This is a genomic window from Geodermatophilus sp. SYSU D00663 (genome assembly GCF_054050655.1).
In genome coordinates, this window is the sequence record NZ_JBJGZT010000005.1 from 57672 (window position 1) to 173014 (window position 115343).

At 75.2% G+C, this 115343-nt stretch carries 96 protein-coding genes (2 of these 96 cut by a window edge); 52 read left to right on the forward strand and 44 right to left on the reverse strand.

Going from position 1 to position 115343, the window contains the following annotated elements:
• From ACI79Z_RS05430 to ACI79Z_RS05440, 3 genes are all read left to right on the forward strand, one after another.
• Positions 1 to 1217, forward strand: the final stretch of a protein-coding gene (locus ACI79Z_RS05430; RefSeq protein ID WP_456901965.1) for an eCIS core domain-containing protein. 2401 nt of this gene lie to the left of the window's left edge; the window shows 1217 of its 3618 coding nt (coding positions 2402-3618); the start codon falls outside the window, past its left edge; it ends in the stop codon at positions 1215 to 1217.
• 212 nt (positions 1218 to 1429) lie between these two features.
• Positions 1430 to 2152 carry an FkbM family methyltransferase gene (locus ACI79Z_RS05435; protein ID WP_456901966.1) on the forward strand — a complete coding sequence of 241 codons (723 nt, stop codon included), beginning with the start codon at positions 1430 to 1432 and terminating at the stop codon, positions 2150 to 2152.
• Positions 2153 to 2229: 77 nt separating this feature from the next.
• Complete coding sequence (locus tag ACI79Z_RS05440; protein ID WP_456901967.1) at positions 2230 to 4524, forward strand: glycosyltransferase; 2295 nt, start codon at positions 2230 to 2232, stop codon at positions 4522 to 4524.
• Between the two features lie 97 nt (positions 4525 to 4621).
• Here ACI79Z_RS05440 and ACI79Z_RS05445 read toward each other — a convergent pair whose 3' ends face one another.
• Together ACI79Z_RS05445 and ACI79Z_RS05450 are read right to left on the reverse strand one after the other, a co-directional pair.
• Positions 4622 to 5443: an AfsR/SARP family transcriptional regulator gene (locus tag ACI79Z_RS05445; protein WP_456901968.1), complete on the reverse strand. Its 822-nt coding sequence runs from the start codon at positions 5441 to 5443 to the stop codon at positions 4622 to 4624.
• A 661-nt stretch (positions 5444 to 6104) separates the two neighbouring features.
• Positions 6105 to 6803 (reverse strand): cupin domain-containing protein, encoded by a 699-nt coding sequence (locus tag ACI79Z_RS05450; protein ID WP_456901969.1) that lies wholly within the window; start codon positions 6801 to 6803, stop codon positions 6105 to 6107.
• Positions 6804 to 7997: 1194 nt separating this feature from the next.
• Here ACI79Z_RS05450 and ACI79Z_RS05455 point away from each other — a divergent pair.
• Positions 7998 to 8372, forward strand: coding sequence for a hypothetical protein (locus tag ACI79Z_RS05455; protein ID WP_456901970.1), 375 nt, complete (start codon positions 7998 to 8000; stop codon positions 8370 to 8372).
• Positions 8369 to 9304 (forward strand): hypothetical protein, encoded by a 936-nt coding sequence (locus ACI79Z_RS05460; RefSeq protein WP_456901971.1) that lies wholly within the window; start codon positions 8369 to 8371, stop codon positions 9302 to 9304. The genes ACI79Z_RS05455 and ACI79Z_RS05460 overlap by 4 nt, the downstream gene beginning before the upstream one ends.
• Positions 9305 to 9335: 31 nt before the next feature.
• Here ACI79Z_RS05460 and ACI79Z_RS05465 read toward each other — a convergent pair whose 3' ends face one another.
• On the reverse strand, positions 9336 to 10298 hold the full coding sequence (locus ACI79Z_RS05465) for an endonuclease I family protein (RefSeq protein WP_456901972.1): 963 nt from the start codon (positions 10296 to 10298) through the stop codon (positions 9336 to 9338).
• Positions 10299 to 10472: 174 nt separating this feature from the next.
• On the opposite strand from ACI79Z_RS05465, the gene ACI79Z_RS05470 reads away from it, so the two are divergent.
• From ACI79Z_RS05470 to ACI79Z_RS05505, 8 genes are all read left to right on the forward strand, one after another.
• A complete protein-coding gene (locus ACI79Z_RS05470; protein WP_456901973.1) occupies positions 10473 to 12422 on the forward strand; it encodes a S41 family peptidase in 1950 nt (649 codons plus the stop codon).
• Positions 12423 to 12466: 44 nt separating this feature from the next.
• Positions 12467 to 12802, forward strand: coding sequence for a hypothetical protein (locus ACI79Z_RS05475; RefSeq protein ID WP_456901974.1), 336 nt, complete (start codon positions 12467 to 12469; stop codon positions 12800 to 12802).
• 19 nt (positions 12803 to 12821) lie between these two features.
• Positions 12822 to 16202, forward strand: a complete 3381-nt coding sequence (locus tag ACI79Z_RS05480; protein WP_456901975.1) for a M28 family metallopeptidase — start codon at positions 12822 to 12824, stop codon at positions 16200 to 16202.
• 203 nt (positions 16203 to 16405) lie between these two features.
• Positions 16406 to 17941, forward strand: a complete 1536-nt coding sequence (locus ACI79Z_RS05485) for a S8 family peptidase (RefSeq protein ID WP_456901976.1) — start codon at positions 16406 to 16408, stop codon at positions 17939 to 17941.
• A gap of 29 nt (positions 17942 to 17970) precedes the next feature.
• Positions 17971 to 19350: a hypothetical protein gene (locus ACI79Z_RS05490; RefSeq protein ID WP_456901977.1), complete on the forward strand. Its 1380-nt coding sequence runs from the start codon at positions 17971 to 17973 to the stop codon at positions 19348 to 19350.
• A 91-nt stretch (positions 19351 to 19441) separates the two neighbouring features.
• Positions 19442 to 21370, forward strand: coding sequence for a peroxidase family protein (locus tag ACI79Z_RS05495; protein WP_456901978.1), 1929 nt, complete (start codon positions 19442 to 19444; stop codon positions 21368 to 21370).
• 232 nt (positions 21371 to 21602) lie between these two features.
• Positions 21603 to 21821: a hypothetical protein gene (locus tag ACI79Z_RS05500; protein WP_456901979.1), complete on the forward strand. Its 219-nt coding sequence runs from the start codon at positions 21603 to 21605 to the stop codon at positions 21819 to 21821.
• A gap of 206 nt (positions 21822 to 22027) precedes the next feature.
• On the forward strand, positions 22028 to 22663 hold the full coding sequence (locus ACI79Z_RS05505; RefSeq protein WP_456901980.1) for an AfsR/SARP family transcriptional regulator: 636 nt from the start codon (positions 22028 to 22030) through the stop codon (positions 22661 to 22663).
• 62 nt (positions 22664 to 22725) lie between these two features.
• Here the strand turns inward: ACI79Z_RS05505 and ACI79Z_RS05510 are convergent, their stop codons facing one another.
• The 3 genes from ACI79Z_RS05510 to ACI79Z_RS05520 form a co-directional block, all read right to left on the reverse strand.
• Positions 22726 to 24693 (reverse strand): alpha amylase C-terminal domain-containing protein, encoded by a 1968-nt coding sequence (locus tag ACI79Z_RS05510; protein WP_456901981.1) that lies wholly within the window; start codon positions 24691 to 24693, stop codon positions 22726 to 22728.
• 160 nt (positions 24694 to 24853) lie between these two features.
• A complete protein-coding gene (locus ACI79Z_RS05515) occupies positions 24854 to 26311 on the reverse strand; it encodes a S8 family serine peptidase (RefSeq protein ID WP_456901982.1) in 1458 nt (485 codons plus the stop codon).
• A gap of 20 nt (positions 26312 to 26331) precedes the next feature.
• Entirely contained in the window at positions 26332 to 26607 is a 276-nt protein-coding gene (locus ACI79Z_RS05520; RefSeq protein WP_456901983.1) for a hypothetical protein, read from the reverse strand.
• Between the two features lie 268 nt (positions 26608 to 26875).
• On the opposite strand from ACI79Z_RS05520, the gene ACI79Z_RS05525 reads away from it, so the two are divergent.
• The 3 genes from ACI79Z_RS05525 (at position 26876) to ACI79Z_RS05535 (ending at position 30198) form a co-directional block, all read left to right on the forward strand.
• Positions 26876 to 28006: a hypothetical protein gene (locus tag ACI79Z_RS05525; protein ID WP_456901984.1), complete on the forward strand. Its 1131-nt coding sequence runs from the start codon at positions 26876 to 26878 to the stop codon at positions 28004 to 28006.
• Between the two features lie 133 nt (positions 28007 to 28139).
• Positions 28140 to 29402, forward strand: coding sequence for a DUF4032 domain-containing protein (locus ACI79Z_RS05530; RefSeq protein ID WP_456901985.1), 1263 nt, complete (start codon positions 28140 to 28142; stop codon positions 29400 to 29402).
• Positions 29403 to 29760: 358 nt separating this feature from the next.
• Entirely contained in the window at positions 29761 to 30198 is a 438-nt protein-coding gene (locus ACI79Z_RS05535; RefSeq protein WP_456901986.1) for an ATP-binding protein, read from the forward strand.
• Between the two features lie 169 nt (positions 30199 to 30367).
• Here the strand turns inward: ACI79Z_RS05535 and ACI79Z_RS05540 are convergent, their stop codons facing one another.
• The 7 genes from ACI79Z_RS05540 to ACI79Z_RS05570 all read right to left on the reverse strand — a co-directional run bounded on the left by ACI79Z_RS05540 (position 30368) and on the right by ACI79Z_RS05570 (position 37281).
• Positions 30368 to 31204, reverse strand: a complete 837-nt coding sequence (locus ACI79Z_RS05540) for a substrate-binding periplasmic protein (RefSeq protein ID WP_387985188.1) — start codon at positions 31202 to 31204, stop codon at positions 30368 to 30370.
• Between the two features lie 80 nt (positions 31205 to 31284).
• Positions 31285 to 31941 (reverse strand): amino acid ABC transporter permease, encoded by a 657-nt coding sequence (locus ACI79Z_RS05545; RefSeq protein ID WP_387985185.1) that lies wholly within the window; start codon positions 31939 to 31941, stop codon positions 31285 to 31287.
• Positions 31938 to 32576 carry an amino acid ABC transporter permease gene (locus tag ACI79Z_RS05550; protein WP_387985182.1) on the reverse strand — a complete coding sequence of 213 codons (639 nt, stop codon included), beginning with the start codon at positions 32574 to 32576 and terminating at the stop codon, positions 31938 to 31940. The genes ACI79Z_RS05545 and ACI79Z_RS05550 overlap by 4 nt, the downstream gene beginning before the upstream one ends.
• Positions 32576 to 33340 carry an amino acid ABC transporter ATP-binding protein gene (locus ACI79Z_RS05555; protein ID WP_456901987.1) on the reverse strand — a complete coding sequence of 255 codons (765 nt, stop codon included), beginning with the start codon at positions 33338 to 33340 and terminating at the stop codon, positions 32576 to 32578. Before ACI79Z_RS05555 ends, ACI79Z_RS05550 begins: the two co-directional genes overlap by 1 nt.
• A complete protein-coding gene (locus tag ACI79Z_RS05560) occupies positions 33337 to 34497 on the reverse strand; it encodes an aminotransferase class III-fold pyridoxal phosphate-dependent enzyme (protein ID WP_387985177.1) in 1161 nt (386 codons plus the stop codon). Before ACI79Z_RS05560 ends, ACI79Z_RS05555 begins: the two co-directional genes overlap by 4 nt.
• 31 nt (positions 34498 to 34528) lie before the next feature.
• A complete protein-coding gene (locus ACI79Z_RS05565; RefSeq protein WP_387985175.1) occupies positions 34529 to 36064 on the reverse strand; it encodes an aldehyde dehydrogenase family protein in 1536 nt (511 codons plus the stop codon).
• Positions 36065 to 36102: 38 nt separating this feature from the next.
• Positions 36103 to 37281, reverse strand: a complete 1179-nt coding sequence (locus tag ACI79Z_RS05570) for an NAD(P)/FAD-dependent oxidoreductase (RefSeq protein ID WP_456901988.1) — start codon at positions 37279 to 37281, stop codon at positions 36103 to 36105.
• A gap of 286 nt (positions 37282 to 37567) precedes the next feature.
• On the opposite strand from ACI79Z_RS05570, the gene ACI79Z_RS05575 reads away from it, so the two are divergent.
• From ACI79Z_RS05575 to ACI79Z_RS05585, 3 genes are all read left to right on the forward strand, one after another.
• A complete protein-coding gene (locus ACI79Z_RS05575) occupies positions 37568 to 38428 on the forward strand; it encodes an MBL fold metallo-hydrolase (protein WP_456901989.1) in 861 nt (286 codons plus the stop codon).
• 90 nt (positions 38429 to 38518) lie between these two features.
• Positions 38519 to 39268, forward strand: coding sequence for a FadR/GntR family transcriptional regulator (locus tag ACI79Z_RS05580; RefSeq protein ID WP_387985168.1), 750 nt, complete (start codon positions 38519 to 38521; stop codon positions 39266 to 39268).
• Entirely contained in the window at positions 39268 to 39984 is a 717-nt protein-coding gene (locus ACI79Z_RS05585; protein WP_456901990.1) for a cache domain-containing protein, read from the forward strand. Before ACI79Z_RS05580 ends, ACI79Z_RS05585 begins: the two co-directional genes overlap by 1 nt.
• Before the next feature lie 70 nt (positions 39985 to 40054).
• On the opposite strand, the gene ACI79Z_RS05590 is transcribed toward ACI79Z_RS05585, so the two are convergent.
• The 3 genes from ACI79Z_RS05590 to ACI79Z_RS05600 form a co-directional block, all read right to left on the reverse strand.
• Entirely contained in the window at positions 40055 to 41068 is a 1014-nt protein-coding gene (locus tag ACI79Z_RS05590) for an SGNH/GDSL hydrolase family protein (RefSeq protein ID WP_456901991.1), read from the reverse strand.
• 212 nt (positions 41069 to 41280) lie between these two features.
• Positions 41281 to 41613 carry a branched-chain amino acid transporter permease gene (locus ACI79Z_RS05595; RefSeq protein WP_456901992.1) on the reverse strand — a complete coding sequence of 111 codons (333 nt, stop codon included), beginning with the start codon at positions 41611 to 41613 and terminating at the stop codon, positions 41281 to 41283.
• The gene (locus ACI79Z_RS05600; protein ID WP_456901993.1) at positions 41606 to 42373 is read right to left on the reverse strand and encodes an AzlC family ABC transporter permease; all 768 of its coding nucleotides are present in this window, start codon (positions 42371 to 42373) and stop codon (positions 41606 to 41608) included. Before ACI79Z_RS05600 ends, ACI79Z_RS05595 begins: the two co-directional genes overlap by 8 nt.
• A gap of 68 nt (positions 42374 to 42441) precedes the next feature.
• On the opposite strand from ACI79Z_RS05600, the gene ACI79Z_RS05605 reads away from it, so the two are divergent.
• Both ACI79Z_RS05605 and ACI79Z_RS05610 read left to right on the forward strand, forming a co-directional pair.
• The gene (locus ACI79Z_RS05605) at positions 42442 to 42720 is read left to right on the forward strand and encodes an Lrp/AsnC family transcriptional regulator (RefSeq protein ID WP_387985857.1); all 279 of its coding nucleotides are present in this window, start codon (positions 42442 to 42444) and stop codon (positions 42718 to 42720) included.
• Positions 42721 to 42829: 109 nt separating this feature from the next.
• Positions 42830 to 44023, forward strand: a complete 1194-nt coding sequence (locus tag ACI79Z_RS05610) for an NAD(P)/FAD-dependent oxidoreductase (RefSeq protein WP_456901994.1) — start codon at positions 42830 to 42832, stop codon at positions 44021 to 44023.
• On the opposite strand, the gene ACI79Z_RS05615 is transcribed toward ACI79Z_RS05610, so the two are convergent.
• Both ACI79Z_RS05615 and ACI79Z_RS05620 read right to left on the reverse strand, forming a co-directional pair.
• Complete coding sequence (locus ACI79Z_RS05615) at positions 44002 to 44730, reverse strand: B3/B4 domain-containing protein (protein WP_456901995.1); 729 nt, start codon at positions 44728 to 44730, stop codon at positions 44002 to 44004. The genes ACI79Z_RS05610 and ACI79Z_RS05615 overlap by 22 nt on opposite strands.
• Positions 44727 to 45317, reverse strand: a complete 591-nt coding sequence (locus ACI79Z_RS05620; protein ID WP_456901996.1) for a helix-turn-helix domain-containing protein — start codon at positions 45315 to 45317, stop codon at positions 44727 to 44729. Before ACI79Z_RS05620 ends, ACI79Z_RS05615 begins: the two co-directional genes overlap by 4 nt.
• Positions 45318 to 45382: 65 nt before the next feature.
• Between ACI79Z_RS05620 and ACI79Z_RS05625 the strand changes: the two genes are divergently transcribed.
• The 3 genes from ACI79Z_RS05625 (at position 45383) to ACI79Z_RS05635 (ending at position 48464) form a co-directional block, all read left to right on the forward strand.
• Positions 45383 to 46492, forward strand: coding sequence for a trans-sulfuration enzyme family protein (locus tag ACI79Z_RS05625; protein ID WP_456901997.1), 1110 nt, complete (start codon positions 45383 to 45385; stop codon positions 46490 to 46492).
• Between the two features lie 116 nt (positions 46493 to 46608).
• Positions 46609 to 47958: an NADP-specific glutamate dehydrogenase gene (gene gdhA, locus ACI79Z_RS05630; RefSeq protein WP_387985139.1), complete on the forward strand. Its 1350-nt coding sequence runs from the start codon at positions 46609 to 46611 to the stop codon at positions 47956 to 47958.
• A 110-nt stretch (positions 47959 to 48068) separates the two neighbouring features.
• On the forward strand, positions 48069 to 48464 hold the full coding sequence (locus tag ACI79Z_RS05635; protein ID WP_456901998.1) for a VOC family protein: 396 nt from the start codon (positions 48069 to 48071) through the stop codon (positions 48462 to 48464).
• A 6-nt stretch (positions 48465 to 48470) separates the two neighbouring features.
• Here ACI79Z_RS05635 and ACI79Z_RS05640 read toward each other — a convergent pair whose 3' ends face one another.
• The 3 genes from ACI79Z_RS05640 to ACI79Z_RS05650 all read right to left on the reverse strand — a co-directional run bounded on the left by ACI79Z_RS05640 (position 48471) and on the right by ACI79Z_RS05650 (position 52186).
• Positions 48471 to 49316, reverse strand: coding sequence for a PhzF family phenazine biosynthesis protein (locus tag ACI79Z_RS05640; protein WP_456901999.1), 846 nt, complete (start codon positions 49314 to 49316; stop codon positions 48471 to 48473).
• An 80-nt stretch (positions 49317 to 49396) separates the two neighbouring features.
• Positions 49397 to 51580, reverse strand: coding sequence for an MMPL family transporter (locus ACI79Z_RS05645; protein ID WP_456902000.1), 2184 nt, complete (start codon positions 51578 to 51580; stop codon positions 49397 to 49399).
• Positions 51581 to 51586: 6 nt separating this feature from the next.
• Complete coding sequence (locus ACI79Z_RS05650) at positions 51587 to 52186, reverse strand: TetR/AcrR family transcriptional regulator (RefSeq protein ID WP_387985129.1); 600 nt, start codon at positions 52184 to 52186, stop codon at positions 51587 to 51589.
• 133 nt (positions 52187 to 52319) lie between these two features.
• Here ACI79Z_RS05650 and ACI79Z_RS05655 point away from each other — a divergent pair, with 133 nt between their 5' ends.
• The 3 genes from ACI79Z_RS05655 to amaB all read left to right on the forward strand — a co-directional run bounded on the left by ACI79Z_RS05655 (position 52320) and on the right by amaB (position 56063).
• Positions 52320 to 53156 carry an HpcH/HpaI aldolase/citrate lyase family protein gene (locus ACI79Z_RS05655; RefSeq protein ID WP_387985127.1) on the forward strand — a complete coding sequence of 279 codons (837 nt, stop codon included), beginning with the start codon at positions 52320 to 52322 and terminating at the stop codon, positions 53154 to 53156.
• Between the two features lie 85 nt (positions 53157 to 53241).
• On the forward strand, positions 53242 to 54399 hold the full coding sequence (locus tag ACI79Z_RS05660) for an NAD(P)/FAD-dependent oxidoreductase (protein ID WP_387985125.1): 1158 nt from the start codon (positions 53242 to 53244) through the stop codon (positions 54397 to 54399).
• A gap of 134 nt (positions 54400 to 54533) precedes the next feature.
• Positions 54534 to 56063: an L-piperidine-6-carboxylate dehydrogenase gene (gene amaB, locus ACI79Z_RS05665; RefSeq protein WP_387985123.1), complete on the forward strand. Its 1530-nt coding sequence runs from the start codon at positions 54534 to 54536 to the stop codon at positions 56061 to 56063.
• 33 nt (positions 56064 to 56096) lie between these two features.
• Here amaB and ACI79Z_RS05670 read toward each other — a convergent pair whose 3' ends face one another.
• From ACI79Z_RS05670 to ACI79Z_RS05685, 4 genes are all read right to left on the reverse strand, one after another.
• Positions 56097 to 56789 (reverse strand): hypothetical protein, encoded by a 693-nt coding sequence (locus ACI79Z_RS05670; protein ID WP_387985121.1) that lies wholly within the window; start codon positions 56787 to 56789, stop codon positions 56097 to 56099.
• A 66-nt stretch (positions 56790 to 56855) separates the two neighbouring features.
• Positions 56856 to 57737 carry a polysaccharide deacetylase family protein gene (locus ACI79Z_RS05675; protein ID WP_456902001.1) on the reverse strand — a complete coding sequence of 294 codons (882 nt, stop codon included), beginning with the start codon at positions 57735 to 57737 and terminating at the stop codon, positions 56856 to 56858.
• Positions 57738 to 57805: 68 nt separating this feature from the next.
• A complete protein-coding gene (locus ACI79Z_RS05680; protein WP_387985117.1) occupies positions 57806 to 58792 on the reverse strand; it encodes an asparaginase in 987 nt (328 codons plus the stop codon).
• 101 nt (positions 58793 to 58893) lie between these two features.
• A complete protein-coding gene (locus ACI79Z_RS05685; RefSeq protein ID WP_387985114.1) occupies positions 58894 to 59601 on the reverse strand; it encodes a class I SAM-dependent methyltransferase in 708 nt (235 codons plus the stop codon).
• 162 nt (positions 59602 to 59763) lie between these two features.
• Here ACI79Z_RS05685 and ACI79Z_RS05690 point away from each other — a divergent pair, with 162 nt between their 5' ends.
• Positions 59764 to 61443, forward strand: coding sequence for a CehA/McbA family metallohydrolase (locus ACI79Z_RS05690; protein ID WP_456902002.1), 1680 nt, complete (start codon positions 59764 to 59766; stop codon positions 61441 to 61443).
• Positions 61436 to 62035 (forward strand): hypothetical protein, encoded by a 600-nt coding sequence (locus ACI79Z_RS05695; protein ID WP_456902003.1) that lies wholly within the window; start codon positions 61436 to 61438, stop codon positions 62033 to 62035. The genes ACI79Z_RS05690 and ACI79Z_RS05695 overlap by 8 nt, the downstream gene beginning before the upstream one ends.
• Before the next feature lie 260 nt (positions 62036 to 62295).
• Here ACI79Z_RS05695 and ACI79Z_RS05700 read toward each other — a convergent pair whose 3' ends face one another.
• Complete coding sequence (locus ACI79Z_RS05700) at positions 62296 to 63234, reverse strand: alpha/beta hydrolase (protein WP_387985108.1); 939 nt, start codon at positions 63232 to 63234, stop codon at positions 62296 to 62298.
• A gap of 65 nt (positions 63235 to 63299) precedes the next feature.
• Between ACI79Z_RS05700 and ACI79Z_RS05705 the strand changes: the two genes are divergently transcribed.
• Positions 63300 to 64097 carry an alpha/beta fold hydrolase gene (locus ACI79Z_RS05705; protein WP_387985105.1) on the forward strand — a complete coding sequence of 266 codons (798 nt, stop codon included), beginning with the start codon at positions 63300 to 63302 and terminating at the stop codon, positions 64095 to 64097.
• 15 nt (positions 64098 to 64112) lie between these two features.
• Here ACI79Z_RS05705 and ACI79Z_RS05710 read toward each other — a convergent pair whose 3' ends face one another.
• Positions 64113 to 66116 (reverse strand): alpha-amylase family protein, encoded by a 2004-nt coding sequence (locus ACI79Z_RS05710; protein WP_456902004.1) that lies wholly within the window; start codon positions 66114 to 66116, stop codon positions 64113 to 64115.
• 175 nt (positions 66117 to 66291) lie between these two features.
• Here ACI79Z_RS05710 and ACI79Z_RS05715 point away from each other — a divergent pair, with 175 nt between their 5' ends.
• Positions 66292 to 67134 carry a patatin-like phospholipase family protein gene (locus tag ACI79Z_RS05715; protein ID WP_387985100.1) on the forward strand — a complete coding sequence of 281 codons (843 nt, stop codon included), beginning with the start codon at positions 66292 to 66294 and terminating at the stop codon, positions 67132 to 67134.
• Positions 67135 to 67218: 84 nt separating this feature from the next.
• Here the strand turns inward: ACI79Z_RS05715 and ACI79Z_RS05720 are convergent, their stop codons facing one another.
• A complete protein-coding gene (locus ACI79Z_RS05720; protein WP_456902005.1) occupies positions 67219 to 68502 on the reverse strand; it encodes a PP2C family protein-serine/threonine phosphatase in 1284 nt (427 codons plus the stop codon).
• 166 nt (positions 68503 to 68668) lie between these two features.
• Between ACI79Z_RS05720 and ACI79Z_RS05725 the strand changes: the two genes are divergently transcribed.
• Positions 68669 to 69031 (forward strand): thioredoxin family protein, encoded by a 363-nt coding sequence (locus ACI79Z_RS05725; RefSeq protein ID WP_387985094.1) that lies wholly within the window; start codon positions 68669 to 68671, stop codon positions 69029 to 69031.
• Positions 69032 to 69069: 38 nt separating this feature from the next.
• On the opposite strand, the gene ACI79Z_RS05730 is transcribed toward ACI79Z_RS05725, so the two are convergent.
• The 5 genes from ACI79Z_RS05730 to ACI79Z_RS05750 form a co-directional block, all read right to left on the reverse strand.
• Positions 69070 to 70977 carry a TIM barrel protein gene (locus ACI79Z_RS05730; RefSeq protein WP_456902006.1) on the reverse strand — a complete coding sequence of 636 codons (1908 nt, stop codon included), beginning with the start codon at positions 70975 to 70977 and terminating at the stop codon, positions 69070 to 69072.
• Between the two features lie 125 nt (positions 70978 to 71102).
• Positions 71103 to 71723, reverse strand: coding sequence for a LutC/YkgG family protein (locus ACI79Z_RS05735; protein WP_456902007.1), 621 nt, complete (start codon positions 71721 to 71723; stop codon positions 71103 to 71105).
• The gene (locus tag ACI79Z_RS05740) at positions 71720 to 73228 is read right to left on the reverse strand and encodes a LutB/LldF family L-lactate oxidation iron-sulfur protein (RefSeq protein ID WP_456902008.1); all 1509 of its coding nucleotides are present in this window, start codon (positions 73226 to 73228) and stop codon (positions 71720 to 71722) included. Before ACI79Z_RS05740 ends, ACI79Z_RS05735 begins: the two co-directional genes overlap by 4 nt.
• Positions 73225 to 73998, reverse strand: coding sequence for a (Fe-S)-binding protein (locus ACI79Z_RS05745; RefSeq protein ID WP_387985081.1), 774 nt, complete (start codon positions 73996 to 73998; stop codon positions 73225 to 73227). The genes ACI79Z_RS05740 and ACI79Z_RS05745 overlap by 4 nt, the downstream gene beginning before the upstream one ends.
• Positions 73995 to 75020: a LacI family DNA-binding transcriptional regulator gene (locus ACI79Z_RS05750; protein ID WP_456902009.1), complete on the reverse strand. Its 1026-nt coding sequence runs from the start codon at positions 75018 to 75020 to the stop codon at positions 73995 to 73997. Before ACI79Z_RS05750 ends, ACI79Z_RS05745 begins: the two co-directional genes overlap by 4 nt.
• A 252-nt stretch (positions 75021 to 75272) precedes the next feature.
• Here ACI79Z_RS05750 and ACI79Z_RS05755 point away from each other — a divergent pair, with 252 nt between their 5' ends.
• The 10 genes from ACI79Z_RS05755 (at position 75273) to ACI79Z_RS05800 (ending at position 86797) form a co-directional block, all read left to right on the forward strand.
• Entirely contained in the window at positions 75273 to 76778 is a 1506-nt protein-coding gene (locus ACI79Z_RS05755) for a sugar ABC transporter ATP-binding protein (RefSeq protein ID WP_387985076.1), read from the forward strand.
• A complete protein-coding gene (locus ACI79Z_RS05760) occupies positions 76775 to 77854 on the forward strand; it encodes an ABC transporter permease (RefSeq protein WP_387985073.1) in 1080 nt (359 codons plus the stop codon). Before ACI79Z_RS05755 ends, ACI79Z_RS05760 begins: the two co-directional genes overlap by 4 nt.
• Positions 77844 to 78857: an ABC transporter permease gene (locus ACI79Z_RS05765; protein ID WP_387985070.1), complete on the forward strand. Its 1014-nt coding sequence runs from the start codon at positions 77844 to 77846 to the stop codon at positions 78855 to 78857. The genes ACI79Z_RS05760 and ACI79Z_RS05765 overlap by 11 nt, the downstream gene beginning before the upstream one ends.
• 73 nt (positions 78858 to 78930) lie before the next feature.
• Positions 78931 to 80019, forward strand: coding sequence for a rhamnose ABC transporter substrate-binding protein (gene rhaS / locus ACI79Z_RS05770; protein WP_387985067.1), 1089 nt, complete (start codon positions 78931 to 78933; stop codon positions 80017 to 80019).
• A 68-nt stretch (positions 80020 to 80087) separates the two neighbouring features.
• Positions 80088 to 80462, forward strand: coding sequence for an L-rhamnose mutarotase (locus ACI79Z_RS05775; RefSeq protein WP_387985065.1), 375 nt, complete (start codon positions 80088 to 80090; stop codon positions 80460 to 80462).
• Positions 80459 to 81643, forward strand: a complete 1185-nt coding sequence (gene rhaI / locus ACI79Z_RS05780; protein WP_456902010.1) for an L-rhamnose isomerase — start codon at positions 80459 to 80461, stop codon at positions 81641 to 81643. The genes ACI79Z_RS05775 and rhaI overlap by 4 nt, the downstream gene beginning before the upstream one ends.
• 92 nt (positions 81644 to 81735) lie before the next feature.
• Positions 81736 to 83772, forward strand: a complete 2037-nt coding sequence (locus ACI79Z_RS05785; RefSeq protein ID WP_456902011.1) for a bifunctional aldolase/short-chain dehydrogenase — start codon at positions 81736 to 81738, stop codon at positions 83770 to 83772.
• Entirely contained in the window at positions 83769 to 85235 is a 1467-nt protein-coding gene (locus tag ACI79Z_RS05790; protein ID WP_456902012.1) for a rhamnulokinase, read from the forward strand. The genes ACI79Z_RS05785 and ACI79Z_RS05790 overlap by 4 nt, the downstream gene beginning before the upstream one ends.
• Before the next feature lie 81 nt (positions 85236 to 85316).
• A complete protein-coding gene (locus ACI79Z_RS05795) occupies positions 85317 to 85487 on the forward strand; it encodes a hypothetical protein (protein ID WP_387985054.1) in 171 nt (56 codons plus the stop codon).
• A 134-nt stretch (positions 85488 to 85621) separates the two neighbouring features.
• Positions 85622 to 86797 (forward strand): hypothetical protein, encoded by a 1176-nt coding sequence (locus ACI79Z_RS05800; protein ID WP_456902013.1) that lies wholly within the window; start codon positions 85622 to 85624, stop codon positions 86795 to 86797.
• A 6-nt stretch (positions 86798 to 86803) separates the two neighbouring features.
• Here ACI79Z_RS05800 and ACI79Z_RS05805 read toward each other — a convergent pair whose 3' ends face one another.
• The 7 genes from ACI79Z_RS05805 to ACI79Z_RS05835 all read right to left on the reverse strand — a co-directional run bounded on the left by ACI79Z_RS05805 (position 86804) and on the right by ACI79Z_RS05835 (position 94533).
• Positions 86804 to 88054 (reverse strand): DUF3500 domain-containing protein, encoded by a 1251-nt coding sequence (locus ACI79Z_RS05805; RefSeq protein ID WP_387985048.1) that lies wholly within the window; start codon positions 88052 to 88054, stop codon positions 86804 to 86806.
• Positions 88044 to 88907, reverse strand: coding sequence for a fumarylacetoacetate hydrolase family protein (locus ACI79Z_RS05810; RefSeq protein WP_387985045.1), 864 nt, complete (start codon positions 88905 to 88907; stop codon positions 88044 to 88046). The genes ACI79Z_RS05805 and ACI79Z_RS05810 overlap by 11 nt, the downstream gene beginning before the upstream one ends.
• On the reverse strand, positions 88907 to 90082 hold the full coding sequence (locus ACI79Z_RS05815) for a glycoside hydrolase family 1 protein (protein ID WP_387985042.1): 1176 nt from the start codon (positions 90080 to 90082) through the stop codon (positions 88907 to 88909). Before ACI79Z_RS05815 ends, ACI79Z_RS05810 begins: the two co-directional genes overlap by 1 nt.
• Before the next feature lie 25 nt (positions 90083 to 90107).
• Positions 90108 to 91742, reverse strand: coding sequence for an FAD-dependent monooxygenase (locus ACI79Z_RS05820; RefSeq protein ID WP_456902014.1), 1635 nt, complete (start codon positions 91740 to 91742; stop codon positions 90108 to 90110).
• A gap of 189 nt (positions 91743 to 91931) precedes the next feature.
• Positions 91932 to 92837, reverse strand: a complete 906-nt coding sequence (locus ACI79Z_RS05825) for an alpha/beta hydrolase fold domain-containing protein (RefSeq protein ID WP_456902015.1) — start codon at positions 92835 to 92837, stop codon at positions 91932 to 91934.
• Positions 92838 to 92909: 72 nt separating this feature from the next.
• Positions 92910 to 93467 (reverse strand): quercetin 2,3-dioxygenase, encoded by a 558-nt coding sequence (locus ACI79Z_RS05830; protein ID WP_387985033.1) that lies wholly within the window; start codon positions 93465 to 93467, stop codon positions 92910 to 92912.
• 88 nt (positions 93468 to 93555) lie between these two features.
• A complete protein-coding gene (locus ACI79Z_RS05835; protein ID WP_456902016.1) occupies positions 93556 to 94533 on the reverse strand; it encodes an alpha/beta hydrolase in 978 nt (325 codons plus the stop codon).
• A gap of 192 nt (positions 94534 to 94725) precedes the next feature.
• On the opposite strand from ACI79Z_RS05835, the gene ACI79Z_RS05840 reads away from it, so the two are divergent.
• Positions 94726 to 95901 carry a DUF222 domain-containing protein gene (locus tag ACI79Z_RS05840; RefSeq protein ID WP_456902017.1) on the forward strand — a complete coding sequence of 392 codons (1176 nt, stop codon included), beginning with the start codon at positions 94726 to 94728 and terminating at the stop codon, positions 95899 to 95901.
• Positions 95902 to 95935: 34 nt separating this feature from the next.
• Here the strand turns inward: ACI79Z_RS05840 and ACI79Z_RS05845 are convergent, their stop codons facing one another.
• Positions 95936 to 96754 carry an IclR family transcriptional regulator gene (locus tag ACI79Z_RS05845; protein WP_387985026.1) on the reverse strand — a complete coding sequence of 273 codons (819 nt, stop codon included), beginning with the start codon at positions 96752 to 96754 and terminating at the stop codon, positions 95936 to 95938.
• A gap of 202 nt (positions 96755 to 96956) precedes the next feature.
• Between ACI79Z_RS05845 and ACI79Z_RS05850 the strand changes: the two genes are divergently transcribed.
• The 9 genes from ACI79Z_RS05850 (at position 96957) to ACI79Z_RS05890 (ending at position 112499) form a co-directional block, all read left to right on the forward strand.
• Positions 96957 to 98546, forward strand: coding sequence for an ABC transporter substrate-binding protein (locus ACI79Z_RS05850; protein ID WP_387985024.1), 1590 nt, complete (start codon positions 96957 to 96959; stop codon positions 98544 to 98546).
• 85 nt (positions 98547 to 98631) lie between these two features.
• Positions 98632 to 99573, forward strand: coding sequence for an ABC transporter permease (locus ACI79Z_RS05855; protein ID WP_387985022.1), 942 nt, complete (start codon positions 98632 to 98634; stop codon positions 99571 to 99573).
• Complete coding sequence (locus ACI79Z_RS05860) at positions 99570 to 101579, forward strand: dipeptide/oligopeptide/nickel ABC transporter permease/ATP-binding protein (protein WP_456902018.1); 2010 nt, start codon at positions 99570 to 99572, stop codon at positions 101577 to 101579. Before ACI79Z_RS05855 ends, ACI79Z_RS05860 begins: the two co-directional genes overlap by 4 nt.
• The gene (locus ACI79Z_RS05865; RefSeq protein WP_456902019.1) at positions 101576 to 102592 is read left to right on the forward strand and encodes an ABC transporter ATP-binding protein; all 1017 of its coding nucleotides are present in this window, start codon (positions 101576 to 101578) and stop codon (positions 102590 to 102592) included. The genes ACI79Z_RS05860 and ACI79Z_RS05865 overlap by 4 nt, the downstream gene beginning before the upstream one ends.
• Positions 102589 to 105234: a family 78 glycoside hydrolase catalytic domain gene (locus ACI79Z_RS05870; RefSeq protein ID WP_456902020.1), complete on the forward strand. Its 2646-nt coding sequence runs from the start codon at positions 102589 to 102591 to the stop codon at positions 105232 to 105234. Before ACI79Z_RS05865 ends, ACI79Z_RS05870 begins: the two co-directional genes overlap by 4 nt.
• Positions 105231 to 106172, forward strand: coding sequence for an alpha/beta hydrolase fold domain-containing protein (locus ACI79Z_RS05875; RefSeq protein WP_456902021.1), 942 nt, complete (start codon positions 105231 to 105233; stop codon positions 106170 to 106172). Before ACI79Z_RS05870 ends, ACI79Z_RS05875 begins: the two co-directional genes overlap by 4 nt.
• Positions 106169 to 108796: a family 78 glycoside hydrolase catalytic domain gene (locus ACI79Z_RS05880; protein WP_387985007.1), complete on the forward strand. Its 2628-nt coding sequence runs from the start codon at positions 106169 to 106171 to the stop codon at positions 108794 to 108796. The genes ACI79Z_RS05875 and ACI79Z_RS05880 overlap by 4 nt, the downstream gene beginning before the upstream one ends.
• Positions 108793 to 110265 (forward strand): family 43 glycosylhydrolase, encoded by a 1473-nt coding sequence (locus tag ACI79Z_RS05885; RefSeq protein ID WP_456902022.1) that lies wholly within the window; start codon positions 108793 to 108795, stop codon positions 110263 to 110265. Before ACI79Z_RS05880 ends, ACI79Z_RS05885 begins: the two co-directional genes overlap by 4 nt.
• On the forward strand, positions 110262 to 112499 hold the full coding sequence (locus tag ACI79Z_RS05890; RefSeq protein ID WP_456902023.1) for a glycoside hydrolase family 3 C-terminal domain-containing protein: 2238 nt from the start codon (positions 110262 to 110264) through the stop codon (positions 112497 to 112499). The genes ACI79Z_RS05885 and ACI79Z_RS05890 overlap by 4 nt, the downstream gene beginning before the upstream one ends.
• A gap of 75 nt (positions 112500 to 112574) precedes the next feature.
• On the opposite strand, the gene ACI79Z_RS05895 is transcribed toward ACI79Z_RS05890, so the two are convergent.
• The 3 genes from ACI79Z_RS05895 to ACI79Z_RS05905 form a co-directional block, all read right to left on the reverse strand.
• Entirely contained in the window at positions 112575 to 114254 is a 1680-nt protein-coding gene (locus tag ACI79Z_RS05895) for an MDR family MFS transporter (protein ID WP_456902024.1), read from the reverse strand.
• A gap of 71 nt (positions 114255 to 114325) precedes the next feature.
• A complete protein-coding gene (locus ACI79Z_RS05900) occupies positions 114326 to 114928 on the reverse strand; it encodes an acyl-CoA-like ligand-binding transcription factor (RefSeq protein WP_456902025.1) in 603 nt (200 codons plus the stop codon).
• 63 nt (positions 114929 to 114991) lie between these two features.
• Positions 114992 to 115343: the 3' portion of a hypothetical protein gene (locus ACI79Z_RS05905; protein WP_456902026.1), read on the reverse strand. It continues 218 nt past the right edge of the window; the window shows 352 of its 570 coding nt (coding positions 219-570); its start codon lies off the right edge, out of view; it ends in the stop codon at positions 114992 to 114994.

Genomic DNA, 115343 nt, shown 5'->3' on the forward strand with positions numbered 1-115343 from the left:
TGCTCGACCCCACCGGGATCATGGCGGTCATCAACGGCTTCACGGCGTTCTTCAACGCCGTCCAGTCCGCGATCGAGTACGTCCGCGAGCTGCTGCAGATCGTCGACGAGTACGTCGCCACGCTCGCGTCGGTCGCCGCCGGCGACATCGAGCCGGGCGCCGCGCGGGTGGAGCGCGGACTCGCGTCCATGATCCCCGTGGCGATCGGTTTCCTGGCCAACCAGGTCGGCCTCGCCAACATCGGGGAGCGGATCGTCGAGATCGTCGGCCGCGTGCGCGAGGTGGTCGACCAGGCCCTCGACTGGCTCCTCGACCGCCTCGAGGAGATGGTCCAGCAGGTCCTCGCGCTGATCGGCGGCGGGGACCGCGACTCCGCCGCGCCTGACGGAGCCGGCCTGGGTGCCATCGACGAAACGGTCACGGTTGCCGGCCAGGTGCACCACCTTAAGGACGACGGTCCCCGCGGTGCGCTCGCGCTGCACTCCGGCACGGTGCTCGTGAACACCATCAAGGACGCCGAGCTGCAGGCACTGGTCTCGACGTACAACGCCGCGAAGTCGCGAGACGATCGGGCGGCCGCGGCCAAGGCGGTCGCGGCATGGATCGCGGCCAAGAACCCGATCGGCGGCCCTGGCGGCTCGGCGCCCGGCATCGGGCAGCTGCAGAAGCACGGCGCCAAGGAGACGGGTCTGCTCAACTCAGGGGTACCACTCTGGGTGCTGCAGTCCGAGCACGTCATCCCGTTCGCCGTGATGAGGGGCCTGTGGGACGTCATTGGAACGCACAGCCACGTCGTGGACCGCAAGACGATGAGATCGGAGGATGCGAGCCTGACGACGATCATGATCTACCAGGCAGCCGCCGTTCGGAAGAACAAGCGAGAGGCTGCCCGACGTTCGAGCCTCGCAGCCGACTTCGAGGCGATGGCGGATCGCTACTGGCAGCGCTCTGACGCGGGCGAGCGAGAGGCGGAGCAGGTGATGCGAGCGTGGGTCATCCGAGCGCTGGGCCGGGAGCGGCCGTGGTACGAAGACCTCACCTGGGAGGTCGTCCAGGAGGAGCACGCGGCCCCGGACGGTGCGAGCACCCGTGGCGCGCGCCGCAACGAGGCCACGGCGGTCCCGCCCTTGACCGACATCCAGACCGCCGCCACCCGTGAACTGAACGACGCGATCGCGATCCTCGATACCGCGATCGCGGAGGGCGCGCGGCCCTGAGACCCGGTTTCCAGCGGCTTGCTCGCTATGACGCCGCGATCGGGATGATGGCGGGTTCACGGTCCCGTGACGAGCAGGACCTAGCTTTCCGGGCGGGCTCCGGCCCGCGTTCCACCGGTGAGCGGGTCTCCCCGCGGGTCCTGGCGGGACGAGCGGTGAGGCGGAGCGGGGTCCCGCCGATCACCGGTCGCGCTCGGAGGCGAGGTGAGACCGTGGAGGTGACCGTCCGGGGTGTCAGCTTCCAGGTCCAGGACGACGAGTTCGCCGCGTTCTGGCGGCGGGTGTGCAGCGGCGACTGGGAGCCGGACTCCTTCGCCGTCCTCGAGTCCCTGCTGGAACCGGGTGGCACGTTCGTCGACGTCGGTGCCTGGATCGGGCCGCTCAGCCTGTACGCCGCCGCGCGGGGCATCTCCTGCCACAGCGTCGAGCCGGACCCCACCGCTCGGACCGTCCTGCTCGCCAACCTGGCCCGCAACCCAGAGCTGGCCGGCCACGTCACCGTCGACCCCGTGGCGGTCGCCGAGTGCACCGGACCGGCGCGGCTCGGCAACATCACCTCCGTGCAGGGCGGGGACAGCATGTCCAGCCTGCTGTTCGCCGACGGGCGCGTCTCGTGGGTGGTCGACGGCGTGCGGCTCGAGGACTTGCTGACCGAGCGGGCCGCGGGGCCGGTCGCCCTGCTGAAGATGGACATCGAGGGAGCAGAGGTCGAGGTCCTGTCCGGGTCGGCCCCGTTCCTCGCCCGCTCCCGGCCGCCGCTGTTCCTGTCGGTGCACGCGCGGTTCTGGCCCGACCCGCTGGCCAGGATGACGCGGCTGCTGGACGTCCTGTCGACCTACCGCGAGCTGCTCACACCGGCCCTCGAACCGGTCGACCCCCGTTCCCTGCTGGACGACGAGCACCTCCGTGGGTTGTTCGAGCTGGTGGCCCTGTGACGACCGGCGCACCGGCGGGGGCCTCGCCGCACCCACGGATCTGCGTCGGCATCTCGTCGCCGGACGACGTGGACGCGGTGCTCCGCACGCTGGCGTTCCTGGACGCGCACACCGACCCGGCGGTGGAGGTCGTGCTCCTGACCGGACCGACGAGCCATCTGCCGGCCGCGGGTGACCAGGCCGTGGTCGGTACCCGTCTGGGCACACTGCCCCGCTGGGAGACCGCGCGCGGGGGCGCGGCAGCGTTCACCCGGCTCGTCACCGGCAGCACCGCCGACGTCGTCGTGCTGCTCGAGTGCGGTGTGCTGGTCGGCCCGGGCTGGCTGGACCTCCTCCTGGCCGCGTTGCGACGACCGGGCTGCGGGCTCGCCGGGCCCTCCACCAACCGCGCGTGGAACGAGCAGGCCGCGGCCCGCGCGAGCGGGGCCGATCCCGGCTCGGTCCGCCGGGACGCGGCCCGGGTGCTCCAGCGCTTCGGCCCCGCGGCGCGCAGCCTCGCCCCGCTGCACTCCCTCGGTGACTTCTGCTACGCGGTGCGCAGGGAGGTCGTCGACGTCGTCGGGGAGGCCGATCCGGCCTACGGCGCCGGCCCGTGCTGGGAGATGGACTACAACATCCGCGCCGCGCGCGCAGGCTTCACCGGCCTCTGGGTGGCCGGGGCGTGGGTCTTCCGCCCGCCGACCACCGCGCAGCGGCTCCGGGACGAGGAGGCACTGCTGGCCCGGAACCGGCAGCTCTACCAGGACCGCTTCTGCGGACTGCGGCTGCGGGGCGAGACGTCGGCCTACCGGGCGCACTGCCTCGGCGAGGCCTGCGAGCACTTCGCGCCCGCGGGGCTCGTCCGGGTGAGCCGGCCGGTTCCCGGCGGGGCCGGTGCGGCGACGGTCCTCGGCGCGGGTGCTGGCACGCGTCGTCGGGCAGCGACCCCGCGCGTGACCGAGAACGGCCCCCTCATCTCCTGCATCATGCCGACCCGTGGGCGCCCGGTCCTCGCCGCACGCGCCGCGGAGTACTTCCTGCGGCAGGGCCGGACGGACAGCGAACTGCTGGTCGTCGAGGACGCGTCGCCGGGGCTGGCCGCACTGCTGCCGGACGACCCGCGGATCCGCCTGGTCCCGACCGTCGGAGCGCGCAGCATCGGTCAGCTGCGCAACCACGCGTGCTCAGTCGCCCGGGGCGACATCCTCGTGGAGTGGGACGACGACGACTGGCACGGTCCCGACCGCCTCAGCCGGCAGGTCGCCCCCCTGCTGGACGGGGAGGCTGACGTCACCGGCCTCAACGACCTGACCTGGTTCGACCTGCTGGGCTGGCGGGGCTGGCGGCTGACCGAGGACCTGCAACGCCGCATGCTGGCCCACGACGTCTACGGCGGCACGCTGGCCTTCCGGCGGTGGGTGTGGGAGCAGCTGGCCCGCTTCCCCGACCGTTCGTTGGCAGAGGACGCCGACTTCCTCAACCGCGCCATCCGCGGCGGTGCGCGGCTCGCGGCCCTGAGCGGGCGGGACCTCTACGTGTACGTCCGCCACGGCGGGAACAGCTGGCGCGTGCCGTGCGGCCGGTTCCTCGACCCCGCGGGCTGGCTCGCCGTCGACGTCCCGGGGATGAGCGCCGCAGACCGCGCCTTCTACCGCGCGCTGAGCCCGGCCGCTCCCGTGGCGGACCAGCACAGCGGCAGCCGCCCGCTGGTCTCCTGCCTCATGCCCACCCGTGGCCGCCCTGCCTTCGTGCCGCAGGCGGTGAGGTACTTCCTCCGGCAGGACTATCCCGCCGCCGAGCTGGTCATCCTGGACGACGGGCCGGAGCCGGTGGCCGACCTCGTCCCCGCCCACCCGACGATCCGGTACCACCGGCTGGAGCACGGGATGGTCCTGGGGGCCAAGCGCAACCGCGCCTGCCAGCTCGCGACCGGCGACATCCTGGCGCACTGGGATGACGACGACTGGCAGTCACCGCATCGGCTGACGGTCCAGGTCGACCGCCTCCTCGACGCCGGCGCCGACGTCTGCGGCATGCGGCGACTGCGCTTCTACGACCCCGTCCGGCGCCGGGCGTGGCGGTACAGCTGGCCGCCCCAGCGGCGGCAGTGGGCGGCCGGGACGAGCCTGGTGTTCAGCCGGGAGCTGTGGCTGCGATCCCCCTTCCCCCCAGTGGCCGCGGGCGAGGACAGCCAGTTCGTCTGGCGATCGGCCGTGCGCACGATCGTCGACGTCAGCGACCACGACTGCGTCGTCGCGCTCGTCCACGCCGGGAACAGCGTGACCAAGACCGGCCGGGGTGCGTGCTGGGCGCCGGAGCCCGTGGGCGACGTGGAAGCCCTGCTGGGCGCCGACCTGTCCTTCTACCAGGCGCTCGGGCGGGGATCGGCCTGATCGCCGCGCCGCACCGGCGTGTCCCTGGCCAGGGGACGAGCACCTGGTGCTCCTGCGTCCCCGGGTCGGTCCAGGGCCCTGGCGCACCGGGTCCGCGTCACCGACGGATGGGGAGAGCCGGCCGGGTCGGCTGAGGACGGGAGTCGCCGGACGTGGCCCGCGCCGATGGGGTGGCCCGACGCAGACCCCGGTCGACCGGCAGCTGCCGGTCCGTCATGAGGACCTCGGCGACCCGGTCCTGCAGCGCGGGCGAGGGCCTCAGTCCCAGCTCCTCGTCCAGCATCATCGTGAGGAACTCGTAGCAGCGCAGCGCCTCCGCCCGGTTGCCGGCGTCCAGGTGTGCCTCGATGAGCGCCGCGTGGGCCGCCTCCCGCATCGGTTCGGCCCGGATCGCGGCGAGTGCGGCGTCCACCGCCAGGCCGAAGCGGCGGGCGTGCCGCCAGTGGTGGCTCAGCTGTTCCAGAGCCCCTATCCGCAACTGGCGCAACCGTTCCCGCTCGATGATCGTCCAGTCGTCGTACCAGTCCGGCAGCAGGTCTCGGTCGAGCGACCGCGCGCAGGCCGCGGGGTCGACCCGCACCTCCGCCGGTGGCCCGGAAGGCACGTCGGCCGCGAGCAGCCGCCGGGCCAGGGTCTCCTGGTCCCGGACGTCCACCCGGACGAGATCGTCGAGTCTCAGGTGCACCCGGTTCACGTGCACCACCCCCGGGATGTCGCGCAGCCGACAGAGTGCGGAACGGAGGCTCGCCGCGGACCGCTGCTGATCGCGGTCACCCCACAGGGTCTCGGCGACGTACTCCCGGTGCAGCGTCCGCCCGCTCAGTGCCAGGAGCGCCAGGACCCGCTGGGGTGGGAGGGCCAGGCCGACGGCCTGGTCGCCGCGCAGCAGCTCGAAGCCGTCGAGGAGCCTCAGGCGCACCGGAGCCGGGGCCCGCGCGGTCTCGGCTGACGGGACGGCTGCCCCTGACGTCACTGGCTCATCGGTGACGAGACCGGCGGCCGGGGGAGCGGCGGAGCGGCTGGCCATGACGCCTCCTCATGACGGGAAGGTATGAGGTGACGTTGGTGGTGGCCCGTCAACGGATCGTCAATGCCGGTAGGCGGGCGGCGCGTCCTCTCACTCTTCGTGAGTGTCCGAGCACGTCTGGGTGAGCCAGTGGTCGATGGCGGCGAGTATCGCGCGCCGGCCTGCGACGACTCGCCCTGGATCCTCCTGTGCCGTGGGCGGCCAGCAGCGGAGGCGTGCCACGGACACACCGGCGTGCTCCCACAGCGATACGGTCAGCACTCGGTGGCCACCGGTCCCGGTCATGTCCGCAGTCTTCGCGGCGCCCGACGCCCCATCGACATCCGACCGTTGCTGCAACGTCATCACGCCGACTCCCGGCCCGTGCTGCGGTGGCGAGGGGGCGCCACGGGCGAGCCGCGGCAACAGCGCGGTGTGCCGGCATCCACTGCCTCGTCGTCACACCAGGAGCTCGGGTCACGACAGGCGTCGGCCGAGACTCCCCTCGGCCCCTGCGTCCCTCCCGCGGAGCTGGGCCGACGGGCTCGTACCCCGCCCGCCGGGACGCGGACGGTCACGCAGTCGGACGCCAGACACCCTCCCTGGGCTGGGCTTCGTCCTCGCCTGGCCACGGCGGCATGGTGGTGGCGACGGCGGTGAGCGGTTCCCCGTCCCGTGCTCGGAACTGGAACGTTGTCCCGGCGGGTATGGACAACGAGACGCCGGGGCGCAGGTCCACCACTCCGTCCGGCGCTGTGCTGGGCCGGCGCCACATCTGTCCATACCCGCTCACCACGTACCAGAGCTCCTCGACCGTGCGGTGCTCGATCGCACGGGAGACGGTTCCGGCCGGGAGCGTGAAGTGCGCTGTTCCACCGCGGGTGCCCGTCACGAGCAGGCGGACCTCCGAGCCGTCGGGGGCCAGGTAGTCCGCAGACGCGGGGAGCTCCCTGGTCTCTGCTCCGTCCACACGCCCTCCTCGAGCGCTACCGCCCCGGTGTCCCTGCTCGGGGTCGGGGTCGTCGGCCGCGCCCTCGGGACACCCACCCCCACCATCCCCGGAGTGTGATCGCAGACCCGTCACCGGCACGTCACCTCCTGAGCGACGAGCCGCCCCAGCTCCTCCTGCCGGAGGACCGGCCCGACCGTGCTGGCACGGCCCTGTCGCACCCCGATCGGCGTACGGACGTCGGCGGTTCGGGTCCTCGTCGGACTCCGGCTGATGCACACGCGGTCGCTCGAGCCGCTCCCGACGGCGTTGCCCTGGCAGCACGCCTTGTTGAGGCGTTGCCCGGGTTCGAGGGCTGCCGCGGCGCCGGTAGCGGCTCGGCGCGAACGCTGTCGGCCCCGAAGCCCGTTGGGGATGCCCAGGGACCGGCGAACCCCCTGCCGAGGCCGTGCGCCGCGATGGTGTCCTCGAAGTCCCTCGCGCGCCGACTGGCGGTCGCCGACTCGAGCACTCTCTCCGGTGCCGCTCCTGCGGCAGAGGTGCGGTGACGGTGACGCGGTGGTGACGCCACTGCCGCTACACCTCGGCCCATGCCGCTGACCTCTTGCGTGGGCGTTCACGAGCGGCGACGGGCAGCAACCGACGTGGCCGCCGAGGATCCCCTGCCGGTGGAGCCGACCGTCCAGGTCGGTGCGGGCGGGGGTGCGGTGACGTGTGTGGCCCCGCTGCACGAGCTCGTCCCGGCGGCACGGACGTCGACCTCCACCGAGCGTGTCGTGCTGGTCGATCAGGCGCCGTTGCTGTCGGGTGACGGATGCGTCCACCCGCCGCTGGGGTCAGCGATGCACGCGGCCTCGGCGCTGCCCTGGGCGTCGGGTCACGGTGCCGGCGCTCGGCCGCCGGTGCGGCAGCCACGGCCGGGGTGACGGCATGTCGAGGTCGCGTACCGGGATGGTGTCCGGGGCCGTGGTGGCGCTGATGGTCGTCGCCGGTTGCGGCGGTGGCGGGGACGACAGCGACCCGGGTGCCGCTCCGGCCACGACGACGTCGTCCGCGCCGGCGCCGACACCCGTGCCGGCGCCGACCGATCCGGGCTCCCCTCCGCCCGGACAACCGGCCGATCCGGACGCCTCGGAGCACGGGACACCGGGGGAGCCGCCGACCGATCCGGGCTCCCCTCCGCCCGGACAACCGGCCGATCCGGACGCCTCGGAGCACGGGACACCGGGCGAGTCGCCGACCGGACCGAGTGCCCCGGCACCCGGCTCCCCACAGCCGCAAGCCGAGCCGGACTCGCCGGCGCCTCCGGTTCCGCCTCCTCCGCAGACGACCACTCCGCCTCCGCCCCCGCCTCCGCCCCCGCCTCCGCCCGAGCCGGCAGCGCCACCGCCTCCACCCGAGCAGACGGGTCCGGAGGCCCCCGAGCCGCCGGCGGAGGAGAGGCCAGAGATCGATGCGGTCGGACTGCCGATCGGGGGCCCCGTCGAGAACGACGGCGCATCGGACCTGTGTGTGTCCGTGAGCTACCTGGGCACGCAGCTCCCGCCCGGCGTCCAGATCGAGGTGGGCACTCCTGTCGTCACCGACGAGGCGTTCACCGTGAAGGAGGACGGGTGCTCGAACACAGGAGGACCGCCGTGCGAGGGGTTCGTCTTCACCTCCGGGAACACGGACCCGAACGATCGGGAGACGTGCATCGTCGCCGTCCACTACGACGTCCCGGTGGCTGACGAACCGGCAGAGCCGGCTCCGGAACCGGACTCGGCGCTCCTCCGGCTGAGCGGTCGACTGCAGTGTCCGGCGGACCTGGATCCACCCTGCACGGCACTCGCCACCAGCATCGAGACGGACGACCAGGACATCGCACTCTCCCCGCCCGAGCAGTCGGGATGACCTCCCCGCTCCCCGATCCGGCGACGTCCCTCAGCCGGCTCGGGCAGGTCGCGGGATCGGTCGCGCAGGTCGTCGCGCCGCTCAGCGTCCTCACCGCGCTGCTCTTCTACTTCGGCTACGCCTCCTCACGAGCGCGGTACCTGTACTTCGGCGTCGACGTCGACACGATCGGGCTCAGCACGCAGGACTACGTCATGCGCAGCCCGGAGCCGCTGCTGACCCCGCTGCTGGTCCTGGCGCTCCTGGCCGTCGTGGTCGCGGTCGTCCACGAGCGGGTGCACCGCCGCGTGCAGGCAGCTCTCGCAGAGGCGAAGGACGCCGACCCGAAGGTGGCCGCGCCCGGGCGGGACCGCGTGGACCGGGGGAGCCGGAGAGCTCGCGCCGCCGTCGTCACCGGAGACGCCGTCCTGCTCGTCGGCGTACTGCTCCTCCTCGCCTTCCCGCTGGCAGGCGACTGGGCGTACTACGCCCTCGTGACACCGCTGCTCATGGCGGCCGGCACCGGACTGGCGCTCTACGGACGGCGGATCGCGCGGATGCTGGAGCGGGGGAAGATGCCGTCGGGGCTGGTGACCGTCGTCCTGTCCGTGCTCCTGGTGATCAGCGTCTTCTGGGCCACGGCGACCTTCGCGGAGTGGTCCGGCCGGGGCGCGGCGCGTGAGGTGGCGCGGCACATGGACCGCCTCCCGGCCGTCATCCTCGACACCACCGAGCGGCTGCACCTGTCCTCCAGCGGCGTCCGCGAGACTGCGCTGGAGCCGAGCGAGGGGCAGACGTTCCACTACCGGTACCGAGACCTGCGGCTGCTCATCCAGGGCGAGGACAGGGTGTTCCTCGTCCCCGAGAGGTGGGACGCCAGCAACTCCACCCTGATGGTGCCCATGGACGACTCGGTGCGGCTGCAGTTCCGCTTCCTCAACGACCCTCCGTGAGGACGGGCACCGTACGCAGCACCGGTGCCGTTCAGCCACGGCTCACCCGGGGAGCAGGCCGGTCGTCCGCCCCGGGCCCGGGGGCTTCCCCACCGTCCGACGACGGCGTCGTGGCCAGGAGGTCCCGGGCCAGCGCGGGACGGTCGATGAAGGGATTGCGGTTCCCCTGGCGGTCGAAGACGGCGGCGTTGCGGTGCCGCTCCCACTCGGTGACCGGCTCCTGCTCGTGCCAGTCCAGCAGCACCCGCCGCCGCGGCGGCGGCATCTCGCCGGGCTCGATCTCCCCGGGATAGCGGAGCAGGAAGTAGAGGACGGCCCGCGCAGCCGCTCCCTTGCCGTGCGCCGGCTCGAACCCGTTCGCCTCGCTCTTGCCGCACTCATCCCGCACCACCCGTGGTGGTGCGCTCACCGTGGGGGGCTCGGGGAAGTCCGCGAACTCGGCGAACGGGGTGTTGCCCCGGAAGCTGTTGCAGCGGGCCTCGCAGGCGAACAGGTGGTGCAGGTCGCCGCGCATCGGCTCCCGCCTGGCGAACCAGCTCTGCGGGACCACGTGCTCGCAGTTGAACGGCAACGCCGCCTCCACCGCGGCCGCCACCTCCGCCGTCACCGCGGCATCGGCCGGCGCGTCCAGGCCGGCGAGCCGGGTGGTCAGCTCCCGGGCGCGGGCCCGGGCGATGTCCAGATCGGCGCGGATCAGCGCCTCCGGCTCCCACACGTGACCGGTGTACAGGCTGCGCAGCACCCCGGAGGGCTGCAGGTCCACCCACGGGTACAACTCCCGTGCCGGCTTGTACGCGGGCCGGCGCGCGTGTGAACGCGTCACCAGGTCGGCGTACTGCGCGAGTGCGACCCCGCTGTAGTAGCGGTCGGCGGCCGCGGTGTCGGCCTCGGCGTCGTAGTACACCCGGTCCCGGGCTCCCGCGAGTTCGGCCAGGGAGGCCTCCACGTCGGCCGCCGTCAGCCCCGACACCTCGATGCCCACATCCGTGCCCACCCCGCACCACCTACACCCGTCCCGTCACGGCGGTGTCAACGCCCATCTCGCGACCGGGACCCCGGTCGGGCCCGCCGGTGGTGACGCCGCGGTGACGCCCCTGCCGCTACACCTCGGCCCATGACGCAGACCTCCCGCGTGGCCGTTCTCCGACCGCGACAGGCGTTGGACGACGTGGCCGCTGACGACGCCCTGCCGGTGGAGCTGACGATCCAGCTCGGTACGGGCGAGGCCGCGCTGGCGGGCTCGGTGCCGCTGCACGAGTTCATCGCGACGGCGGGGACGCTGACCCACGCCGAGCGCGTCGTGCTGGTCGACCAGGCGCTGCTGCTCATGGAGGACAACTACGTCCACCTGCCCCTGAAGTCGGCGATGCACGCGGTGGACCCGGTGCAGCGGCTGCGGCTGCTGCGGGCGCGGCTGGGGCAGCAGACGGACGCCACGATGGATCCCGAACGGGTGTTCCACGCCGAGCTCTCCGAGATCTTCCACTCGGTCCGCGACCTGCACACCAACTACCTGCTGCCGGCGCCCTTCGCCGGCCAGGTCGCCTACCTGCCGTTCCAGGTCGAGCGGTGCGTCGAGGGAACGAGGCGGCAGTACATCGTCAGCAAGCTGGCGCCGGGGATCAGCGACCCGACCTTCCGCGTCGGTGTGGAGGTCCTCTACTGGAACGGCGTCCCGATCGAGCGGGCGGTGGCGGTCGCCGCCGACCGCTTCGCCGGAAGCAACCGCCCCGCGCGGCTGGCCCGTGGCATCGAGTCGCTGACCATCCGGCCGCTGAGGCTGCACCTGCCGCCGGACGAGGAGTGGGTCACCGTCACCTACCTCGACGCCGACGGGGTGCGCCGTGAGCTGCGGGTGCCGTGGCTGGTGGCCCCCAACGTCCCGCCGATGGCCGACGCCGACGCCGTCACCCCGGCAGCCGCGTCCCTGGGCCTGGACCTGCTCACCGACGAGGTCGGCCGCGCCCAGGCACTCCTCTACGCCCCGAGGGCGGTCGAGCAGCAGTTCGGTGCCGAGGGCGTCGACCTGTCGACCGAGCCGGCCGCGCCCGGGGCCGACGTCCCGACGTCCATGCCGCTGGTCTTCAAGGCCCGCAGCGTCGTCACCAGCTCAGGGACCTTCGGCCACCTGCGCGTCTTCCGGTTCAACGTCCCGGACCCGGACGCCTTCGTCGCCGAGTTCGTGCGCCTGGTGGAGCTGCTGCCGCAGGAGGGGCTGATCCTGGACGTGCGCGGCAACGGCGGCGGGCACATCTTCGCCAGCGAGTTCACCCTGCAGACGCTCACCCCGCGGAGGATCGCCCCGGAGCCGGTGCAGTTCATCTGCACGCCGCTGAACCTCGCAATCACCCGCCAGCACGCGAGCAACCCCATCGGCATCGACCTGGGGCCGTGGGTCCGTTCCATGGAGCAGGCGGTGCAGACCGGCTCGATCTTCTCCGCGGGGTTCCCGCTCACGCCCGAGGCCGGCGCCAACGCGATCGGGCAGCGCTACGTCGGGCCGGTGGTCCTGGTCACCGACGCCCGCTGCTACTCGGCGACCGACATCTTCGCCGCGGGCTTCCAGGACCACGGGATCGGCAAGGTCCTCGGGGTGGACGACAACACCGGCGCCGGCGGGGCCAACGTGTGGACCCACGGACTGCTCAAGCAGTTGCTCGACCTGCCGGCGCCGAACCCGGACAACCCCTACGTCGCCCTGCCGAAGCAGGCGGACATGCGCGTGTCGATGCGTCGCACGCTGCGGGTCGGCGCGCTGGCGGGGACGCCGGTGGAGGACCTGGGCATCACGCCGGACGAGCGGCACGAGATGACCCGCCGCGACGTGCTGGAGGGCAACCCCGACCTGATGGAGCACGCCGGGGAGGTCCTCGCCGGCATGCCCCGCCGGCGGCTCTACGTCACCGCGTCCCTGGCCGGCGGCACGCTCACGCTCGAGGTCGACGTGGTCGGCACCGACCGGCTCGACATCCACGTCGACGACCGGCCGCGGGCCAGTACCGATGTGTCCGACGGGCACCGGACGCTCACGGTCGACGGCGCCCCCGGCGCGCGCGTCGTGCGGGTCGAGGGGTTCGCCGCCGGAGCCCTGGTCGCCGCCCGGACGCTGCGCGTCTGAGGGAGGACGACGTCGCCGGTGAGGACCGGATCGCGAGGGTGGACATGGACCAGCTGCTCGTCGTGCTCGAGTCGTCGGAGCAGGACCTGACGCGCGCCGTCACGGGTCTGGCCGTCGAGCTAGAGGGACGAGCGACGGTGTTCGTGCCGGTACCCGCCGTCCGGCCCGAGGCGCGGACGACGCCGGTCTCGCCTCCCGTCGCCGTCGTCGCGCTCGACGACCGCGGCGCCGGCGCCGACCTCGGCGAGTGGGTCGGCCGTTACCTCGACCAGACGCCCGCGGCGACCCTGACGTGCTCGGCGGGCGGGAGGTTCGTGCGGCTGGACGGCGGCACGCGGTCCTCCGCCCGCGACGCCCTCGCCGACCTGCTGGACACCTGACCCACCGGGGAGGGGCGACATGGAGTACCTGGTCACCGCCGCGGCGGCCCACCCCGTTCCGACCGGCCGCCGTGGTGTGCACCGGACGACGTTCGGCGACCGCGTGCTGTGGTGGGGACCCGACGGGGCGCTGGGTGCAGGGGCGGCAGAGCGAGCGGCCGGGGAGCTGCGGCTGGTCACCCAGCTCGGCACCCGGTTCCTCGACGACCACCCGGACGTGCCGGTGGCGCTCGACGCCGGCCGGTATCTCGTCATCGACGTCCCCGCGGCATGGCGTGATCGGCTCGACCCCGCCTGCGGCTACCGCGTGCGGCCACTGCCGGTCGACGCCGCGGTCGTCACCCGGCCGGCCGCAGCCGCCGCGCGGCGCGCCCCGGTGCCGTGGATCGCCGACCTCGTGCAGCGCGTCCACGCGAGCGCCCTCGGGGCCGACATCCGCACGCTCGCGGCCCTCCCCACCCGGCACTCGACGAGCCCGAGCCTGGCCGAGGCGATCTCCTGGGCGCGGGACCGTCTCGATGCCCTGGGCTACCGCACTGCCGTCGTCCCCGTGCCGCTGCCCGGCGGGAGTGACACCGTCTCGCTCGTCGCCGACCGCGACGGGACGGGCCCGGGACCGCGGCGGACCGTGCTCGCCACCGCGCACCTCGACTCGGTCAACACCCGTGGAGGCCCGCTCGCGCCGGCGCCGGGAGCCGACGACAACGCGAGCGGCAGCGCCGGGGTCCTGGAGATCGCCCGCGTCCTGCACGACCACCCGGCGACCCACGACCTGCGGCTGGTCCTGTTCGGCGGCGAGGAGCAGGGCCTGCACGGCAGCACCGCCTACGTCGCCGCCCTCGACCCGGCCGAGCGGTCCCGCATCCCCGCCGTCGTCAACATGGACATGATCGGCTGCCGCAACACCCCGGAGCCCGGAGTGCTCCTGGAGGGCGCCGTGCCGGCGCAGCCCCTGATGGACCGGCTGGCCGAGGCGGCCGCCACCTACACCGGACTGACGGTGCAGACGTCGCTCGACCCGTTCGCCAGCGACCACGTGCCCTTCATCAGGGCGGGCATCCCCGCCGTCCTCACCATCGAGGCCTCCGACCGGGCCAACGCCGCCGTGCACACCGCCGCCGACACCGACGACCGCATCGACGTCGGACTCGCCACGGAGATCGTGCGGATGAACGTCGCCGCGATCGCCGCCGAGCTGGGCAACGAGGGAGGACCGACCGTGACCGCATCCACCGAACTCCAGGAGCTCGGGCTCCTCGAGTCGTCACCGGGGCCGCTGCTGCGGCAGCTGTCGGGCCGCTACGCGTTCAACGGTGGTGTCGCCGACCGCGCCGAGCCCGAGGACGACACGCAGCCGGTCCTCACCGACCTCGCGTTCGACCGCGAGGGCCGGCAGCAGTTGCGCAGGCCCCGGTTCACGTTGCACGTCGACGTCGACGGGACCGATCCGCTCGGGGTGGTCAGCGGGACCGTCCTCATCAGTGCCGCGTCACCGGGCCCACCCGCCCACTTCATCGGCCGGGTCACCGCGGAGACCCCGGGTCTGCACCGCCACGACCTCGTGGTGACCGATCTCGTGCTGCCCTGGGGTGCCCTGGTCGTCGACCGCCTCGAGATCGGTCTCCTCCGGCACCGGCCGGCGGCACCACCGGTGGCCGAGGTGGTCTTCGTGGCCGCCACCGGCACGAGGTTCGGCCCCTACCGGGCCCGCCAGGTGTCCCGGTGGTTCCGCGAGGTCGAGGTCGAGGTCGACGTCGAGGACGGCGCGGTCGCCGCGGAGCCCTACGACACCCACCTGCACCCCGACCGCCCCGCCGACCTGCCGCGGGAGGACCTCACCCTGGAGCGGGCGTTCGCCCGGGCCGGCATCCGCATCACCCGGTCGAGCGGGTCGAACACGATCGACACGTCGACCGCGGGCGGCAACGGGCGGTGGAACTACCAGGAGCTGCACGACGCGATGGCCTCGCACTGGAGCGCCTACGCCACCGTGCCCCAGTGGAAGATGTGGGTCTTCCACGCCGAGCTCGCCGACAGCGACGGCCTCGGCGGCGTGATGTTCGACGGTGACATCGACGAGCCGGGCGGTGTCGACCGGCAGGGCACCGCCCTGTTCACCCGCAGCCCGCACTTCCACACCGAGGGCGGCGCCTACCCCCAGGCGAACCCGCCCGCGGCGCAGGCGGCGCGCCGGGAGCTGTTCTTCGACCTGGTGCACGAGACCGGGCACGCGTTCAACCTCGCGCACTCGTTCCAGAAGCAGGCGGTGCTGGGGGAGCCGGGCAGCGGGCCCTGGCCGGCGCCTCCCTGGATGCCGCTGGTCGACGCCCCCCGGTCGCTGTCCTGGATGAACTACCCCGACGAGGCCAGTCCGGGCGCGGGGCTGAACGCCACCTGGTTCTACGACCGGTTCCGCTTCCGCTTTGACGACGGCGAGAACCTCTTCCTCCGCCACGCCCCCGCGCGGTTCGTGCAGATGGGCAACGAGGCGTGGTTCCACAACCACGGGCGGGCCGGCCGCGGGACGCTCGACACGCGGCTGCAGCTGGCGCTGCGCCTGCCCAGCAGCGCGGTCGAGTACGGCGAGGCCGTGTTCTGCGAACTGCGGCTGCGCAACGTCGGGAACGAGCCGGTGCTGGCGCGCACCGATCTCGACCCGGCCGTGGGCACGGTGGAGCTCGCGGTCACCGGCCCGTCGGGCGAGCGGCGTCCCTTCCTGCCGTTCTACCGGGCCTGCGCGCGGCCGCGGATGGAGGTCCTGGCCCCGCAGGAGTCCCGCTACGAGTCGGTGAACCTGACGATGGGGCAGTTCGGCTTCCCGTTCAAGGAGCCGGGCAGGTACCGGATCGAGGCCTGCTGGGTCAACCGGGACGGGTCGACGGCGCCCGCGGTCACCACCCTCACCGTGCGGTCGCCGCGCTCCGAGGAGCACCGGGCGTCGGCCGGGAGGCTGTTCACCGCCCCGGTGGGGCGGGTCCTCGCCGTCGGGGGCACCCGCACGATCGACGACGTCGACGCGCTGCTCGGCGAGGTCGCCGACGACCTCGGCGTCCAGCACCCGGTGTCGCTATACCTCAGGACCGCGCGGACCGTGCCGCTCGCCCGTCCCTTCAAGGTGCTCAGCGCTGACTCGGCCGCGGTCCGGGTGCTGGACCCCGAACCCGACGAGGTCGAGCGAGGGCTGCGGCCGGTCGTGGAGCAGTTCGAGGCGGCGGCCGACGCCCTGGGCCACATCCAGTACGAACGGGTCGCCGACGTCTACAGCGCCTGCGCCGTCGAGATGGGCAAGCGGGCCGACGCGCGCACGGCGCAGGACAACATGCTCAAGCTGTTCCAGGCACGCCGGGTGGCCGAGCCGGTCATCGCCAGGGTGGAGGCCCGGCTGCACCAGCTGACCTGAGCGGCTCCCCGGCGCGGCGGCGCCGACGGTCGGCCCGGCGGTCGAGCGCCGGTCGTGGGGTGTCCGCCGCGCCCGCGGCTCGGCGCGGCCCCGGATCCCGGCGTCGACCTGCGCGTTGACGCAGGGGTGACGGCACGGTGATGCCCCGTCCCTACCGTCCGCCGCCACCGAGGGCCGCGCCGCAGACGTCATGGGGAGGCACCGTGACCGAACCCCCGAGATGGGACGGCGTCCCGCAGTTCCCGTCGGAGTACGGCCCGGTCCGGGACCCCGACGGGTACGTGCCCGGTACGCCGGGGGCCCGCACGTGGCAGGTGCCGACGTCACCGGAGCTGGTGATGGACTCGGTGGTCTCCAAACCGCTGCGGGAACTGATGGACCACGGGGGCCCGATCGGCGTGATGATCGAGCTGCGCACCCGGTACGAGGGCGGCATCCCCGCGGCCCGCACCCGGGTCACCCAGCTCCTGGGCGAGGTGGCCGGCGTCCGCCAGGACGAGATCGCCGACAACGGCAGCTACCTCACGGTGACCCTCCCGGCGTCCGTGATCGAGGAGCTCGTCCGCTTCGACGCCGGCCCGGCGGACCCACCGGACGAGCCGGGCCGGGCGCCACGCGGGGCGATCCACCGGCTCTGGCCCAACTTCCAGATCTCTGCCCTCATCTACCGCTCGGTCGTGACGACGAAGGCCCAGGCGGCGCAGCGCTCCTTCCGGGCGACCGGCCGGGGCCTGGTCTGGGCCGTCCTGGACTCGGGCATCCAGGGCGACCACCCGCACTTCGCCGCGCACGGCAACCTCGACGGGCTGCCGCACAAGTCCTTCGTGGACGCCGACGACAAGATGGCGCTGGTCGACGAGTCGGGCCACGGGACCCACGTGGCGGGGATCCTGGCCGGGGAGATGGTGGCGCCCGAGGGCGGCTCCATCACCGCCACCACCTGGTACCGCGACAGCGCCGGGAGCGTGCAGGTCGCCCCGCTCCGGCTGCCGTCGATCGCCGGCATGGCGCCCGAGTGCCGGCTCCTGTCCTGCCAGGTGCTCCGGCCCGACGAGTCCGGCGACATCACCGGGCTGATCGCGGCCCTGCAGTACGTCAACACGCTCAACGACGGCGGGCGCGACCTCGTCGTCCACGGGGTGAACGTCTCCGTCGGCCACCCGTTCGACCCGACCTGGTTCGCCACGGGGCTCACGCCCGTGTGCCGGGAGGTCGACCGGCTGGTCCGGTCCGGGGTGGTCGTCGTGGTGGCCGCGGGGAACTCCGGCTACGGCTACGCGCGCGACCCCCAGAACAACGTGTTCCGCCTCGGGTTCGACATGACGATCAACGACCCGGGCAACGCCGCGCTCGCGCTCACGGTCGGGTCCACCTCCTGCTCGCCGCACCAGAACGGCGTCTCCTACTTCTCCTCGAAGGGACCCACCGGGGACGGGCGGATGAAGCCGGACCTGATCGCCCCCGGTGAACGGGTCGTCAGTGCGGCTGCGGGGAAGCTCGCCGTCCGGGCCCGGGAGGCGCTGCCGGACTCGGTGTACATCGAGAACTCCGGCACCTCGATGGCGGCTCCGCACGTGTCCGGAGTGGCGGCCGGCTTCCTGTCGGTCCACCCCGAGTTCATCGGCCACCCCGAGCAGGTGCGCGCTGCCCTGATGGACACCGCCACCGACATCGGGCGGTCGAAGCACTTCCAGGGCGCCGGCCTGGTCGACGCCATGCGCGCCATCCAGTCCGTCTAGCCCCGGACCGAGCGCCCCGAGGGGATGCCGTGAAGTGGCCCTACGCACCGGTCGAGTTCACGAAGCAGGGAGCGGTCGCCCACGACGCCCAGGTCGACCGGGCGCTGCGGCTGGTCCGGTCCGGCCGCGACCCCGCCACCGACGTGCTGCTGATCGCGCACGGCTGGAACAACGACGTCGCCGACGCCGAGCGCCTGTTCACCGAGCTCGCCGACAACGTCGCCGACCTCGCCCGCACCCGCGCGCCGAACCGGCGGTGGGTGGTCATCGGCCTGCTCTGGCCCTCCGTCCGGTGGGCCGACGACGACCGTGTCGCCGGTGGGGGACTGTCCGCCGCCGGCGAGCTGCCCGCGCTCCTCGACGCGATCACCGAGCGCGTCGAGGACCCGGCCGCCGCCGACGAGCTCAGGGAGCTGGCCGGCGCGCTGGACGCCTCGGGCGAGGCGCGGGACCGGTTCCTCGCCCGGCTGCGCGACCTGCTCCCGCCCGAGCCGGACGTCGGGGACGACGACCCCGTCCCCGACGCGCTGCGCGCCGGCGATCCCGAGGAGGTCTTCGCGCAGGCCGGCGCGGCCGAGCTGGACGTCGACGCGTCAGCCGAGCCGGCCCGCGTCCCGGGTGCGGACACCGGCCTCCCGCCCGGAGTGGCCCCCGACTTCCTGACGACGAGCGGGACCACCGCGACCGGCCTGTCGCTGCGCGACCTCGGTCCCACGCGGGTAGCCCGGCAGCTGCTCAACCTCACCACCTACTACACGATGAAGGACCGTGCCGGCCGCGTCGGCACGCGCGGTGTCGCGCCGCTGCTCACCCGGCTCTCCCGACTGCCCGGTCCGCCGCGGCTGCACCTCGCCGGGCACTCCTTCGGGGCCCGGGTCGTCACCGCGGCGGCAGCCGGCACCGAGGCGCCGATCGCCTCGGTGACCCTCCTGCAGGCCGCCTTCAGCCACCGCGGCTTCAGCGGGAGCACCACCCCCCGGGGCGCCTTCCGCGGGTTGCTCACCGGCCCGCAGCTGGTGGGGCCCGCCGTGGTCACCCACACGCACAACGACAGGGCGGTCCTGCTCGCCTACGCCGTGGCCTCCCGGCTCGCCCGGCAGGCGAGCAGCGGGCTCGGCGACGCCGACGACCCCTACGGCGGCCTAGGCGCCAACGGCGCCGTGGCGACCGCCGAGGCCGACCGCCGCACCCTCGGCGACGACGGGACCCGGTACCGGTTCGCCCCTCGGCGGATCACCAACCTGCTCGCCGACCGGCACGTGACCGGCCACGGCGACGTCCGGAACCGGGCGGTCGCCAACGCACTGCTGGAGGCGATGCTCACCGCTCCGGTCGTGAGCCCCCGGACGTTCCCGGCCGAGGAGGCCGCCTCCCCGTCGCCGGCACCGCAGAGCGGAGCGGGTCCGTGACCATGCCCGTGCCGGGCGACCGGCACCGGCCGGATCGGCCCGGACGTGGCCACACCGCCTGCAGCGGTCCTCCCGTTCCCCAGGAGATCCGATGAGCACCGACACCCCAGGTCCGGCCGGTGTCCGCACGGCCGGCGCCGCCATCCCGCGCCCCCGGGCGGAGGTCACCGGCAGACCGCCGGCCGCGCTCGCTCCCGCCGGACCCCGGCCGGTGCCCGGCGCCGGCCACCGGCGGACGCTGTTCCGGCGGGTCCACGACGGGCTGGCCGGGCTGGTCGACCGCCGGGTGGGCTGGGACCGGCTGCCCCGCGGCCTCGGCCTCGCCGTGCTGGCCGGGCTCCGGGACACCCTGCGGCGGGAGAACCTGGCCGACCCCTCGTCCCGGGTGCCGGTCGTCGACGAACCGCCGGTGCCACCGCGCACTCCCCGGCACCTGGTCGCCCGCAGCGTCGACGGCTCGCACAACGACCTCGACCACCCGGACATGGGCAGGGCCGGCGCCCGCTTCGGCCGCAACATCCCCCTCGACAGAGTGCTGCCGGTGACCGACGACGAGCTGTTGCGGCCCAGCCCGCGGGAGGTCAGCCGCCGGCTGCTCACCCGGCGGACCTTCCAGCCCGCGGAGACGGTGAACACCCTGGCCGCCGCCTGGTTGCAGTTCATGATCCGGGACTGGTTCAGCCACGGGCAGGCGGACACCTCGAGGCTGGTGGAGATCCCGCTCGAGCCCGGTGACGACTGGTGGGAGGACCCGATGCGGATCCCGCGGATCCACCCCGACCCGACCCGGCCGGCCGGCGCCGACGGACCGGTGACCTCGATCAACGAGGTGACCCACTGGTGGGACGGGTCCTCGCTGTACGGCACCACGCCGGAGGAGCAGCGGCGGGTGCGGACCGGTCGCGGCGGCGAGCTGTACCTCACCGAGGCCGGGATGATCCCGCTGCCGGAGGACCCGGCCGTCGACCCGACCCGCGTCCCGGGGTGGTGGACCGGCCTGGGCATGCTCGCCACGCTGTTCGTCCGGGAGCACAACGCCGTCTGCGGCCGGCTCGCGGCCGAGTACCCGGACTGGGACGACGAGGAGCTGTTCCAGCGGGCCCGGCTGGTGGTCGCGGCCCTGCTCGCCAAGATCCACACGGTGGAGTGGACACCGGCCGTCATCAGCCACCCCACGGCGGCCTCCGCCCTGAGGATCAACTGGTTCGGCATCGCGGGGGAGCGGATCGCCCGGACGTTCGGGCGGTTGGGCGGGAGCGAGGTCGTCAGCGGGATCCCCGGGTCCGAGACCGCGCACCACGGCGTGCCGTTCTCGCTCACCGAGGAGTTCACGAGCGTCTACCGCATGCACCCGCTGCTCCCGGACGAGTTCGACATCCGTGCGGCCGACGGCGACCGGCCCCTGGACGTCCTCCCGTTCCGGGCACTCGCCGGTCCCCGTTCACGCGAGGTCGCGGACCGGTTCGCCCTGGGTGACCTGTTCTACTCGTTCGGCACCTCGCACCCCGGGGCGATCGTGCTGCGGAACTTCCCTCGCTCCCTGCAGTCGTTCGAGCGGCCCGACGGCAAGGTCGTCGACCTGGCCGCGACCGACGTCCTGCGCATCCGCGAGCTGGGGACGCCGCGCTACTGCGAGTTCCGGCGGCTGATGCACCTCGCGGCGCCGCGCGGTTTCGGCGAGATCACGGACGACGCCGAGCTCGCCGCCGAGCTGGCGGACCTGTACGGCGACGTCGAACGGGTCGACCTGATGGTCGGCCTGTTCGCCGAGAAGCGGCCGGCCGGGTTCGCCTTCAGCGACACGGCGTTCCGCGTCTTCATCCTGATGGCGTCGCGGCGGCTCAACAGCGACCGGTTCTTCACCCGTGACTTCCGTCCGGAGGTCTACTCGCCGGCCGGGCTGGCGTGGGTGCGGGACAACGACATGCGCACCGTCCTCCTGCGGCACCTGCCCGAGCTGCGGCCGGCACTCCGTGGCGTGGACAACGCCTTCGCTCCCTGGGGGCGGACCGGCGCCTGACCCGCTTCCCCGGGATGCCTCACGACGCCGCCGGCGTCACTCCGGTCGCGCGGCCCGGACCCGGGGCCCGACCCGGCGACCCACGTCCACCCCTCGGCACCATTGACTTCACCGGGTCGGGGGAGTGCACTCACGCATCGTCAGGGGAGAGCATCGATCTCCCCCCGGTCGGTGGCGTGAACTGGCCGTTCACCTCATGCCGTCTCACGCTGCGTGACCGACCAGTCGAAGGGTGGCCGTGACCGAGGAACGAAGCGCTGCACTCCTCGTGCGGGTCTGGCTCGAAGGCGCGACCGATGAGTTCCGGGCGCGGGTGACGGCGGTCGGTCTCGGTCCGTCCGAGGAGGACCGGACGGTGGCGCTCGCCACGTCGCCGCGTGAGGTCGTCGATGCGGTCGGTGAGTGGCTGCAGGATGTCCTCGGTGACGGAATGCGACCGATTGACAACTGAAGCCGCCAGCTCCGACCATCGGCGCTCCGAGGCTCCTGCTGCTTCGCCCCTCCGCCAGAAGGTGCCCCTGGGGGTGACACGCCATGCCTGTGGTCGTGACTCCGCGGATCTCCCTGCTCGACGGGTTCACCGTCCACCTCGGGAACGGGCCCGGCCGGGGAGGGGGTGACGACCTCCCGCGGGGAGTCCAACGCCTGGTGGCCCACGTGTGTCTGTCCGGTCGTCCGCCGCGGGCCACCGTGGTGGGACACCTGTGGCCCGACGTCTCGGAGGCGCACGCCCACGGCAGCCTCCGCACGGCCCTGTGGCGTCTGCAGCGGGTGGCTCCCGGGCTGGTGCACGCGTCCGGCGACGTCCTCTCACTCGCCGAGGGCGTCCGGGTCGACGTGCGGGAGCTGGGGGACTGGGCCCGGCGGGTCCGGGACCCGTCCTGCTGCCTGGCCGACGTCGCCGTCCCCGACGTCGGACTGCGGGGCGAGCTGCTGCCCGGCTGGTACGACGACTGGGTCCTCCTCGAACGTGAGCGGCTGCGGCAGCTGCGCATGCACGCGCTGGAGGAGGCGGCCGCACGGCTCGCCGCGGCCGGGCAGTACGGCGATGCCCTGCAGGCCGCCTACGCCGCCGTGCGTGCCGAACCACTCCGGGAGAGCGCTCACCGTGTGGTGATCCGCGTACACCTGTCGGAGGGCAACGTCACCGAGGCGCTGCGGGCGTACGAGCAGTTCAGGGCCGTCCTCGCCGACGAGATGGGTGTCCAGCCGAGCGAGAAGATGACGCGGCTGGTGGTGGGGCTGCGTCCACCTGCCGGCCTGCCGTGGGCTGCCGGGATGCCGCGCCCGTGACGCCGCGATGACGGCTGCCCCGTGACTTCCCGCGGGCGCCGTGACGAAGGCGTTCCGGGCGGTCAGTCGCCGAGGTCGGTGGCGAAGACGAGGAGGCTGTTGGCCGGCACGGTGATCCGGGAGGAGACCGGCATCCCGTGCAGCGGAGGGCCGTCGGCGACCACGAGCCCACCGTTGCCCTGGACCTCCGGGTTGGGCCAGTGGTCGTAGAAGTCGCTGTTGAACACCTCGTGCCAGCGGCCGGCGCGCGGGAAGCCGAGGGCGTAGTCGCCGTAGGACGTCGACTCGCGGAGGCTGACGACCACCACGACGTCGCGGCCGGTGCCGGGCACCCAGCGGTGGAAGGCCAGCACGCGGGCGGCGTCGTCGAGGGGGTGCACGGCGACCGGCTCGGCCCGCAGCGCGGGGTGCCGGCGGCGCAACCGCAGCAGGTCGCGGGTGCAGCGGTGGAAGTCGGCGCTGTGCCGGTCGGCGCCCTCGAGGCCGGCCCAGGAGATCTTCAGGTCGTCCCGGTGGGGGTCGTCGGACCACAGCCGGTCCTCGAGGAACTCCTGGCCCATGAACAGCATCGGCACGCCGGGCGCGGTCAGCAGCAGACCCGTGGCGGCTCGGGCACGGCTGCGCGCGTACCAGGAGCGGGCGTCCCCGCCGCCGGCCAGCCGCGCGATGCGGGGGTGGCGGTGGTCGCCGTCCGCGTCCAGGACGAGGTCGTGGTTCTCGAGGCAGTGGTAGGCCTGCCACGCGGAGCGTGTGCCCCACGGGCGCTGCAGCGCCCGGCGGACGGGGCCGAGGTCCACCGGGGCGGTCGCGCCGCCTGCCGCCTGGGCCAGGACGCCCCGGACGCCGTCGCGCAGCCCGTCGGCGTAGCCGATGTCGAACCCCATCCCGCCCGGGAGTGGCTGCACGGCCAGCCACCGGTGACCTCCCCAGTACTCGGCGATGAGGGCGGCGGACGGCTTGACGAAGTGCAGCGTCGCGGTCAGGTCCTGGCAGAAGGACCAGCCCCCGTTGTCGTCGATCACCGTGACCTCGTCGAAGCGCAGACCGTCGGCGTGGTACTCCTGGAGGAACATCACGGCGTTGCCGATGAGGAACGACCGGACCTCCGGCCGGTCGAAGGCGAACACCTTCCCGCCCGCCCAGCCGCGCTCGGAGAAGTACAGGCTGTTGTGCGGGCCGGGGTCGGGGGGCATGTCGAGGTGGTCGAGGCTGTGCCGGTCCAGGTCACCCCCGGCGTGGTTGTGGACGACGTCGACGAGCACGGCGAGGCCGTACACGTGGCACAGGTCGACGAAGGCCTTGAGCTGGCCCACCTGACCGACGAGCTGCTCGCGGCGCACCGGCGCGCGCCCCTGCTTCTCCAGCAGCTCGTTGACCCGGGTCACGTAGGGGTCGAGGTCCTGCGGCGGGACGCTGTAGTCGGTCTCGGGCGAGAACAGGTCCGTGCCGTTGTAGCCGAGACTCCACTCGCCGTGGAACTCCACCAGTGGCAGCGGCTGGACGGCGGTGACGCCGAGGTCGGCGAGGTGCTCGACGCGGTCGACGGCGTCCAGCAGCTTCGCGACGCGCCCGCGCCGGATGTCGCGGCCGTCCTCGTCACGGGCGGAGAAGACGCCGACGTGCAGCTGGTAGACGACCAGGTCGGGGAACCTGGGCGGTCGCCACCCGTCGTCGTGCCAGGGGTAGGCCGCGCGCTCACGGACGACGCAGTCGCAGTCGACCAGCGGCACCCCGGGCTCGAGCTCACGGGCCCAGGGATCCCGCTTGAGGTCCGCGTCGCCGCCGGCGCCGACGACGTGGAACCGGTAGTGCGTGCCGTCGGTGACGCCGGGGGCGAACCCCGCCCAGTGGCCCGGTGTGGGGCCGCGCACCAGCAGGTCCTCGGCGCGTGGCCGGTACGCGTGGGTGTCGCCGAGCGCCACGTACACCTCCCGGGCGCGCGGCGCCCAGACCCGGAAGGTCGCGCCACCGTCGACCAGAGTGGCGCCCATCGGTGTGCCGACCGTGACGTGCTGCTGCGACATCGCCATCAGGCCCTCCCGTGGTGCTGCCCAGGTCCGGATCGCGTCAGAAGCCAGGACCGCAGCGCCACCCGGCCGGCACGGCCGTCGTTCCGGCCGTTCGCCGCTCGACGCCGGCGGACCGGCCGGCTGCCCCGCATCCCCGCGGCTCCGTCACGCTGTGCGGCGGTCAGATGATCGCCGCCGCGGCCGACACGTCGACCAGCCCGGATCCGGTCGCCAGGTCGCGGCCGGGCACGGCCGGGTTGTTGAAGCGCGGGTGGCAGCGGCCCACGCGTACGTCGATGGCGGTGTTCGCGAGTGCCTGGGCGATCCGGGCGGGGGAGGCGTCGCTGCGCACGCCGCGCAGCACCGCGGCCGCGCCGGCGATCTGCGGCGCCGCCGCCGACGTCCCCGAGAAGAGCGCCCAGCCGTCGTCGGCGCTCGTGCCGTCGGGCGGGTCGCCGGCGCCGGCCGCCGCGCGCTGGACGTCGATCGGGCACCCCGCTGGGATGGGCAGCATGATGTAGGAGGCGCGCGGTCGCATCCCGACCAGCCCCGACACGGTCGGCACGTCGACGCCGCCGAACCACTGGCTGTGGTAACCGCTGGTGTAGTCGGAGGCCTGGAGATCCAGCCCGGCACTCGCGAACACGCCGCCGGCGGCGATGACGCCCGGGACCTGGGCCTCGGGGCCGAACTGGCCGTTGCCGGCGGCGAACACGACGACGACGTCGCGCTTGATCGCGTCGAGGATCTCGAGGATCAGCGGTCGATCGAACGCGGCCGGCTGCGCCGGCACGGGGTCGGGGTAGTCACCGCCCCACGAGTTGGTCAGCACGTCGGGACCCCCTGCCTTGGCGCGGACGAAGCCGGCCAGTGCTCCGACGAGGTGGCCGTCGTCGTCAGCGGCGCGGAACGGCTGCAGCACGGCCTCGGGGGCGATCGCGAAGACGTTCGCCGACTCCCCGGTCCCGTGGCCGTGCGGGTCTCGCGCCGGATTGGTGCCCGGGATGACGGTGACGGGCGACTGCACGTCGTAGCCGTGCGCTGCGAAGAAGGGGTGGCGGAACCAGCCGGTGTCCACCATCGCGACCGTCACGCCCCCGCCCCGCTGCCCGCGCTGGTGCGCCTCCCAGGCGCCGAGGATCGTCGCGACATCGTCGGGGACGCGCAGGTGGAAGCGGGTGACGGACGGCGGGACGGGGGCCGGGAAGACCGCCATCGGGGGCCGCGGCCGTTCGAGGACCACTCCTTCGACCGCCGCTGGGCCTGCCGTGCCGACGCCCAGCGCCTCGGGCTGTCCGTCGCCGACGATGTCCAGGTGGGTGACGTACTCCTCGCGGCCGACGCGGGTGTGCACGAGCCGTTCCACCGCGATCACCGTGCCGCCCGTGAGCTCCTCGAACGCGCCCGGCGGTCCCGCCACCGCCTTGCCGAGCCGACTCTCGGCGACGACCTCGAGGCCTGCCCCCTCGATCGCCCGTGCAGCCTCCGCCTCATCGGCCTCGGTGCCGTAGAAGGGCTCGGGGTCGCCGAGGTCCTCGGCGTCCAGGAACGACGTGCCTCCCTGCGAGCGGACGGAGACGTAGCCGATGACCGTCTCGGGCAGGGCGTTGGCCGACTCGAGCGTTCGGGGCATCGACATGGTGGTCCCTCCCGGCGTACCTACCCGCCCGTGTAGATCTGTCTCGGAGGAACGACCAGGATCAGGTCGACGTCCGCGCGCAGCTCCTCCGGCACGGGGAGCTCACCCTCGGGCTCGGCTCCGAACGCGGCTCGCACCGCCGCTGCTGCCCCCGTCGCCAGCAGACCGACGACCAGCGACGAGACCTCGAGGTCGTGCCGACGCAGCCAGCCTGTGACCCGCTCGGCATCCCCGTCCGGCCGCAGCTGGACGGTGACCTCGCGATGCTGCCCCCTCGACGCCATCCCCCGGTGCACTCACTCATCCTCGCCGACCTCGCCTCCGAAGCGTCCCGGGCCGGCGTCACCACAGCGTCACCAGCCCGACACCACCGTGACCCGCTCCGGCGTTCCTCTCGGGGAGTGACGTGCTGGGGTGGGCCGTCGACGCCGACCAGGGACGGGGCGTGCCGACGCGGTGACGAGGCGGTGACGACCGCGCCATAACGTGCGTGCGGACCTGCCACTGCTCGGGAGGTCTGCCGCCCATCGAGGCCAGCGCGCGCAAGACCGGGAGGCGACACCGATGCGCATCACCGGGGGCTCGGGTGGCTCTCGGTCCGATGCGCCGCTCGGACTGGATCCCCTCTCGTCGGGCCTGCCCACGCGCGCGTGGCGCGAGGAGGCGCTCGCCCGGGCCACCGAGATCGAGACCCTGTCGGACTGGATCGACCACCTGGACCCCGCCGAGCGAGGCGAGACGGACGAGAAGGCGGATCAGCGGCTCGCCGACGCCATCAAGGGCCACGTCGCCGCGGTACGCCAGGCAGTGAGCGGTGGTCGTCCGCGGATGCACACGTCGGCGCGGCTGGCCCGGGCCACGAGCAACATCCACGCCGCCGAGACCGACCTCCTGCGCCGCGCTCCCCTGAGGTTCTTCCGGGGCGAGCTGCCCAGCATGGACGCGCACGTGCGGCGGCACCTGCCGATCGACGACCCCCGGCGCGTGCGGATGGAGGACATCGCCCGCAGGGACGCCGAGAGGGACTTCGCGGACGACCAGGATCCGCGAGCCCGGGAGAGCGTCATCGCGGTGATGCGGGCGGCCAGCTCGGCGGCCGCACGGGAGCTGCAGCGGGTCCGGAGCTTCAGCGCGATCATCGCGTGGGCCAGCGTGCTGCTGTTCGTCATCGCCGGCCTCGTCGCGTTCCTGGGTGTCCTGGGCCCCTCGCGGGTGCCGCTGTGCTTCGAGCCCCAGCCGACGCCGACGCAGCCGCCGCTGCTCGTCTGCCCGACTGGGGAGAGTGTCCTGCCGGACGGGGGCGGCAGCGACGCCGCGGACATCGACGCCGTGGTGCAAGCGACGGTGAGCAAGTGGGACATCCCGTTGATCGAGTTGATCGGGATGGTGGCCGCCGGGGTCACGGGGGCGATTGCTCTGCGTCGCATCCAGGGGACCCCGACGCCCTTCGCCGTCCCGGTGGTCCTCAACATCCTCAAGCTGCCGACGGGTGCACTGACGGCCGTCCTGGGGCTGTTGCTCATGCGTGGGGGCTTCATCCCCGGCCTGACCGCGCTGGACAACACCCCGCAGATCCTGGCCTGGGCGGTGATCTTCGGCGCCAGCCAACAGCTGTTCACCGGCATGGTGGACCGGCAGGCGGCGTCCGTCCTGGGCGCAACCGGTGACAAGACGTACAAGCCGACGACGGGGTAGGCGGACACCCGCTGCTGTCCAGGCTCTGGTCGGCGGACGAGCACGGGGGCTACCAGCGTCCACCGCTGGTGGCATCCGACGAGCCGCGCGCTAACCTCGCGGCAGAACCGGGTCCGGGAACCGGAGGTCCGGGATGCGCTTCGTGTTCAGTCCTCCCGCCGAGGCGGCGGCCGATCTGCTCACCCTGCCCTGGGACGTCCCGCTCGCGCAGTGGACCGACGACCGGCTCGTCGAGATCCCGCAGCACGGGCGCTCCCGTCACGTCGTCCGGTTCGTGGCGGAGGCCGGACGCGTGTTCGCGCTCAAGGAGCTGCCCGAGCGACCCGCTCGCCGCGAGTACGAGGTGCTGCGCCGACTGCACGAGCTCGGCATCCCGGCGGTCGAGGTCGTCGGCGCCGTCGTCGACCGGCCCGGCGACCAGCAGGCGGTGCTCGTCACCCGCTTCCTGGACTACTCGTCGTCGTTCCTCGCGCTGTTCGCCAACCCGCGGGGCGCGCACCTGATCGACCGGGTGATGAACGCGCAGGTGGAGCTGCTGGTCCGCCTGCACCTGGCCGGGATCGTGTGGGGCGACTGCTCCCTGGCCAACACCCTGTTCCGCTTCGACGCCGGGACGCTGGCCGCCTACCTCGTGGACGCCGAGACGGGGGAGGTGCACGAGCGGCTCACCCAGAGCCAGCGGGACCACGACACGGACGTCGCCTACGCCCGGGTCGTCAGCGAACTGACGGCCCTGCGGGAGAGCGGCTCCCTGGCCGAGGACGTCGACCCGGCACTGGCGGCGGCCGACCTGGTGGCGCGGTACGAGCAGCTGTGGGCCCAGCTGACCAGCGAGGAGGTGGTGTCGCGCGAGGAGCAGCAGCTCCGCGTCGCCGGGCGGATCCGCAGGCTCCAGGACCTGGGGTTCGACGTCGGCGAGGTGGAGCTCGTCGAGGACCCGGCCGGCGGGAGCCGGCTGCGCCTCACCACCCGCGTCGCGGAGCCCGGCGACTGCCGGCGGGCGCTGTTCAGCCGGACGGGGCTGGACGTCCAGGAGAAACAGGCCCGCCGCCTCCTCGCCGACATCGTGAGCTACCGGGCCGCGCTCGAACAGGTGGCGGGAGGCCCGGTCTCCGAGACCGCGGCCGCCATCCGCTGGCTGAACGAGAGCTACCAGCCGACGATCGCCGCCGTCCCCGCGCACCTGCGCAGCCGGCTGGACGCCGCCGAGATCTTCCACGAGGTCCTCGAGCACCGGTGGTTCCTGTCCGAGGCGGCCGGCCGGGACGTCGGGATGCAGACCGCGGTGCGGGACTACGTCGACCGGGTGCTGCCGGCGGTGTCCGGCGACCTGGTGACGCCGCCACCTCCCCAGCGCCGACCAGGAGCTCGAGCCCCGCTCAGCGACTCCTCGTAGGGCCGGTTCCACCGTCCTCCGGACCCCCCTCGGCACCCTGGCCCCCGGCTCCGCGTCGGCCCACCCCCGCAGTGCGAGGGGCCCAGCTCCTCAGCCCGTCCGACCCGGTCACCTGACGCGCCATCTCCTGGTGCACCCCGTGACTGCAGCGACAGGGCCGAGCGTGTCGGGTCACCCCTCGCCGGTGGAGCACGCGCTCGGCCGGGCAGCCCCGACCCCCGCAGGCCTACGCTCGGATTACAGAACAGCAGCGGCCGCAAGGAGCAGGGTCCCTGTGCCCTGCCCGACCGCCGGAGCCTGGAGCGGACACGTGCCGATCGGTCCGGGGCCTCGCTCCTCCCCGAGCAGAGGGTGGCCGATGGACCAGGTGATGTGGACTCAGCGACCGCTCCCGACCGTGCCCGACGTCGCCCGTGCGGTCTGGCGACGGGAGCTGTGCACGCCCGTCGACCTCACGGTGAGCCGGAACCAGCTCCAGGCGACGGTGCGCACGGCGGGGCTGCGAGACCGCGCGCCGGTGGACGTCGACGAGCTGCTCCTGGTCTACGAGGAGCTGGCCTCCAACGGCATGCGCCACGGCCGGTCGCCGGTCGCCGTCTGCGTCGTGGCCGCCAGCGGCGGTTGGCTCGTCGACGTCACCGATGCCGCGGTCGAGAGTCCTCCGGTGCCGGCCGTCGACCGTGACCCGGTCGACGGGGGTCTGGGCCTGCACCTCGTGGCCCGGCTGTGCCGCACGCACGGCTGGACGGTCGACGACGGTCGCAAGCACGTGTGGGCGTGCGTCACCGCCGCGTGAGCCCGATCCGGGATGGCGCCCGGCCGGCGGAGTGGTCGGCCGACCCCGTGTGCTCACGGGGACCGGCACCGCCGTGGACGGGGACCGGCACGGCACCCCACCGGCAGACGGGGAGGGCCCGTGGCCACGGGTGAGCGCGACCACGGGCCCCTGACCTGCAGGCGGACCGTCAGATCAGCCGGGGGTCGCCCACCTCGGCGGCCGACGCCGGCAGCCCGTTGGCCTCGAGGATCTCGACCAGCGAGCCGTCCGCGCGCATCTGCGTGACGTGCTCGTCGATCGCCGTGGCCAGGGCGTCGTTGCTCGGGTCGAGCAGCAGGCTCGTCTGCGAGGGCTCCTCGGTCGCGGGGACCCGCGGGTCGGTCTCGAGGACCTCGATCCGGAAGTCGGTGCCCTCGGTGGACTGCGCCGCGGCGCCGTAGCCGTCCAGGCCGATGTCCAGGCGCCCGGCGGTCAGGTCCTGGGCGAGGCTGAGCGAGTCGGGGTAGGTCCGCAGGCTGTCGCCGAGCAGCTCGCGCAGCGCGTCGACCCAGAGGTAGCCCTCCACGGTGCCCACCTGCTTGCCGATGAGGTCGTCGACGGTCGAGACGCCGTCGGCCGACATCACGGTGAGCTCGTCGAGGTACACGGGGGCGCTCAGGGTGACCACGTCGCCGCGCGCGGCGGTCCGGTAGAAGCCGCCGACCGCGACGTCGACCCGGCCGGTCTCCACGGCAGGGACCGCGGTGGCGTAGGTGTAGGCCTCGTACTCGATCGTCAGGCACTCGTCGGCGGCGATCTCCTTGAGGATGTCGCTGTCGATGCCCTCGGCCTGGCCGCCCTCCTCGAAGGAGTAGGGCGGGGTGTTGGTCAGGGCGACGGTGAGCACGCCCTCCTCGACCGTCTCGAACTGGTGGGCGGGCTCGCAGTCGGCCGCCACCTCGCCGGCCGGGTCCGATCCGCAGCCCACGAGGGCCACGGCGGAACCGAGGGCGAGGACGGCGGCGCTCAGGCGGTGCGTCTTCACGGTGATCTCCTCAGGACGAACGGGCCCGACGGCGGGATCGCCGTCGCGCTGCGGTGCGGTGGGTGGAGCGGGTGGTGCCGTCAGAGGTGGCGGGACAGCCGCCGTTCTGTGCCGTTGGTCAGCCAGCCGGCGGGGATCGTCACGGCCAGGTAGAGCAGCCCGGCCAGCACGAGGACGTCGAGGTAGCGGAAGGTCGCCGCGCCGATGGAGTAGGCCTGGCTGAGCAGCTCGACGACCGAGATCGTGAAGGTCAGCGACGTGGCCTGGAAGATCAGGATCGCGAAGCCCATGAGCGACGGCAGGGCGATCCGGACCCCCTGCGGGACGATGACGTAGCGGAGCGTGTCCCGGCGCGACATGCCCAGGGCACCGGCCGCCTCGGTCTCCCCGGCCGGCACGGCCTGCAGGCCGCCGCGGAGGATCTCGCTGGTGTAGCCGGCCGTGGTGAGCGACAGCGCCGCGATGGCGGAGACGAAGGCGGTCAGGGACAGCCCGGCCGAGGGCAGCCCGTAGTAGACGAACTGCAGCATGACCAGCGCCGGCGTGCCGCGGCCGATCTCCACCAGGCCGATGGCCGTCCACCGCACCGCCCGGTTGCGCGCCGAGCTGAGCAGGGCGAGCGCCAGGCCGAGCGGCACCCCGATCAGCAGGCTCACCACGGTGAGCTGCAGGCTGGTGAGCAGGCCCTCCAGCAGCCGGGGCAGCCAGTCGCCCCACGAGGTCAGCAGGCCGGTCATCGCGCCACCCGCGCCCGGAGTCGTGCGTCGAGGCCGCGGGACAGCCAGGCCAGCGGCGCGCTGAGCAGGATGTAGACCGCCGCGGCGACGAAGAACGGGGTGAGTCCCGCCCCCATCGACCGGGCGCTCTGCGTGGCCCGGAAAAGGATCTCGGTGACGCCGATCGCCGAGACGATCGTGGAGTCCTTGAGCAGGCTGATCGCGTAGGTGGTCGCGGCGGGCAGCGAGACCCGGAACGCCTGCGGCGCCACGATGCGGACCAGCGTGTCGCTGCCGCCCATCCCCAGCGCCGAGGCGGCCTCCCACTGCCCGCGGTGCACGGCGGACAGCCCACCGCGGTAGATCTCGGCCAGGTAGCCGGCGGAGATGATCCCGAGCCCGATCACCCCGGCCTCGATCGGCTCGAGCCGGATCAGGTCCCTGCCCAGGCCGAAGAAGATGAGGAACAGCCAGACCACCGGCGGGATCCCGCGGACGACGTCGATGACGACGCGGCCCAGCCAGCGGACCGGCGTCACCCGCGACCGCCGGGCCGCCGCCAGGGGCACCGCCAGCACGGCGCCCAGCGCGAACGCCAGGACCGTGACCAGCAGGGTGACCGGCACCCCGAGCAGCACAGCCTCGAGGACGTCCATCAGCGGTCGACCACCGCGCTGAGGAAGCGCCGGGCACGGTCGGTGGCCGGCGTGCGCAGCACCTGCTCGGGGCTGCCCTCCTCGAGGATCGCGCCGTCGGCCATGACCACGACGCGGTCGGCGACGTCGGCCGCGAAGTGGATCTCGTGGGTGACGACGACCATGGTCATGCCGTCGGCGGCCAGCTCGCGCATGACGGCGAGGACCTCCAGGCCCAGCTCCGGGTCCAGCGCGGACGTCGGCTCGTCGAAGAGCATGACCTCCGGGTCGAGGGCCAGGGCGCGGGCGATCGCGACCCGCTGCTGCTGACCGCCGGAGCAGCGGGAGGGGTAGGTGTCGGCCTTGGCGCCGAGGCCCACCCGCTCGAGCAGCTGCCGGGAGCGCTCGTCGGCCTCGGCGCGGCTGCGGCCGAGCACCCGCTCCTGCGGGAGGGAGACGTTGCGCAGCACGGTCATGTGCGGGAACAGGTTGAACGACTGGAAGACCATGCCGACGTTGCGGCGCAGGGCGGCGAGGTCGCGGTGGGAGACGCCGGCGCCGGGCTCGACCGCCCGGCCGACCACCTCGACGCGGCCGGAGTCGGCCCGCTCGAGCAGGTTGATGCAGCGCAGCAGCGTGCTCTTGCCCGACCCGCTGGGGCCGATGATCGCCACGACCTCGCCGCGGGCGACCGACAGCGAGACGTCCTTGACGACCACGAGGTCGCCGAACTGCTTGTGGATCCGGTCGAGGACGACGACGGGTTCCTGCGCCAGGGCGCTCACGCGGCCACCTCCACAGCGGCGAGGACGGCGTCGCGGACGGTGTCCACGTCGTCGTCGGTCATCGGGGTCGAGAGGGCGAGCAGGCCGTTGGTGCCGGCCAGCACCCCCCGCTCGTAGAGGCGCCACCAGGTGGCGCCCGGGTCGGGCAGCAGGAGCCGGACCAGCGAGCCCGAGCCGCTGACCGCGACACCGCGGGCGGCGAGCTCCTCCCGCAGCCGGTCGCCGCGGGCGTTGAGGGCGGCCACCTCGTCGGCGCCGAAGAGCCGCAGGGCCGCCGTGCCGGTGCGCATGGTCACCGGGTTGGCGCTGAAGGTGCCGCCCCAGCTGACCGCGCCGTCGGCGAGCGGGCTGAAGGCGTCGAGGACCTCGCGGCGCCCGCCGACGCCGCCCACCGGGAACCCGCCGCCGACGACCTTGCCGACGGTGACCAGGTCGGGTTCGACGCCGTAGCGGCTGTGCAGGCCACCGACCTCCAGCCGCAGGGTGATGACCTCGTCGACGACCAGCAGCGCGCCCGCCCCGCGGGTCAGCGCGGCCACCAGCTCGACGAACGACGGGTCCGCCGGCCGCAGCCCGGCCCGGTTGGGCATGAGGTCGACGAGGACGGCGGCCACCTCGCCGCCCCGGGCGCGCATCAGGTCGGCGAAGGCCCCCGCGTCGCCCTGCGGGAGGGTCACCACGGCCTCGGCCACGCTGCCGGGGACGCCCGGGGCGGTGGGGTCGACGACGGCGTCGTAGGTGCCGTGGTAGCTGCCGGCGAAGCGGACCACCAGGTCGCGGCCGGTGGCCGCGCGGGCGCCGCGCAGCGCCATCATCACGGCCTCGGTGCCGGAGTTGCAGAACCGCCAGCTCGGCAGGCCCACCCGCTCCCGCAGCAGCTCGGCGCAGACCACCTCGGACTCCGTCGGCAACCCGAAGGCGGACCCGGCGGCCACTGCCTCGGTGGCCACCGCGACCAGCTCGGGGTGGGCGTGGCCGTGGATCAGCGCCGTGTAGTTGTTGTTGCAGTCGACGACCTGGTGCCCGGTGGCGTCGGTGACGACGCAGCCGCTGCCGGACACCGCGTACGGCGGGTGCGGCGGCACGAAGAGCGTGCTGCGGGTGTTGCCGCCCGGCATGACGCGGCGGGCGCGGTCCCGGAGCTCGGCGACCGTCACGGTGCCTCCTCGGTCGGTGGGGTCGGGTCGGTCAGCCGGCGACGGTGCGCGACTGCTCGCGCATGAAGCCGGGCAGGTACCAGGGGCCCAGGCCGCCCTTGCCGGACGAGCCGCTGGCCTTCCAGCCGCAGAAGGACTGGATGCCGGGCCAGGCGCCGGTGGTCGCGCCCGCACGCCGGTTGACGTAGACGACGCCGGCCTCGATCTCGTCGAGGAAGCGGTCGACCTCGTCCTGGTCGCCGGTGAAGACGCCGGCCGACAGGCCGTAGTCGACGGCGTTGGCCTCCGCGATCGCCTCGTCGAACCCGTCCACCGCGGTGACGGTGACGAACGGCGCGAACAGCTCCTCGCGGGTCAGCGGGTGGCCCAGCGGCAGGTCGGCGACGACGACCGGGCGGTAGAAGTTGCCGCTGCGCTCCTCGGCGCGGCCGCCGGTGACCACCCGGCCGTCGCGCGCCGCCGCGGCGAGGGCGTCGTCGATGCGGCGGCTGACGGCGTCGTCGGCGACCGGGCCCATGCCGGTGCGCGGGTCGGCCGGGTCGCCGACGACGATCGCCTCGGCCGCCGCGGCGAGCTTGGCGACGAGCTCGTCGGCGACGCGGCGGTCGACGACCACGCGGCGGCAGGCGCTGCACTTCTGGCCCGACAGGCCGAACGCGGAGCGGGCGATGCCGTGCGCGGCGTCGTCGAGGTCGGCGGTGGCGGTGACGATCGCGGGGTTGCTGCCGCCCATCTCGGCGAGCACCGGCCGGGCGTACGCGCCCTGACCCAGCTCGCGGACCAGCTGCCAGCCGACGGCGGCCGAGCCGGTGAAGGCGATCCCGTCGACGGCGGCGCCGGCCAGCTCGCGGCCGGTGTCCGCGCCGCCGTGCACGACGTTCAGCACGCCGGCGGGCAGCGCCGCGCCCAGGATCTCCCACGCCAGCGCCGTGGAGCGCGGCGTCTTGTCCGACGGCTTGGCGACGACGGTGTTGCCGGTGACCAGCGCGGCCGCGGCCATGTTGACGGCCAGGGCGACGGGGAAGTTGAACGGCGCGATGACGGCGAAGACGCCGAAGGGGCGCAGGACGTCGGTGTTGCGCTCGCCCGGTGCCGACCGGAGGGGGGTGACGAAGCCGTCGTTGCGCTCCATCTCGGCGCAGTAGTGCTCGACGAGGTCGACGGCCTCCTGGGCCTCGGCCAGCGCCTCGAGCCGGGTCTTGCCGGTCTCGGCCGAGACGACGCCGGCGATCTCGGCGGCGCGGTCGGCGAACCCGGCCTTCGCCTGCCGCAGCGCCGCGATGCGGTCCGCGGCGGGCGTCGTCCGCCAGCCCCGGGTCGCGGCGCGGGCGGCGGCCACGGCGTCGGCGACCACGGCGCTGTCGGCGGTGCGCGCGGTGGCGACCACGGTCCCGGGCGCGCAGGGGTCCTCGCGGGTGAACGTCGCGCCGCGCTCGTCGGGCCGCCCGGCGATGACGTGGGCGAGCACCTCGCTGCCCTTGCGGGCCTCGGCGAGGGCGGCCTCGAAGCGGGCGTCGAGGTCGGCGTCGCCGAGGTCGGTCGATCCGTAGTCGAGCTTGGTGGTCACCGGGACTCTCCTTGCGTGCGGGGGATCGGACGGGGCGGTCAGGGGGCCTGGGTGGCGGCCGGCGCCGCCGGCGCCAGGCGGGCCGGGTCCCAGCCCGGGTCGGTGGCGGCGAAGGTCGGCTCGGGGACGCCGACGAGCGCCTCGGCGGCGACCCGGCCGATGGCGGGGGCGAGCTGGATGCCGTTGCCGCCGCCGCCGACGGCGCAGACGACGTCGGCGCGGGAGGGGTGGCGCCCGACGATCGGCCGGTGGTCGGGCGTCATCGGGTAGAGACCGGTCCAGCTGCGCCCGATCGCCGCGCCGTCGGTGTCGGCGAGTCGCTCGGTCAGCCGCTCGACGAGCTCCTCCAGGAAGGCGTCGTCGACCCGGCCGAGGGGCACGTCGGGCGAGACGGCGTCGGCGACCGCCTCCTCCACGTGCAGCCCCGCGATGAGCTGGTCGGCGCGCTCGGAGCGGAAGTAGACGCCGGCCCGTCCGGACCCGGGCACGTAGTCCATGACGAAGGGCAGCAGCGGGGTGAGCGGCTCGGCCAGCTCGATGGTCACCGCGCCGTGCAGCTGCGGGACCAGCGGCACCGGCGCCCCGAGCAGGTCGCCGACCGCGCCGGCCCACGGGCCCGCGGCGTTGACCACGACGTCGGCCTCGACCGTCCGGCGGGGGGTCCGCAGCGTCCACCCGCCCGACGACGCCTCGGCGCCGACCAGCCGCTCGTTCGTCAGGACCCGCCCGCCCCGCTCCCGGATGAGCCGGGCGGCCAGCGTGCAGTACTCGTAGCCGTCGATGTGCCCGTCCGAGGGGCCGAAGAGCCCGCCGACGAGGTCGTCGACCACCAGGTGCGGCCACCGCCGGGCGATCTCGGCCGGGGTCAGGACCTCGGCGTCGGGCACGCCGGCGGCGCGCTGCCGCTCGATGCTGCGCCCGTAGGCGTCGAGGTCCGCCGCGCTGCGGGCGGTGCGCAGGTAGCCGCCGCGGACGAAGGTCAGCCCGTGGTCGCGTTCCAGGCGGTCGTAGTGGCGACGGCCGTGCGCCCGGACCGCGATGTCGGCGGCCTCGACGTACTGGGTCTCGACCATGCCGACGGACAGCCCGGACGACCCGTCGCCGGGGTGGCCGGCGTCGAGGACGACCACGTCCCCGACGCCGAGGTCCTGCAGCTCCGTGGCGGTGGACAGCCCGCAGACCCCGGCGCCGATCACCGCGACACGGACATCACTCACGTCGAACTCCTCGGAGTCAGCAGGGCCTCAGCGGGGGAACCTCGTCCAGCGGCCGCGTGGGTGTCCGGGCCTGCTGTCGCTGCGGGTGGACGTCGGACCGGGTCGTCGGCCGGAGGTCCACCTCGGCGTGCGGGTAAACATATAGCCCTGTCGGTTTGAGTCAACGGTCGTCGGCCGGGCGGTTACCGGATCGTGTTCTGCGGGGGTCCGACCGGTGCCCGACGCCGCGAGGGGGTGCACTGCACGCATGGGTCCAGGTGCTGATCACGACGTCCGGTACGGGGGCGTGACCGTCCTCGCCTCCCCGGAGGGCGGCCGCTATCCCTGTGGCAACTCGCTGCTGGTCTCCGGGTCCGAGGCCACCGTCCTCGTCGACCCCTCCCTCGAGGTCTCGCGCCGCGGGCGGGCCACGGGGGCGGTCGACCTGGTGGCGGTGAGCCACGGCCACGAGGACCACGTCTCCGGGCTGCACGTCTTCCCCGAGGTGCCCGCCCTGGCGCACCCGGCCGACGCCCCGGCGGTCCGGGACCCGGAGGTCCTCCTCTCGGGCTTCGGGATGGCCGGCCCGGAGGCGGCGGAGTTCCGCGCGACCCTGCGCGACACCTTCTCCCTCGTCGGCCACGCGGACGTCCGGCCCGTCGCGGACGGTGAGGTGATCGACCTCGGCGGCCGGTCGCTGACCGTCGTCCACCTCCCCGGGCACACCGCGGGCCACTGCGGCTTCCTCGTCGAGCCGGACGGCTTCCTCTTCACCGGCGACATCGACCTGACGTCCTTCGGTCCGTACTACGGCGACGTCGGCAGCGACCTGGACGCCTTCGAGGCCTCCCTGGCGCGGCTCCGGGACGTCGAGGCCCGCTGGTACGGCACCGCGCACCAGCGCGGGGTCGTCGAGGGCCGGACGGAGTTCCTCGCCCGGCTCGACGAGTTCGCCGCGGTGATCGGCCGCCGCGACGAGGCGCTCCTCGCGATGCTGGCCGAGCCGCTGACGGTGGCCGACGTCGTCGCCCGGCGGCTGGTGTACCGCCCCCACGTCCAGCTGCCCTTCGTGGCCGCCGTCGAGCGCCGGACGGCCGAGCTGCACCTCGAACGCCTGCGGCGGGCGGGACGGGTGCGTGAGGACGACGGTGTCTTCCAGGCCGTCTAGTCCCGCGTCCGACGACCGGTCCGGCCCGGCCGGGCCGACTAGGGTGGCCGCCGGGATCGGCGTCCGCGACGCCACGGGACCGGAGGTGACGTGCGCACCGATCTGCTGTCGACGCTGACGCGGCGGGTGCTGTTCGCGCCGCTGGCCGACCAGGGCCGGGCGGACGTCGTGGCGGTCCGGCTGCGCACCGCCATCACCCTCGGGGTGCTCGCCGAGGGCGAGCAGCTGCCGGCCGAGGCCGACCTCGCGGCGCAGTTCAACATCTCCCCGGTGACCCTCCGGGAGGCCCTCACCCAGCTGCGGGACCAGGGGCTGGTCACCACCAAGCGCGGCCGCGGGGGCGGCACCGTCGTCACCGCCGGGCGGCCGGACCAGCTCCGTGCGGCGGCGGAGCAGGCCCGACCGCTGTCCGGTCTGGACCTGCGCGACCTGGCCGACTGGCGGCGCGCCGTCGCGGCGGAGTCCGCGGCGCTCGCCGCCCGCCGGGCCTCCGCCGAGAACGTCGCCCTGCTCGAGCGGGGCAGCGATCGGCTGTCCACCGCCGGCGACGAGGTGGAGGCACGCCGGGCCGACAGCCGCTTCCTCATCGAGCTGGCGGCGGCGGCGCAGTCGGTGCGGCTGAGCACGAGCATGATCGGTCTGCAGGTGGAGTACGCGCCGTTGCTGACCCTCGCGTACGTGGACACAGGTGTGAGGTCGACCGTGTCGCAGTTGTTCGAGGCCACCGTCCGCGCCGTCCGCGACGCGGAGCCCGACGTGGCCCGCGGGTGCGTGGTCCGGGCGGTCGACCACGTGGCCGGGCGGGTCGCGGAGCTGCGGACCCGCGGGTGGGCCGTCTGATGGCCGGCACGGCGCCGGCGTCCGCCGACGGTGCGCTGCGGGACGCCGCCGCCGGTGTCGTCGAGCTGACCGCCCCGGTCTTCGGCGACCTGACCGGGCTCGGGGAGACGGCCGCCCGGCGGCTCGACCTCACCCGGCACCCGGTCTTCGGTGAACCGCGGGCCTGGGACGCCCTCGAGCCCGACGTGGGCGCGATGCTCCGGAACCGGGCGCTGGTCACCGGGGCCGGCCTGGCGGTCCGCCCGCCGACCGAGTCGGGGGCCGGGGTGCCCTCGATGGCCTGGTGGGTCATCCGGGACGGCGAGGTCCGCGTCAAGCAACACGTCCTCAACCCCAGGTCCGACTCCTTCTACGACGTCCCCCGGGCCCGCTGGTTCCGCGTGCCCTACGCCAGCGGGGCGCCCACGCTGCTCTCCCCGTACGTCGACAGCTGGGGCACCGACGACGTCACGATGACCGCGGCCGTGCCGCTCACCGTGGGCGGCGAGACGCTGGGCGTGGTGGCCGCCGACCTCGACGTCCGCGCCTTCCTCGACGCCGTCGAGCGACTGCTCGTGGCGGCGGGGGCCACCGCCCTGCTCGACGAGGAGGACCGGGTCATCACCGCGATCCACCCGCAGCTGGAGACCGGTACGCGGCTGGCCGCCACGGAGGTGGGCCCGGTCGCCGCGCGTGCCGCTGTCGCGGAGTTCGGCTGGGCCGTCGTCCGTCTCTGACCCCGCCGCGGGTGCTCGGGCCCGGGAGGCCCCGCTGCCGGACCGCGGCGGAGGCCTCCCGGACGACCGGTCAGACGTGCCAGGCGGCGGCCGCCTCGTCGTGCACGAAGCCGGCGATGAGCTCCCGGGTGGCGGCCGTGAAGTGGCCGTAGCCGGCGAAGGCGTACGTCCGGTCCGCGTCCGGGGTGACCCAGGCGTCCGGCCCGCAGGAGAACCCGGCGTTCGTGCACGCGTCGCCGTCCACGACCTCGAAGCCGTACTCGGCGGGGGAGGCCTCGACGTCGGCGAACAGGCCGGCCACGTCCACCAGCCGGACCCGGCGGTCCTCGGGGAGCGCGTCGGCCAGCGCCAGGTTGAAGGTGGTGGTGAGCGCCCCGGCCAGTGCGTTGCCCCCCGCCTGGATGCCGGGCCCCTCGGCGGTGATCCCGAGGTCGATCATGTTGAGCACCGCCACCCGCTTGGCCCCGGCGGCCAGGACGTCCGCGACCAGGTCCGCCTCGCGCCGGGCCACCGCCACGACCTCGTCGGTCGCCTGCTCGATCTCCTCGCCGGTGAGGTCCCCGACGACGAAGCGTGCGGCCTGCTCCTCGTCGCCGGCCAGGTGGGTGAGGATGTCGTTGCCGCCCGCCCAGACGGTGACGAGTTGGTGGCTGTCGAAGGAGCCGTGCTCGTCCAGGAACGCCTCCAGCTGGGCGGTCATGGGGCGGGGCGTGCCGTCCGGGTCGTCGGTGATCGGCGCGACGAAGGCCCCGCCCTCGGCGTAGTTCAGGCCGCCGACGGTCTCCTCGGAGAGGACCGCGCCGTCCTCGCCCTGCGTCACGAGGCGGTTGACCTCCTGGTCGGCCCCGTACTCGGCGGCGAGCAGCTGCGGCCAGGCCTCACCCGGCGTCGTCCCGAAGACGTAGCCGAACGTGCCGGCGTCCGACCAGCTGTCCCCGAACGACACGACCTCGCGGACGGGGCCGGTCGGCTGGTCCCCCGGCCTGTTCCCCGGTGCCGCCGCCGCGGCGGAGGAGGCGCAGACGGTCGGGACCAGGACGGCGGCGAGCACGGCCGCGCGGGCGGAACGGCGGGCGGTGGGCATGGGTGACCTCCGGGCGAGCGCTGGGTGGGGCATTGAACCTATAGCGCTGTCGTTTTTATGGTCAACGCGTCGCCGGGACGTCGCCGACAGGCGTCCGGACGGGGCGGCGGTGCCCGTCGACGGTCGGGTCCCGGCCGTGCTCCGGGGGCGTCCGACCGAGTCGGCAGGACGGCGGGCGCCGGACCGGCCGGCGGGGGCTGCGGCGGACGGCCTCAGGCGCCGGCGAGCAGGGTGGCGAGGGTGACGTGCACGGCGGTGCCGACGGCGATGCTGAGCAGCACGTGTCCCCGCCACAGGTGCAGCCCGACGGTGACCGCGACGGCAACGACGAACGGCAGCGCGGCGACCACCGAGCCGGTCGGGACGTCCCGCAGCGTGTGGGCGGCGAGGATGCACAGGACGCCCAGCGGCACGTGCCGGCGCAGGGTGGCGACGACGGCGCTGTCGCGCACGGGTGCCAGCACGGCGAACGGTGCGGCGCGCAGCGTCCAGGTGACCGCGGCGGACAGGCCGACGACGGCGGCGACGTAGTCGGGCTCAGGCACGGCGGGCCCCGCTCCCGGGTCGGCGGCCGGTCGTGCGGCGCGCGCGCCGGCGGCCGGCGCCGTGGCGCAGGAGTAGCAGTGCGGTGAAGCCGGCGTAGGCGGCCGGCAGCGCCTGCCCGGGGAGCAGGACCATCGCGCCCAGCGCGCGGGCCAGCGCCACCACCGCGGTGCGCAGGTCCGGCTGCGCCCGGTAGGCGTCGACGGCCAGCACGGTGAACAGGGCGGACAGCGCGAAGTCCAGGCCGTGCAGGGAGTCCAGCGGCAGGACGGCGCCGAGCAGGCCGCCGAGGGTCGCGCCGGTGACCCAGGAGGCGTGCAGGACGACCTGCAGGCTGACGATCCGGGTGCTCGACCACCGCTGCGCGTCGGGGCCGGTGGTGAACGCGTGGGCCTCGTCGGTGAGCGCGAACGTGCCGTAGGTGCGGGCGACCGGTCCGCGCAACCGGTGCAGCGGGAAGGACAGCGCGTAGAACACGTGCCGGCAGTTGACCACGGCCGCCGTCACCGCCACCTGCGCCAGGGGCGCCGCCGCGGCCACCATCCCGACCAGCAGGAACTCTAGCGACCCGGCGAAGACGACGGCGCTGAAGACCGTCGCCCACCACCACGCCAGGCCGGAGTGGAGCACGAGCAGGCCGAACGCGACGCCGAGCGGGATCATCCCCAGCGCCACCGGTGCCGCCAGGCGGACCCCGGCACGGACCTCGGCGCGCCGACCCGGCGGGGACTGCGGCAGCGGCCGGGAGGAGGTCGGCCTCACCCCGCCGCCGTGCCTGCGCCGGGTCAAGCGGCTCGAGGCCGAGGGGGTCATCACCGGGTACCGGGGCGGTGGTCGACCCGCGGGCGGCCGGACGGGCCTTCCAGGTCGTCGTCGCGGTGGAGATCCGGGCCAACGACCGGCGCACCGTCGAGGAGTTCGAGGACGCCGTCCTGGCCTTCGAGGAGGTGGTCGAGGTGCGGCGGCTGTTCGGTGTCCCCGACTACTTCCTCCTCGTCGCCGTCGCCGACGCCGAGGCGTTCGAGGCGTTCCAGATGAACAAGTTGATCGGCCTCCCGGCCGTCGCCCGCGCCGTCTCCCACCAGACGATGCGCCTGCTCAAGGGCTGACCGCGGAGCCGCGGCACCCCCTCGCCGTCGTCGGCCCGCCGGGGGCGTGGCACTCCCCGCACCCGGTCCGGCAGAGTCGCGGCACCGTCACCCCCGGAGGAGGACACCCGTGACCAGCGCCCCGGTGCCGCTGTGGCAGGACGAGCCGTACCGCCCGCGGTCCCCGCTGCAGGGGGAGGCGCGGGCGGACGTGTGCGTGGTCGGCGCGGGCGTCGGCGGGCTGGCGACCGCCCGGCGGCTGCTCGACGCCGGCCTCTCGGTGGTCGTGCTCGACCGGCACGAGGTGGCGTCGGGCGCCAGCGGCCGCAACGGCGGCTTCTTCATCGCCGGCGCCGCGCCGATGTACCACGAGACCCGTGAGCTCTGGGGGCGCGAGCGGGCGGTCGCCGTCCACGCGGCGACGCTGGCCGCCCAGCGGGAGGTGCTCGAGGTGGCCGAGGCCGTCGGCGCCCGCGCGCACTTCCGCGTCGACGGGCTGCTCCGGCTCGCCGTCGACGCGGCCGAGGCCGACGACGTCCGGGCCAACGCCGCGGCGCTCGCCGAGGACGGCTTCCCCGGGCAGGTCGTGGCGGGCGACGACCTCCCCGGTCCGCTCGCCCGGCCGGAGCGCGCCGGGCTGCTCTTCCCGCACGACGGGTCGGTGCACCCGGTCCGCTGGCTGCGGGCGCTGGCCGCCGCGCTCGAGGCGCGCGGGGTGCGGGTCTTCGAGCGCTCGGCGGTGGTCGCGCCGCCGGCCGCCGACGGGGACGGCGTCGTCGTGCGGACGGCGGCCGGGACGGTGCGCTGCGACCGGGCGGTCGTGGCCGTCGACGGCGACCTCGCGGCGCTGGTGCCCACGGCGGCGGCCGTGCGCCCGCGGCGGCTCAACATGCTCGCCACCGCACCGCTCGGGGAGACGGTCCTCCCGTTCCCCGTGTACGCCCGCTACGGCCACGAGTACGTGCACCAGACCGCGGACGGCCGGATCGCCCTCGGCGGCTTCTCCGACCTCGACGGGGACGCCAGCTGGACCGACCGCGCCGAGGTCTCCGGGCCGGTGCAGGCGCGGCTGGACCGGTGGCTGCGCGAGGAGCTCCGGGTCGGCGCGCCGGTGACGCACCGGTGGGCCGGCGTCGTGGGCTTCGCCGCGGACCCCCTGCCCCGGTGCGGGCCGGTGCCCGGCACCGGCGGGCGGGTGCTCGCGCTGGGCGGCTACAACGGCACCGGCCACGTGCAGGCGTGGGTCGCCTCCCGCGTGGTGGCGGACCTGGTCGTCAGCGGCGCGAGCGCCTCGGCCGGGCTCTACGCCCCCGTCGACGCCTGAGCGCCGAGCAGCCGCCGGTGGACGACGGCGCCGGGGCCCAGCGCGAGCAGGGCGTCGGTGAGCGCGTCGGCCGCGGCGTGCGCGTCGTCGTCGGTCATCGGGTCCAGGACGTCCAGGATGAACAGCGCGCTGGTGGTGCCGGTCGTGATCCGGGTGCGCACGCCCTGCCGCCAGTTCCAGCGGCGGCAGGTGACCCCGGCGTCGTCGCGCCACACGACCTCGCCCGGCTCCGGGTGCTCGACCACCGTCTCCCCGCCCGCGGTGGTGTCGAACGGCTCGCTGCCGTCGGCGCGCACCAGCCGCGGCGGGCCGGCGTAGGCGGTGCGGTCCTCCCCGCCGAGCGGCAGCAGGTGGGCGACGGAGACGGCGTTGTAGACGTCGGTGATCCGGTCGACCCGGGGCAGACCGTCGGCGTCGAGGCGGCGCAGCAGCGCCTCGACGCTGGGTCGGGTGCGCTGCGGCTTGGCGCCGAAGGCCCGGTACGCCTCGCGCCAGGCGGCCGGGTGCGGCAGCTCCTCGGGCCTGCGCCCGTCCAGCCGCTCCCGCGCGGTGGCCTCGGCGGCGGCGAGGACGCGCTCGCTCACCGCGTCGCTGGGGCCGCCCTGCAGCCCGTCGGCGGTCAGCAGCAGCGCCCGGTAGTCCGGGCGCAGGGCGAGCACGGCGTCGTCGACGGCGGCAGCGGCCAGCCACTCCTGCGGGTCGGTCATCTGCGTCCTCCGGTGACGTCGGGCTGGAACACGGTCAGGGTGAAGCGGGCGGGGCCGGTCGCGTCGGCGGGGGCGGCGTAGCCGTGGGGGACGTCGCCGGCGAAGGCCGCGGAGTCCCCGCTCCCCAGCCGCTCGGTGCGGTCCCCGACGCGGAGGTCGACCCCGCCCTCGAGCACCAGCAGCAGCTCGCGGGTGCCGGCGCTGTGCGGCTCGCTGGTGTGCTCCTCGCCCGGGTGCAGGGCCCAGTCCCACAGCTCGACGACGTCGGGCGGCTCGGTGCCGGCGACCAGCAGCGCCCGCCCGCCGCGCGCGCCGCGCCACAGCACCGGTGCCTGCCCGGCCGCGGTGACGGTCAGCGCGCGGGGGCGCTCGACGTCGACCAGCACGGGCAGGCCGACGCCGAGGGCGTCGCTGATCCGCAGCAGGGTGGCGATGCTCGGGTTGCCCTCGCCGTGCTCGATGGTGATCACCATCCGGCGGCTGACGCCGGAGCGGTCGGCCAGCTCGTCGAGGGTCCAGCCGCGGGCGGTGCGGTGCTGCCGGACACGCTGCCCGATCAGCTCGTTGACCCCGGGCGCTTGCGTCATACCCGCTCACTCCTCGTACGCTGCTCTCGATAGTGCAACATACTGCATCAGAGGAGGCGGTGTCCGTGGAGCTGCGGGCGGAGACCCGGCTGGCGGTCCTGGGCCGGGGGAGCGGGGCGCCGGGGCAGCCGCTCAACGTCCCGATCGTGCCGGCGTCGAACTTCCGCGCCGCCCCGGCCGGGACGGCGGGGCGGGAGTACTCCCGCGACGACGGCACGCCCGGCTGGGAGGCGTTCGAGGAGCTGATCGGCGACCTCGAGGGCGGCTCCGCGGTGGCCTTCTCCTCCGGGATGGCGGCGATCGCCGCGGTCCTCGAGCTGCTGCCGGTGGGGGCGCGGGTGGTGGTGCCGCGGGACAGCTACACCGGCCTGCGCGCGCTGCTCGCGGACGGCGCGGCGGCCGGCGGGCGCTGGGCGGTGCGCACGGTCGACGCGGCCGACGCCGGCGCGCTCGCCGCCGCGGCCGGCGACGCGGACCTCGTCTGGCTGGAGACGCCGAGCAACCCGCTGCTCCAGGTCGTCGACGTCGCCGCGGTCGCCGCCGCGAGCGGGGCGCTCGTCGCCGTGGACAACACCTTCGCCACCCCGCTGCTGCAGAACCCGCTGCGGCTCGGCGCCGACTTCGCCGTCCACAGCGCGACCAAGGCGATCGGCGGGCACTCCGACCTGCTGCTCGGCGCGGTGGTGTGCCGCCGCCCGGAGGACCGGGCGCGGCTGGCCCGCCGGCGCGAGGTCGCCGGGGCCACGCCGGGCGCGCTGGAGGCGTTCCTCGCGCTGCGCGGTGCCCGCACCCTCGCCGTCCGGCTGCGCCAGGCGCAGGAGTCCGCGGGCGAGCTCGCCCGCCGGCTGGCCGCCCACCCCGCGGTGGAGCGGGTGCGCTACCCGGGCCTGCCCGGCGACCCGCACGCCGCCCTCGCCGCCCGGCAGATGCGCGGGCCGGGCCCGGTGCTCGCCTTCGAGGTGGCCGACGCCACCACCGCGGACGCGGTGTGCGCGCACGTGCGGGTCGTCGCGTCCGCCACCAGCCTCGGCGGGGTGGAGTCCACCGTCGAGCGGCGGGCGAAGCTGCCCGGGCAGGAGCACGTGCCGGCCGGGCTGGTGCGCCTCAGCGTCGGGATCGAGCACGTCGAGGACCTGTGGGCCGACCTCGCCGCCGCGCTGGAGGCCGCCGGGTAGGTCCCGGGTACCGCCCGGCGAGGTGGGTACGTGCGAGGCGGACCCGGACCCGGACCGGGCATCATGACCGCACCGCGGATCCGGAACGGGTCCGGCCGAGGAGTGGAGGGATCCCCGTGGCCGACAGCCTCCCGCCGGTGGTCGAGCGCATCCACGAGGAGGTGCTGCGCCGCAACCCCGCGGAGCCGGAGTTCCACCAGGCGGTCCGCGAGGTGCTCGAGTCGCTCGCCGTGGTGCTCAGCCGGCACGGCGAGTACACCGAGATGAAGACCGTCGAGCGCATCTGCGAGCCCGAGCGGCAGGTCATCTTCCGGGTGCCCTGGCAGGACGACTCGGGCGAGGTCCAGATCAACCGGGGGTTCCGCGTCGAGTTCAACTCGGCCCTGGGTCCCTACAAGGGCGGGCTGCGCTTCCACCCGTCGGTCAACCTCGGGATCGTCAAGTTCCTGGGCTTCGAGCAGGTGTTCAAGAACGCGCTCACCGGCATGCCCATCGGCGGCGGCAAGGGCGGCTCGGACTTCGACCCCAAGGGCCGGTCGGACGCCGAGGTCATGCGCTTCTGCCAGTCGTTCATGACGGAGCTCTACCGGCACCTCGGCGAGTACACCGACGTGCCCGCCGGGGACATCGGCGTGGGCTCCCGGGAGATCGGCTACCTGTTCGGCCAGTACAAGCGGATCACCAACCGCTACGAGTCCGGGGTCATCACCGGCAAGGGCCTGGGCTGGGGCGGCGCGCTGGTCCGCACCGAGGCCACCGGCTACGGGGCGGCCTTCTTCGCCGAGGCGATGATGGAGACGGCCGGGGAGTCGTTCGACGGCCGGCGCGTCACCGTCAGCGGGTCGGGCAACGTCGCCGTCTACGCGATCGAGAAGGTGCACCAGCTCGGGGGCACCGTCGTCGCCTGCTCGGACTCCAGCGGCTACGTCGTCGACGAGAAGGGCATCGACCTCGAGGTCCTCAAGCAGGTCAAGGAGGTCGAGCGGGCCCGGATCGGCGAGTACGCCGAGCGGGTCGGCTCGGCGTCGTTCGTGGCCGGCGGCAGCGTCTGGGACGTGCCCTGCGACGTCGCGATCCCCAGCGCGACGCAGAACGAGCTCGACGGCGACGCCGCCGCCGTCCTCGCCCGCAGCGGCTGCCGCTACGTCGTCGAGGGGGCCAACATGCCGGCCACGCCCGACGCGGTCCGGGTGTTCCGCGAGGCCGGGGTCGCGTTCGCGCCCGGCAAGGCCGCCAACGCCGGGGGAGTGGCCACCTCCGCGCTGGAGATGCAGCAGAACGCCTCGCGCGACCGCTGGACCTTCGAGCACACCGAGGCCCGGCTGGAGGAGATCATGCGCGGCATCCACGAGCGGTGCCACGCCACCGCCGAGGAGTACGGCTCCCCGGGCGACCTGGTCCTCGGCGCGAACGTGGCCGGCTTCCTGCAGGTGGCCGAGGCCGTCCACGCGCACGGCCTGGTCTGAGGCGGCGCGGGAGGGTGACGGCCCGGTCTCCGTTGCCCCCCGGTACCGGCCGGGTCTAGCGTCCGCGGACGTCAGCACGGGGGACCCGTCCCACCCCTCGGGAGCCGGTCATGCTGGACGACAGCCGCGTCGCGGCGAACATCCCGGCGAGCGACATCGACCGGGCGCGCGCCTTCTACGCCGACAAGCTGGGCCTCACCCCGGTGCGCGAGCTCATGGGTGAGGTCCTGGAGTACGAGACCGCCGGGGGGACCCGCTTCGGCGTCTACCGGACCGACTACGCCGGGCAGGCCGGGCACACCATCGCCCAGTTCCACGTCGACGACGTCGAGGCCCAGGTGAAGGAGCTCAAGTCCCGCGGGGTCGCCTTCGAGACGTACGAGGACATGCCCGGCGTCGAGTGGAGCGGGGAGATCGCCTCGATCCCCGGCATGGGCCGCGCCGCCTGGTTCAAGGACAGCGAGGGCAACGTCCTGTGCATCGACCAGGAGGACAGCCGGGCCTGACGCGGGTCACCCCGGGATCGGGACGGCCGTGCCGCTGACCTCGATGCCGCCGCTCCCGGCCGGCACGTGCACCGACAGCGTGCTCGGCCGCCCCATGTCCGCGCCCTGCAGCACGGTGAGCCGGGCGGGCACCGCCACGTGCCCGCCCTCCCGGAGGTACCCGCCGAGCGCCGCCGCGGCCGCGCCGGTGGCCGGGTCCTCGACGACGCCGCCGGGCGGGAACGGGTTGCGCGCGGAGAAGGTGGTCGCGTCCTGGCGCCACACCAGCGCGACCGTCGTCCAGCCGCGGTCGGCCATCAGCCGGCCGAGCCCGGGCACGTCGTAGTCGAGGACGGCCAGCCGCTCGCGGGAGGCGAGGGCCAGCACCGGGTGCCACGCGCCGGCGTAGGCCACCCGCGGCGGCAGGGCGGGGTCGAGGTCGCCCGGGGTCAGCCGCAACAGCGCCAGCAGGTCGCGCAGGTCGCCGTCGGTCAGCGGCGCGGTCCGCGGCGGGACGCTGGTGAGCGTCGCCGTCCAGGCGCCGTCGGCGCCGCGCCCGGTCCGCACCGGCACCTCGCCGGCCGCGGTGCGCAGGTGCAGCGTCCCCGCGCCGGCGCGCTCGGCGTGCGCGACGGCGGTGGCGATCGTGGCGTGGCCGCAGAAGCTCACCTCGGCGAGCGAGCTGAAGTACCGGGCGTCCAGGCCGTCGGCGTGGGGGAGCAGGAACGCCGTCTCGGAGAACCCGACGTCGGCGGCGATCGCCAGCATCTCGTCGTCGGTCAGGCCGGTCGCGTCCAGCACGACCCCGGCGGGGTTGCCGCCGGACGGGTCGTCGCTGAACGCGACGTACCGCAGGACCTCGGGACGGTTCACCGGGCTCGTGTCCACCACCCCGCCATGACACCGCACGGCCCGCCTCCCCGGGAGGGGAGACGGGCCGTGGACGTCGTGGATCAGCGCGGGTCGCCGGCCAGCGCCGGCTCGCGCGCGGGTTCGGGGTGCCGCTCCAGCGCGGCGCCCTCGACGTCGAGCACCGGCAGCCAGCGCAGCCAGCGGGGCAGCCACCAGGCGGCCTTCCCGAGCAGCGCCAGCGCGGCGGGCACCAGCACCATCCGGACGACGAACGCGTCGACCAGGATCCCGATGGCCAGCGCGAAGGCGATCGACTTGATCGTCGCCTCGCCGGCCGGGACGAACCCGGCGAACACGCTGAACATGATCAGCGCCGCGGCGACGACGACCGGCGCGGCCTGCCGGAACCCGGTGCGGATCGCCTCCAGCGGCGGGGTGCCGTGGCTGTGCGCCTCGTGCATCCGCGACACCAGGAACACCTGGTAGTCCATCGCCAGGCCGAACAGGATGCCGATGACCAGGATCGGCGTGAGGCTCAGCAGCGGGCCGGTGGTGTCCAGGTTGACCACGTCGGCCAGCCAGCCCCACTGGAACACCGCCACGGTCGCGCCGAGCGAGGCGCCGATGGTCAGCAGGAAGCCCAGGACGCCGACCAGCGGCACCAGCAGCGACCGGAAGACCAGCACGAGCAGCACCAGCGCCAGCCCGACGACGAGCAGCAGGTACTTCGGCAGCGCCTCGTCCAGGCTCTGCGCGACGTCGACGCTGACCGCCGTCGCGCCGGTGACGTGGGCGTCGACGCCGTCGAGGTCGGCCAGCTGCGCGCGCAGGTCGGCGACGAGCTGCTCGGTGGCCTGCGTGGTCGGGCCCGACCCGGGGACCACGGTGAGCAGCGCGGCGGTGTCGTCGGCGTTGGGCACCGGCGGCGCGACCAGCGCGACGTCGTCGAGGCCGCTGACCGCGCCCGCGGCCTGCCCCGCGGCCTCCGCGGCCCGCTCGCCCTCGAACAGGACGGTGATCGGGCCGTTGAAGCCCTCGCCGAAGCCCTCGGCCAGCAGCGCGTCGGCGCGGGCGGCGGAGGTCCCCTCGGCCGGCGTCTGGATGAGCGTGGTCTGCATGGACGCGACCGGGATCGCGATCACGCCGAGGCCCACGATCGCGAGCAGCAGCGAGGCCGTGCGGAACCGGGTGACGGTGCCGACCCAGCCGCCGAGGAAGCCCCGCCCGCGGGCCGGCACGGCGGTCCCGGCGGTCGCCGCGGCGCGGCTCCTGCGCGGCAGCACCCGGTGCCCGAGCAGGGCGAGCACCGCCGGCACCAGCGTGAGCGCCACCAGCACGGCGACGACGATCGTCGCGGCCGCGGCCAGACCCATCTGGGTCAGGAACGGGATGCCGGCGACGAACAGCCCGGCCAGCGCGATGACGACGGTGAGCCCGGCGGTGACCACCGCGGAGCCGGCGGTGCCGACGGCCAGCCCGATGGACCGGTGGACGTCGGCGCCCCGCAGCAGCTCCTGCCGGTGCCGGGTGACGATGAACAGCGTGTAGTCGATGCCGACGGCCAGGCCGAGCATCGCGGCGAGGATCGGCGTGGTCGAGGACAGGTCGACGAAGCCGGTGGCGATGGTGATGCCCAGGACGCCGACGCCCACGCCGACGAGCGCCGTCAGCAGGTTCATGCCGGCCACGGCGAGCGCGCCGTAGGTGACGGCCAGGACGACCAGCGCGACGACGACGCCGAGGACCTCGGCCGGGCCGCCGACGGCCGGCACCTCCTCCAGCGCCTGGCCGGTGACCTCGACGGTCAGCCCGGTGTCGCGGGCGTCGGCGACGGCGTCGCGCAGCGCGTCCTGCTCCTCGGGGGTGACCCCACCGGCCTCGGCGTCGTACGTGACGGTGCTGTAGCCGACCGTCTGCTGCGGGTTGACCGACGGCGCGGCCGGGTCCAGGGGATCGGTCGCGGACACGACGCCGGGCAGCTGCCCCAGCGTGCCGGCCAGCCCGGTGACCGCGGCGGCGTTCTCCGGCGTGGTCAGCGTGGCGCCCTCGGGCGCGGCGACGACGACCCGCGCGGACACGCCGCCGGCCCCCGCGCCGAACTCCTCGCCGATCCGCTCCAGCGCGGTCGTGGACTCCTGGCCGGGGATGGAGAAGCTGGTCGACGTCGGCCCGGAGAGGGTGACCGCGCCGACGCCGCCGGCCACGAGGACCAGCAGCCACACGGCGAGGACGGCGAACCGGTGCCGCGCGGAGGAGGTCCCGAGACGGGACAACAGGACTGCCATGGACGATCAGGCCTCCGCCTGGGTGGGGTGGGAAGGGGTCGCGCGCGGACGGCGGTGGCCGAGCGCGTCGAAGCAGGTCGCGACGACGTACGGCCGCCACGCCGGGGTCAGGTCCGCCTGGCGGGCGGCCAGGGTGAGGACGGCGAGCGCGCCGAGGGCACCGACGACCCGGACGCACCGCTCGGGCTCGGCGGTCTCCGGGTCGACGCCGAAGGCGGCCAGCGCCATCGCGCCGGCCCCCTCGGTGAGGGCCCCCTCGGCGCCGGGCTCGCCCTGCGTGGCCGGCGCCAGGAGCAGCGCGACGACGCCGGGGTGGGCCAGGGCGACGTCGACGAGCACCTCGACGGCGCGGCGGTCCCGCGCCGGGCCCAGCGGCAGGTGTGCCACCTGGTCGAGCACCCGCTTGCCGAGCGTCTCCGCCTGCGCGAGCACGGCCTCGTGCAACGCGTCCTTGCTGGGGTAGTGGTGCAGCAGCCCGGCCTTGGACAGGCCCACGGCGTCGGCGACGTCCTGGACCGACGTCTTGGCGTAGCCGCGCCGGGCGAAGAGGGCGGCGGCGCGGTCGAGGATCCCCTCGTCGATCTGCTGCCGGAACGGGCGGGCCACGGTCCCAGGCTACGGCCGACCGACCGATCCGGTCGGGTGACCGCCCGATCCGGTCGGCGTGGGGTCGCTCACAGCATCCCGCTGGGCGGGAGTCGCTCCCGGGTCTCCGCGCGCGCCGGGCGAGGATGACGTCATGACGACACGCAGGAGGGTCGGCCCGGCGGACGCGCGCTCGTGGCTCCTCGTCAACGGCGCCCGCCCGGAACTGTTCGCGGAGCGGTACGCCTCGCGCGCGGACCAGGTGGTGCTCGACATCGAGGACGCCGTCGACCCGGCCCGCAAGGACGAGGCCCGCGCCGGCGTCGTGGACTGGCTGCGGGACGGCGACCGGTCGACCTGGGTGCGGATCAACGACCACTCGACGCCGTTCTGGGAGGACGACGTCGCCGCCCTGGCCGGCCTGCCCGGGCTCGCCGGCGTGATGCTGGCCAAGACCGAGGCCGGCGAGCACGTCACCGAGACCTTCGACCGGCTGGGCGGCTCGACGCCGGTGCTCGCGCTGGTGGAGTCGGCGCTGGGCATCGAGGAGGCGGTGACCATCGCCCGCGCCCGCGGCGCCTTCCGGCTCGCCTTCGGCAGCGGCGACTACCGCCGTGACACCGGCACCAGCGCCGACGAGCTGGCGATGGCCTACCCGCGTTCCCGGCTGGTCGTGGCCAGCCGGATCGGCGGCCTGCCCGGCCCGATCGACGGCCCCACGGTGAGCACCAGCCACCCGGTGCTGCGCGAGCAGTCGGCGGTCACCGTGACCCTCGGCCTCACCGGCAAGCTGTGCCTGGACCCCGAGCAGGCACCGGTGATCAACGAGGTGATCAGCCCCGCGCCGTCGGACGTCGCGTGGGCGCTGGACTTCCTCGCCGACTTCGAGGCCCGCGGCCAGGTCATCCGCGACGGCAGCGACCTGCCCCGGCTCGGCCGGGCGCGCAAGATCCAGCGGCTGGCCGAGACGTTCGGGGTCCGGCCCGCCTGATCGGGTTCCGCGGCGGCCGGGTCGTGGTGCGGGGGGCCGCCAGGGCCCAGGATGGGGCTCCGTCCCGTCCTGAGCAGGAGGTCCCATGACCCGGCAGTTGCCCCGCTCGGCCTCGGTCGTCGTCATCGGCGGCGGGGTCGTCGGGCTGGCCACGGCGTACGAGCTCGCCCTGGCCGGGGTCCAGGACGTCGTCCTGCTCGAGCGGGACGCCCTCGGGTCGGGCTCGACGTGCCGGGCCGCCGGGGGAGTCCGGGCGATGTTCTCCGACCCGGTGAACGTCGCCCTCGGCGCCCGCAGCCTGGAGACCTTCCGCGACTTCCCGGCCCGCTTCGGGCAGGAGATCGACTTCGCCCCGGTCGGCTACCTGTTCCTCCTCGACGACGCCGCGGCCGTCGCGGACTTCGAGGCGGCGGTGGCGCTGCAGAACGACCTCGGCGTGCCCAGCCGGATGGTCGACGTCGCCGAGGCGGTGCGGCTGTCCCCGATGGTCGACCCGGACGGGCTGCTGGCCGCCGCGTGGTCGCCCACCGACGGGCACTGCACGCCCGAGTCGGTCGTGCTCGGCTACGCCTCCGCCGCGCGGCGGGCCGGGGTCACCGTGCTGCCGCACTGCCCGGCGACCGGCATCGACGTCCGCGACGGGCGCGTCGCCGCCGTCGAGACCGCGGCGGGCGCGATCGGGACCGGGGCCGTGGTCTGCGCGGCCGGCCCGTGGTCGGCGCAGGTCGGCGCGTGGGCCGGCGTCGACCTGCCGGTGAGCCCGCTGCGCCGGCAGATCCTGGTCACCGAGCCGGTGCCCGGCCTGGACCCGCACACGCCGTTCACCATCGACTTCGGCACCTCGTTCTACTTCCACCGGGAGGGCGAGGGCCTGCTCCTGGGCATGTCCGATCCCGACGAGACCCCCGGCTTCCGGCTCACCCGCTCCGACGCCTGGTTGCCCCGGCTGGGCGCGGCGATCGAGCGGCGGGCGCCCGCGCTGGCCGGCGTCGGCGTCGCCGGCGGGTGGGCGGGCCTGTACGAGATGACGCCGGACCACAACGCCCTCATCGGCCGCGCCGCCGACGTCGAGGGGTTCCTGTACGCCACCGGCTTCTCCGGCCACGGGTTCCTCATGGGACCGGCGGTCGGGGAGGTGGTGCGTGACCTGTACGTCGGCGCGCAGCCGTTCGTCGACGTCTCCGGGCTGGACGTCCGCCGGTTCGCCGGCGCCGGCGTCCGCCCGGAACTGAACATCGTGTGAGGACCCCTCTGCCCCCACCGCTCGATGAAGGACCCCGTCCCCCTCACCGCTCGCAAGCTCGCGGCGAGCCTCTGGACGGGGCCACCGGCGGGAGACTGCACGATGGCGACCACACCCACCCTGAGGAGTGCCCTGTGACCACCCTGCCCACCGCCGAGGACCTCGCGCGCCTGGCGGCCGACGCCGCGGGCCGCTGCGGCGTCGACCTCGACGCGATCGCGGGCGACTTCCCGGTGACCTCCCCGGTGAACGGGCAGCGGGTCGCCTCGCTGCGCCGGGACACCGCCGCCGACGTCGCGACCGCCGTCGAGCGCGCGGACGAGGCGTTCCGCACCTGGCGGACGGTCCCGGCGCCGGTGCGCGGCGCGCTGGTCCGCCGGTTCGGCGAGCTGCTGCGCGAGCACAAGGCCGACCTCGCCACGCTGGTCAGCGTCGAGGTCGGGAAGATCACCTCCGAGGCGGCCGGTGAGGTCCAGGAGATGATCGACATCTGCGAGTTCGCCGTCGGCCTCTCGCGGCAGCTCTACGGCCGCACGATCAGCTCCGAGCGCCCCGGCCACCGGCTCATGGAGACCTGGCACCCGCTCGGCGTCGTCGGCGTCATCAGCGCGTTCAACTTCCCCGTCGCCGTCTGGTCGTGGAACACCGCGCTCGCACTGGTCTGCGGCGACCCCGTCGTCTGGAAGCCCTCGGAGCTCGCGCCGCTGTCCGCGCTCGCCTCCGCCGCCCTGCTGGACCGGGCGATCGCGGAGACCGGCGCGCCGGAGGGGCTGAGCCAGGTCGTGCTCGGCGGCGCCGACGTCGGCGAGGCGCTGGTCGAGTCGCCCGGGGTGGCGCTGCTGTCGGCGACCGGGTCGACGCGGATGGGCCGGCTCGTGGGGCCGCGGGTGGCCGACCGCTTCGGCCGGTCGCTGCTCGAGCTCGGCGGCAACAACGCCGCGATCGTCACGCCGTCGGCCGACCTCGACCTCGCCACCCGCGGGATCGTCTTCTCCGCCGCCGGCACCGCCGGGCAGCGCTGCACCACGATGCGCCGGCTCATCGCGCACGTCGACGTCGTCGACGCCCTCACCGAGCGGGTCGCGGCCGCCTACCGCCGGCTGCCGATCGGCTCGCCGCTGGAGCCGGGCACGCTGGTCGGGCCGCTGATCCACGACGCCGCGTTCAAGGCCATGCAGGACGCGCTCGAGGCCGCCCGCCAGCAGGGCGGGGAGGTGCTGGCCGGCGGGGGACGGCGCCTGGCCGACGAGGCGCCGGACGCCTACTACGCCGAGCCCGCGCTGGTCCGGATGCCCGGGCAGACCGACATCGTCCGGCAGGAGACGTTCGCGCCGATCCTCTACGTGCTCCCCTACCGCACGCTGGAGGAGGCGGTGGCGCTCAACAACGACGTCCCGCAGGGGCTGTCGTCGAGCATCTTCACCTCCGACCAGGCCGAGGCCGAGCGCTTCCTCGCCGCCGACGGCTCCGACTGCGGCATCGCCAACGTCAACATCGGCACCTCGGGGGCGGAGATCGGCGGCGCGTTCGGCGGGGAGAAGCACACCGGGGGCGGCCGCGAGTCCGGCTCGGACGCGTGGAAGGGCTACATGCGCCGGGCCACCAACACGATCAACTTCTCCGGTGAGCTGCCGCTCGCGCAGGGGGTGGAGTTCCCCATCTGACGGCGGCGGGGGAGCCCGGGCCGGTCGCCCGGGTCACCCCTCGCCCGCGTGCAGGGCCAGCACCCGACGGCCGAGGGCGTCGAGCGTCAGGGGCGTCCCGTCGACCGCCACCCGGGTGCGGGTCCGCTCGTGCGGTCCGCGACCGGCCAGCCGCAGGGCGAGCAGGGCGGCGAGCGCGGGCACCCGGTCGCGGGGGACCGCGGCGGGGACCCCGGGGAGCCGCGCGGCCGGGCCTCGCCACCCCGCGAGCGTGGCGCTCTCGAGGCCGGCGACCCGGACGGAGCGGCGGAGGGGGTCGGCCAGGAGCAGGTCCAGCACCTCCTCCGGCCGCTCCCGGGCGGTCAGCACGACGGGTGCGCGGGCCCCGGTCACCCGGTGCGGCCAGGCCACGTCGCGGGTGTCCACCGCGCCGGGGACCGCGTCGCCGTGCACCAGCGTCACCGGACGGCGCCCGCCCACCGGCACGTGGGCACCGGCCGCGGGCGGCAGGTCGACCTCGGCGCCCGGATCGGCCGCGGCGGCCTCGACCAGCCGGGTGAGCGTGCCGGCCACGGTGGTCCCGCCGGTGGGACGGGCGACCGTCCACCCGCCGGGCACCGCCCGCACGCGGACGCCGCGGGGAGCGGCGGCCCCGACCACCGCGGCCGCCGCCGACCGCGCCGCGGGGGAGCCGAGGACGGGGGAGGCCCAGTCCTCGGCCGGGCCGGGGCCGCACGCACCGCACACCTGGGGACCTCCGTTCGGCCGGCGGGCGCTCGGCGCCCGCCGGCGGCAGCTGGGGGGAGCCGGCCGTCAGTCCCGGCGGGGACGGCGCGCCGCGAAGTCGTCGGCGATCTGGTCGAAGGTCGTCCAGCGGACGCCCTCGTGGGCGTTGACGTGCTCGATGAGCCGCTCGAGCATGAGGAGCACCTGCGGCCGGCCGGACACGTCGGGGTGCACGGTGAAGGTGACCACCGCGTAGTCCATCTCCCGGTGGACCCAGTCGAACTGGTCCTGCCACATCTCGCCGAGGTGGCGGGGGCTGACGAAGCCGTGGCTGTTGGGGCTGGCCTTGATGAACATCATCGGCGGCAGGTCGTCGAGGTACCAGTTCGCCGGGATCTCGATCAGGTCGGTCTCCCGGCCCCGGACCAGCGGCTTCATCCAGGTGCCGGCCGGCCGGGAGTAGTCGATCTTCGTCCAGCTGTCGCCGACCCGGACGTAGTAGGGCTCGAAGTCCCGGTGCATGAGCGAGTGGTCGTACTTGATGCCGCGCTCGAGCAGCAGCTCGTTGGTGACGGGGGAGAACTCCCACCACGGGGCGACGTAGCCGGTGGGACGGCGGCCGGCGCGCTCCTCGATCAGCTCGATGCAGCGGTCGAGCACCGCGGACTCCTGCTCGCGGCTCATGGCGATGGGGTTCTCGTGGCTGTAGCCGTGGACGCCGATCTCGTGCCCGGCCGCCACGCAGGCGTCGAACTGCTCCGGGAACGTCTCGATGGAGTGGCCCGGCCAGAACCACGTGCTCGGCATCCCGTTGCGGCGGAAGAGCTCGAGCATGCGAGGGACGCCGACCTCGCCGGCGAAGACGCCGCGCGAGATGTCGTCCGGCGAGTCCTCTCCGCCGTAGGACCCCAGCCAGCCGCCCACCGCGTCGACGTCGACGCCGAAGGCGCAGAGGATCTCCTTGGGCATGCACCTCTCCTCTCGGGTTCCCCGGACCGCGACCTGCAGCCGGGGTCGTTCCTGCCGGCCGGTGCCGGTCAGCCGGCGGTCCGGGCCCGCCACCCGGCGCGGACGGCATCCGGGTCCCGGTCCAGCCCCAGCAGGACGGCCAGCAGCACCCGCGCCTGGGAGGGCCGCAGCAGGCCGGCGGGGAGGGCGCCGGCGGCGAGCAGGTCGGTGCCGCCGCCGTTCCCGTAGAGGGCGGCGACCGGGCCGGCCGCCACCCGCGTCGAGGTGACGACGACGACGCCGGCGTCGGTGAGCTCCCGGACGGCCCGGCAGACGACGGGGTTGGCGTTGCCGGCGCCCGTCGCCTCCAGGACGATCCCGCGGGCGCCGGCCGCCGCGAACGCGTGCAGCGCGGTGGCGTCGGCGTCGGGGTGGCAGGCGACGACGTCGACGCGGACACCGGACAGGTCGACGCGGGCGAGGTCGAGGGGAGCGGAGCGGCGGGCCGAGCGCTCGAGGAGGAGGGCGCCGTCCCGGACCCAGCCCAGCGGACCCGCGTCCGGCGCGGTGAAGGTGTCGGCCGCCAGCGTGTGGCCCTTGCGCGTGCCCCGTGCCGGGAACACGTGCCCGCCGAAGGCGATCAGGACGCCCTGGTCCCGGGCGGCCGGGCTCGCGGCGACGGTGGCCGCGTCGGCGAGGTTGCGCGGCCCGTCGCTGTCGGGGGCGTCCGCCGGCCGCTGGGCGCCGGTGAGCACGACCGGCCGGGGATCGCCGTGGACGAGGTCGAGGAGGAAGGCGGTCTCCTCGGTGGTGTCCGTGCCGTGCGTGACGACGACCCCGTCGACCTCCGGGTCGGCCAGCTCGCCGGCCACCGCGGACGCGACGGCGTGCACGCGCTCGAGCGTCATCAGGTAGCTACCGACCCGCAGCACGTCCCGGACCCTCAGGCGGACGCCGAGGTCCCCGGCCAGCCGGGCGACGAGGTCGGCCCCGCCGTCCTGCGCCGTCGACACCCCGCTCGCGTCGGCGCGGGTCGCGATCGTGCCGCCGGTCGCGAGCACCGTCACCAGGGACATGGGGAGACCTCCCGGACGCAGGTGTCGGGGACCGGGACGGGGTGCGCTGACGCCGCGTTCCGTGCGCCGGGACGCGGCGTCGGCGCACACGCTCCCGGCCGCTAGACCGCCGTGGCGGTGACGAACGTGCAGACGCCGTCGCCGGAGGTGGCCCGCTGCCGGATGCCGAGCAGCCGCAGCACCGCCATCTCCACGCGGTAGGCCAGCCGCATGGGCCCGGTGTAGAGGGTGTCGCCGGCGGTGGTGACCTCGATTCGGTCGAACCCGGCCAGCCGCACGTGCTCGGTGAGCATCCAGTCCGGCAGCAGCGTGATGTGGCCGGGGGAGTGGTAGTGGCTGGGGCCGAAGATGTAGGGCGCCCCGCGCAGCAGGGTCAGCAGCCGCGAGTGGGGGTGCGTGACGTTGGGGGTGCTCACCAGCAGCCGGCCGCCGGGGCGCAGCAGGGCCCGGATCGAGCGCAGCACCTGCCGCGGGTTCTCCACGTGCTCCAGCGTCTCCACGCACACCACCAGGTCGAACGGGCCGCGGGTCTCGTCGGTCCAGTCCGGGTCGTCGAGGTCGAGCCGGGCGATCCACTCGTGCGGCGGGTCGAGGTCGGTGGGGACGACGTCGACCCCGGCGTCGCGCAGCCGCAGCGCCAGCGCGCCGCAGCCGGAGCCGACCTCGAGCACCCGCCCGCCGTCGGGGAGCAGCGTCCGGACCAGGCTCGCGGCGTACTCGTGCACGCCGGGGGCCGCGTGGATGCCGTGCCCCTGGTAGGTGCGGACGGCGGCCGTGCGGCGGCCGTCGCGGTGCTGGACGTCGGTCACCCGTCCACCCTGGCATCCCCACGCCCGTCGCGCAGACGTCACGCCGGGCACCACGGTGTGTCATCGACGAGCCACCCGTCGGTCACCTCGGTCCTGAGGATGGGTCGGGGCCGGACCGCTCCCCGCGGCCGGCCCTCCTGTCGCCGCTCCCCGAGGAGAGACGTGTCCGGTCCGCACCACCACGACCACCACCACGGCCACGACCACGACCACGGGCACGACCACGGGCACGGGCCCGCCGCCTGGACGCCCTACGGCGACGTCTCGGTCCCCGACCGGGACCTCTCGCCCGGCGACCTCTCCCGCCGGCGGTTCCTGCAGGCGGCCGGGGTCCTCGGTCTGGCGGCCGGCGCGACGGTGGCCGGCGCGCCCCGGACCGCCCAGGCCGCCCCGCGCGGGGGCAGCGGCGGCGCCGCCTCCTACACCTGGCTCAACGGGGACCACCACGTCCACACGCAGTACAGCTCCGACGGCCTCTACACCGTCCGCCAGCAGGTGGAGCAGGCCCGGCGCAACGGCGTCGACTGGATGGTCGTCACCGACCACGGCTCGGCCACGCACGCGCGCCTGGGCGTCGACCTGGTCAACCCCGACATCCGCGCCGCCCGGACGGCCCACCGGGACGTGCTGGTGTTCCAGGGGCTGGAGTGGAACATCCCGGCCGCCGAGCACGGCACCGTCTTCGTCGTCCCCAGCAGCGAGGAGGTCGCCGTCCTGCGGGAGTTCGAGCAGCAGTTCGACGGCTCCCTCGGCAACACGACCGAGGACCGCGCGGTGGCCGGCATCCGGTGGCTGGGCCAGCAGATGACGAACCGCCGCACCCCCAACGCGCTCTTCCTCGCCAACCACCCCGCCCGCAACGGCATCGACTCGCCGCACGAGCTCCGCGCGTGGCGCGACGCCGACCCGCGGGTCGCGATCGGCATGGAGGGCGCGCCCGGGCACCAGGCCGCCGGCATCCCGGCGCCGGAGGGCCCGGGCGAGGCGCGCGGCTACTACGGCAACAGCCCCCGGCCCGACAGCTTCCCCGGCTACCCCCTCGAGTCCTACCGGACCTTCGGCGGCTTCGACTGGATGACCGCCAAGGTCGGCGGTGTGTGGGACTCGCTGCTGGCGGAGGGCCGGCCCTGGTGGATCACCGCCAACTCCGACTCGCACTCGGTCTACCGCGACCAGCTCGTCCGTCCCGCGGGTGCGGACTCCAGCGAGTGGTTCACCGCCAACGGCCGCTACGGCAACCCGGTGGACGGCGGCGTCCCGCAGGTCGGCCGCGGTGACTTCTTCCCCGGCCACTACTCGCGGACGTGGGTGGGGGCGGCGAGCCGCGACTACGGCGCCGTCATGGACGGCCTGCGGGCCGGGCGCGCGTTCGTCGTCCACGGCGACCTCGTCGACGCCCTCGAGGTCAGCGTCCGGGGCGACGGCGGCGGCGACGCACCGGCCACCCTGGGCGAGCAGCTGCGCGTGGGCCCCGGCGAGAATGTGCACGTGCAGGTCCGGATCACCCCGCGCCGCCGGCCCAACGCACACGGCGACCTGCCGGTCCTGCGCCGGGTCGACCTGATCAGCGGCCCGATCACCGGCCCGGTGGCGGACCGGGACACCCAGACGGCGCCGGAGACCGCCGTCGTCGAGTCCTTCGAGGTCCGCGGCAACGGGCAGGTCGTGGTCAACCACGTGTTCCGGCGGGTCGACCGCCCGTTCTACCTGCGGCTGCGCGGGACCGACGGCAACTTCTCGGCGCCCGGCAGCATCGAGCCGCGGCAGGACCCCGACGGCAACAGCGACCCCTGGACCGACCTGTGGTTCTACTCGAACCCGGTGTTCGTCACCGTTGGCTGAGTCCCGCTCCGGCGACTGCTGGCTCGCCGTCTGCGGCGACACGGGCACCTCGCCGGCCGCGCTGGCCGAGGTCGAGCACCGGCTGCTCGACCTCGGCCGGCGGGTCGGCGCCACCGAGGTGGCGACGCACGTCGTGCGGTCGGCCGGCGGCAACCACCACGCCGGCTCGCTGCGGGCTCCCCGCTCGGCGGAGCTCGCAGCCGCCGTCGCGGCGTGGGCCCGCCCCGGGGACGCGGTGGTGGTCTCCGGGGACGCGGACGCCCCGCCGGCCGGGGACCCCGGGCACGTCGAGCACGCGGTCGCAGTCGGCCGCGCGCACCGGGAGCGGGCCTCCGGCCGGCTGGTCCGCTTCCCCGGCCAGGAGGACCTCCCCGGCCGGCTGCCGCTGGCCGAGCTGACCACCCGGTCGGCGGTGCAGGCGGTCGACCTCGTCGGCGTCGCCGACGACCCGGGCCTGGTCCTGCGGACGCGCGGGCACGTGCGCCCGGAGTACCGCGACGGCGTCCTCGTGCTGCCGGTGGCCGCGTCGGGCGACGGCGAGGTCGTCCCGTTCGAGTCCCCGAGACAGCGGGACTGCTGCAGCGACCACTGAGGGACGGGAGCCCGAGGCGGGCCCGCGGTCGCCGGCCGGGTGCGGCGGCGTCCTCGGGAAACCGGACCGGCGGCACGTCCCGCGGTCGTGGCCAGGTCTGCCACCCGGAGGGTCCCGCGGGGCCCGTGGACCGACAGGGGCCATGGGCTCTGCCCACCGTGCGCGGTGACGGGAGCAGCCGCCCGGGCGTGCGGCAGGTGGTGGCAGGGCCGTGGGTGCGGGGAGCGGGCCCGGGCACCCCGCGACGGCGGGCGACACGGTCAGCGGCTGAACACCGCCGCCTGCTCCGCGCACAGCTCCGCCAGGGCCTGCGGCGCCGACCGGCACAGCCGCGGGAAGGCGAGGAACCCGTGCGGCATGCCGACGTACTCCGTCAGCCGGACGGGCACGCCCGCGTCCCGCAGCACCGCGGCGTAGCGCACGCCGTCGTCGCGGATGGGGTCGTGCTCGGCCACCTGGACCAGCGCCGGCGGGAGGCCCGCGTGGTCGGTGGCGAACAGCGGCGAGGCGTGCGGGTGGTGCGGGTCGCCGTCGCCGAGGTAGTGGTCGCGGAAGGCGCGGCAGTCGGCGCGGGTGAGGATCGGCGCGTGGGCGTTCTCGTCGATCGACGGGCTGCTCATCGTCAGGTCGACCGACGGGTAGACCAGCCCCTGGTGGGCGATCCGCGGGCCGGAGCGCTCCCGGGCCATCAGGCAGACGACGGCGGCCAGGTTGCCGCCCGCGCTGTCGCCCATCACCGCGACCCGCTCGGGGTCGGCGCCGAACTCGGCGGCCCGCTCCACGACGTCGGTCAGGGCGGCGTAGCAGTCCTCGGCCGCGGCCGGCCAGCGGTGCCCGGGCGCGAGCCGGTACTCGACCGAGACGACGACGGCGCCGACGGTGGCGGACACGCTGCTGCACAGCCAGTCCGCGGAGTCGAGGTTGCCCAGCGTCCAGCCGCCGCCGTGGAAGTTCACGACCAGCGGCAGGGGGCCGGTGGCCCACTCCGGCCGGTACGTGCGCACGGGCACCTTGCCGGCCTCGCCCCGTGCGGTCCCGTCGGTGAGCCGCACGCCCGGTGCCACGCCGCCGAGCAGCAGGTCGGTCACCGGGTTGTGCGGGACGCGCCGCTGCTGCGCCCTGCGCAGCCGCTCGCCGTCCATCCGCGTGATCGACGTCCGCGCGAGCAGCCGGCCCAGCAGCCGAACCCTCAGGTCCATCCGTGCCACGTGTCCTCCTCCGTGTGGTGCCGATGAGTGGTGCGCCGTCCGCCGGTCTCCCCGGCATGACGTACGAGACGGTCGCCTCGGCGGACGGCACCCGCATCGCCTACGAGGTCTGCGGGTCCGGGCCGCCGCTGGTCACCGTGTGCGGCGCGACGTGCGACCGCGCGCTGATGCGCCCCACGGCCCGGGCGCTCGGCGAGCGGTTCACGACGGTCGACTACGACCGGCGGGGCCGCGGCGACAGCGGCGACACCCTGCCGTACGCCGTCGAACGGGAGGTCGAGGACCTCACCGCGCTGGTCGACGCGGTGGGCGGGCACGCGTCCCTCTACGGGCACTCCTCCGGCGCCGCCCTGGTGCTGCGCGCCGTCGGGGCGGGGCTGCCGGTGGACCGGTTCGTCCTCCACGACCCGCCCTTCGCCCCCGACGACCCCGCGTTCCGAGGCGAGAGCCGCACCTTCGCGGCCGGGATCCTGGACCTGCTGGCCGCCGGGGAGCGGGACGAGGCGGTGGACCGGTGGTGCCGCGGCACCGGGATGCCCGGCGAGGTGGTCGACGCGATGCGGGCGACGCCGCGGTGGGCGGAGCTGCTGGCCCTCGCCCCGACCCTCGCGTACGACCTGGCGGTGCTCGACTCGGTGCGGACCGGCGGCGCGGTGCCCGAGGACGTCGCCCGCCGCGCGGCGCGGCCCGGGCTCGTGCTGGTCGGCGGCGACAGCCCTCCGTTCATGCAGGAGGTGGCCCGGCGGCTGGCGGACCTCCTCCCGGCGGGCGCGCTGCGGGTGCTCCCCGCCTCCGGCCACGTCGTCGCTCCCGAGGTCCTGGCGCCGCTGGTCGCGGACTTCCTCCGCGGGTGAGGTGGTCCGCACCGGTCAGGGCTCGGCGAACCAGGCGGAGCCGAGGCCGGGGACCAGCAGCAGGCCGTCGCGGACGGGCAGGGGCCCGTCGCTGCCGTGCACCTGCGCGAACGTGCCGAACCCGGTGACGGTGTCGGCGTCGATCCGCTGCGGGTGCGGCGAGAAGTTGGCCACCCCGACGAACGTGCCGCCGCGCGGGTGCCGCCGCCGCCAGACCAGCACCGCGTCGTTGCCGACGTCGACCACCGTCGACTCCACCCCGCCGCGCAGCGCCAGCAGCGACCGGCGCACCTCCCCGAGCCGGCGGATCCCGGCCCACACCCGGCCCTCCAGCGTGGTCGGGTCGCCGCGGCGGGCCGCGGCCGCCCAGTCCATCGGCGGGCGGTGCATCCAGCGGTTGTCCGGCGCCCGCTCGGGCTCGGCGAGGTAGGAGCTGTCGTTGCGCAGCGCCAGCTCGTCGCCCATGTAGAGCAGCGGGACCCCGCCGAAGGCGTAGGCGACCGAGTACAGGAGCAGCAGCCGGCGCACCCCGGCGTCGAGGGCGACCGGGTCGTCGCGGTCGAGGGCGTCCTCGATGCCGCACAGCGACGCCGCCGACCCGGAGATCCGCGCGTCGCCGGTGACCGGGTTCTCCTGGAACAGCGCGCCGCGGGCGAAGGAGCCGGGGAAGCGGCCGGCGTAGAAGTCGTTGAGGAACCGGCGGTGGGCGAACCCGTCGAGGCCCACGGCGGCGGCGTCCTCGTCGGTGACCGCCCAGCCGATGTCGTCGTGGCCGCGCACGTAGGTGCACCAGGTGGTCGTGGGCGGGATCGGCCGCATCCGGCGCAGCGCCTGCCGGGCCAGCCGGACGTCCTGGGTGGCCAGGCTGCTCCACAGCAGCACCATGAGCGAGTTGTGGTAGGCCAGCTCGCACTCGGGCCGGTAGCGGTCGTGGCCGCCGAGGTAGGCCACCAGGTCGTCGGGGGAGACGATCGCCTCCGCCTTGAACACCACGCCGGGAGCGGCCAGCCGGGTCAGCGCGTGCAGCAGCTGCAGGAGGGTGTGCCCCTCGGGCTGGTTCTGGCAGCTGGTGCCCAGCCGCTTCCACATGAACGGGACGGCGTCCATCCGGAAGACGTCGACGCCGCGGTTGGCCAGCCAGGCGATCTCACCGGCCATCGCCAGCGTCACCTCGGGGTTGGTGTAGTCGAGGTCCCACTGGTACGGCCAGAACGTCGTCCACACCCAGCCGCCGGCGCCGCCGAGCGCCTCGGGCACCCAGCTGAACGAGCCGGGGGCCCGGTCGGGGAAGACCTCCGGGATCGTCGCGTCGTAGGCGTCGGGCATCTCCCGGTCGGGGAAGGCGGTGTAGAAGCCGGCGTACGCGGGGTCGCCGGCCAGCCAGCCCTGCGCCCAGGGGTGCTCGCGGGCGGTGTGGTTGAGCACGAGGTCGATGCACAGCGCCATCTCCCGCTCGTGCAGCGCGGCCGCGACCGCCTCGAGGTCGGCCATGGTGCCCAGCCGCGGGTCGACCGCGCGGTAGTCGGCCACCGCGTAGCCACCGTCGTTCTCGCCCTCGCGCGGGCGCAGCAGCGGCATCAGGTGCAGGTAGGTGGTGCCCAGCTCGGCGAGGTGGCCGAGCCGGCCGGGCAGCTCGGCGAGGGTGCCGCAGAACCGGTCGACGTAGCAGACGTAGCCCTGCACCCGGGCCCGCTGGAACCACGCCGGGTCGATCTCCCGCCGCCGGTCGATCCGCCGCAGCGGCTCCGGGCGCTCGGCCGCCGCGGCCAGCGCGGCGCGCAGCCCGCGGGCGAACAGGTCGTCGGCGGCGTCCCCGTACAGGACGGCCAGCGGCTCGTGGACGTCGTGCAGCGCCAGGTCGGCCCGGGCCAGGAAGGCGTCCGCCTCCGCCTCGCCCAGGACGGCGACCGCCTCGTCGGCGAGCCGCGGCCGCAGCGCCGCCCACGCCCGCCGGGCCCCGGCCCGCAGCTGTTCGGCTCCCGGCTGCTCGGCTCCTGGCTGCCCGGCCCCCGCGCTCATGGACCCTGCGTAGCGTGTCCGGGCCGCACGTGCACCCGGGCGACCCGGGCGGAGGGGGGGCGGGTCGACCGTGCGCCGCCGGCGACGCCAGACTGGCGCCCGTGATCTCCTCCCTCCCCCCGCTCCGTGACTGCCCGACGGACGGCCGTCGGCGCCGGCGTCCCGGAGTCCTGAGGTGAGTCGCGCACTGGTCCTCGGCGGCGGTGGCATCGCCGGGATCGCCTGGGAGATCGGGCTGCTGTCCGGGCTGGCCGAGGCCGGGGTCGACGTCCGGGACGCCGACCTGGTGGTGGGCACCTCGGCCGGCTCGATCGTCGGCACGCTGCTGCGCACCGGTCACGACCTCGAGCAGCTCCACGCCGCGCAGCTCGGCCCGGTGCCGGCGACCGAGCGGGCGGTGCAGTTCGACGGGGCGGCCTTCTTCGCCTCGTTCGCCGCCGCGCTGGCCGGTGCGACCGGCGAGCAGGACGCGCGCGCCCGGATCGGCGCACTCGCGCTGCGCGCGCAGACCGTGCCCGAGTCCGAGCGGCGCGCGGTCATCGGCGCGCGGATCGGCGCACCGGAGTGGCCCGCGCAGCGGCTCGTGGTGACCGCCGTCGACACCGCGGACGGGGAGTTCCTCGCCGTCGACCGCGACACCGGGTTCCCGCTGCTCGACGCCGTCGCCGCGTCCTGCGCGGTTCCGGGCGTCTACCCGCCGATCACGATCGGGGAGCGGCGGTTCATGGACGGCGGGATGCGCTCGGCGACCAACGCCGACCTCGCGGCCGGCTGCGACACGGTGCTCGTGGTCGCGCCGATGGCGGGGATCGCGGGCAGCCCGCTGGGCCCGTCGCTGGACGACGAGCTGGCGACGCTGCGGCGGGAGGGGAAGGCGCACCTGGTGCTCGCCGACGAGGCCGCGGTGCGCGCCTTCGGCACCAACCCGCTCGACCCCGCCACCCGTGAGCCCTGCGCCCGCGCCGGCCGCGCCCAGGCCGCGCGCGTCGCCGACGAGGTCCGCGCCTTCTGGGGCTGACGTCCGGCGTCGGGTGGTCACCTGCCGGGGTCACCGCAGGCCGGTGACCCCGGCAGGTGACCACCCGGTGGGCGGTGAGCGGCCTCAGCCGGGCAGGACGCGGACGGCGAGCACGGCGACGTCGTCGTCGGTGCGGCCGGGCAGGGCGCGGGTGAGCAGCCGGTCGCACAGGGCGTCCGCGGCCAGCCCGGACAGCCCGGACAGCGCCTCGGCGGCGGCCGCGAGACCCTCGTCGATGCCCTGCCGGCCGACCTCGACCAGCCCGTCGGTGACCAGCACCAGCGTCTCGCCGGGTGCGATCGCCGCCTCGTGGTCGCGGCGCAGGCCGGGCTCGTCGGTGCCGAGCAGCCGCTCGGGCGGGGTCTCGAGCAGCCGCACCGCGTCGTCGGCACCGAGCACCAGCGGCGGCAGGTGACCGGCCGACGACCAGCGCAGCAGCCGGCCGGAACCACCGGGCGCGGGCGCCAGGTGGGCGACCAGCGCGGTGGCCAGCGTGCCGACGTGCAGGCCGGCCAGCACCCGGTCGACGCGGTCGAGGGTCCGCGCCGGCCCGTCGGGGGAGTCGTAGGCGAGCGTGCGCACCGCGCTGCGCAGCTGCGCCATCGCCGCGGCGGCCTCGACGCCGTGCCCGGCGACGTCGCCGATGACCAGCACCGTGGTCCCGTCGGGACGGGGGAACGCGTCGTACCAGTCACCGCCGACCAGGTGCTGCGACACCGCGGGCCGGTAGCGGACGGCGACCTCGAGGCCGGGCGGCTGCGGCGGCGGGGTGAGCAGGCTGTGCTGCAGCGTCTCGGCCGCCCGCAGCTGGCGGCCGTAGAGCCGGGCGTTGTCCAGCGCCAGCGCCCCGCGGCGGGCGACCTCGACGGCGAGCGCGACGTCGGCGGGCCCGGCCGGCGGCCGGTCGCCGCACCGGACGAGGGACAGGACGCCGAAGCCCGAGCCGCGCGCCTGCAGCGGGACGAACAGGCTCGACCGGGGGTCCAGCCGCTCCCAGGCCGCGCGCACCGGACCCTGGGGCAGGGACTCCGGGCCGAGGTCCGCCTCGATGCGCTCCAGCTGCACGGGCTCGCCGGACGCGAGCGCCGAGGCGAGCGCGGCCTGGTCGCGCGGGGCGGTGACCCGCCCGGCGAGGTAGGTGTCGACGTCGTCGAGGCGCCGGGGGTCCCGGTGCGCGCGGGCGGAGCTGCCAGGGGCGCCGTCCCCGGCGAGCAGGGTGACGGTGGCCCAGTCGGCGAGGACCGGCACGACGAGGCGGGCGAGCTGGTCGGCCGTGGTGCCGGTGTCCAGGCTCTGCGTCAGGGACTCGGTGACCTCGGCGAGGTAGCGGTAGCGCTCGACGTCACCGGTCCCGTCGTCGCTGCTCACCCCGGCTCCGTCCCGGCTCCCCGTCCGCAGGCGCCGGGTACGGAGCGTACGGCAGCGGTCACCAGCCGAGCCCGCGCCGGCGCCGCACCCGAGACGCCGGCGAGGGGTGCCGCGGCTGTGCGGCGGGGGGCCGGGGGCCACACTGGGGGAGGAGACGGGAGGGGACATGACGACGGCGACCATCGGCGCGGCCGACTTCCCGGCGGCGGTGTCCGCGCCGGGCATCGTGCTGGTCGACTTCCGGACGTCGCGGTCGGGCAGCAGCCGCGCGTTCACCGCGGTGTTCGACCAGGCCGCGGCGCGGCACCCGGACCTGCGCTTCACCGCCGTCGACACCGAGGCCGAGGCCGCGCTGGCGGCCGAGCTGGGCGTGCGGTCGGCGCCGACGCTGCGGGTCTACCGCGACGGCGTGCTGGTCTTCGCCGAGCCGGGGTGGATCCCCGCGGACTCCCTCGACCTGCTGGTCGAGACGATCCGCGCGCTCGACATGCCCGCCGTCCGGGCGCTGTACCCGGAGCCGATCGACTGAGCGCGGACGCCGCCGCCCGCGAGCGGTGGCGGCGGAGGTCAGGCCCGGCGACCGACGGGGCAGGGCGTGCCCGCCGCCGGGGCGGCGGCGACGGGGGACCGCCCGCCCGCCCTGCGCCGGTGCCCTGCCATGCGTGCGGGAGCGTCCGGGGCGCCGTAGCCGTCGTAGCGTCCCAGTCGCTGGACCACCAGGAAGAAGACCCGGTCGCCGACCAGCTCGGTGGCCACGTGCAGGTAGCCGCCGTCCCCGTCCTCGTCGTACATCAGGCCGTGCTCGCGGACGACCGCCAGCAGGTCCGGGTCCGGGTCGAGCCGGGTCTCCAGGTCGTCGGCGTAGTTGACCGGTGGGGGCAGCAACGGGGCACCGGCCGCGCGCAGCGCCCGGACCGTGGCGACGACGTCGTCGGTGGCGAACGCGACGTACTGCGGTTCCGGGACCTCGGACGCCCACTCACCGCGGCGCAGGACCGGCACGGTGAGCGCCAGCCGCACGGCCCGGTCCGGGCCGGCGATCCCGCGGGTGCGCAGGAGGCCCGACGGGCCGGGGACGTCGGCCTCGCCGTGCGCCTCCAGCCCCAGGACCGCGCGGTGGAACAGGGTGGTCCTCTCGACGTCGTCGGGCGTCACGGTGAGGCCGACGTGGTCGATGCGGGTCAACCCGCTGCCGGCCCCCGGCCGCTCACCCGTCGGGACGAAGCCCTCCGACGCGGGAGGCGTGCACCGGATCTCCGTGCCGTCGGGTGCGGCCACCGCCCAGGACCCGGTCCCGGCGGCGCCGGAGCCGCGCTCCGCCACCGGGGCGCCCATCGCCCGCGCCCGCTGGGCCGACCGGACGGGATCGGTGCTCGCGACCCCGAGGGAGGTGAGGGCGACGGCGCCCCGCCGGGACGGCTGGCTCCGCCGGGAGTCGACGAGCAACCGGGCCCCGCCCTGCTCCCACACGGCGACGGGCTCGGTCCGGGAACGGGCGGTGCGGGTGAAACCGAGCGAGGTGAGGACCTCCGAGAGCCGGGACGCGGAGGTCCCGTCGGCGGTCAGCCCGGCGAACGACCAGCCGGTCAGGTCCGGTGCCGGAGGGGGCAGGAGCGCGCCACTGCCCGGGTGGTCGCGCGCCACCACCTCCTCCAGCCACCGCAGCGAGCGCATGGCGTCGGCCGCCGTGCAGGTGGGTGCGGACGAGCGGTGGACGTCGTTGAAGGTCTCGAGCGACAGCGGCCCGGTGTAGCCGGCGGCGAGGACGGCCCCGAGGAACCCCGGCAGGTCGAAGGCCCCCTGCCCCGGGAAGAGCCGGTGGTGGCGGCTCCACTGCAGCACGTCCATCCGCAGGTCGGGCGCGTCGGCCAGCTGCACGGAGAAGATCTTGTCGCCGGGGACCGCGGTGATGCCGGCGACGTCCCCGTCCCGCGCGAAGACGTGGAAGCTGTCCAGGCACAGTCCCAGCGCCGGGTGACCGGCCCGGCGGACCACCTCCCAGCTGCGCTCCCACGTGGAGACGTGGGTGCCCCACGCCAGGGCCTCGTAGGCGACCCGGAGCCCACGCCGCTGCGCCCGGTCGGCCGCCTCGGCCAGCTGGGCGGCCAGCCGGTCGAGGTCCTGCACCGCGTCGGCCGCGACGGACGAGACGACCAGGAGCGTCTCGGTGCCGAGGGCGGCCACCACGTCGAGGGTGCGCTCGACGCGGCGCAGGTTGCGCGCGAAGCGGTCCGGATCGGTGGAGTCCAGGTCGCGGAACGGCTGGAGGAGGTCGATCGACAGGCCGAGGTCCGCACAGCGGCCGGCCACCTCCGCCGGTGTCCACGCCGCGGACACCAGGTCCGGCTCGCACAGCTCCACGCCGTCGAAGCCCGCCGACGCGGCCGCGTCGAGCTTGTCCTCGAGCAGTCCGGACAGACAGACCGTCGCGATCGACCGGCGGCGCCGGGTGATCGACTGCACTGGAGCGGTCACTCAGGACCGCGGGCCGGGGAGGTGGTCGAGGGACGGCGCACCGTCGGAGGATGACCGCTGGTCCTCCGCGCAGCAAGGCGGTGCCACACCGGACCGCCCGCTCGGGGGACGTGCCAGGCGCCCGGTCAGCCGGCGAGGACGACCACGAGGGTGCGCGGGCCGTGCACGCCCTCGACCCGCTGCAGCTCGATGTCGCTGGTCGCCGACGGGCCGCTGACCATCGTCAGCGGGGCGACCGGGTCCAGCCGGGCCAGGGCGTCGGGCACGTCGGGCACCACCTGCGCGGCCTCGACCACGCAGACCAGGACGTCGGGCAGCAGGGACAGCGCCCGGCGTCCCGACAGCGGCGCCCCGTCGAGCACCAGCGTGCCGGTCTCGGCGACCGCCGTCGCCACGCCGGTGAGCGTCGCGGCGAACGCGGCGAGCTCCACCGCGGGCCCGCCGTCGTCCTCGGCCGAGCCGGAGGGCCGCCAGGCGGCCGGCACCCCGGGGGCGACGACGACACCGGCCGGGTCCCAGCCGGTGCCCAGTGCCGTGTCGAGCGCGCGGACGACGGTCGCCGGGACGTCGGCCGGCGCGCACCGGAGCACCGTGGCGCGGTAGTCCTCCACCCGTTCGGCGAGCAGGTCCAGCAGCTCGGCCGCCGGCAGCTCGCGCGGCGCCGGCACCGGCGGGACGGCGACCGACGGCCGGTCGGTCCCGAGCGCCGTCCGGATCCGGCCGAGCACCTCCTCGCGCGCGCTCACCGGCCGTGCTCCTCGTTCCACTGCTGCACGAACGTCCTCCCCGGCGGGGTGGGCAGGTCGCGGGTGCGGGTCCAGGCGCTCGCCGGCGGCGGCAGCGCGGCCGGGAGCGTCGGCTTCCCCCGGGCGAACAGCCGTGCGAGCCCGGCCGCGCGCTGCGCGAGGTGCCACAGCCGCGGGTTGCTCATCACCCGCGACAGCCCGCGGAAGGCGACCGCCTCGGCGGTGGGCCGCTCCCCGTCCCTGGCGACCGCCTCGACGTGCTCGGCGCGCAGGTGCACGAGGATCGACGGGATGTCGATCGCCACCGGGCACACGTCGTAGCAGGCGCCGCACAGCGACGACGCGTACGGCAGCGAGGCGTTGTCCTCGACGCCGGTCAGCTGCGGGGACAGCACCGCGCCGATCGGGCCGGGGTACACCGAGCCGTAGGCGTGCCCGCCGGTGCGCTCGTACACCGGGCACACGTTCAGGCAGGCCGAGCAGCGGATGCAGTGCAGCGCCTCGCGGCCCACCTCGTCGGCGAGCACCGCCGTCCGGCCGTTGTCGAGCAGGACGAGGTGGAACTCCTGCGGCCCGTCGCCGGGGGTCACGCCGGCCCACAGCGAGGTGTAGGGGTTCATCCGCTCTCCGGTGGAGGAGCGGGGGAGCAGCTGCAGGAAGACGCCGAGGTCCTCCCACCGCGGCACGACCTTCTCGATGCCCATGACGGTGATCAGCGTCTGCGGGAGGGTCAGGCACATCCGGCCGTTGCCCTCGCTCTCGACGACGGCGAGCGTGCCGGTCTCCGCGACGGCGAAGTTGGCCCCGCTGACGGCGACCCGGGCGCGCAGGAACCGCTCGCGCAGGTGGGCGCGGGCGGCCATCGCCAGCTGCCGCGGCTCGTCGGTCAGGCCGGGGTCGACGCCGGGGATGGTGCGGCTGAAGATCTCGCGGATCTCCGAGCGGTTCTTGTGGATCGCCGGCACGAGGATGTGCGACGGCGTGTCCTCGCCCAGCTGGACGATCAGCTCGGCCAGGTCGGTCTCGACCGCGCTGATCCCCGCGGTCTCCAGCGCCTCGTTGAGGCCGATCTCCTGGGTGGCCATCGACTTGACCTTGACCACCTCGTCGCTGCCGGTGGCCCGCACCAGGTCGGTGACGATGCGGTTGGCCTCGGCGGCGTCGCGGGCCCAGTGCACCGTGCCGCCGCGCGCGGTCACCTGCCGCTCGAGCTCCTCGAGGTGCTCGTCGAGCCGGGCCATGGTGGCGGCCTTGAGCGCCCTGCCGGCCTGGCGCAGCTGCTCCCAGTGCGGCACCTCCGAGACGACGGCGGCGCGCTTGCCGCGGATCGTCGTCGTGGCCCGGCCGAGGTTGGCGCGCAGCTGCCCGTCGCGCAGGGCCGTGCGGGCGGCGTCGGGGAACGGCTGCGTGCCGCGCAGGTGGCCGACGCCCCGGGGAGCGGTCGGCAGGCCGAGGAACGTCGTCCCGGAGCGGGGGGCGCCCGGGGCGAGCGGCGTCGCGCTCACGCCGGGACCGCGGGGGCGGTGGTCTGGTCGGGGCTCACGTTCTCCTCCGTCGAGGCGAGGATCTCGGCCAGGTGCACCGTCCGGGTGCCCGAGCGCAGCCGGGACAGCCCGCCGCCGATGTGCATCAGGCAGGAGGCGTCGCCGGCGGTGCACACCTCGGCGTGCGTGGACAGCACGTTCGCCATCTTGTCGGTGAGCATCGCCGTCGAGGTGTCGGCGTTCTTCACCGCGAAGGTGCCGCCGAACCCGCAGCAGGACTCCGCGCCGGGCAGCTCCACCAGCTCCAGCCCGCGGACGGCGCGCAGCAGCCGCAGCGGCCGGTCGCCCACCCGCAGCAGGCGCAGCGAGTGGCAGGTCGGGTGGTAGGTGACGCGGTGCGGGTAGTAGGCGCCGACGTCGGTCACGCCGAGCACGTCGACGAGGAACTGCGACAGCTCGTGGGTGCGCGCGGCCAGGGCCTCCGCCTCGGCGGCCAGCCCCTCCTCGCCCGCGCGGCGGGCGACGGCGGCCTGCTGGTGGTGGATCGAGGCCACGCACGACCCCGACGGCGCCACGACCGCCTCCGCCCCGGCGAACGCCCGCACGTGGTTGGCCACGATCGGCACCGCCTCGCGCCGGTAGCCGGTGTTGACGTGCATCTGCCCGCAGCAGGCCTGCGTCGGCGGCACGACCACCTCGTGGCCCAGCCGCTCCAGCAGCCGCGCGGTGGCCAGGGCGACCTGCGGCACCACCGTGTCCACCAGGCAGGTGGCGAACAGCGCGACCCTCACGGGGTCCCCTCTCTGTCGCGGAAGACCATGCTCGACTCGCGGACCACGAGCGTCGGCTCGAAGACCTCCTGCACGTGCACGTGCCCCTCGCCGCGCGCCTCGTCCAGCAGCAGCTCGGCGGCCCGCGACCCCAGCGCCGCCCGCGGCTTGCGCACCGAGGTCAGCGGGACCGCGGCGGCCGCGGCGAAGTCGATGTCGTCGTAGCCGACGATCGCGAAGTCGTCGGGCACCCGCACGCCCTGGCGGACCATCTCCTGCAGCACGCCGAGGGCCAGCAGGTCGTTGGCGCACACGGCGGCGGTGGGCCGGCGGGCGGCGGGCAGCCCGACGATGCGGGCGGCGGCCTCGCGGCCGCCGTCGACGGTGAGGTGCTCGGGGGAGAGGACCAGCAGCGCGTCGTCGTCCCCGGTGGCCTCCCGGACGGCGGCCACGACGCCGGCGTGCCGCTCCTGCACCTGCGGCAGCCCGGAGGCACCGCCGATGAAGGCGATCCGCCGGTGCCCGCGCTCGAGCAGGTGCTCGGCGGCCAGCCGGCCCCCGAGGACGTCGTCGACGGCGACCGCGCACTGGTCGGGGCCGGGCGCGCGCCGGTCGACCAGCACCACCGGCACCCCGCGGCGGCGCAGCGAGTCCAGGTGCGGCGACAGCTCCGCGGTCGGGGTGATGAGGACGCCCTGCACCCGCTGCTCGGCGAGCACGTCGAGGTGGGCGGCCTCCTTCTCCGGGCGGTCGTCGGAGTTGCACAGGATCACCGCGAGGCCGGCCGGGTCGACGACGTCGTCCACGCCGCGCGCGACGTCGGTGAAGAACGGGTTGGCGATGTCGAGGACGACCAGGCCGATGGTCCGGCTGTGCCCGGCGCGCAGGTGGCGGGCCGACTCGTTGCGGACGAAGCCGAGCGCGGCGATCGCGTCGAGCACCCGCTCGCGGGTCGGCCCGCTCACCACCTCGGGGCGGTTGAGCACGTTGCTCACCGTCCCGACCGAGACGCCGGCCTGCTCGGCGACGTCGCGGATGCTCACCGGCACGGCGTCTCCTCAGGGGGTCGGGGCGGGTGACGGGGGACACCGTCCGGCAGCGATGGTCGCCCGTCCACTGAAACGTGTCAAACACCGGTCACGGGCCGGACACGCGGTGTTGACACGTCTCGAAACGCCTCCCTATGGTCTGCGCCACAGCACGCCTGAATCGTTTCACAAACGGAGGTGGTCGTCGTGGACCACGCCTCGGCGCCACCCGCGCCGCCGGCGGCCGGTCGGGCACAGGACGGCACCGTGGTCCTGGCCCTCGAGGACGTGGGCAAGAGCTTCGGCGCGGTCGCGGCGCTGCGCGGCGCGCAGCTGGAGCTGCGCGCGGGGGAGGCCCACGCGCTCGTCGGCGAGAACGGTGCCGGCAAGTCGACGCTGGTCAAGATCCTCGCCGGCGTGCACGGCCCGGACACCGGCCGCGTGCTGCTCGACGGGCGGCCGGTGACCCTCGCCGACCCCGCCGCCGCGCGGGCCGCCGGCATCGCGGTCATCTACCAGGAGCCCACGCTGTTCCCCGACCTGTCGGTCGCGGAGAACATCTTCATGGGCCGCCAGCCGCTGCTGTCGGGCCGGCGCATCGACCGCCGCGAGCTCGGCCGCCGCTGCCGGGCGCTGTTCGACCGCCTCGGCGTCGCGCTCGACCCCGACCGCCCGGCGCGCGGCCTGTCCATCGCCGACCAGCAGATGGTCGAGATCGCCAAGGCGCTGTCGTTCGACGCGCGGGTGCTCGTCATGGACGAGCCCACCGCCGCGCTGTCCGGCGTCGAGGTCGAGCGGCTGTTCGCCGTCGCCCGGTCGCTGCGCGACTCCGGCGCCGCGGTGCTGTTCATCTCCCACCGGTTCGACGAGGTGTTCGACCTCTGCGACCGGATCACCGTCATGCGCGACGGGCAGTGGGTCTCCACCGACCCCACCCGCGACCTCACCGTCGACCAGGTGGTCCGCCGGATGGTCGGCCGCGAGGTCTCCTCGCTGTTCCCGAAGGTCGACGTCGAGCCCGGCGACGTCGTGCTCGAGGTGCGCGGCCTGACCACCCGCGGCGTGTTCTCCGACGTCTCCTTCGACGTGCGGGCGGGCGAGATCGTCGCGCTGGCCGGCCTGGTCGGCGCCGGCCGCAGCGAGATCGTGCGCGCGGTCTTCGGCGTCGACACCTACGACGCCGGCTCGGTCCGGGTCTCCGGCAAGGCGCTGAGGAAGGGCGACCCGGCCGCGGCCATGGCCGCCGGCATCGCGCTCGTCCCCGAGGACCGCCGCCAGCAGGGCCTGGTCATGGAGCTGTCGGTGGAGAGGAACGCCACCCTCACCCGGCGCTGGAAGCTGGCGAGGGCGGGCCTGCTCAGCTCCCGCGCCGAGCGCGCCCAGGCCGCCGAGTGGTCCGAGCGCCTGCAGGTCAAGGCCGGGAAGCTGTCCGACCCGGTGTCCACGCTGTCGGGCGGCAACCAGCAGAAGGTCGTCCTCGCCAAGTGGCTGTCGACCGAGCCGCGCGTGCTGATCGTCGACGAGCCCACCCGCGGCATCGACGTCGGCACCAAGTCCGAGGTGCACCGGCTGCTGTCGGAGCTGGCCGCCGAGGGGCTGGCCGTCGTCATGGTGTCCAGCGAACTGCCGGAGGTGCTCGGCATGGCCGACCGCGTCCTCGTCGTCTCCGAGGGCCGCCTCGTCGACGACATCCCCCGCGCCCGCGCCGACGAGGACAGCGTCATGCTGGCCGCGACCGGCCAGGGCTCCTCGACCGCGGGGGCCGCCCGGTGAGCGCGCCCCTGACGAAGACCCCCGCGGCGCTGCCGGAGGAGCTGGCCGCGCCCGAGCGCACCGGCCGCCGCGGGTCGGCGCTGGTCCACCGGCTGTTCGTGGTGCGCGAGCTCGGCATCCTCGCCGCGCTCGTGCTGCTCGTCGTCGTGACGGTGATCGCCAACCCGCGGTTCCTGTCGGGGCAGAACGTCCGCGACCTGCTGCTGTCCGCGGCGATCCTCACCGTCCTGGCCGCCGGCCAGACGATGGTGGTCATCACGCGCAACGTCGACCTGTCGGTCGGCTCGGTGCTCGGCCTGTCGGCCTACGCCACCGGCACGCTGCTGGTGGTCGCCCCCGGCACGCCGGTGGTGGTCGCGATCCTGGCCGGCACGGCCGTCGGCGCGGTCTGCGGCCTGCTCAACGGCCTGATCGTCGCGGCCGCCGGGGTGCCCTCCCTGGTGGTCACGCTCGGCACGCTCTACGCCTTCCGCGGGCTGGACTCGCTGTGGGCCTCCAGCGCCGACCGGCTGCAGATCAACGCCGCCGACCTGCCCGCCGGCTTCAAGTCCCTGGGCGGCGCCCGGCTGCTGGGCGTCCCGGTGCTGTTCCTCATCGCCGTCGCCGTCGTCCTGCTCGTCGGCTACTACCTGCGGACCTTCCGCAGCGGCCGCGAGCTGTACGGCATCGGCTCGGCGCCCGAGGCCGCGCGGCTGTCGGGCATCCCGGTCGGCCGGCGGGTGCTCACCGCCTTCGTCGTCAACGGGGCCCTCGCCGGGCTCGCCGGCGTCCTCTACGCCGCGCGGTTCCAGACGCTGGACACCACCGCCGGCACCGGCCAGGAGCTGTTCGTCGTCGCCGCCGCGGTCGTCGGCGGGGTCGCCATCTTCGGCGGCAGCGGCTCGGTCTACGGCGCCGCGCTCGGCGCGCTGCTGCTCACCACGATCGGCACCGCGCTCCCGCAGCTGGGCCTGGACCCGTTCTGGCGGGACGCCGCCGTCGGCGCGCTGATCCTCGCCGCCATCGCACTGGACCGGGCGCTGCAGCTGCGCCTGGCCGCCCGCCTCCGGGGGAGGAACGCCCGCCGTGACCGTTGAGACCGCCCCCGCCCCGGCCGCGCCGGCCGCCGCGCCGGCCCGCCGCGGGCCGACCCTGCCCAGCGGCAGCGTCATCACCACGTTCCTCGTGCTGTTCCTCGTGATCGCCGCGTTCTCGGTCGAGGGCTTCGCCAGCACCCGCAACGCCGGCTTCCTGCTGCTCGACGTCGTCGTCATCGCGCTCATCGCGCTGCCGCTGACGCTGGTCGTGGTCACCGGCGAGATCGACCTGTCGGTGGCCAGCACCGTCGGCCTGTCCAGCGCGGTCATGGGCCAGCTGTGGGTGGCCGGGCTGCCGCTGGAGGCGATCATCCCGCTGGTCCTCGTGCTGGGCGCGGTGCTCGGCGCGGTCAACGGGTTCCTCGTGACCAGGCTGGGGCTGCCCTCGCTGGCGGTCACCATCGGCACGCTGGCGCTCTACCGCGGGCTCGCGTTCGTCGTCCTGGGCGACCAGGCCGTGGCCGACTTCCCGCGCGCCTGGACGACGTGGGCGATCAGCTCGATCGGCTCGACCGGCATCCCCACCGTCGTGCTCCCGCTGCTGGTGCTGGTCGCGGTCACCGCGGTCGTCCTGCACGCCACCCCGGTCGGCCGCTCGCTGTACGCCATGGGCAACAGCGAGGACGCCGCCCGCTTCAGCGGCATCGACGTCGCCCGCACCAAGCTGTGGCTGTTCGTCGCCACCGGCGTGGTCAGCGCGCTCGGCGGCGTCTACTGGACCCTCCGCTACGGCAGCGCCCGCGCCGACAACGCCACGGGCCTGGAGCTGCAGGTCATCGCGGCGATCCTGCTCGGCGGCGTCTCCATCTTCGGCGGCAGCGGCGGCCTGCTCGGCGTCATGGCCGGCGCCCTGCTGCTCGCCTCGGTCCGCAACGCGCTGCAGCTGGTCAACGTGCCCTCGGACGTCCTGAACATCGTCACCGGCGTCCTGCTGATCACCGCCGTCGTCGCGCCGCAGGTCGCCGCCCGGGTCAAGGGCCGGCGACGCCGGGCCCCCGCCTGACCCGCCGCCGCTCCCCACCCACAGCCGCACCACCGCACCACCAGACCCCACCCACCCGAAGAGAGGGACCCCGATGTCGCTGTTCCTGACCAGCCGCCGCCTGCGCGGTGGCCTGACCGGCGTGGCGGTGGCCGCCGTCGTGCTCACCACCGCCGCCTGCGGCGGGACCACCCGCGGCGAGGACGAGGGGAGCAGCGGCGGCAACGACGCCGCCGGCGCCTCCGCGAACCCCGACGCCGAGATCCCCGCGGACCTCGCGATCGCCTTCCTCCCCAAGCAGCTGAACAACCCCTACTTCGACGTCGCCGCCACCGGCGCCGAGCGCGCCGTCGGCGAGGTCGAGGGCGAGTTCAGCCAGGTCGGCCCGTCGGAGGCCAGCGCCTCCTCCCAGGTCAGCTACATCAACACGCTGACCCAGCAGGGCGCCGACGTCATCCTCACCTCGGCCAACGACCCGAACGCCATCTGCAGCGCCCTGGACCAGGCCCGCAGCGGCGGCGCCAGCGTCGTCACGTTCGACTCGGACACGAACCCCGAGTGCCGCGACCTGTTCATCAACCAGGCCACGGCCGAGGGCATCGCGCAGACGCAGATCGACCTCATGGCCGAGCAGATCGGCGGCGCCGGCCAGGTGGCGATCCTGTCGGCGACGGCGAACGCCACGAACCAGAACACCTGGATCGAGCTCATGACCGAGTACGCCGCCCAGGAGTACCCGGACATGGAGATCGTGACGACGGTCTACGGCGACGACGAGGACGAGAAGTCCTTCCAGGAGACCCAGGGTCTGCTGCAGACCTACCCGGACCTCAAGGGCATCATCTCGCCGACCACCGTGGGCATCTCCGCGGCGGCGCGCTACCTGTCCGGCTCGGAGTACAAGGGCCGGGTCGCGCTGACGGGCCTGGGCACCCCGAACCAGATGCGCGAGTTCGTGCAGGACGGCACGGTGACCGCCTTCGCCCTGTGGAACCCCGAGGACCTGGGCTACCTGGCCGCCTACGCCGGCGCCGCGCTGGCCGCCGGCCAGATCACCGGCGAGGAGGGCGAGACCTTCGAGGCCGGTGACCTCGGCGAGTACGAGGTCGGCGCCGACGGCGTCGTCGTGCTCGGCGAGCCCACCGTGTTCAACGCCGACAACATCGACGACTTCGACTTCTGAGTCGTCGCGCCCGGTCCCGCCGCCGGCTCCCCGGCGGCGGGACCGGGACCCCCCGCAAGGAGACCCCCGTGCCCCGCGCCTGCTTCACCCTCCAGGTCCGCCCGGACCGGCTCGCCGAGTACCGCGAGCGGCACGCCGCCGTCTGGCCGGAGATGCTGCGCGCCCTGCGCGACGCCGGCTGGCGCGACTACCGGCTCTACCTGCGCGAGGACGGCCTGCTCGTCGGGATCGTGGAGACCGACGACGGTGTCGGCGGCTTGGCCGCCGCGCAGGCCGCCGTGGACGCCACCGAGGTGAGCGCCCGGTGGGAGGCCTCGATGGCTCCCTTCTTCGTGACCGGCGACGGCTCCGGCAAGGCCGAGCTGCCGCTCGTCTTCGACCTCGACGCCCAGCTGACGGCGCTCGGGGAGACCACCACCGCACCGACGGGAGACCCCTCGTGACCGACCTCGGCACCCCTGACCGCAGGGCCGCCGCGCTCGCCGCGCTGGCCGAGCAGACCATCGAGCTGCCCTCGTGGGCGTTCGGCAACTCCGGCACCCGCTTCAAGGTCTTCGGCCAGCCGGGCGTCGCCCGCGACCCGTTCGAGAAGATCGAGGACGCAGCGGTGGTGCACCGCCACACCGGCGCCGCGCCGCGGGTGTCGCTGCACATCCCGTGGGACCTCGTCGACGACTTCTCCAAGCTCGCCGCGCACGCCGCCGACCTCGGCGTCTCGATCGGCGCGATCAACTCCAACCTGTTCCAGGACGACGACTACCGGCTCGGGTCGCTGACCCACCCGGACAAGGCGGTCCGGGACAAGGCGATCGCCCACCACGCGCAGTGCGTCGACGTCATGCGCGCCACCGGGTCGACCGACCTCAAGCTGTGGCTGCCCGACGGCACGAACTACGCCGGCCAGGACGACCTGCGCGGCCGCCAGGACCGGCTGGCCGACTCCCTGCAGCAGGTCTACGCGCTGCTCGACCCGGGCCACCGGCTGCTGCTCGAGTACAAGTTCTACGAGCCCTACTTCTACGCGATGGACATCCCCGACTGGGGCACCTCGCTGCTGCACTGCCTGGCCCTGGGCGACCGGGCCACCGTCGTGCTCGACACCGGCCACCACGCGCCGGGCACCAACATCGAGTTCATCGTCATGCAGCTGCTGCGGGTCGGCCGGCTCGGCGCGTTCGACTTCAACTCCCGGTACTACGGCGACGACGACCTGATCGTCGGCTCGGCCGACCCGTTCCAGCTGTTCCGGATCATGAACGAGATCGTGGCCGCGGACGCGCTGCGCCCGGAGTCGCAGGTCAACTTCATGCTCGACCAGTGCCACAACATCGAGCCGAAGATCCCCGGCCAGATCCGCTCGGTGATGAACGTGCAGGAGGCCACGGCCAAGGCGCTGCTGGTCGACCGCGAGGCGCTGGCCGCCGCGCAGTCCTCCGGTGACGTGCTGGCCGCGCACGGCGCGCTGACCGACGCCTTCTCCACCGACGTCCGCCCGCTGCTGGCGGAGCTGCGCGAGTCGAAGGGCCTCGACGCCGACCCGTACGCCGCCTACGCCCGCTCCGGCCACCAGGAGCGCATCGCCCGCGAGCGCATCGGCGGCACCCAGGCCTCCTGGGGCGCCTGAGCTCTTCGCCTTTCGCGCGCGAAAGGCACTCCCTCCCATCGCCTTTCGCGCGCGAAAGGCGGTCCCCGGACTCCCGGAAGGAAGCACCCCTCGTGACCAACCCCGTCGTCCGTGAGCTGCTCGAGCGCAGCAACCGGCTGGGCTCCGACCCGCGCAACACCAACTACGCCGGCGGCAACACCTCCGCCAAGGGCACCGAGACCGACCCGGTGACCGGTCAGCCGGTCGAGCTGCTGTGGGTCAAGGGCTCCGGCGGCGACCTCGGCACCCTGCAGGAGTCCGGCCTGGCCGTGCTGCGGCTGGACCGGCTGCGCTCGCTGGTCGACGTCTACCCCGGCGTCGACCGCGAGGACGAGATGGTCGCCGCGTTCGACTTCTGCCTGCACGGCCGCGGCGGCGCCGCCCCCTCGATCGACACCGCGATGCACGGGCTCGTCGACGCCGCGCACGTGGACCACCTGCACCCCGACTCCGGCATCGCCCTGGCGACGGCGGCCGACGGCGAGGCGCTGACCCGCGAGTGCTTCGGCGACCGCGTCGTCTGGGTGCCGTGGCGCCGTCCCGGCTTCCAGCTCGGCCTGGACATCGCCGCGATCAAGGAGAAGAACCCGCAGGCGATCGGCTGCGTCCTCGGCGGCCACGGCATCACCGCGTGGGGCGCCACCGCCGCGGAGGCCGAGGCCAACTCCCTCGACGTCATCCGGACCGCCGAGCGCTTCCTCGCCGAGCGCGGGGAGGCCGAGCCGTTCGGCGCCGTCGTCCCCGGCTTCGAGGCGCTGCCCGAGGACGAGCGCCGGGCGAGGGCGGCCGCGCTGGCGCCGGTCATCCGCGGGCTCGCGAGCACCGACCGGCCCCAGGTCGGCCACTTCACCGACTCCGACGTCGTCCTGGACTTCCTGTCGCGGGAGAAGCTGCAGCCCCTCGCCGCGCTGGGCACCTCCTGCCCGGACCACTTCCTGCGCACCAAGGTGCGGCCGATGGTCGTCGACCTGCCGGCCACCGCGACCACCGACGAGGTGGTGCGGCGGCTGAAGAAGCTCCACGAGGAGTACCGCACCGAGTACGCGGCCTACTACGAGCGGCACGCGACGCCCGACTCGCCGGCGATGCGCGGCGCCGACCCGGCGATCGTGCTGGTGCCCGGCGTGGGCATGTTCAGCTTCGGCGCCAACAAGCAGACCGCGCGGGTGGCCGGCGAGTTCTACGTCAACGCCATCAACGTCATGCGCGGCGCCGAGGCGGTCTCCACCTACGCGCCGATCGACGAGAGCGAGAAGTTCCGCATCGAGTACTGGGCGCTGGAGGAGGCCAAGCTCCAGCGGATGCCGAAGCCCAAGCCGCTGGCCACCCGGGTCGCGCTGGTCACCGGCGCGGCGAGCGGCATCGGCAAGGCCATCGCCGAGCGGCTCGCCGCCGAGGGCGCCTGCGTCGTCGTCGCCGACCTGGACCTGCAGAAGGCCACCGACGCCGCGGCCGGGATCGGCGGCCCCGACGTCGCGATCGGCGTGGCCGCCGACGTGTCCGACGCCGAGGCCGTGGCCGCCGCGTTCCGCGAGGCGGTGCTCGCCTTCGGCGGCGTGGACCTCGTGGTCAACAACGCCGGCCTGTCGATCTCCAAGCCGCTGCTGGAGACCACCGAGCGGGACTGGGACCTGCAGCACGACGTCATGGCCAAGGGCAGCTTCCTCGTCTCCCGCGAGGCGGCCCGGATCATGATCGAGCAGGGGATGGGCGGCGACGTCGTCTACATCTCCTCGAAGAACTCCGTGTTCGCCGGCCCGAGCAACATCGCCTACTCCTCGACCAAGGCCGACCAGGCCCACCAGGTCCGGCTGCTGGCCGCCGAGCTCGGCGAGCACCAGATCCGGGTCAACGGCATCAACCCCGACGGCGTCGTCCGCGGATCGGGCATCTTCGCCGGCGGCTGGGGCGCCAAGCGCGCCGCGGTCTACGGGGTGCCGGAGGAGGAGCTCGGGCAGTTCTACGCCCAGCGCACGCTGCTCAAGCGCGAGGTGCTGCCCGAGCACGTCGCCGACGCCGTCTTCGCCCTCACCGGCGGGGAGCTCACCCGGACCACCGGCCTGCACGTCCCGGTCGACTCCGGGGTCGCCGCGGCCTTCCTCCGGTGACCCGCGAGCTGTCCCTCGCGGCCGTCGACCTGGGCGCCTCCAGCGGCCGGGTCATGGCCGCGAGGGTCGGCCCGGGGCGGCTGGACCTCACCGAGCTGCACCGGTTCCCCAACCGGCCGGTGCGCACGGCGGGCACGCTGCACTGGGACGTCCTGGGCCTCTACGCCGGCGTGCTCGACGGGCTGCGCGCGGCCGGCCGCGAGGCCGACGGGCTCGACGGCATCGGCATCGACAGCTGGGCGGTCGACGTCGGCCTGCTCGACGCCGACGGCGCGCTGCTGGGCAACCCGGTGCACTACCGCGACGCCCGGCACGAGACCGCGGTGCCGGCGGCGCACGCCGTCGTCCCGCCCGACGAGCTGTACCGGGTCAACGGGCTGCAGCACCTGCCGTTCAACACGGTGTTCCAGCTCGCCGCGATGCGCGGGACGGCGCGGTTCGCCGCCGCCCGGCAGGCGCTGCTCGTCCCGGACCTGCTCGCGTACTGGCTGACCGGCGCGCGGGTCGCGGAGGTCACCAACGCCTCCACGACCGGACTGCTCGACGCGACGACGCGGCAGTGGGCGACCGGCCTGCTCGACCGGCTCGAGCTGCCGCGCGACCTGCTCGCGGACCTCGTGCAGCCCGGCGACGAGATCGGCCGGCTCACCGCGGAGGTCCGCGCCGAGACCGGGCTGGGCGAGGTGCCGGTGGTCGCGGTCGGGTCGCACGACACCGCGTCGGCGGTGGCCGGGGTCCCGGCGCGCGGCGACCGGTTCGCCTACGTCTCCTGCGGCACGTGGTCGCTGGTCGGGGTGGAGCTGGAGAAGCCGGTGCTCACCGAGGCCGGCCGGACGGCGGGCTTCACCAACGAGCTCGGCGTCGACGGCACCGTGCGGTACCTGCACAACGTCATGGGGCTGTGGCTGCTGCAGGAGTCGCTGCGCACCTGGGCGGCGGCCGGGTTGCCGGCCGACCTGCCCGAGCTGCTCGCCGCGGCCGCGCGGGTGCCGGCCTTCACGGCGGTGGTCGACGTCGACGACCCGCGGTTCCTGCCGCCCGGCGACGTGCCCGCGCGCATCGCGCAGGTGTGCACCGAGACGGGGCAGACGCCGCCGCAGAGCCAGGCCGAGACGGTGCGCTGCGTCGTCGACAGCCTGGCCCTGGCCTACCGGCGCACGGTCCGGGCGGCGGTCGAGCTGTCCGGCCGCGACGTCGACGTCGTCCACCTGGTCGGCGGGGGAGCGCGCAACGCGCTGCTGTGCCAGCTCACCGCCGACGCCTGCCAGCGGCCGGTGCTCGCCGGCCCGGTGGAGGCCGCGGCGCTGGGCAACGCGCTGGTGCAGGCCCGGGCGCTCGGGGCCCTCGAGGGCGGGCTGGGGGAGATGCGCCGGCTGCTGCGCACCACGCAGGCGCTGGTGGAGTACCGGCCCTCGGGGTCCGACGCCGGCTGGGCGGCCGCCGAGGCGCGCGTCGCCCGCTGACCGCGGCGGCGGCCCTTGCCCGCGTCCCGGCCGGGCGCGGACCATCGGCCGCACGTGCACGACGGGCGTCGAGGAGGGGCCGTGACCCAGCCGGCTGAGCGTTCCGACGGCGACTACGGCTACGACATGGCCCACGGGGCCGCTGCCGGGGCGGCGCGCGCGCCGGTGCCCCCGGTGGGCGCGGAGCCGGCCGACCGGACCGGGCACGACCCCGGCGGCGACTACGGCTACGACGAGGTGCACCGCTCCTGACGTCCGGCCGGCGGTCGTGCCCTGCCCCGACGGCGGGGCGGAGCACGACCGCCGGGGGGTCACCTGACCGGGTGGCTCCGGACGCCGACGTGTCCCGCGAGTGAGTCAGGTCACCGAGCGGGTAGGGAGCGCCAATGCGCCTGCCCGACCCCGCGGACCTGTTCGACCTCCCCCGGACCCTCGTCGAGTCGGTCCGCACGCTCGGCGCCGCCCTGCCGCGCGCGGAGAACCTGCTGCCGATGGCCGACGACGTGCTCCGGAGCACCCGCACGCTGCTCGACGGGGTCGCCCCCGCGGTGGCGCGGGCGGCCGCGGTCGCGCCCGAGGTGGTCGACACGGCCACCGGCGTCGTGCAGCGGCTCGCGGGCGTCCTGACCCCCGAGCGGACGGCCGCGGTGGCCGCGCTGACAGACCGGCTGGTCGCCGTCCTCACCCCCGACCGGATCGCGGGCATGTCCCGGGTGGCGGACTCGGTCCGGGCGCGGGCGGACGTCGTGCCGCGGGCCCTCGACGCGCTCGACGGGCTGCTCTCCTCCGGGCGGCTGCAGCGCCTGGGCGCCGGGATCGACCGCCTGGCCTCCCCGGACCGGGTCGACCGGCTCGACGCGCTGCTCGAGCTCGTCACCGGCGACCGCGTCGCGAAGGCGCTGGACCTGGCCGGCGACGAGCGCATCGGCCGGCTGCTGGACCTCGCGGCCGACGAGCGCATCGGCCGGCTGCTGGACCTCCCCGCCGACGAGCGCTTCGGCCGGCTGCTCGCCCGGCTCGACCTGCTCCTCGCCGACGACCGCCTGCCGCACGTGGTCGACCGTGCCGGCGAGGTCCTCGACGACGGCCGGGTGGAGCGGGTGGCCGCCGGCCTGGACCGGGTGCTGGCCGAGGAGAACCTCGACCAGGCCGGCGAGCTGCTCGGCAACGGGCGCGGCGCCGCCGCGGTCCGGGCGCTGCTGCGCGTCGGCCGGGCGCTCACCGGCCAGGGGCCGCAGGCGGTCGCCACGCTGCTCGAGCGCCTGCCCGACCTCCTCACCGAGGAGCGCGTGGAGTCCCTCGGGGCGCTCGCCGACCGCGCGCCGGAGGACATCGACACCGCGCTCGACGTCCTCGAGGACCTCTACGCCGTCATGGCCGGCGCGGACGGGTACGACGACGAGGCGGGCGACGACGGGCAGCAGGACGACGACGGGCAGCAGGACGACGGGCCGGCTCAGGACGCCCAGCAGGCCGACCAGCAGGACGAGGAGGACGAGGAGGGCGAGGAGGAGGACGAGGAGGACGAGGAGGACGAGGACGAGGAGGAAGCGGCCGGCTGAGGCCGCTCAGCCGCCGGCGCGCTCCCGCCACTGCCGCACCCAGGCGCGGCCGTAGTCGTTGCCGTGCGGGGTGCGCAGCACCGTGTGCACGTGGAAGGGCTGCGGGGTGTCGTAGTCGAGGAAGACACCGCAGTGGTGGTCGAGCTCGGCGACGACGACCGGCGACTGCACCCGGTAGTAGAAGACGTCGCCGGGCTCGTGCCCGCCGATCCAGGAGAACCAGGTCTCGTCCAGGTGCGCCTCGACCTCGCGCAGCCGCGCGGCCCGGGGGCCGGCGGGCAGCAGCGCGACGAAGGTGGCCACGACGTCGAGCACCCGCTGCCGGGCGTCCTGGGGCAGGTCGGCGACCCGGACCCCCTCGACCGGGATGACCCGGTTGTCCTGGAACGCGCCGGCCAGGTGCCGCTCGTCGCCGGGGTGCACCCGGCCGGGCGGCATCGCCGGGTCGACCATCCGCTCGTAGACCGTCGCGGCGGTCCGCTGCTCCGGCGTCAGCGCCGCCATGACGGCCAGCCCGGCGGCGATCCGGTCGGCGAACAGGCCGGAGATCCCGGCGTGCGGGCCGTCGTCGATCTCGTCGGGCTCGGCGCCCACGAACACCGGCGAGACCACCATCCGGCCCTCGACCACCAGCACGTCGACCGCGCAGTGGTGGCCGTAGAGCTGCCAGCCCCACGGCGCGCGCAGGTCCGGGGTGCCGTAGAGGGCGAGGTTGTAGCTCCACTCGCCGAGCAGCGCGGGCAGGTCGACGACGTCGCCGAGGAAGCCGTTGACCAGCATCGCGGCGTGCACGAGGTCGGCGCCCTCGGGCGACAGGGACGCGCGGACCAGCTCCAGCGCCGCCTCGCGCACCTGGGGCGGCTGGAACTCCAGCCGCAGGCCGGTGTCGAACTGCAGGAACTCCGGGTTGGCCCAGGTCTGCCACTCCGGGGCGTCGACGGCGTGCGACACCCGCTCCCGGTCCTCCGGTGACAGCAGCGACAGCAGCGCCTCCGCGGCCTCGACCATCGCCGCGACCGGCGCCTCCTCGCCGGGTCGCGCGGGCTCCCAGCGGTGCACCTCCGGACGCAGCGTGCCGTCCTCGGTGACCCCGCGGAACGGCGCCAGGTACAGCGGCGTCCAGCCCTCGACCAGCCCGCCGGTGAACGTGCCCGGCTTCCGCGCGAACTCCCCGTAGGCGTACGCGTCGAGCCCACGCACCTCGGCCAGCCGCGGGTGGTCGTGCGGGAACAGGTACTGCCGGAACTCACCGGCCACGGCCGGCCACCTCCCGGGCCTCGTTCCCGACGATGCGGTTGGTCAGGACGCCCAGCCGCTCGACCTCGACCTCGACGACGTCGCCGGGCCGCATCAGCCACGGGGGCGTGCGGGCGTAGCCGACGCCGGACGGCGTGCCGGTGGCCAGCAGGTCCCCGGGGTGCAGCGTGAAGGTGCGGCTGATCAGCGCGAGGGTGTCGCCGACGGTGTAGACCATCTCGTCGGTGCGCCCGTCCTGGACGGTCTCGCCGTTGACCCGGGTCCGCACGCGCAGCCCGTCGCGCAGGTCGCCGACCTCGGCGGCGGGGACGATCGGCCCGAGCGGTCCGGACCGGTCGCCGTTCTTGCCGAGGATCCACTGCGAGGTGAGCTTCTGCGCCCGCCGCGAGGTGACGTCGTTGAACGTCGAGTAGCCGACGACGGCGGCCAGCGCCTCGTCCGGCGTGGCGTCGACCAGCGTCGACCCGACGTAGGCGACGACCTCGCCCTCCCAGTCGAGGCCGTCCTCGTCGGCGGGCACCGGGATCTCCGCCCCGCCGACGGTCAGCGACCGGGTCCAGCGGGCGAACAGCGTCGGGTGCGGCGGCACGCCCTCGCCGGCGAAGGAGCCCTCGGCGACGTGCTTGAGGTAGTTGAGCCCGATGCAGACCACGCGGGCGCCGGGCAGCACCGGCGGCACCACCTCGACGCCGGCGACCGGGACGGGGTCCCCGGCCGGCTCCGCGGCCAGGAACCGGGCCGCGTCGGCCCAGAACCCCGCCAGCGGCGCCAGCACGGTCACCGTCGCGCCGTCGTCGGACAGCGCCGCCGCCTCGACCGGTCCGCCGTCCCGGCGGATGCCCACGACGCGCATCAGGCGAGCCCGTTCCGGCGAGCGACGTCGCCGAGCCAGGCGAGGCTCGGCTTGGGCGTGCGGGCGAAGGTCTGCCGGTCGACGGCGACCAGGCCGAAGGTCGGGCGGTAGCCGAGCATCCACTCGAAGTTGTCCAGCAGCGACCAGTGCACGTAGCCGCGCACGTCCGCGCCGCCGTCGACCGCCGCGGCCAGGGACGCGAGCGCGTCGCGGGTGAAGGCGATGCGGTCGGTGTCGTCGGCCGTGGCGATGCCGTTCTCGGTGACCAGCAGCGGCGTGCCGGGCAGCACCTCGGCGGCCCGCGCGACGGCGGCACCGAGCGCCTCCGGCCGGCGCTCCATGCCGTGGGCGAGCGTCTGCAGCTCCGGGGCGGGGGCGACCAGGCCGTCGGCGTCGAAGCGGGCGCAGGTGTACACCTGCAGGCCGACGAAGTCGTCGCCGCGGGCGGCCTCGAGGAACTGGTCCTCGAAGGCGGCGCGCTCGGCGCGCATCCGCTCCTCGCCGCCGGGCTCGGCGAGGTGCTCGCGGCCGACCAGCGTCATGCCGGCGCGGGCGACGTTCCCGCGGAGCACGTCCATCGAGCGGGCGTGCAGGCCGAGCAGCGCCTCGGCGACCTCCTGGTCGGGGCGGGGCAACCCCCTGATCGGCTCGCCGCGCATCGCCATCGCGCCCATCACCGGCTGGGCGGCCACCAGGTTGGGCTCGTTGACGGTGCACACGTACTCGGCGTCGGCCAGCACCGGCAGCACGGCCTCGGTGTAGCGGGCGATCCGGTCGCCGGCCTTCGGGCCGGTCCAGCCGCCGTCGTGGGACAGCCAGCGGGGCTGGGTGAAGTGCACGAGCGTGACCACCGGCGCCAGCCCGCGGTCGCGGCAGCCGTCGACGATCCGCCGGTAGTGGTCGAGCGCGGCGCGCGAGACCTCGCCCTCCTCGGGCTCGATCCGGCTCCACTCCAGGCTGAACCGGTAGGCGGAGAGCCCGGCACCCGCGACGAGGTCGAGGTCCTCGGGCCAGCGGTGGAAGGAGTCGCACGCGTCGCCGCTGGGCTCGGCGAACGGCGAGTGCTCGGCGTGCTCCATCTCCCAGTGGTCGTTGTTCACGTTGCCGCCCTCGACCTGGTGGGCGGCGGTGGCGGCACCCCAGAGGAAGCCCTCCGGGAACTGGGCGGCGGTCATGGGGCGGGTCTCCTCGGATCGGGGGTCAGCGGAGGGCGGAGGCGGGGACGGCGGCCCCGAGGACGCGGGCGAGCAGCGTGTCGGCGTCGAGCACCGCGTCCCCGCGCCAGGCCACGTGCTGGTCGGGGCGGACGAGGACGAGGTCGGCGCCGAGCAGGTCGCGCAGCCCCGGCACGCCGGACAGGTCGGCGTCGGTCAGCGGCACCCCGCGGGCGGCCGCGGCGCTCGCCAGCGACCCGGCGTCGGCGGCCGGGTCCAGCCGCAGCACGGTGAAGCCGTCGCCGAGGCGGTCGAACAGCGAGTCGCCGTCGCCCAGCCAGGCGTGCGGCAGCCGGGCGCCGGGGTGCGCCGAGGGGGTGAAGGTGGCCAAGGCCGGCGCGGGGACCGGCCGGCCGTCGGGGACCACGACGGGGGAGTCCGGGTAGTCGTAGCCGAGCACCAGCCCGAGGCTGTGGAACTCCGGGTCCTTCACCTGCAGCGCCTCGGCCAGCGCCGCCCGCAGCTCGACGCCGGTGGGGCCGTCGTCGTCGAGGTCGCGGCCGGTGAACGCGGGGGCGAGGAACGCCTCCTGGCTGCCGGCGGCGTCGATGGTGCGCCGCGCGACCGGGCGCCGCTCGGGTTCGTAGCTGTCGAGCAGCGCGGCCGGCGCCCAGCCCTGCAGGACGGCGGCGAGCTTCCACCCGACGTTCACGGCGTCGCCGACGCAGGTGTTGAACCCGTGCCCGCCCCACGGCGGGTTCAGGTGCGCGGCGTCGCCGACGAGGAACACGCGCTCGCCGCGGTAGCGGTCGGCCAGCAGCATCCGGGCCTGCCACGGGTCGGTGGCCAGCACCTCGACGTCGATGTCGTCCCCGACCATCGCCCGCACCAGGGCCTCCGGGTCGGCGTCCTCGGCCACCGTGTCGACGCCCTGCACGATCGCCCACCACGTGCCGTCGAGGTCGAGCCGGCCCATGAGCCCGCCGCGCTCGGTGCCGATCACCCAGTGGTGCACGCCGAGCGCGCACAGCGGCCGCTCCTCCAGCGCGCGGGAGCGGAAGGTGACGCTGAGGTTGGGCATCGCGCCGGAGGAGCCCTCGTACCGGGCGCCGATCGCGCGCCGCGAGATGCCGGCGCTGCCGTCGCAGCCGAGCAGGTACCCGGCGACGACGTCGGTGCCCGTGCCGTCCGGGCCCTCGACGGTCGCGCGGACCCCGTCCGGCCCGTCGGTGATCGCGGTGACCCGCGAGCCGACCAGCAGGGTGACCGTGGGCAGGGCCGCGGCGGCCTCGCGCAGCAGCCGCTCGACCTGCGACTGGGGCGCCTGCTGGCCGGCCTCGGCGGCGACCTGGCGGGGCTCGGTCCACAGCCCGAACGCCTCGGGGAAGCGGGTGATCTCGTGCCCGAACAGCCCGGTGCAGAAGACGACGTCCTGGGCGTAGGACACCGGGAGCGGCGCGGCGGCGCGCAGCCGGTCGGCCAGGCCCCAGCGGCGCAGGTGCTCCATCGTGCGGACGCTGGTGGTCTTGGCGCGCGGGCGCAGCGGGTCCAGCTCGGTGCGCGGCTCGACGACGAGCACCTCGACGCCACGGCGGCCCAGCTCGATCGCGGCGGCCAGCCCGCTGGGGCCGCCGCCGGCGACGAGGACCGGGACCCGGGACGGGACGTGCGCTTCGGTCACGGGGACTCCTGTCGGACTGCGGTGCCGCCCTCGGTCGCCTTTCGCGCGCGGAAGGCGGGGGAGGGGCGGGGAGATCTGGGGGCCGGGGGGCTCAGGGGCCGCGCCCGGACACGTCGAGGATGAGTGGCCGGGGTCACTCTGCCGAGGGGCGATTCCATTGACCGGCAAGCGGTCCCGGACGGTTCCGGATCACGTCCCGAGCAGCCGGGCGCGCAGGAACGCGGTCGTCCGGTCGAGCGCGTCCGCGGCCGCGTCCGGGGCGCCCAGCCACATGTGGTCCGCGCCGTCGTAGGTGTGCAGCTCGACCTCGGCCCCGGCTCTCCGCAGCGCCTCCGCCAGCCGCTCGCTCTGCACGCACGGCACGAACCGGTCGCCGGTGCCGTGCAGCAGCAGGAACGGCGGCGCGTCCGCCCGGACGTGGGTGACCGGGCTCGCCTGGGCCGCGGCGTCGGGCACGCTCGCCGGCGGGGCGCCGAGCAGCTGCGCCTCCCGGGTGCCGGCGTCGGCCGGGTCGGCGCCGGCGTCCCCGGCGAAGCCGGCGAGGTCAGCCGGCGCGTACCAGGCGGCGACCGCGACGACGGCGCTCGACGGGCCGGTCACGCCGACGTCGCCCTCCAGGTCCGCGTCGGTGACCAGGCCGAGCAGCCCGGCGAGGTGGCCGCCCGCGGACTCGCCCCACGCGGCCACCCGGTCCGGGTCGACGCCGAGCTCGTCCGCCCGCGCGCGCAGCCAGCGGACGGCGGCCTTCGCGTCGGACAGCTGCGCCGGCCAGACCGCCTCGCCGGAGAGCCGGTAGTCGGCGCTGGCCACCGCGATCCCGGCGGCCGCGACCCGCTCGAACAGCGTGCGGCCGGGGAACGCGGGACCGCCGGAGTGTCGGCTGCCCAGCCGCCACCCGCCGCCGTGCAGGAACAGCGCGGCCGGGTGCGGCCCGTCGCCGGGCGGGAGGTACAGGTCGAGCTCCAGCGGCCGGACGCCGGGGAGCGCCGCGTAGGCGACTCCGGACAGGACGCGGGTGCCGTCCGGGCCCGGCGCGGACGCGGGCAGGGGAGCGGCGTGCGCCGGCGGGGGCAGCGGCAGGGCGGGCGTGGGCACGGGGCCTCCTCGGAACGGACGCCGGGCGCGGCCCCTGGTCGGGGACCGCGCCCGGGGAGCGAGGTGCGGGACTCAGGCCTGCTCGGGCCACTCGTAGTCGCGCATGAACTGCATGTCGTGCTGCTGCGCCGCCGCCTGCATGCGCGGGAAGTCCGGGATGAACGGCGGCTGGTCCTTGGTCGGGTGGTCGGTCGGCTGGCCCATGTGCTGGAAGAACCGCTCGAAGCCGCCGGAGAGGGTGCCCATCATCCGGGCGTCCTCGACGATCTGGTACGCGTGCGCGAACCCGGCCGGCACGAAGCCGAAGTCGCCGGGGGTCAGCAGCTGCGACTGCTTGCCGCCCTCGGCGTCCTCGAAGAACAACCGCACCTTCCCGTCGAGCACGAAGAACGTCTCGTGGGTGGCGTTGTGCGAGTGCGTGGGGATGACGTCGCCGGCGGGGGAGTCGCTGACGACGATCCCGAACTGGTTCTCGGTCTCGTCGCCGGACAGCAGCACGCTGAACAGGTCGCCGAACAGCATCGCGTGCTCGCCCTCGCCGCGCTTGAGCACGTAGGGGACCGGCTTGCCGGGCAGCACCCCCTGCCACTGCGGGCCCTTCTCCGGGTCGATCAGGTACTCGAAGCTCATCTGCACTCCCGGGTCGGGTCGACACTGACCGTCCGAGCATCCGTGACCCGGGTCACCCGACCAACGCCCGTGCCATTGACCGGCACGGTCACGCGGACACCGGGACGGCGACGGGCTGCCCGGCGACGACCTCGGCCATCAGCGCGAGCGCCCGGTCCACCGGCTCGACGTCGGCCGCGGGCGTGTTGAGGAAGCCGTGCAGCATCCCGGGGACGAGCACCTGCCGGACGTCGACGCCGGCCAGCGCGAGCGCCGCGGTGAACGCCTCGGCGGAGGCGCGCAGGTCGTCGTACTCGGAGTTCAGCAGCAGCACGGGGCAGAGCCCGCCGAGGACGGCGTTCGCCGGCATCGCGTACCCGTCCGCGCGGCTCTCCGGCCCGCCCAGGTAGTTGCGGGTGATCGACGCACGGTCCTCCGGCAGGAAGCGCAGCAGCCGGGGGACCTCGGTCATGAGCGCCGCGAGCGCGGCCGACGGCGGGGGGACGACGGCGTGCAGGGTCGTGTAGGCGAGGACCAGCGCCGCGGGGACCCAGCCGTCGTCGTCGCGCAGCCGCAGCACGGCCCCGGTGGCCAGGTTGCCGCCGGCGCTGGCGCCACCGACGGAGATGCGCGCGGGGTCGACGCCCAGGACCGCGGCGGAGTCGCGCACCCACCGGACGGCGGCGACGGCGTCGTCGTGCGGCACGGGGTAGGTCACCCCGCCGGCGCAGAGCCGGTAGTCGACGCTCACCACGACGGCACCGGCCCGCTCGCAGACCTGCCGCGCGGTCCAGTCGGCCTCGGGCATGTCCAGGTCACCCATCCGGAACGCGCCGCCGTGCAGCCAGACGAGGCAGGGGCGGTCGGTGCCGCCGCCGTCGGGCTCGTAGACCCGGACCGGGACGTCGCCGTGCGGACCGGGCGCGGACGCCGGCCGGGCGGCGACGGCGGGCGGCGGGGGAGCGCCCTCGATCGACAGGAACGCGTCGAGGCGGGCGCGCTGCTCCGGGTCGGCGAGACCCTGCTCGAAGGACTCGATGCCCTCCAGCAGGTGCAGGTTCGCGGCGATGGCGGGGTGGATCGGCACGGGTCCTCCGGTGCTCGGCGGTGGTCCGCGTCACCCTCCTCAGCGAGGGGCCGGTCCGGCCATCCCCGTGCCATTGACCGGCAGGTCGAGGCGTCTGGGGGTCCCTGTCAACGGCTACCGGAGACCTGTGGACGAGCCGCTGGCCTGCGGATTCGCGTCGCGGACGGGTGCCTGATCGGCTAGGCTTCGTACATGTGTTCGGGTGAGCCGGGGAACGGTGACGTCCTCGACGACGTCGCCGCGCTGGTCGCCGAGCGCAACCGGATCGACGCCCGCCTGGCCCGCGCGGTGCGCGCCGCGGAGCTGTCCCAGGCGCCGGAGCGGGACGGCCTGACGTCGATGGCCTCGTGGCTGCGCGGGCACTGCCGGCTCTCCGATGCCGCCGCTGCCCGGCTGGTGCGCACCGGGCGGGCGCTGGAGCACCTGCCCGCGCTGGCCGAGGCACACGACGCCGGACTGGCGACCTCGGAGCAGATGGCGAAGGCTGCTGAGGCGGTGACCCCGGAGCGGCTGGCCTCCGCCGTCGAGCAGGGCGTGGACCTGGCGGTGATCGACGCGGCGTTCACCGGCGTGGCGATCGAGCAGCCGCACGCCGACCTCGTCGCGGTGGTGCAGCACTACCTCGACGACCTCGACCCGGACGGCCCGGAACCCGACCCCACCGAGGGGCGGTCGCTGACGCTGGCCCGGCACGCCGACGGGTCGCTGTTCTTCCGCGGGCACCTCGATCCCGTGGGCGGGGAGAGGCTGCAGGCCGCGCTGGAGGCGCACGTGCAGGCCGACCGGCCCGCCGGGGACGGGCGCAGCCGCGCCCAGCGGCTCGGGGACGCCCTCGTCCAGGTCGCGGACAACGTCCTGGCCGCCGGCTCGCTGCCGACGCTGCGCGGGCACAAGCCGCAGATCGCCGTCGTCATCGACGTGGAGGACCTGGTCGATCCGGCCGGCGGGCCGAACGCCGGGCGGATGGGCTTCGGCGCCGCCATCTCCGCCGCGAGAGCCCGCTGGCTGGCCTGCGACGGCGCGGTGTCCCGGGTGGTGTTCGGCCCCGACGGCGCACCGCTGGACCTGGGCCGCGAGCAGCGGCTGATGAGCCGCCACATCCGCAAGGCGGCCGAGCTGCGCGACGGCGGCTGTGTGTTCGCCGGCTGCGGTGCACCGACCTGGTGGTGCGACGTCCACCACCTGGTCCACTGGATCGACGGCGGCGACACCTCCCTGGAGAACGCAGCCCTGCTGTGCGAGCGCCACCACACCAAGGTCCACCACGGCTTCCGCGTGGAACGACAACCCACCGGGACCTGGCGCACCTGGCGGCCCGACGGCACCGAGATCACCACCCCCGCGCCGCTGCTCACCCCCGCCGCCTGAGCGCTCCTGCACGCTCACGCCCGCGGGGGCGGCCTCAGCGGCCGGGGCCGAGCGGGCGCCGGGCGCCGAGGCCGCGGGAGATCGCGCGGGCGGCGGTGCGCACCGCGGGACCGAGGACGCGGGCGTCGGCGCCCTCCTGCGGCACGACGACGGAGACCGCGGCGGCCAGCCGGTCGGCGGCGTCGAAGACCGGCGCGGCCACCGAGACGATCGGCCGGGGGACGCGGCGGCGGAAGTGGGCGAGGCCCTCCCGGCGGACCTCGGCCAGCGTCCGTCGCAGCGCCGCCTCCGACACCGGCGTGCGCTCGGGCTCGTGCACCAGCGGCCGGGCCAGGTACTCCTCCTGCACGTCGGGGTCGGCGTAGGCCAGCAGCACCAGGCCGACGCCGGTGGAGTGCAGCGGCAGCCGCCCGCCCACCTGGTACAGCACCGGGATCGCCGCGTGCGCCGAGAGCCGCTCGAGCAGCACGGCGTCCCCGCCCTCCCGGACGGCGAGCAGCACGTGCTGGCGGGTGACCTCCTCCAGGTCGCCGAGGAAGGGCATCGCCACCTGCCGCAGGCCGCGGGCGCGGGGCGCCAGGGAGGCCACCTCCCACAGCCGCAGCCCGACGGTGAACCGGCCCTCGGCGTCGCGCTCCAGCGCGCCCCAGGCGACCAGCCGGCCGGCCAGCCGGAGCGTGGAGCTGGTCGGGATGCCGCTGCGGCGGGCCAGCTCGCCCAGCGTCAGCGACGGACGCGTGGCGTCGAAGGCGGCGAGCAGGGCGAGCGCGCGGTCGACCACCGGGTCGCCCTGCGGCGGCCGCTTGCCACGGACGCGCGGCGCCGGGCCCGGTCCGTCGGTCACGTCGGCCACGGGGTCCTCGTTCACCGGGAGGACGTCCGTCCGTCACCGGTGAGGTGCGCACCACACTCGTTTTCCATTGACCGGCATTGTGCCTGACGCCACAGCGCAGTCGTCCTCATCGTCTTGGAGCAGTCGGGCGGAGCAGCCCGCACGGCCGCCGGTCGGCCGTCCAGACCCCTCGCGTCCGTCGAGGATGAGGAGCCAGGACACGATGAATCGATCCACCCTGCTGACCAGCCGGCGCACCCGGCCGACGACCGTGCGGATCGGTGCCGCGGTGCTGGCCACCGCGACCGCCGCGACGCTGGCCGCCTGCGGCGGCAACGGCGGTGGCGGTGGCGGCGGCAGCCAGAGCGCCACGGGCACCCTGACCTTCGCCTACGACGCCGATGCCGCGCCCACCGGCTACGACCCGCTGCGGTACTCGCAGGGGCAGTTCACCTTCTTCAGCGCGCTGTACGACGCGCTGTTCGTCACCACCTCCGACGGCACGGTCGAGCCGAGCCTGGTCACCGAGTTCTCCAACAACCCGGAGAACACCCAGACCACGCTCACCCTGCGCGAGGGGGTGACCTTCACCGACGGGTCGACCCTGGACGCCGAGCTGGTCAAGGCCAACCTCGACCGGCGCAGCGACCCGGACCTCGAGGCCTACGGCGCGCTGGCCCCCGGGCAGGCGTCCGAGATCACCGACGTGACGGTGCAGGACCCGCGGACCGTGGTCATCACCTGGGCACAGCCCCAGGCGACGCCGGAGAACAACCTCGTCGACACCGCGGGCATCATCGTCGGCCGCGACGGCGTCGCCGACCCGAGCACCCTCGAGACGGCACCGAACGGCTCGGGGGCCTACACCCTCGACACCGGCGAGACGACGCGCGCGAGCACCTACACCCTCGACAAGAACGACGAGGCCTGGGGCGCCGACGAGTGGGCCTACGACTCCATCGTCTTCAACGTCATCACCGACCCGCAGGCGCTGGCCAACGCGGTCGTCTCGGGCCAGGCCGACGTCGCGACCGTCCTCGACCCGACGACGATCGACATGGTCGAGGAGCGGCAGAGCGTCGTCAGCGTCGGTGGCACGATCGTCGGCTTCCCGGTCATCGACAAGACCGGCGCGAGCAACCCGGCCTTCGCCAGCGAGCAGGCCCGGCTGGCGATGACCTACGCCACCGACCGCGAGGCGCTCGTCAGCGACCTGCACGACGGCTCCCGGCCGACCTCCCAGCTCTTCCCCGAGGAGGCCCCCGGCTTCGACCCGGCGCTGGACGAGGAGTTCGGCTACGACCCGGACCGCGCCCGGGAGCTGCTCGCCGAGGCCGGGTTCCCGGACGGCTTCGACGTCGACCTGACCGTCCTCGGCCAGCCCGACGAGGACGCCGTCGCCATCCAGAGCCAGTGGGCCGAGGTCGGCATCCGGCTCAACTTCGTCACCGCCACCTCGACCGACCAGGTCTTCGCGGCGGTGCGGACCGACCCGGTGATCTTCGGCCCCTTCACCGTGGGCGCCCAGCCCGCGGGCTTCGTCGCCGGTGCCCTCTACGGCGGCTTCATGAACATGCAGGACGCCACCGAGCCGGAGATCGAGGGCCCGCTCGGCGCCGCCCTCGGTGCGACCGGCGACGCCCAGGAGCAGGCCCTGACCGACCTGAACCGGGCCATCACCGAGAACGGCTGGTTCGTCCCGGTGTACGAGGACTTCGTCTACGCCGGCTACAACGCCGAGTCGGTCGCCGAGCCGTCCTTCGCCGGGACCAACGCCTACCTCGTGCTCTCCGACATCGAGCCGGCGAGCTGACCGCTCCCTGATCGGCCGGTGGCCGCCGGCACGCCCGGCGGCCACCGGCCCGGCCCCAGACCACTCCTCATCGAGGGACCCCCAGATGCTCGCCTACGTCGCCCGGCGACTCGCCCTGGCGATCGGCACCCTGCTGGCCGCGGTGCTGATCACCTTCCTGCTCGTCCACGCCAGCGACAGCACCCCCGGCGCGGTCCGGCTCGGTGCCGGTGCCACCCCGGAGGCCGTGGCCGCGGAGAACGAGGCGCTCGGCTGGAACCGCCCGCTGTACGTCCAGTTCTTCGACTACCTCGGGTCCCTGTTCCGGCTCGACCTGGGGAGCTCGCTCGTCGACGGCCGGGACGTCGCCGCCGACCTGGCCGACCGTCTGCCGGTCACCGCCTCCATCGCCTTCTTCGCCACGCTGCTGTCCGGGATCGTGGGAGTGCTGCTGGGCGTGACCGCCGCGGTGCGCGGCGGCCGTCTGGGGAAGGGGATCACCACCGGCAGCGGCGTCGCCCTGTCGCTGCCGGCGTTCTGGGTCGGGATCCTCCTCGTCTACCTCCTGTCGCTGCAGCTGGGCTGGCTGCCGGCGACCGGCTACGTCGAGTTCTCCGCGGACCCGGCCGCCTGGTTCCAGAGCCTGCTGCTGCCGGTGCTCACGCTCACCGTCGGTGGGGCGGCGATCGTCGCCCGGACCGCCAACGCCGGCATGCGCGAGGCGCTGACCCAGGAGCACGTCCGCACCCTGCGGGCGATGGGGACGCCGCCGTGGCGGATCCGGTACGTGCACGCCCTGCGCTACGCCAGCGTGCCGGTGGTCTCCACGCTCGGCATCCAGTTCATCGCGCTGTTCGGCGGCTCGGTGATCATCGAGAACCTCTTCGCGCTGCCCGGTCTCGGCCAGGCCAGCCAGGCCGCCGCGTCGTCGAGCGACTTCCCCGCGCTGGTCGGGGTGGTGGTCGTCGCCACGGCGGTGGTCGTCGTCATCAACCTGCTGCTCGACCTGCTGGTCGCGGCGCTCGACCCGAAGGTGCGTACCGCATGAGCGTGCTGCTCCTCGACGCGGCCGACGAGGTCGCCACCGAGCCGGTCCCGCCGGCCCGCCGCCGCCGCGGCCTGCCGTCCTCTCTGCGCCGCCCCGGCGGGGTCTTCGGCGCCACCTGGCTGCTCCTCGTCGTGGTCGCCTCGCTCACCGCCCCGCTGTGGCGGCCCTTCGAGCCGGGGCAGCAGGACACCGCGAACCGGCTGGCGCTGCCCTCGGCCGAGCACTGGCTGGGCACCGACCCGCTGGGGCGGGACCTGCTCTCCCGCATCTTCACCGCCGGGGCACTGCCGCTGCTCGCCTCGGCACTGATGCTGGTCGTCGCGTTCGGGATCGGCCTGCCGCTGGCCCTGGTCGCCGCCGAGCGCGGGCGCCGGGTCGAGCGGGCGATCAGCCGGGTGACCGAGGTGTTCCTCGCCCTGCCGGCGACGATCCTGCTGCTCGCCGTCATCGGGGTGATCGGCAACCGGCTGTACCCGGTCATGGCGATCATGGGCGTGCTGATCTCCGCCGCCGTCTACCGGGTGCTCCTCGGTGTGGCGCAGTCGGTGCGCCAGCGGCTGTACGTCGACGCCGCGCGCGTCAACGGCCTGGGCTCGCTGCGGGTCAACCTCGTGCACGTGCTGCCGTCCATGGCCACGGTGGTCGCCGTGCAGGCCGCGCAGCTGTTCGGCATCGGCCTGCTGATCGTCGCCGGCCTGGCGTTCCTCGGCTTCGGGCCCGGGGAGCCGGAGCCCAGCTGGGGCTTCATGATCCAGGACGCCTCGGGCTACATCTACAACGCGCCGTGGCTGATGGTCCCCACCGGCCTGGTGCTGGCGCTCACCGTCGTGGCGGCCAACGAGCTCGCCGACGCCCTCGCCGGGAGGGCCGCCGGCCCCGGCACGGCCCGCCGTCGCCGGCCGCTGCGCCGCGCCGTGGCCGCGGCCACCGCGGTGCCCGCCGCCCCGGCCGACCCGGAGGCGGTGCTCGACGTCCGCGACCTCACCGTCTCCGTCGACGACGGCCCCGACCTGGTCACCGGCGTCTCCTTCTCCCTGCGGCAGGGGCAGGTCCTCGGCCTGGTCGGCGAGTCCGGCTGCGGCAAGACGATGACCGCCCGCTCGCTCATGGGGCTGCTGCCCGACGGCGTCTCGGTCACCGGCGGCTCGATCCGCTGGCAGGGCCGGGAGCTGGCCGGGCTGTCCGAGGCCGAGCTCAACCGCGTCCGCGGCCGGGAGATCGCGATGATCTCGCAGGAGCCGATGGTCGCGCTGGACCCGGTGTTCTCCATCGCCTCCCAGCTCACCGGCCCCATCCGCCGGTTCCGCCGGGTCGACCGGAGGCAGGCGAAGCGGATCGCCGCGGAGCTGCTGCGCAACGTCGGCATCGTCGACGCCGAGCGGGTGCTCAGGAGCTACCCGCACCAGCTCTCGGGCGGCATGGCGCAGCGGGTCTGCATCGCGCTCGCGCTCACCGGCGAGCCGCGGCTGCTCATCGCCGACGAGCCGACGACGGCCCTCGACGTCACCGTGCAGGCGGAGATCCTGTCGCTGCTGCGGGCGCTGGTGCGCGACACCGGCCTGTCGGTCGTCGTCGTCAGCCACGACCTCGGCGTCGTCGCCGACATCTGCGACACCGTCGCCGTCATGTACGCCGGCGAGGTCGTCGAGTCCGGCACCGCCGCGGCCGTGCTGGACGGGCCGGCGCACCCGTACACGATGGCGCTGCTCGGGGCGAACCCGCACGTGCCCGAGGGCGAGCCGGTGCCCCAGCGGCTGGCCTCCATCGCCGGCACCGTCCCCCCGCCGGGCTCCTGGCCGACCGGCTGCCGGTTCGCCACCCGCTGCCGGTTCGCGGAGGAGGCGTGCACGGTGCCGTTCCCGGTGCTGCCCGCGCACGGTGAGGGAGCCGTCCGCTGCGTCCGCGTCGACGAGCTGTCCCGCGAGCACGCCGTGTGGCAGCCCGAGTCCGCCGGCGACGAGACGTCCGTCCAGAAGCCCGCCCCGACCGCCGGAGTCCCCGCATGACCGCCCCCGCCGGGACCGCGCCCGTCGCGGCCACCACCACGCCCGCCCTGGAGATCCGCGACCTCGTCGTCCGCTACGGCTCCGGCCGCAGGGCGCGGCAGGCCCCGCCGGCCATCGACCGGGTCAGCCTCGACATCGCCCCCGGCGAGACCGTCGGCCTGGTCGGCGAGTCCGGCTCGGGCAAGTCGACGATCGGCAAGGCGGTCCTCGGGCTGCAGCCGGCGACGTCCGGGACGATCCGGGTCAACGGCCAGGACGTCACCCGGATGTCGCTCAAGCAGCGCAGCCGCCAGGTCGCCGACCTGCGCGTGGTCTTCCAGGACCCGTACTCCTCGCTCAACCCGGCGCGCACCATCGGCCAGACGCTGGTCGAGCCGCTCCGGCTGATGGGCGTGAAGGGCGCCGAGGCGACGGCGCGGGCGCGGCAGGGGCTGGAGTCGGTGGGCCTGCCCGGCGACGCCGTCGACCGCTACCCGTCGCAGTTCTCCGGCGGCCAGCGCCAGCGCATCGCCATCGCCCGCGCGCTGGTCTGCGACCCGAAGGTCGTCGTCCTCGACGAGCCGGTCAGCGCGCTGGACCTGTCCACCCAGGCGCAGGTGCTCAACCTGCTCGCCGACCTGCGCGACCAGCACGGCCTGGCGTTCCTCTTCATCGCCCACGACCTCGGCGTCGTGCGGTTCCTCGCCCAGCGGACGGTGGTCCTCTACCGCGGGCAGGTCATGGAGACCGGGCCGGTCGAGGCGGTCAGCCAGGCGCCGCGGCACCCGTACACGGTGGCGCTGACCGCCGCCGCGCCCGTGCCGCGCCCGGCCGAGCAGGCCGCCCGCCGCGCCGCCCGCGAGGCCGCCGGGTTCGGGACCGCCGGCGCGGCGCAGCCCGCGGCCACCGGCTGCCCCTTCGTGCCGCGCTGCCCGCTGGCCAGCGACGTCTGCGTCGAGCAGCGCCCGCCGCTGCGGCTGGTCGAGGGCACGGAGGCCGCCTGCCACCACGCCGAGTCCGTCCCCGTCCTGTGACGGCCGCACCGTCGGGTCTCCGGGTCGAGCACCTCGACGAGCCGCTCGGCACCGGGACGACGTCGCCGCGGCTGTCCTGGCGGCTGCCCGGCGGCGCCCGCGTGCAGCACGCGTACCGGCTCACCACCGACGACGGCTGGGACTCCGGCTGGGTCGACGACGACCGGCACGTGCTCGTCCCGTGGCCCGGCCCGGCGCTGCGCTCCGCCCAGCGGGTCACCTGGCGGGTGCGGGTGCGCACCGACCTCGGCGAGAGCCCGGTGTCCGGGCCCGCGTGGTTCGAGACGGGCCTGCTCGAGGCGCACGACTGGCAGGTCGAGTGGATCGAGCCGGGGACCGTCCCGGCCGGCCCGGCGGGGGAGCGGGCGGCCGCCCTGCTGCGGTGGGAGTTCGCCGTCGACCGGCCCGTCGCCTCCGCCCGGCTGCACGCCACCGCGCAGGGGCTCTACGAGGCGTTCCTCGACGGCGCCCGGATCGGCGACGCCGAGCTCACCCCCGGGTACACCCAGTACGACCAGCGGCTGCAGGTGCAGACGCACGACGTCGGCCCGGTGGGCGAGGGCCGGCACGCGCTGGCCGTCGTCCTCGCCGACGGCTGGTTCCGCGGCCAGACCGGCGTCACCCGCTCCGCCGACCAGTGGGGCGACCGGACGGCGTTCCTCGCCCAGCTGCACCTGACCCACGACGACGGCACGGTCACCGTGCTCGGCACCGGCCCGGACTGGCGCAGCGCGACCGGGCACGTCCTCGCCGCCGACCTCGTCGCCGGCGAGCGCTGGGACCTGCGCGCCCTGCCCCGCGGCTGGGACGCCCCCGGCTTCGACGACGCCGGCTGGGACCCGGTCACCGTGGTGCAGCACGGTTTCGCCGGCCTCGTGGACTCGCCGGCCCCGCCGGTGCGCCGGGTGGAGGAGCTCGTGCCCGTCTCGGTCACCCGGCTGCCGGGCGGCGCCCAGGTGGTCGACCTCGGGCAGAACGTCAACGGCTGGGTGCGGCTGACCGACCTCGGCCCGGCCGGGACGACGCTCACGCTGACCCACGGCGAGTGGCTCGCCCCCGACGGCGACGTCACGGTGGCCAACCTCGAGCCCGACCTGCCGTTCCTGCCCCACCGGCTGCCCGCCGGCCAGGTCGACGTCGTCGTCTCCGCGGGCGTGCCCGGCGAGGTCTTCGAGCCGCGCCGCACCACGCACGGCTTCCGCTACGTGCGGGTCGAGGGCCACCCGCGCGACCTCACCCCCGACGACGTCCGCGGCGTCGTCGTGCACACCGACCTGCGGCGCACCGGCTGGTTCTCCTCCAGCGATGCGCGACTGGACGCCTTCCACGAGGCGGCCGTGTGGAGCTTCCGGGACAACGCCTGCGACATCCCGACCGACTGCCCGCACCGCGAGCGGCACGGCTGGACCGGCGACTGGCAGCTCTACGTCCCGACCGCGGCGTTCCTCTACGACGTCGCCGGGTTCTCCACGAAGTGGCTGCGCGACGTCGTCGCCGACCAGTGGCCCGACGGGACGGTCGCCAACGTCAGCCCGTGCCCGCGCGGTGAGGGCCGGGACAGCCCGGTGTCGTTCCTCAACGGCTCGGCCGGCTGGGGCGACGCGGTCGTGGTCGTGCCGTGGGAGCTGTACCGCGCCTACGGCGACACCCGCGTGCTCGAGGAGACCTGGCCGGCGGTGGTCCGCTGGCTGGACCGCACCGAGCGCGCGGCCCGCGAGCGGCGCCACCCGGAGCGCGCCGCCCGCCGGCCCGAGCCCGCGCCGCACGAGCGGTGGCTGTGGGACACCGGCTTCCACTGGGGCGAGTGGCTGGTCCCCGGCGAGGAGGTCGGCGACTTCGGCGCGTTCGTCGCCGCGGACGAGGGCGTCGTCGCCACCGCCTGGTACGCCCACAGCGCGGAGCTGGCGGGCCGGATCGCCGCGGTGCTCGGCCGGGACGGCGACGCCGCCCGCTACGCCGGGCTCGCCGCGCGGGTGCGCGCCGCCTGGCAGGCCGAGTACCTCGACGACGACGGGCGGCTGGTCTCCGACACCCAGGCCGACCACGTGCGTGCGCTCGCCTTCGGCCTGGTGCCCGACGGGCTGCGCCCGGCCGTCGCCGAGCGGCTGGTCGAGCTGGTCCGCAAGGCCGGCACCCACCTGGACACCGGGTTCCTCGCCACCCCGCACCTGCTGCCGGTGCTCGCCGACGCCGGGCACCTCGACGTGGCCTACGAGCTGCTGCTGCAGGACACCGAGCCCGGGTGGCTGGTCATGGTCGACCGCGGCTCGACGACGGTGTGGGAGCGGTGGGACGGCGTCGACGCCGACGGCGTCCCGCACGAGTCGCTCAACCACTACTCCAAGGGCGCGGTGATCTCGTTCCTGCACCGGTACACCGCGGGCATCGAGCCGGTGGAGCCCGCGTACCGCCGCTTCCGCGTCCGGCCCCGCCCCGGCGGCGGGCTCACGCGCGCCGCGGCCGCGCACGAGTCGCCGTACGGCCGGATCGGGTCGGCCTGGCGGCTCGACGGCCACCGGTTCTCGCTGACCGTCGAGGTGCCCGCGGGCACCGAGGCCGAGGTGGTCCTGCCCGACGGGACCGCCACGACGGCCGGCCCCGGCACGCACACGTTCACCAGCACCGCAGAGGAGACGCGATGAGCACCACCGAGACGACCGAGTGGGCCGGCCCGGCCCGGTTCCTGCCACCGCCGCCGCCCGTCCGGCGCGAGGACGGCGCCCGGCACTTCTCCGGCGTCACCTACGCCGTCGCCTTCGGCTACCGGCCGCTGCAGCTCGACGTCTGGGTGCCCGACACCCCCGCGCCCGCGCCGCTGGTCGTCTGGGTGCACGGCGGCGCGTTCATGATGGGCGACCGCCGCTACCTGCCCGAGACGCTGCGCGAGAACCAGGTCTTCGACGCGCTGCTCGACGCCGGCCTCGCCGTCGCCACCATCGACTACCGGCACGCGCTGGAGGCGCCGTTCCCCGCGCTGCTGCACGACGCCAAGGCCGCCGTCCGGTACCTGCGGCGGTTCGCCGGCGAGCTGGGCGTCGACACCACCCGGATCGGCGCGTGGGGCGAGTCGGCCGGCGGGCACGTCGCGGCGCTGCTCGGCCTGACCGGGCACCGGCCCGACCTCGAGGGCACGCACGGCGTCGTCGGGGAGTCCAGCGCGGTCGACGTCGTCGTCGACTGGTACGGCGTCTCCGACCTCGCCACCATGCCGCGGCAGGCACCGCCGCCGCAGATCGCGGCGCTGCTGCCCGAGGAGCTGCGGGGACCGCCGGAGGAGCACCTGGTCGCCGGCCTCACGGACGCCACGCGCGCCGACGCCAGCCCGGTCACCCACGCGACCGCGGACGCGCCGCCGTTCCTGCTCCTGCACGGCACCGCCGACTGGCTCGTCCCCTACGCGCAGAGCGAGCGGCTGCACGCGGCCCTGCAGGCCGCCGGGGCCCGGTCGGAGCTGGTGCCGGTCGAGGGCGCCGGGCACGTCTGGCTCGGGCACGACGACGTCGACGGGATCGTCGACTGCTCCGTCCGCCACCTCGCCCACCACCTGGGCACCGCGCTGCTCGGGGACCGGGTCCGATGAGCGACGTGACCGTCGCCCCCGTCACCGTCGAGCACCACCGCGAGCCGCTCGGCATCGGCGAGACCGCCCCGCGGCTGTCCTGGGTGACCCTCACCGAGCTGCCCGGCTGGCGGCAGGCCGCCTACGAGCTGGAGATCGGCGACTGGTCCTCCGGACGGGTCCCCTCCGCCGACTCGGTGCTCGTCCCGTGGGGCGCGCCCCCGCTGACCAGCCGCGAGCGACGGGTCGTCCGGGTCCGCGTCTGGGGTGAGGGCGACGCCGAGCCGTCGGCGTGGAGCGAGGAGGTCGCCGTCGAGGCCGGCCTGCTCGACCCGGCGGACTGGACGGCGGAGCTGGTCGAGCCGGTGCTGCCCGAGCCCGGCGGCACCGGCGAGCCGGTGGCGCTGCTGCGCCGCGAGTTCACCCTCGGGAAGCCGGTGACGCGGGCGCGGCTGTACGCCACCGCGCGGGGGCTGTACGAGGCCGAGATCGACGGCACGACCGTCGGCGACGACGTCCTGGCGCCGGGCTGGACCAGCTACCGGCACCGGCTGCGCTACCGGACGTACGACGTCACCGCGCTGCTCGCCGAGGGCCGGCACGCGCTCGGCGTCACGCTCGCCGACGGCTGGTACCGGGGCCACCTCGGCTTCACCGGCGGCCGGCACCTCTACGGCGACCGCACCGGCGCGTTCCTCCAGCTGGAGGTCGAGCACCCGGACGGGTCGCGCACGGTCGTGACCACCGACGGCTCCTGGCGCTCGACGCTCGGCGCCGAGACCCGCGCCGACATCTACAAGGGCGAGACGGCCGACCTCCGCCGCGAGCTCCCCGGCTGGTCCGCCCCGGGCTTCGACGACGCCGGCTGGACGCCGGTCGAGGTCGGGTCGCTGGACGTCGCGACGCTGGTCGCCCCGACCGGCCCGCCGGTGCGCCGCACCCAGGTGCTGCCGGTCCGGGAGGTCACCACCTCACCGTCGGGGAGGACGCTCGTCGACTTCGGCCAGAACCTCGTCGGCCGCATCCGGTTCGCCCTGCCCGACGCCCCGGCCGGCACGGAGGTCACCGTCCGGCACGCCGAGGTGCTCGAGCACGGCGAGCTCGGCACCCGCCCGCTGCGCGGCGCGGACGCCACCGACGTGGTCGTCCTCGACGGCCGCGGCCCGCGGACGTGGGAGCCGCGGTTCACCTTCCACGGCTTCCGCTACGCCGAGGTGACCGGCTGGCCGGGCGAGCTGCGGCCGGAGGACCTCGAGGCCGTCGTCGTGCACACCGACATGCGGCCCACCGGCACGTTCACCTGCTCCGACCCGGACGTCACCCGGCTGCACGAGAACGTCGTGTGGGGCATGCGCGGCAACTTCGTCGACCTGCCCACCGACTGCCCGCAGCGCGACGAGCGGCTGGGCTGGACCGGCGACCTCGAGGCGTTCGCGCCGACCGCGGCGTTCCTCCACGACACCGCCGGGATGCTGCGCTCCTGGCTGGCCGACCTCGCCGTCGAGCAGCTCGAGGAGCACGGCGGCGTCGTCCCGCTGTACGTGCCGTTCGTCCCGCTGCTGCCGTTCCCCGTCGGCGCCGAGGCCGGGTGGGGCGACGCCGCCGTCGTCGTCCCGTGGGTCCTGTACGAGCGGCACGGCGACGCCGGGGTGCTCGCCGACCAGTGGCCGTCGATGACCGCCTGGATCGACGCCTTCGCGGGCGCGGCCGGGGAGGAGCTCGACTTCGCCGGGGTCCCGCTCATGCTCGGCGACTGGCTCGACCCCACCGCGCCGCCGGAGAACCCGGCCGCCGCCCGCACGCCGTGGCCGCTGGTCGCCACCGCCTACCTGGCCCGCTCGGCGCGCATCGTGGCGCAGGCGGCCGAGGTGCTCGGGGAGGACGGCACCCGGTTCACCGCGCTGGCCGAGCGGGCGGCCGGGCGCTTCCGTGCCGAGTACGTCAGCCCGAACGGCCGCGTCGCCTACCCGGCGCAGACGGCGTACGCGCTCGCCATCGCCTGCGACCTGCTCACCCCGGACCAGCGGGAGCACGCCGGCCGGCTGCTCGCCCGCCAGGTGCTCGACGACGGCTTCCACATCGGCAGCGGCTTCCTCGGCACGCCGTTCGTCACCGACGCGCTCACCGAGGTGGGCGAGGTGGCGACCGCGTACGAGCTGCTGCTGCAGCGGGAGTGCCCGTCGTGGCTGTACCCGGTGACCATGGGCGCGACGACGGTGTGGGAGCGCTGGGACTCGATGCTCCCCGACGGCAGCATCAACCCCGGCGAGATGACCTCGTTCAACCACTACGCCTACGGCGCGGTCGCCGACTGGCTGCACCGCACGGTCGCGGGCCTCGCCCCGGCCGCGCCCGGCTACCGGCGGATCCGCTTCGCGCCCCGCCCCGGCCCGGGCATCACCTCGGCGGCGGCCACCCACGAGACGCCGTACGGCACCGCGGCGGTGTCCTGGACGCTGACCGGCGGGACGGCGTTCGCGCTCGAGGTCACCGTGCCGCCGAACACGACCGCCGAGGTGGTGCTGCCCGACGGCAGCGCGCCGGTGACGGTCGGCTCGGGCCGGCACACCCTCGGCTGCGCGATCGAGGAGCCGCGGCCGGTCGAGCGGCCGAAGCCGTTCTTCGACCCGTCCGCCTCCTCGTGAGCGGCCCCCGTCCCGTCGTCCCCGGCTTCCACCCCGACCCCAGCGTCGTCCGGGTCGGGGACACGTACTGGATGGTGCACTCGTCCTTCGAGTACGCCCCGGGCGTCCCGCTGTACCGCTCGGCCGACCTCGTGTCGTGGGAGCAGGCGGGCCACGTGCTGGCCCGCCCGTCCCAGCTCGACGTGTCGGCCGCTCCGGGCTCCGGCGGGATCACCGCGCCGACCATCCGCTTCCACGACGGCCGGTTCTGGATGGTCACCACCAACCTCGCCGACGGCGGGTGGCAGACCCTCGTCTCCGCCGAGGACCCGCTGGGGGAGTGGTCCGAGCCGGTGCGGATGCCGGAGGTGCGCGGCATCGACCCCGACCTGGCCTGGGACGACGACGGCACGCTGCTGGTCAGCCACGCCGGCTTCGGCGCCGGCGGCCCGGCCGGCCTGGTGCAGCAGGCGGTCGACCCGGCCACCGGGGCCGTGCTCACCGCGCGGCGGCGGCTGTGGCAGGGCACCGGCGGGAGGTTCCCGGAGGGGCCGCACCTGTACCGGGTGGGCGACCTCTGGTACCTGCTGATCGCCGAGGGCGGCACCGAGCGCGGGCACGCGGTGACCACCGCCCGCGGTCCCTCGCCGTCCGGGCCGTGGGAGCCCTGCCCGCACAACCCGCTGCTCACCCACCGCGGCGTCGAGTCACCGGTGCAGAACACCGGCCACGCCGACCTGGTGCAGCGGTCCGACGGGAGCTGGGCGGTCGTCTTCCACGGCGTGCGGCCCCGCGGCACCAGCCCGGAGTTCCACGTCCTCGGCCGCGAGACGTTCGCCGCCGAGGTGGAGTGGGCCGACGGCTGGCCGCGGCTGGGGGAGTGGCTGTCCCCGCCGGGCGGCGCGGTCGCCGTCGAGGAGGACCTCGGCGGCCCCGCCTGGGTCGCGCCCCGGCGGTTCCCCGGGGAGCTGCTGAGCCGGGTCGAGGGCGGCCGGCGGCTGACCGCGGCCGACCCGGACCCGGCGTCGGAGGACCTCGCCTTCGTGGGCCGGCGGCAGGAGCACCTGCACGCCCGGTTCCGCGCGGCGGTGCGGGTGGACGGCGTCGGCGGGCTGACGGTGCGGATCGACGCCCGGCACCACCTCGACGTCGAGGTCGCCGGCGACCGGGTGCGGGCGGTGGCGCAGGTCGGGCCGCTGCGCTCGGTCCTGGGCGAGGCGGCCGCGGGTCCGGAGGCGGTGCTGGAGATCCGCACCGAGCCCGCCACCGGCCACTTCTCCTCGACCACGCTCGGCCCGGACGTCGTCGTCGCGGGCGTCGTCGGGCCCGGCGGCTTCGCCGAGCTCGGCCGGCTGGACGGGCGCTACCTGTCCACCGAGGTCGCCGGCGGTATGACCGGCCGGCTGGGCGGCGTCTGGTGCGCCCGCGGCTCGCTCGTGGTGCGCTCGTTCGCGTACGCCGGCGCCGACGACCCGCAGGAGCTCCCGTGACCGACCTCGACGGCCTGCCCCTCGAGCGGAGGGCGGCCCTGCTCTCCGGTCAGGACTTCTGGTCCACCCCGCCGGTCGAGGAGGCGGGGCTGCCCTCGCTCGTCCTCACCGACGGCCCGCACGGCGTCCGCCGCCAGGAGGGCGACTTCGGCGGGCCCGGCATCACCCGCAACCTGCCGGCCACCTGCTTCCCGCCCGCGGTGGCGGTGGGCAACAGCTGGGACCCGGCGGTCGCCGAGCGGATCGGCGCGGCGATCGGCCGGGAGGCCCGGGCGCTCGGGGTGCACGTGGTGCTCGGGCCGGGCGTGAACATCAAGCGGTCCCCGCTGGGCGGGCGGAACTTCGAGTACTACTCGGAGGACCCGCTGCTGTCCGGCGTCCTCGGTGCGGCGCACGTGCGCGGGCAGCAGGCCGCCGGCGCGGGCGCCTCGGTCAAGCACTTCGCGGCCAACAACCAGGAGACCGAGCGCATGCGGATCAGCGCCGAGGTCGACGAGCGGACCCTGCGCGAGATCTACCTGCCGGCCTTCGAGCGGGTGGTCACCGAGGCGGCGCCGGCCACGGTCATGTGCGCCTACAACAAGGTCAACGGCGTCTACGCGTCGCAGAACCGGTGGCTGCTCACCGAGGTGCTGCGCGAGCAGTGGGGCTTCGACGGCGTCGTCGTCTCCGACTGGGGAGCCGTCGACGACCGCGCCGCCGCGCTCGCCGCCGGGCTGGACCTGCAGATGCCCGGCGACCGCGGCGCCGGCAACCGGCGGGTGGTCGAGGCGGTGCGGGCCGGGGAGCTCGACGAGGCGTACGTCGACGCGAGCGCCGCCCGGGTGGCCGCCCTCGCCCGGTACGCCGGCGGGCCCGCCGGGGAGGTCGACGTCGAGGCGCACTGCGCGCTGGCGCGCGAGCTGGCGGCGGAGTGCGCGGTGCTGCTGCGCAACGAGCGGGGCACCCTGCCGCTGTCCCCGGGCGCCCGCGTGGCCGTCGTCGGGGAGTTCGCCCGCACCCCGCGCTTCCAGGGCGGGGGCAGCTCGAACGTCACCGCCACGCGGGTCGAGTCCGCGCTCGACGCGATGCGGGAGCTGGCCGGCCGGGAGCTCCCGTTCGCGCCCGGCTCCGCCTCCGACGGTCCTGGCGACGACGCCGCGGCGCTCCGGGAGGAGGCCGTGGCGCTGGCCCGCGACGCCGAGGTCGCCGTGGTCTTCCTCGGCCTGGCCGACGCCGACGAGTCCGAGGGCTTCGACCGGACGACGATCGACCTCCCCGCCGCCCAGGTCGAGCTGGTCCGCGCGGTGGCCGCCGCGGCGCCGCGCACGGTCGTCGTCCTGTCCCACGGCGGGGTGGTGTCGCTGGAGGGCTGGCACGACGACGTCGACGCGGTCCTCGACGGCGCGCTGCTCGGGCAGGCCGGCGGCGGCGCGCTGGCCGACCTGCTCTACGGCGTCGCGAACCCGTCGGGCCGGCTGGCCGAGACCGTCCCGCTGCGGCTGGAGGACTCCCCGAGCTCCCTCTCCTTCCCCGGCGAGCAGGGGCGGGTCGTCTACGGCGAGGGCGTGCTGGTCGGCTACCGCGGGCTGGTCACGCAGGGCCGGGCGGTGCGGTACCCGTTCGGGCACGGGCTCTCGTACACGGCGTTCGCGACGTCGGACCTGCGGGTCGAGCTCACCGGCGCCGACACCGCCACCGTCTCGGTGACCGTGACCAACACCGGCGACCGGGCCGGCAGGCACGTCGTCCAGGTGTACGTGTCGACGACGGCCGGGCCGGTGCGCCGCCCGCTGCGGGAGCTGCGGGCGTTCACCAAGGTGGCGCTCGGGCCGGGGGAGAGCCGCGAGGTGGTGCTGGAGCTCGGCCGGCGGGCGTTCGCCTACTGGGACGTCGTCGAGTCCGGCTGGGTGGTGGCGCCGGGGGAGTACGCGGTGCAGGTCTGCGACGACGCGGAGACCGTGCTCGCCGCGGAGACCGTGACCCTGGCCGGGGACGACCTGGTGCGGGTGCTGACGATGGACTCCTCGGTCGCCGAGTGGTTCACCCACCCGGCCGCCGGCCCGGCGCTGGTGGAGGCGCTCACCGCGACCATGCCCGCCGACGCCGCCTCCCCCGCCGATCAGGCGGTGATGTTGCAGATGATCGGCTCGATGCCGATGCGCCGGTTCGCCACCGACTTCGGCGCCGCCCTGCCGCGGGACCTGCTCGACCGGCTGATGGCCGAGACCGCCGCCGCCCGCTCCGCCCGCTGAACGCCGGTGGCCCGGGACCGCGCGGGTCCCGGGCCACCGGGGTACAGCGCTCGCCGGGGTGCCGCCCCGGCACGGTCAGACGGGCAGCGCGTCGTCGTCCCGCTTCTGCAGCGTCGGCCCGGGCGCCGGGACGGCGGCCTGCGCGCCGGACCGCAGCAGGGTCGCGAGCTCCTCCTCGGACTCCACCGCCTCGCCGCGGGCCACCATGCCGGCGTGCTCGGCGAGCGGGATCTCCCTGAGCACGAAGGACAGCAGCAGGGCGACGGCGAGGATCGGCACCAGGTACCAGAACACCGGCGCGAGCGAGTCCGCGTAGGCGTCGACGATCGCCGTCCGCAGCGGGTCGCCGGCCGCGTCGACCGCCGACGGCACGAGGGTGTCCGGTGAGGTGATGCCCGCGGCGGCCGCCTGCTCGGCGTTGCCGGTCAGCGCGCCGGTGAGGTTCTCGGCCAGCCGGCTGGTGAACAGCGTCCCGAACACGGCGACGCCGAGGGTGGCGCCCACCTCGCGGAAGTAGTTGTTCGTCGAGGTGGCGGTGCCGATCTGGGTGGCCGGGACGGCGTTCTGGGCGGCCAGGACGACGTTCTGCATGATCAGCCCGAGCCCGCAGCCGAGCGCGAGGAACATCGCGCCGATCGTCCACAGCGACGTGTCCCCGGCCAGCGTGGTCATCCAGACCATCGTGGCGAGGATGACCGCGACGCCGGCGGTGGTGAACCGCTTGTAGCGGCCGGTGCGCAGGATGACCCCCGCCGAGCTCTGGATCGTGAGGATGATCCCCGCGGTCATCGGCAGCATGAGCAGCCCGGAGTTCGCGGCCGACAGCCCGGAGCTCATCTGCAGGAACGTCGGCATGAACGCGATCGCGGAGAACATGCCGAGGCCCACGGCCATGCCCATCGCGGTGGCGACGACGAAGGTCGGGTTGCGGAAGAGCGACAGCGGCACGATCGGCTCGACCGCGCGCCGCTCGACGAGCACGAACGCGACCGCGCAGACGACGAAGGCCGCGGCCAGCGCCAGCGTCCACGGGTCGGTCCAGCCGTCGCTGCCGCCGAGGTCGGTGAAGAGCACCAGCGACGTCGTGGTCGCCGACAGCGCGACGATCCCGGCGACGTCGAGCGGGGTGGTGCTGCGCCGGCGCGGCAGCGACAGCGCGAACCAGCCGATGAGGAAGGCGCCCACGCCGACCGGCACGTTGATCCAGAAGCACCACTCCCAGCCCAGGGCCGCGGTGTCGGTGAAGAAGCCGCCGACGAGCGGCCCGGCGACGGCCGACAGGCCGAACAGGGCGCCGATCGGGCCCATGTACCTCGCGCGCTCCCGGGCCGGGACGATGTCGGCGATGATCGCCTGCGACAGGATCATCAGCCCGCCGCCGCCGAGGCCCTGGACCCCGCGCCAGACGACGAACCAGGTGAAGTCGGGCGCGAGCGCGGCGCCGATGCTGGCGACGGTGAACAGGCCGATCGCGACGAGGAACAGCGTGCGCCGGCCCCACAGGTCGCCGAACTTGCCGTACACGGGCATGACCAGGGTGGTGGCCAGCAGGTAGGCGGTGGTCACCCACGCCATGTGCGAGACGCCGCCGAGCTCGCCGACGATGGTCGGCATCGACGTCGAGACGATCGTCTGGTCGAGGGCGGCGACGAGCATCCCGGCGAGCAGCGCCGAGAAGATCAGGTTGATGCGGCGGCGGGTCAGGACGATGGGCGGGGCGGTGCCGTCGGGCGGCGGGTTCACGTCGTTCTCCACGGGTCGTGCGACGGTGCCGCGGGCGCGCGGCACCGAGGGGGCGAGCGGACGGCGCCGGCCGCTCGGGGGGATCAGGGGCGCGGGGTGGGCAGCCCGGCGGCGAGCGCGTCCCAGGCCTCGTCGACGAGGCGGGGCAGCGGCACGGTGAAGTCGGCGGCCAGCCAGCGGTGCAGCGCGGTGCGCAGGGCGACCCCGGCGACGGCGGCCAGCAGGGTGGGGTAGGCGTCGACGCCGACCCGGGTGCCGGTGCGGGCGGCGACGGCGTCGGCCAGTGCCCGCTCGGAGGCGCCGAAGGCGGCGTGCAGGCGGGCCAGCAGGACGGGGTGCTCGTCGATGACGCGCAGCCGCAGCGGCCACACGCCCTCGGGCTCCTCGGCCATCGCGGCGGCCTGCCCGGCCTGCACGGCGCGCAGCGCGGTGACCGGGTCCTCGCCGGCCGGGCGCGCCGTGAACCGCTCGGCGACGAGCGCGGAGTCGGCGGGGTCCAGGCCCAGGACGGCGTCGTCCTTGGTGGGGAAGTAGTTGAAGAACGTCCGCGGGCTGACCCCGGCGCGCTCGGCGACGTCGTCGACCGAGACGGCGTCGAGCCCGCGCTTGGCGACCAGGTGCAGCGCGGCGGCGTGCAGCGCCGAGCGGGTGGCGAGCTTCTTGCGCTCGCGCAGGCCGGAGGTCACCCGGACATGATCCCGCGAAACGTGCAGTCCGTGCAAGCTTGCGCGGACTGCACGGCGTGTCGCTCAGTCGCGGTCGCGCTGCCGCTCGATCGCCTCCAGCACCGTCCTGCGGCCCCTGCCGAGGTCGCGCTCGGCCCGCTCGGCGCGGTCGAGCTGGGAGTCGCCGTGCATCTCCGCCACCTTCTCGCGGGCCTCGGTCGCCTTCGCGTCGACCAGCTCGGCGGCCCTCCGGGCCTCCTTCGCGGCGTCGGTGTTCGCCACGTGCTGCTCGTCGGAGCCGCGCTTGCGTGCGTCGGTGGCGCGCTCCTCCTCCTCGGACAGCAGCTCCCAGGCGGCGTCGGGCAGGTACCGCTTCGTCCCGCCGTCACCGCGGGCGCGGTCGTCGCCGTCGGCGGTGTGCCAGTCCTGCCGGGTC

Excerpts from the sequence above, each read along its gene's own strand:
- ACI79Z_RS05590 (WP_456901991.1), bottom strand. The coding sequence starts at position 41,068 with ATGCCCACCGCCCGCCGTTCCGCCCGCGCGGCCGTGCTCGCCGCCGTC.
- ACI79Z_RS05875 (WP_456902021.1), top strand. The coding sequence starts at position 105,231 with ATGAGCACCACCGAGACGACCGAGTGGGCCGGCCCGGCCCGGTTCCTG.
- ACI79Z_RS05810 (WP_387985045.1), bottom strand. The coding sequence starts at position 88,907 with ATGCGCGTCGTGGGCATCCGCCGGGACGGCGGACCGGTCGAGGCGGCG.
- ACI79Z_RS05535 (WP_456901986.1), top strand. The coding sequence starts at position 29,761 with ATGGACCAGGTGATGTGGACTCAGCGACCGCTCCCGACCGTGCCCGAC.
- ACI79Z_RS05700 (WP_387985108.1), bottom strand. The coding sequence starts at position 63,234 with ATGGACCTGAGGGTTCGGCTGCTGGGCCGGCTGCTCGCGCGGACGTCG.
- ACI79Z_RS05830 (WP_387985033.1), bottom strand. The coding sequence starts at position 93,467 with ATGAGCTTCGAGTACCTGATCGACCCGGAGAAGGGCCCGCAGTGGCAG.
- ACI79Z_RS05705 (WP_387985105.1), top strand. The coding sequence starts at position 63,300 with ATGACGTACGAGACGGTCGCCTCGGCGGACGGCACCCGCATCGCCTAC.
- ACI79Z_RS05635 (WP_456901998.1), top strand. The coding sequence starts at position 48,069 with ATGCTGGACGACAGCCGCGTCGCGGCGAACATCCCGGCGAGCGACATC.
- ACI79Z_RS05615 (WP_456901995.1), bottom strand. The coding sequence starts at position 44,730 with ATGACCGACCCGCAGGAGTGGCTGGCCGCTGCCGCCGTCGACGACGCC.
- ACI79Z_RS05655 (WP_387985127.1), top strand. The coding sequence starts at position 52,320 with ATGACGACACGCAGGAGGGTCGGCCCGGCGGACGCGCGCTCGTGGCTC.
- ACI79Z_RS05800 (WP_456902013.1), top strand. The coding sequence starts at position 85,622 with ATGCGCCTGCCCGACCCCGCGGACCTGTTCGACCTCCCCCGGACCCTC.
- ACI79Z_RS05530 (WP_456901985.1), top strand. The coding sequence starts at position 28,140 with ATGCGCTTCGTGTTCAGTCCTCCCGCCGAGGCGGCGGCCGATCTGCTC.
- ACI79Z_RS05460 (WP_456901971.1), top strand. The coding sequence starts at position 8,369 with ATGACCTCCCCGCTCCCCGATCCGGCGACGTCCCTCAGCCGGCTCGGG.
- ACI79Z_RS05545 (WP_387985185.1), bottom strand. The coding sequence starts at position 31,941 with ATGACCGGCCTGCTGACCTCGTGGGGCGACTGGCTGCCCCGGCTGCTG.
- ACI79Z_RS05495 (WP_456901978.1), top strand. The coding sequence starts at position 19,442 with ATGAGCACCGACACCCCAGGTCCGGCCGGTGTCCGCACGGCCGGCGCC.
- ACI79Z_RS05585 (WP_456901990.1), top strand. The coding sequence starts at position 39,268 with ATGGCCGGCACGGCGCCGGCGTCCGCCGACGGTGCGCTGCGGGACGCC.
- ACI79Z_RS05880 (WP_387985007.1), top strand. The coding sequence starts at position 106,169 with ATGAGCGACGTGACCGTCGCCCCCGTCACCGTCGAGCACCACCGCGAG.
- ACI79Z_RS05475 (WP_456901974.1), top strand. The coding sequence starts at position 12,467 with ATGGACCAGCTGCTCGTCGTGCTCGAGTCGTCGGAGCAGGACCTGACG.
- ACI79Z_RS05525 (WP_456901984.1), top strand. The coding sequence starts at position 26,876 with ATGCGCATCACCGGGGGCTCGGGTGGCTCTCGGTCCGATGCGCCGCTC.
- ACI79Z_RS05815 (WP_387985042.1), bottom strand. The coding sequence starts at position 90,082 with ATGACCGCCGCCCAGTTCCCGGAGGGCTTCCTCTGGGGTGCCGCCACC.
- ACI79Z_RS05850 (WP_387985024.1), top strand. The coding sequence starts at position 96,957 with ATGAATCGATCCACCCTGCTGACCAGCCGGCGCACCCGGCCGACGACC.
- ACI79Z_RS05725 (WP_387985094.1), top strand. The coding sequence starts at position 68,669 with ATGACGACGGCGACCATCGGCGCGGCCGACTTCCCGGCGGCGGTGTCC.
- ACI79Z_RS05675 (WP_456902001.1), bottom strand. The coding sequence starts at position 57,737 with ATGCCCAAGGAGATCCTCTGCGCCTTCGGCGTCGACGTCGACGCGGTG.
- ACI79Z_RS05860 (WP_456902018.1), top strand. The coding sequence starts at position 99,570 with ATGAGCGTGCTGCTCCTCGACGCGGCCGACGAGGTCGCCACCGAGCCG.
- ACI79Z_RS05510 (WP_456901981.1), bottom strand. The coding sequence starts at position 24,693 with ATGGCGATGTCGCAGCAGCACGTCACGGTCGGCACACCGATGGGCGCC.
- ACI79Z_RS05865 (WP_456902019.1), top strand. The coding sequence starts at position 101,576 with ATGACCGCCCCCGCCGGGACCGCGCCCGTCGCGGCCACCACCACGCCC.
- ACI79Z_RS05680 (WP_387985117.1), bottom strand. The coding sequence starts at position 58,792 with ATGTCCCTGGTGACGGTGCTCGCGACCGGCGGCACGATCGCGACCCGC.
- rhaS (WP_387985067.1), top strand. The coding sequence starts at position 78,931 with ATGTCGCTGTTCCTGACCAGCCGCCGCCTGCGCGGTGGCCTGACCGGC.
- ACI79Z_RS05645 (WP_456902000.1), bottom strand. The coding sequence starts at position 51,580 with ATGGCAGTCCTGTTGTCCCGTCTCGGGACCTCCTCCGCGCGGCACCGG.
- ACI79Z_RS05840 (WP_456902017.1), top strand. The coding sequence starts at position 94,726 with ATGTGTTCGGGTGAGCCGGGGAACGGTGACGTCCTCGACGACGTCGCC.
- ACI79Z_RS05515 (WP_456901982.1), bottom strand. The coding sequence starts at position 26,311 with ATGTCGATGCCCCGAACGCTCGAGTCGGCCAACGCCCTGCCCGAGACG.
- ACI79Z_RS05480 (WP_456901975.1), top strand. The coding sequence starts at position 12,822 with ATGGAGTACCTGGTCACCGCCGCGGCGGCCCACCCCGTTCCGACCGGC.
- ACI79Z_RS05855 (WP_387985022.1), top strand. The coding sequence starts at position 98,632 with ATGCTCGCCTACGTCGCCCGGCGACTCGCCCTGGCGATCGGCACCCTG.
- ACI79Z_RS05620 (WP_456901996.1), bottom strand. The coding sequence starts at position 45,317 with ATGACGCAAGCGCCCGGGGTCAACGAGCTGATCGGGCAGCGTGTCCGG.
- ACI79Z_RS05710 (WP_456902004.1), bottom strand. The coding sequence starts at position 66,116 with ATGAGCGCGGGGGCCGGGCAGCCAGGAGCCGAGCAGCCGGGAGCCGAA.
- ACI79Z_RS05550 (WP_387985182.1), bottom strand. The coding sequence starts at position 32,576 with ATGGACGTCCTCGAGGCTGTGCTGCTCGGGGTGCCGGTCACCCTGCTG.
- ACI79Z_RS05660 (WP_387985125.1), top strand. The coding sequence starts at position 53,242 with ATGACCCGGCAGTTGCCCCGCTCGGCCTCGGTCGTCGTCATCGGCGGC.